We start from the raw sequence: 111980 nt of genomic DNA, 5'->3' as shown, positions 1-111980 counted from the left end.
CAGCGAATTCGCGCGCGGTGATCGGCGCACCCCGACGAGCGGTCAGCTGTGCGCCGACTGTGGAGAGGTGACACGGCGGAAGAAGGTTCCCTCGCGTGAATGTGACGCGGCTCGCATCGAGAGCCCTCGGTATAGGGACGGCGCCGCCGCCCCTCCTGCCGATCGGGCGTGCCGGGGAACCCCGCCGCACCGTGGACCGTTGTGCCCGTATGAGCGAGTTGGTCCCCGGCGCCAATCTGCCCCTCCCGGGAGGCGCCCTGGCCGTCCGGGTGCCCGGCCCGTTCGACGTGTGCGCGCTCGTCACGGACGACAGCGGCAGGGTCGCCGGTGACGCCGACTTCGTGTTCTACAACCAGCCGACGGCACCCGGCGCCCGGCTGCGGGGCGACACGCTCACCCTGGAGCCGGGCCGGCTGCGGGCCGGCGCCACCCGGGTCACGGTGGTGGTCAGCGCCGCCCGGCCGGGCACCCCGCTGAGCCGCCTGCCCGCCCCCACCCTCCAGGTCACCGACCCGCGGGGCCGCACCCTGGCCCGGTTCGCCCCGCCGGCCCCACGCCAGGAGACCGTGCTGCTGCTCGCGGAGGTCTACCGGCGGGGCGCGGACTGGAAACTGCGGGCGATCGGCCAGGGGTACGCGGACGGACTGGCGGGCCTGGCCCGCGACTTCGGAGTGGACGTCGTCGACGACGGTACGGCGGCGGGGGCGGACAGGCCGACCACGCCGCCGTCCCACCCGGCCCCCGCCCCCGACGGTCTCCTCACCCTGGTCAACCCCGCCCGGGCCGCCGCCGGTTCCCCGCCCGTCTCCCTCGACGCCCGGCTGGCCGCGGCGGCCGGGGCGCACGCGGCCGTCATGGCGGCCGCCGGGCGGCTCGGCGCCGAGGGGCGGGACGGCGTCTCGCTGTACCAGCGCGTCACGGCAGCCGGATACGCCTACCTCACCGTGGGCGAGCTCCTGGTGTCCGGACCGCGCACGCCCGCCGAGTTCGCCGACCACTGTCTGCGCACCGACCGGGCCCGCCGCACCGTGGAGGACCGGGCGTTCACCCATGTCGCCGTGGGCCACGCCACGGACACCCGGGACGGCACCGTGTACTGGACGGCGCTGTGGGCGAGCCCGTTCACCACGGACGGCCTGGCCCGCACGACCGCCGAGGTCGTCGACCTCACCAACCGCGAGCGCGCGGGGGCGGGTCTGCGTCCCCTCGGCGTCGACCGGGCACTCACCACGGCCGCGCAGGCGCACTGTGCGGACATGGTGGCGCGCGCCTTCTACTCCCACACCTCGCCCGAGGGCACCCAGCCCTGGGACCGGGCGGCCGCCGCGGGTTCCACCAGGCGGACCATCGGCGAGAACATCGCCTGCGGCCAGCGCTCCGCCGCCGAGGTGGTGGAGGGCTGGATGAACAGCCCGGGCCACCGTGCCAACATCCTCAAGCCCGCCTTCACCCACATCGGCGTCGGCTACGCGGGCGGCGGCCCGTCGGGCACGTACTGGACGCAGCTGTTCGGCGCGTGACACCTGTCGGCCGCGCCGGGGCCCCTCCTCCCGCTCAGCGTCCCACCTCCACGTCCCACCTCCAAGTCCCACCTCCACGTCCCACCTCCCACCCCCCTCTTCCCGTCCCAGAAAGGTGACTGCCTTGATCGGCGTCTCGGACATCGAAGCCGCGGCCGAGCGGATCGCCGGACATGTCGTCCGCACCCCGACCGTGCCGAGCCCGGGCCTGTCCGCCCTGCTCGGTGTCCCCGTGACCGCGAAGCTGGAACTCCTCCAGCGCACCGGCTCGTTCAAGGTGCGCGGGGCGACGGCGAAACTGCTGTCGCTGGGCGGGGCCGAGCGGGCCGCCGGCGTGGCCGCGGTCAGCGGCGGCAACCACGGGATCGCCCTCGCGGTGATGGCCGCCGCGCTCGATGTGAAGGCCACGGTCGTGATGCCGCGTTCGGCTCCCGCCCGTGCCGTGGAGCTCGCACAGGCCGCCGGTGCCTCGGTGCGGCTGACCGACACCATGGCCGGCGCGTTCAGCCTGGTCCAGCGGTTGCGGGAGGAGGGGCTCACGCTGGTGCACCCGTTCGACGATCCGATGGTCGTCGCGGGGCAGGGCACGGTCGGCCTGGAGTTCGCCGACGACGCCGACGAGCTGACGGACGTGCTGGTCAGCGTCGGGGGCGGCGGTCTGATCGCGGGCGTCGCGGCGGCGCTGCGCGCCCGCCGTCCGGACGTACGGATCTGGGGTGTGGAGACCGAGGGCGCGCAGGCGATGTCCGAGGCGCTGGCGGCGGGCGGCCCCGTACCGGTGGAGCTGTCGTCGATCGTCTCCACGCTCAGCGCGCCCGCCGTCTCGCAGCTGACGTACGACCATGTGTCCGCCCTGGTCGGCGAGGTGCTGGTGGTACCCGACCGGGAGGCGGTGCGGGGCAGCCTGGAGCTGGCCGAACACGCCAAGCTGTGGACGGAACCGGCCGCCGGATGTCTGCTGCCGGCGGCCCGCCGGGTGGTGGAGCGGGTGGGCGGCGGCGCCCGCCTGGGGCTGGTGGTCTGCGGGGGCAACGCGACGACCGGGGACATGACGGCGTGGGCGCGGCGGTTCGGGCTGATCTGAGAAAGCGGAAATCCCGCGGGCGGCGCCGGGCCGAAAAGGGACGCGACCTGCGGGAGCGGTGCGGACTCGACCTTCGAGAGCACTTTCGACGGCGGCACCGGATGCCCGTCCGGGACCCTGTTTACCGCTGGTTACACGCCCGGACGGCCCCCCGTAATTCTTTTTGTCGCACATATGCTCGGCACCATTGAATGAAAGACAGGAATCCTGCCCGGGTCGCGGTCCATTTGAACAAACCCCCACTCGCCGGCCGTACTTCAGGGAAAGGAGAACTCCGGGGAACCGACGAAGGATGACCATGGTCAAGGCGCACGTCTCCACGCACGAGCTGGTCGCCGGAAGGTACCGGCTCCTCGACGTCGTCCACCGCGAGACCAACCGGGTCAGCTGGTACGGCGAAGACGTGCAGGGATCGCGGCCGTGCCTGGTCACCCGGATCGGACTGCCGCCCGGCCTGGGCGAGGAGGAGGCCCGCCAGGCCGCCGACCGTGTGGTGCGGATGTCGGAGACGATGGCCCTGCTGCTCCCCGGCCGGATCGCCGCCGTCGTCGGCGCGGTGGCCGAGGGCGGCTCACTGTGGACCGTCACCGAGTGGATCGACGGGCTGCCGCTCGGCCAGCTCATGGACCAGAAGGGTCCCTTCAGCCCGGCCAGGGCCGCCACCCTCGGACTGCAACTGCTCGACGTCCTCGAAGCCGCGCACAGCCAGGGCATCACCCACGGCGAGCTCAGCCCCGGCCAGTTGTTCGTACGGGCGCGCGGTCCGCTGGTCGTCACCGGCTTCGGGCTCGCGGGCGCGACCCTCGCCCCGAGGGTCGCGGCGCCCGCGTACGCCTCCCCCGAACAGGCCCGGGACGACCGGATCGGCCCGGCGGCCGACCTGTGGGCACTCGGGGCGATCCTCTACACGATGGTCGAGGGGCGGCCGCCGTACCGGGACCGGGACCGGCCGGAGAGCACCCTGCGCGGTGTCGACCGGCTGCCGCTGCGCACCCCGCTGCGGGCGGGGCCACTCACCACGACCGTGCAGGGGCTGCTGCGCAAGGACTCCCGCGAGCGGCTGACCCGGTCGGTGGTACGCCAGAGCCTCACCCGGGTGCTGGACGAGGACCCGCACGCCGTCATGCCGGCCCCCCGGCTGAAGCGGGCCTGCGCGGCGGCCCGGCACCTCGGGCCGCAGTGGAGCGGCCGGGCGATGGCCGCCGGGACGGCGCTGGCCGTGGTGACCGTGGCGGTCGCCACGCTCGCCGTGACCCACCAGTTGCCCGGCACCGACGACATCGCGGCCGGCGGTGCGCCGGCCCAGCCGTCGGCGCCCGCGACGTCCGCCGGGGAGGACTCCGGGGAGACCGCCGACAGAGCCACGCCGACGCCCAGCGAGCCCGTCACCACCGTCTCCGCCGAGCCCGCGCAGTCCACCACACCGTCGGCCGCCCCCTCCTCCCCCGCGGCCTCCGCCGACGCGCTCCCGACCGGTTACCGTGTCTACCGCGCGCCCGAGGGCTTCTCGGTGGCCCTGCCGAAGGGGTGGAAGCGGCTGGAGACGCGCAAGCAGGGCGACGTGGCGTACCGGGTCACCTTCGGCGCCGACGGCGATCCGCGCACCCTCGCGGTGACCTACAGCACGCAGGCCGGTCCGGACCCGGTGGCGGTCTGGCGCGACGACGTGGAGCCGAATCTGCGCGAGGAGGCCGGCTTCCGGCGGATCGGCGACATCGAGGCGACGACGTACCAGGGGTACAAGGCCGCCGACATGGAGTGGGTCATGGACTATGACGGAGGGCAGGTCCGCACCTTCGGCCGGGGCTTCCTGCTCGGCGGACAGCGCAGTTTCTCGCTGCGCTGGACGACGCCGTCCGCCGACTGGGACAAGGCGGCCAACAAGCAGGCCCTGACGACGATCCTGAAGACGTTCCGCCCGGACCCGGCCGCCTGAGCACGGCCTGCCTCCCGCCCCTGTTTCCGCCGCCGACCGACGGGGACCCGGCCCGTATGGTACGAATCGGATACACGATGATGACCGAGCAGGCAGGCCCGCGCGAGCTCGTCGGGCATGTGGTGCGCGCCGAGGAGGCGGGTTTTGACTTCTCGGTGACGTCGGACCACTACTTCCCGTGGCTGCGGTCCCAGGGCCACGCGCCGTACGCCTGGAGCGTGCTCGGCGCCGCAGCGCAGGCCACCTCGCGCCTTCCGCTGATGACGTACGTGACGTGTCCGACCTTCCGGTACCACCCCGCGGTGGTGGCGCAGAAGGCGGCGACGATGCAGCTGCTGTCAGAGGGGCGCTTCCGGCTGGGCCTGGGCTCAGGCGAGAACCTCAACGAGCATGTGGTGGGCGGCGGCTGGCCCTCGGTGGACGTACGGCACGAGATGCTCGAGGAGGCCGTGGAGATCATCCGCGCGCTGTTCGAGGGCGGGCACGTGACCCACCACGGCACGCACTACGACGTGGACTCGGCGCGGCTGTGGGACCTGCCCGACGAGCCGGCACCGATCGGGATCGCCGTGTCCGGCGAACGCAGTTGCGCCCTCGCGGGCCGGCTCGCCGACCTGGTGATCGCGACCGAGCCGAAGCCGGGTCTGCTGGAGGCGTTCGACCGGCACGGCGGGACGGGCAAACCTCGGGTGGGCCAGCTGCCCGTGTGCCACGACCCCGACCGGGACACGGCCGTGAAACGGGCGCACGCACAGTTCCGCTGGTTCGGCAGCGGCTGGAAGGTGAACTCCGAACTGCCGCACCCCGACTCCTTCGAGTCCGCGACCCAGTTCGTGACCCCCGACGACGTCGCCGCCTCGATCCCCTGCGGCGACGACCCGGACGACTTCGTGGAGGCCGTGCGGCCCTACGCGGAGGCCGGCTTCACCGAGATCGCCCTGGTGCAGATCGGCGGGGACACACAGCCGGCGTATCTGGACTGGTCGGAGAAGACACTGCTGCCCGCGCTGCGGGAGGCCTTCGGCTGAACCGGCGCCGTCCGGCAAACCCTTGCCAACGGGCCCATATAGGCTGCGGGTCTGTACGTCCGTACGCCCCGCAGCCTCCAGAGGAGACCTTCCGTGACCCTGGCGATCGACCCGATCGACCTGCCCGAGACGTCCGCCGAGGAGGGCCCCGCGCCCCTGTCCGACCTCGTGGCGCGCGACGCCCGGGAGTTCGGAGTCTACGCGCGCACCGGCGGGTGGGCGTTCGCGCTGATGGTGGCGCGCAGCGTCCGGCCGGGCGGGCAGGGCGCGGACGAGACGCCCAAGGTGTCGGCGAAGGAGTTCGCGGGACTGGCCGGCTGCTCGCCGGAGCGCGTGATGCGCTACTACAAGGCCTGGGACCGGGCCGCGGACGACGGCCTCGTCCCGCAATTCGAGGAGCTGGCACCCGGCCAGGAGGTCGAACTGCCGGACGGGGAGGTGTGGTTGACGTACTACGTCGCCCGCAACAGCGCCACCTCCGAGCGCGGCACGGCGATCGCCGAGGCGGCCGAGGCGGAGGGCATCCGGCCGACGAAGGCGCTGGAGGTGGCGGAGAACCCGACGGCCCTGCGCGCCGCGATCCTCGCCGACCCGTCCACCGCCCGCGCGGCCCGCGCCGCCCTCCTGGACCGCATCAAGGAGGACCCGGGGCTCCAGGCCGAGCTGGCCCGGGACGTCGTACGCACCGACGACCTGAAGAAGGCCGTGGCGAGCGAGAGCCGCTCGGCCGACCGCATCGGCTACGTCCGCCAGATCGCCGAGTCCGGCCAGGTGAAGACACCCGCCGGGCAGACCATCGACGCACCCGTCGAGCTGCGCCAGGAGGCGGAGCGGCATCTGTCGCTGATCGACGAGCTGGACGAGGGCGAGGACGCCGGCGAGTGGGCCAGCGAGGCCTACGACACGATGAAGAACCTCGTCGTGGAGACCGTGCAGGCCGACCCCGAGCTGCGCGTCCAGGAGCGGCGCACCAAGTTCTACAGCAGCCTGCAGCGGGCGACGAAGGTGTTCGAGGAGCTGACCTTCGACGACGCGCAGGAGTTCTACGAGGACGACATGGTGCAGCAGCTGGAGGAGCTCCAGCAGGCGATCGGTTCCTGCATCACGGCCCTGCGCGGGGCGCGCTCGAACCCGGCCGGGGCCTCGAACCCAGCCGGAGCTGAGTAGCCGTACTCATGCCGCCGCCCGGCGCCCGGCCCGACTATGGGTGCTCCCGAGAGGTTCATCGTTCAAGGAGCCAAGGAGCACCCGATGTCCGCTGTTCGTCCCGCACCGCGCAGGACTCTGCCCGCCGTGTGCGCCGGGGTGGTGGTCGCGGGTCTCGCCCTGTCGGCCTGGCACGCCTACGACCCCACCACCTGGCTGCTGGAGACGGTGTGGGCGCTGATCGGGCTGCCGGTGATCGTGGTGATGTGGCGGCGGTTCCCGCTGACCGGTCTGCTGTGCTGTCTGCTCGCCTTCCACGCTCTGGTCCTCGCGCTGGGCGGCCACTACACCTACGCCCGGGTGCCGCTCGGCGACTGGGCGCGGGACGTCCTCGGTCTCGACCGCAATCCGTACGACCGTTTCGGGCATCTCATGCAGGGTTTCGTGCCGGCGATCCTGGTACGTGAGCTGCTCAGCCGCACCTCCCCGCTGCGCGGCAGCCGCTGGCTGGCACCGCTGACGGTGTGCGCCTGCCTGGCGTTCAGCGCCCTGTTCGAGATGTTCGAGTGGGCGGCGGCGGTGATCGGCGGGCAGGCCGCGGACGCCTTCCTCGCGACGCAGGGCGACGTGTGGGACACCCAGTGGGACATGTTCTGCGCGCTCATCGGTGCCACGGTGTCGGTGCTGCTGCTCAGCAGGGCGCACGACCGTCAGCTCAACGCCGTCCTTCCGGCCGCGGCTTCCGCGGCGGCCGCCCCTCCGGCCGCGGCTTCTGCGACGGCGACTCGTACCGGCGACGGGTCCACGCCGGGATTCCGTACCAGCACAGCACGTACCACGTGAAGACACCCGCGACGAGCCAGGGCACATAGTCGTCATGGGTGGCCGCGCGCAGCACCAGCAGCAGTGCGGACGTCATGGTGGCGAGCAGCAGGACGAGGCCGACGAAGGTCAGCCGGGACGCCCACCGCACGGCCTGCGGCTTGACCCGCCGGCCGGAGACCAGGCGGTGCAGGGAGACGGGTCCGATGAGGGCGCCGGTGGCGCAGGCTCCCAGCACCACCGTCACGATGTAGATGTTCTTGTCGGTCTGCTGCAGGTCCAGGTAGCGCGGGGTGAAGACCACGGTGAGCAGGAAGCCGAAGAGGATCTGCACACCGGTCTGGGCGACGCGGACCTCCTGGATCAGCTCGCCCCACATGCGGTCAGCTCTCTCGTCCTCGGTCTCGTCACGCCCCCTGCGCCCCTCGGCCCCCGTCTCCGTGTCCGACACCTGTCCTCCCGGTTCGAGTGACTTCCGTACCTCTCACCGCGAGTACCCCATGGGCGGCGATCGTCCCCGGCCGCCGCCCCGGGTGGCCTACCAGCGGCTCTCGACCTGCTCCCTGATCCGCCGGTCGTAGAGGTCGCGGATCGCCGCGAGGGTCTCGGCGGACAGTTCCGGGAGCCGGGCGGCGGCCGCGTTGGCGCGGGCCTGCTCGGGCGAGCGGGCGCCGGGGATGACCGTGGTCACGCCGGGCTGCTGGATGATCCAGCGCAGGGCGAGCTGGGCCGGGGTGTACCCCTCGGGGGCGAGGGCGGCGAACTCGGCGGCGGCCTCGACGCCGGTGGCGTAGTCGACGCCGGAGAAGGTCTCGCCCTGGTCGAAGGCCTCGCCGTGCCGGTTGTAGGTGCGGTGGTCGTTCTCCGGGAAGACGGTGTCCTTGGTGTACTTCCCGGAGAGCAGTCCGGAGGCGAGCGGGACACGGGCGATGATGGCGACGCCGGCCTCGCGGGCCGCGGGGAGCACCTCGGCGAGGGGCTTCATGCGGAACGGGTTGAGGATGATCTGCACACTGGTCACGCCCGGGCGGGCGATCGCGGTGAGCGCCTCGGCGGCGGTCTCCACGCTGACGCCGTAGTGGGCGACGCGCTCCTCCTCGACGAGGGTGTCGAGCGCGTCGAACACCTCGTCGGAGGAGTAGACGGGGGTGGGCGGGCAGTGCAGCTGCACCAGGTCGACGCGGTCGACGCCGAGGTTGCGGCGGGAACGGTCGTTCCAGGCGCGGAAGTTGTCCAGCACGTAGTTCTCGGGGATCTGGTCGACCCGGCGGCCCATCTTGGTGGCGACCAGCACATGCAGGTCGGGGCGGCCGCCGAGGAAGGAGGCGATGGTCTGCTCGCTGCGACCGTCGCCGTAGACGTCCGCGGTGTCGAAGAAGGTCACCCCCGACTCGGCCGCCGCCTCCAGAACCGCCAGGGCCTCCTTGTCGTCGACGTCCCCCCAGTCGGCTCCCAACTGCCAGGTGCCGAGGCCGACGACGGACGCGTGCTGACCGGACCCACCGAATTCGCGCTCTTCCATGGCGTCAGTCTGTCACCCGCCGCGACCTGGCGCGGAACCGACGGCTCCGGCCGGCCGGAGTCGAGGACCCGCCATGGCTTCCCGCGCTCCGCGACCGCCCCGCGGCCGCCGTCCCCGGGGCTGTCCGGCTCTTCCGTCAGGGCGTCAGATGGGCCTGGACCGTGGGGCCGTACCGGTCCACGACGTCCTCGACGGGCGCCGCGCGTACGTCCGGGCTGCGGGCGATACCGAACATCACGCCGAGGCCGAGGACGGTGGCGAGGGCGAGTTCGGCGCGCAGACCGGCGTCGGAGCCGGTGAGGCGGGCGGTGAGACGTTCGATGACCTGGGCGCGGAAGTTGCCGCGCAGGACGTCGCCGCGGTCGCCGTGCAGGGGCGCGAAGACGATGCGCAGCACGGGGTCGGCGCCGCGTTCGCGCTGGCTGACCAGGACGTGGCGGACCATGTGACGGCCCAGGTCCGCCAGCGGGGCGGCCAGCAGCGCCTCGGCGTCCTCCTCGAAGGACATCACACGGGCGAAGAGGGCGTCCTTGTTGCCGAAGTACTTCAGGACCAGGGGCGCGCTCACTCCGGCACGCTCCGCGACGGCCTTGAGGGTGATGTCGGCCTGGGCGTGGCGGGCGAGGAGGTGGCGGGCGGCGCGCAGGATGGCGGCCTTGGTCGCCTCCGCGTCCCGTCGCGCGGGCGCCGCAGGGGTGGGGCCGGTGGATGCCGGGGAGGTGCCGTGTGGGGGGCTCACGGTACTCATGCTCCCTCCATGGCCTCGTCGTTGAGGGCCGGAGTGCGCTTGCGGGGGCTCGGGGTGGCCGCGGGCTCCTGGTCGCCGGGGATGGTCAGGGCCACCGCGCAGGCCGCGAGGGCGATCGCGCCCGCCATGGCGAAGGCCAGCAGGTAGCCGTGCAGGGTCGGCACCGGGAGGCCCCCGACGAGGCTGGTGTGGTGGACGAGGACCGCGGCGACGGCGGCGCTGGAGACGGCCTGTCCGATGGTGCGCATCAGGACGTTCACGCCGTTCGCGGAGGCCGTCTGACCGGCGGGGACGGCGCGCAGGATCAGCGCCGGCAGCGCGGAGTAGGCGAGCGTGGTGCCGGTGGCCACGACCGTCGCCCCCAGTATGATCATCCACAGGTCGCGGCTGTCGGCGATGCGTACGGCGTACCCGGAGGCGATGACGGCGGCGCCGAGGGCGAGGGTGACGCGTGGGCCGCGGGCGGCGGAGATCCGGGCGGACAGCGGTGAGAGCAGCAGCATGGTGACACCGCCGGGCAGCAGGCACAGGCCCGTCTGGACGATGGAGAGCCCGAGCCCGTAGCCGGTGGCCTCGGGCGCCTGCACCAGTTGGGCGGTGACGAGCGAGTTGGCGTAGAACGCGAAGCCGGTGAGCAGCGCGGCCACGTGGGAGAGGCCGACGCGCGGCCTGGACACCAGGCGCAGGTCCACCAGGGGCCGCGCGGCCCGGAGTTGCTGCCACCACCACAGGCCGAGGACGACCGCGGCGGCCAGGAACAGGCCCACGACCCGGGGACTGCCCCAGCCCCACTGGCCGCCCTGCGACACGGCGAGCAGCAGGGAGACCAGCCCGGCGGCGAGTCCCAGCGCGCCGGCCACGTCGAACCGGCCGGGCTCGCGCACCGGGGACTCCGGCACCGCCCAGCGGATCAGCGCGACACCTGTCGCGCCCAGCGCGGCGGTCACCCAGAACATCGTGTGCCAGTCGGCGTACTGGACGACCATGGCCGCCGCGGGCAGGCCCAGGGCGGCGCCGATGCCGACGGTGGAGCTCATCAGCGCTACCGCGGAGCCGCGCCGCTCCGGGGGCAGTTCGTCGCGCAGGATGCTGATGGACAGCGGCACGACGGAGTAGGCGGCGCCCTGGAGGGCGCGGGCCGCGATCAGCACGCCGATGTCGGAGGTCAGCGCGCAGATCACCGAGCCGACGGCCATCAGGGTGAACGAGAGGAGCAGGACCCGCCGCTTGCCGTACATGTCACCGGCGCGGCCGAGGACCGGGGTGAGGACGGCACCGGAGAGCAGTGAGGCGGTCACCATCCAGGAGACCGCGGCGGGCGAGGCGCCGGTCAGACGGGGCAGGTCGGGCAGCAGCGGGACGACGACGGTCTGCATGACCGCCATGAGGATGCCGCAGTACGCCAGGACCGGGATGGTCAGCCGGGCCCTGAGGCCGGCGGGTTCCCTGGCCGGGGCGGGTATCGGAGCGGGCGACACCATGGGGACTCCAGCGGACCGGCGCGAAAGCGAAGAAAGGTGAATGGCGATTCACCGTAACAGTGAATTGCCATTCACCCAAGTGTTCGACGAGTCCCCGCCCTGGTCGCGGGGCGGTGCGGACCCCGAGAGCGGTCCTAGTCTCGCGACGTCAGGGCCCGGGTCTGGGCGTTTCGGGCGAGCCTCGGGCCGAGCCAGCGCTTGAAGCGGCGCAGGGCCTCCAGCTGCCCGGCCGCCCGGTCGAGCCGGTAGTACAGCTGGGGCGGGACGTACGGCAGCAGGGGCGAGTGGCGCTGGCCGAGGAGGGCGAACATCCGGTCCGGGGGGAGGTGGATGTAGCGGTTGAGGTTCTCGTACCACTGGGCGCTGTAGCGGGCGGCGCTCTGCGGGGAGAGCAGGGCGGTGCGGCGCCGGCGTTCGTAGCGGGCCAGGGCCCGCGGGAGGTCCTCGCTCTCCCGCAGCGCGTCGGCGAGGGCGAAGGCGTCCTCGAGGGCGAGGGTGGTGCCGGCGCCGATCGAGTAGTGGGTGGTGTGGGCGGCGTCGCCGAGGAGGACGAGGTTGCCGCGGTGCCAGGTGCGGTTGGTCAGGGTGCGGAAGGTCAGCCACGGGGAACTGTCGTCGTCGGCGGACCGGCCGATCAGGGGGTGGCCGTCGAGGATCCGCGCGAAGAGCTTCTCCAGCCGGGCCAGTCCGTCGGCCTCGCCGCCCGCGTCGAGGCCGAGCCCGGTGCGGGTCTCGGGGGCGCACTCGATGACGCAGGTGCTCCGTTCGGCGCTGAAGGGGTAGCCGTAGCACCAGATCCAGCCGTGCTCGGTCTCCACGAAGGCGAAGGTGAAGGAGTCGAAGACCTTGGTGGTGCCGAGCCAGACGTAGGTGTTGCGGCCGGGCGTGAGGCGCGCGCCGAAGTGGTCGGCGTGCCGGGTGCGCAGGGCGCTGTGGACACCGTCGGCCGCCACGACCAGGTCGGCGTCCGGCGGGTTCTCGGCGGTGATCTCGTGGTCGAACTCCAGGCGTACGCCGAGGGCCCGGGCGCGTTCGGCGAGGAGTTCCAGGAGCTTGTGCCGGCCGATGCCGTGGCCCTCGTCGCCCGGCTGACAGGTCGACAGGTCCCCTACGTGGGCGATGCCTTGACTCCAGCGGACGGAGTGTTCGTCGATCGCGTGGGCCGACTCGGGGTCGCGGGCGCGGAGTTCGTCGAGGAGCCCCTGCCAGTAGGTGACGCCCCAGCCGTAGGTCGAGCCCTCCGGGTTGCGCTCGTGGACGGTGACGTCGTGGGACGGGTCCTGCCGCTTGAGCAGGATGGAGAGATACAGGCCGGCGGGCCCGCCGCCGACACAGGCGACCTTCACGCACACCCCTAAGGAATGACCAGTCGTGTTTGATTGACGACGCAGGGTAACAGTCGGGGTGATCGCCGCCCGGCCCGGGAATCTTCCGGTTCCCGCCGCTTTTCCCAGGTGAACGACACCACCGGCGACTCGCCGCCACGCGAAAGATCACCCGAAACGGCGGCTCCAGGGAAAGGAATTGCCGCTTCCGGGTCGACCGCCGCGCCCGTCGGCAAGATCATCCGGACCTGCTCGACCACACGCGCACCACACCTTCGGCGCCTGAGGGGACGTCGGGCCCGAAGCGTTCAGGGCGCCCGGGACGTCTGATCAGGCTTCGGCCGTACGGCACTCCGGGTGGCCCCAGCCCTGGGCGTTCTTGGCGATCTGCTCGCCGGCCGCGTAACCGCGCCCGCACACACAGCGGCCGGGGAACTTGGCCTTGAGCGTGCGCGAGGACGAACCGCCGCTCTTGCGGGGCGACTTGGACCCGGAGGACCGTCCCGGCTTCGGCTTCGGGGTGTCCGGGGAGGGCGGCGGTTCCGGGGAGCCCTGCTCGCTGCCCGCCGCCTGCTGGACGATCGCGGCCTGGCTGGCGGCTCGGTCGGCGAAGTCGTTGAGCGGGTCGCCGTCGACCTGGTGGGCGGGGACGTAGCGGAAGTCGACCGACCGGCCGTCGAGCAGTTGGTCGATGCGGACGACCAGTTCCTGGTTGGCGACCGGCTTGCCGGCCGCGGTCTTCCAGCCGTTGCGCTTCCAGCCGGGCAGCCAGGTGGTGACGGCCTTCATGGCGTACTGCGAATCCATCCGGACCTCGAGCGGCACGGCCGGGTCGGTCGAGGCCAGCAGGCGTTCCAGCGCGGTGAGTTCGGCGACGTTGTTGGTGGTCCTGCCGAGCGGTCCCGCCTCCCAGCGCTCCGGCGCCTGAGCGGCGTCCGCGACCACCCATGCCCAGCCCGCCGGACCCGGGTTTCCCTTCGAAGCCCCGTCGCACGCGGCCACAACACGTTCACGCATGGGCACGATCATGCCATGGCCGCGCGAGGGCGTCGGTCACACGGCCACGGTCACACGGGCCTCGTCTTCGGCAGCTCGCCCTGGGTGGCCGAGATGTCGATCACCGAGAAGCTCGCGCCCTGCGGATCGCTGAGGGCCGCGAACCGGCCGTAGGGGCTGTCCATCGGCCCGAAGCGCAGGACCCCGCCGAGCTTGGTCGCCTTGGCGACGGCGTCGTCGCAGTCGTCCACGACGAAGTACAGGTTGACGTAACTGGGCACCTCGGGCGGGAAGTCCTCCGTCATCCGCATCCGGCCGAGGACGGTGGTGTCGCCGACGTCGAACATGCGGAAGTCGACGTTCTCGTCCTCGATCTGCTGGGCGGTGTACGGGAAGACGGCGCTGAAGAACCGGTCCGCCTTCTCGGGCTCGCGGGTGAAGACCTCGGCCCAGCCGTAGGCCCCCGGGACGGCCTGCACGTCGAAGCCCTCGTGGGTGCCGGCCTGCCAGACGCCGAAGACCGCGCCGCTGGGCTCGCGGGCCAGGCACATCGTGCCGAACTCGCCGACCTGCATCGGCTCCATCAGCACCTCGCCGCCGGCCGCCCGGATCTTGGCGGCCGTCGCCTCGGCGTTCGGCGAGGCGAGGTACAGGCACCACTGCGACTGGCCCTCCTGCCCCGGCATGGGCGGGACGACCGCGGCGACCGCCTTGCCGTCCACGTACGCCTGGGTGTAGTTGCCGTACTCCGACGACGCCTCGCCGAAGGTCCAGCCGAGGACATCACCGTAGAAGTTCTTGGCTCCCTCGACGTCGCTGAACATCGCGTCGGCCCAGCAAGGGGTTCCCTCTGGTTGTACGGCCATGGCGACGGCCCTTCCGGTGAGAAGACTCTGTCCGTTTCCTCACGCTAGCCACCCACCCGTCGCCGCGCGCGCCGAGCGCGTGTCTCCCGTCACGGACGGTCCCCAATCCCGTGATCACCGGCGCGCGGGAGCACACCGGTGAAGCAGTGGTGCACAGGGCTCATCCGCAGCCCCACCGGGCAGGTTCGCACCTCCCGGGTGCACGAACCCGCCCCTTTCACGCCGTACCCCTCCGTCACGCAGAGTGTTTGGCTGGTCCCCGCGGATCACCGAGCCGATCTTCACGACCCTTCCGCCCGGTTCCGCGTCAGTGCCGCGCACCTTCCTGGAGGGAATGTGTCCACACCGGACGGCTCCACCGGTTCCACCCTCGACGAACCCGCCCCCGACCCCACCGCCGACGGGCAGCTCACCAGCCTCAGCACCCGGGCGGCCCGCCAGCTCGCCACCACCCACAAGTCCGAGCCCCAGATGCAGGCGATCAGCTCGCGCTGGCTGCTGCGCATGCTGCCATGGGTGGACGTCAAGGGCGGAACGTACCGCGTCAACCGGCGACTGCAGCTGAAGGTCGGCCGGGGCCGGGTGCAGTTCGAGCACAACGGCGGGGACGACGTCCGGGTCATCCCGGAGACCCTCACCGAGCTGCCCGCGCTGCGCGGCTACTCCGACAACGGGACGCTGACGGAGCTGTCCTCGCGCTTCCGGCCCCGGGAGGTCCGGGCCGGCCAGGTGATCTTCGAGGCCGGTCAGCCGGTGACCGAGGCCTATCTCGTCGTGCACGGCCGGTTCACCCGCTTCACCACCGGCAAGTACGGCGACGAGGAGATCGTCGGGGTCGTCACCGGCGGCGACCAGCTCGGCGACGAGGCCGTCGGCCAGGACGACCCGCTGTGGCTCACCTCGGTGCGCGCGGAGACCTCGGGCGTCCTGCTGGCCCTCCCCTGGACCGTGCTGCGGGAGTTCGTGGGCCGGGTGCCGTCGCTCGCGGCGCACCTGGAGGCGTACGCCGAGCGGCAGCGGCGGCCGATGAACCGCAAGGGCGAGGCCGAACTGCCGATCCAGGCCGGCCATGTGGGCGAGCCGACCCTGGGCGCCGGCTTCGTCGACTACGAGCTCTCGCCGCGGGAGTACGAGTTGTCGCTCACCCAGGCCGTGCTGAAGGTGCACACCAGGGTCGCCGACCTCTACAACCACCCGATGAACCAGACCCAGCAGCAACTCCGGCTCACCGTCGAGGAGATCCGGGAGCGCCAGGAGTGGGAGCTGGTCAACAACCGGCAGTTCGGGCTGCTGCACAACATCGACCACGGACAGCGGGTGAGCACCTTCACCGGGCCGCCGACCCCCGACGACATGGACGAACTGCTGTCGATGCGGCGCAAGACCAAGCTGTTCCTCGCCCATCCGAAGGCGATCGCGGCCTTCTTCCGGCAGTGCAACCGGCGCGGACTGGTGCCGGGCACGGCGACCGTGGAGGGACACGAGATCCCGGCCTGGCGCGGGGTGCCCATCTTCCCCTGCAACAAGATCCCGGTCTCCGAGCAGCACACCAGCAGCATCATCGCGCTGCGCACCGGCGAGGCCGACCAGGGGGTCGTGGGCCTGTACCAGACGGGCATCCCGGAGGAGTTCCAGCCCGGCCTGAACGTACGGTTCATGGGGATCGACAGCAACTCGATCATCCGGTACCTGGTCACCGCCTACTACTCGATGGCACTGCTCGTCCCGGACGCGGCCGGAGTCCTGGAGAACGTCCAGCTCGGCCGGACCGCCGAGTGAGCACGGGGTACTCGCTGCCCGGCCCGCCCGGTCCCGCCGTGGCCCGGCGGACCCGGCGCACCGGGGCGATCCCCGGACTGCGCCACCGGGAGGTCGCCCCCGCCGACCCGGAGAAGGCCGCCGAGGTCGACCGCCGCCTCGAGGAGTGGGCCCGCGGTCTGGATCTGTTCCCGACGGCCTGGAACGGCGACTTCGCGGGGTTCCAGTTCGGCCGTGCCGTGGTGCTCCAGCATCCGGGCGCGGCCGACCTGGAGCGCCTCACGGTGGCCGGCAAGCTGCTGCTGGCGGAGAACATCGTCGACAACTGCTACTGCGAGGAGGACGAGGACAAGGGGGGTTCGCGCAGCGGACTGGGCGGCCGGCTGATCATCGCCCAGTCGGCGCTGGACCCCTACCACGGCCCGCCCGACCTCCAGGAGGAGTGGGCGCGCGGGGTGCAGGCCGACGGTCCGCTGCGCTCGTACCACTGGGCGCTGAAGGACTACGCGGCGCTCGCCACGCCCAGCCAGACCGACCGGTTCGTGCACGACATCGCCCGGCTGCACCTGGGCTACCTCGGCGAGGCGGCCTGGGGGGAGACGCGGTACGTGCCGCGGATCTGGGAGTACCTGACGATGCGGCAGTTCAACAACTTCCGTCCGTGTCTGTCGATCGTCGACGCGATCGACGGCTACGAACTGCCCGGGCAGCTCTACGCCCGCCCGGAGATCCAGCGGGTCACCGCGCTCGCCTGCAACGCCACCACGATCGTCAACGACCTGTACTCCTTCACCAAGGAACTGGCGGCCGACCCCACCCATCTCAACCTGCCGCAGGTCGTCGCGGCCAACGACGGGCAGGGGCTGAAGGCCGCCTACCTGAAGTCGGTCGAGATCCACAACCGGATCATGGCGGTGTTCGAGGAGGAGTCGTCCGTGCTCGCCGCGACCTCGCCGCTCGTCGAGCGCTACCTCCAAGGGCTGTCGGACTGGGTGGCCGGCAACCACGAGTGGCACGCCACCAACACCCACCGCTACCACCTACCGAACTACTGGTGACCAGCGCTTTCCTGACAGCACGTCACGTCTCGCACGTCTCGCACGTACCGCACCACGAGGAGCCACCGTTGACCCTGACCCCCGACGCCTTCACCGCGACCGTGTCGCTGCCGACCCAGTCGACCTACCAGAACCGTGTCGCGGACTACTGGAACGCCGAGGCGAACCCGGTCAACCTCGAACTCGGCCGGATCGACGACCTCTACCACCATCACTACGGTGTCGGTGACGCCGACTGGTCCGTCCTGGACGAACCCGATCGCGGCCTGCGCAAGGAGCGGATCACCGCCGAACTGCACCGGCTGGAGCACGCACAGGCCGAACTGCTCGCCGCCCGCCTCGGCCCGCTCACCCCGTCCGACCGGGTCTTCGACGCCGGCTGCGGGCGCGGCGGCGGCAGCGTCACGGCCCATCTGCGCTACGGCTGCCATGCGGACGGTGTGACCATCTCCGCCAAGCAGGCCGAGTTCGCGGGCGAGCAGGCGCGCAGGCGGGGCATCGACGACAAGGTGCGCTACCACCACCGCAACATGCTCGACACCGGTCTGGAGACGGGCGCGTACACGGCGTCGTGGAACAACGAGTCGACGATGTACGTCGAGTTGGACCTGTTGTTCGCCGAGCACGCCCGGCTGCTGCGCCGCGGCGGCCGGTACGTCGTCATCACCGGCTGCTACAACGACACCTACGGGCAGGCCTCTCGGGAGGTGTCGCTCATCAACGCCCACTACATCTGCGACATCCACCCGCGCTCGGCCTACTTCCGGGCGATGGCCCGCAACCGGCTCGTGCCGTTCCACGTCGAGGACCTCACCGCGACGGCCATCCCCTACTGGGAGCTGCGCAGGGAGGCCGACCACCTGGTCACGGGCATCGAGGACACCTTCCTGACCGCCTACAGGAACGGCAGTTTCCAGTATCTGCTGATCGCGGCCGACCGGGTCTGAATTCGTTGGACGGCGGGGCGGTCGATCGTCTGCAATGGGTCGCATGTGTGCCCGGAAGATGCGCCCGGACGAACTGGACGTCGACGCCCCGCTGGTGAGCCGGCTCGTCGCCGCGCAGTTCCCGCGCTGGGCGGGGCTGCCGGTGGAGCGGCTGGTGTCCTCCGGGACCGAGAACGCCATGTTCCGGCTGGGCACCGACAAGGTGGTGCGGCTGCCCCGTCATCCCGGGGCGGTGGAGAGCGTGGCGCACGAACAGCGGTGGCTGGCCCGGCTCGGCCCGAGTCTGCGCGTGCCGGCGCCGGTGCCGCTGGAACTCGGCGCGCCGGGCGCGGGCTTTCCGTGGGCGTGGTCCGTCTACCGCTGGCTCGACGGCCGTAATCCGGTCGCCGGAGCCGTCGAGCGGCCGGAGCGACTGGCCGCGGACCTGGGGGCGTTCGTGGCGGGGCTGCGCGCGGTCGACGTGCCGGGCGGGCCGCCGTGCCCCCGGGGGGTGCCGCTGGTCGAGCGGGACACGTTCACCCGCGACGCCATCGCTCGGCTGGCGGGACGGATCGACACCGACGCGGTCACCGCCCTGTGGGAGGAGGCGCTGCGGGTGCCGGGACGGACGGCGCCGCCGGTGTGGGCGCACGGCGACCTCTCTCCCGGGAACGTGCTGGTCGCGGACGGCGGGCTGGCCGCAGTGATCGACTTCGGCAGTGTGGGCGTGGGCGATCCGGCCGTCGACCTGATCGTGGCGTGGAACCTGCTGCCGGCGTCGGCCCGCGGCACGTTCCGGGAGGCGGTCGGCGCGGACGACGACGAGTGGGCACGCGGGCGGGGCTGGGCGCTGTCGATCTCGCTGATCCAGCTGCCGTACTACTGGGACACCAACCCGGCGCTGGCGGAGAACTCCCGGCATGTGATCAAGGAGATCCTGGCCGAAACCCGTTAGGGCCTGCCGTCTACTCGCCGTCGTAGGCCTTCTGCAGGGCGGCGATGTCGAGCTTGCCCATCTCGAGCATGGCCTTCATGGCGCGGGCGGCCTTCTCCTGCTCGGAGGAGGTGACCAGCTTCATGAGCGTGGTGGGGACGACCTGCCAGGACACGCCGTACTTGTCCTTGAGCCAGCCGCAGGGGCCGGGCTCGCCGCCGCCGTCGAGGAGCTTGCTCCAGTAGTAGTCGACCTCTTCCTGGTCGGCGCAGTGGATCTGGAAGGAGATCGCCTCGTTGAACCTGAACTCCGGGCCGCCGTTGAGTGCGACGAACTTCTGGCCGTTCGCCGTGAACTCCACGGTGAGCACGGTCCCCTCGGGGCCCGGGCCGGCCTCGGTGTACCGGCTGACGTCGCCGACGCTGGAGTTCTTGAAGATCGACACGTAGTGGTGCGCGGCTTCCTCGGCCTGGCCGTCGAACCAGAGACACGTGGTGAATCCGTCGGTGGTCATGTGTACCTCCTGGGCGTGGAACGCGGTCACCAGTGTCGACCGTCGTTCGCCCCGGAACTCATCGGTCGGGCCGCGCATTGCTCCGTCCGGGCGCTCTGCCCGTGGCGAATCTGCCCCGGGCAGAGAAACCGCCTGCGGGCGTCGTCCGAGGTCAAGAGTGGAGTCGACGGCATTTCCGCGATCCGCGAGGAGAACCGATGACTCCACTCACCCCGCTCGCTCCCCGGGCCGAGGAGGGCGACACCCCGCCCACCCGGTTCGACGACCATCTCGCGGCACAGCTGCTGGCCCAGCGCATCGTGCTCCTCGGCACCCAGGTGGACGAGGTCTCGGCGAACCGGGTCTGCGCGCAGCTGCTGGTCCTCTCGGCGGAGGACCCGCGTACCGACATCGCCCTGTACATCAACAGTCCGGGCGGTTCGGTGCACGCGGGGCTGGCCATCTACGACACGATGCGGCTGATCCCGAACGACGTCTCGACGCTCGCCATGGGATTCGCGGCCAGCATGGGTCAGTTCCTGCTCAGTGTGGGCGCGCCCGGCAAGCGGTTCGCGCTGCCGAACGCCCGGGTGATGATGCACCAGCCGTCGGCCGGGATCGGCGGCACCACGGCGGACATCGAGATCCAGGCGGAGAACCACGAGTTCACCAAGCGGACCATCGAGCGGATCACCGCCGAGCACACCGGCCAGACGCCGGAGACCATCTCCCGGGACGGCGACCGCGACCGCTGGTTCACGGCCGAGGAGGCCCTGGAGTACGGCATGGTGGACCGGGTCGTGGAGTCCCTCGCGGACGTCCGCCCGGCCGCCTCCAGGCGACGGATGGGGCTGTGACATGGGGAGCTACACGATTCCGAACGTCGTCGAGCGCACCCCGCAGGGCGAGCGGTCCTACGACGTGTTCAGCCGGCTGCTGTCGGAGCGGATCATCTTCCTCGGCACCGAGATCGACGACGGGGTGGCCAACGTCGTGATCGCGCAGCTCCTGCATCTGGAGTCGGCGGCCCCGGAGAGCGAGATCTCGATCTATCTCAACTCCCCCGGCGGCTCGTTCACCTCGCTCATGGCGATCTACGACACGATGACGTTCGTGCAGGCGCCGATCTCGACGTTCTGCGTCGGACAGGCGGCCTCCACGGCGGCCGTGCTGCTGGCGGGCGGGGATCCGGGCCGCCGGTTCGTGCTGGAGCACGCGCGTGTGCTGCTCGGCCAGCCGGCCAGCGGCGGCCGCCAGGGCACGGTCTCGGACCTGACGCTGCAGGCGAAGGAAATGGTCCGTATCCGCGCGCAGGTCGAGGAGGTGCTCGCCCGGCACACCCACCACGACCCCGTGACCCTGCGCGCGGACATGGACCGCGACAAGGTGTTCACCGCGCGGGAGGCGGTGGCGTACGGGCTGGCGGACGAGGTGCTGGGCCGGCGCCTGGTCTGAGTCCGGCGGTCGTCAGGCGGCCAGGCAGAGACCGTCGTGCGACGAGGTGGACGTCGTACGGCTGGGACGGCTCCGCACCGCGGTGACCCGTACGAGCTCGCCGTGGGCCCGGGTGAGCAGGTCGCCGAGGCTGAGGCCGAGGGCGTGGGCGGCGGCCGCGAGGACCTCCGAGGAGGCCTCCTTACGGCCTCGCTCCACCTCCGACAGATACGGCATGGAGATGCGTGCTTCGTCGGCCACGTCCTTCAGGGTGCGCTCCTGCGCCTGGCGCTCACGGCGCAGGACGTCTCCGACCAGGTCGCGCCAGAGGGGTTCCCTGGGTGCCGCTTCCCGCTCGGGGGCCGGGCGGGCGGCGGGCGGGCGCAGTGGGATCACTCGGGCTGTGTTGGGCGCTCGGTTGCTCACCGCTCCAGCCTAGGAGGCGGGGGCGCCACGGGAAGGGGCCGGCGTTCCGCCCTGGGCGGACGCCTGCCACTCCGACGGGTTTGCGCCACTCTCCGTATCCGGAACGCATGGCTCGCCGAAGTCCGGGTACCCGCCCCCGTGAGCGGGTCGGCCCATGGGCTCCCCGCTCACGGAACGAGAACAGAACATGTCGAACCGTGACTTTCGTGGGGAGAGGTAATGCACACCGCCGTGAGTGGGTCGGAGGCACAGGCCGTCGAGGACACCGCCGGGACCAGCACGGGTGGAGCATCGTTGCCGGGAGTCGCAGACCCGCGGAGCATTGCTCCGCGCGACGCACGGGAGCTGTCCCGCCAGTTCTTCCAACGGCTGACCGAACTCGAAGAGGGCACGCACGACTATCAGTACGCCCGCAACACGCTCATCGAGATGAACATGTCCCTCGTACGGTTCGCGGCCGGCCGCTTCCGGGGCCGCGGGGACGACATGGAGGACATCGTCCAGACCGGCATGATCGGCCTGATCAAGGCCATCGACCGGTTCGAGATCTCGCGCGAGGTGGAGTTCACGTCGTTCGCGCTGCCGTACATCGTCGGCGAGATCAAGCGTTTCTTCCGGGACACCACCTGGGCGGTGCACGTGCCGCGGCGGCTGCAGGAGCTGCGGGTGGAGCTGGCGAAGGCGCGCGACGAGCTCGCCAGCCGGCTGGACCGGGAGCCGACCGTGGCCGAGCTGGCCACGCTGATGAACCTCCCGGAGAAGGAGGTCGTCGAGGCGCAGATCGCGGCCAACGGCTACAACTCGAGCTCGCTCGACGCCGCGCTCACCGGCGACGGCCCGGAGCACGGCGAGGCGGTCCTCGCGGACTTCATCGGCGTCGAGGAGGACGGGCTGCGGCTCGTGGAGGACTTCCAGTCGCTCGCCCCGCTCATGGCCGAACTCAGCGAACGCGACCGGGAGATCCTGCATCTGCGGTTCGTGGAGGAGGCCACCCAGGCGGAGATCGGTGAGCGGCTCGGCTGCTCGCAGATGCATGTGTCCCGTCTGATCAAGCGGATCATCAGCCGACTGCGCGAGGGGATGCTGGGCGAGCTGGGCTGCGCCTGAGCGGAGCGGAACGAAGCGGCGGGGGTCACTCGCCGAGCGCCAGCCGGGCGCGCACCCGCTTGCCGACCGGCACCCGCTCGGCGGTGACCTCCGCCGCCACCGCGTGCACGATCTCCAGCCCGTGGTGGCCGATGCGCTCGGGGTCCTTCGGGAACCGCAGGGGCAGCGCGTCGCTGCTGTCGTAGACGCACACCGTGACGGCGGAGTCCGTGCCCTCCAGCTCGAGTATGTACGGGCCGTTGCTGTGCCGGTCCGCGTTGGTGACCAGTTCGCTGACGACGAGCATGACCTCGCCGCCCGTGCGCTCGTCGATGCGCGCGCACCACTCGGTCCTGAGCTGGTCGACGAAGTGCGCGGCGAAGCTGCGGGCCTCGGCGATGCATCCGGGTTCACCGGTGTAGTGCGCCGCCCGCCTCAGCGGTTCCACGGGTACGTCGAAACCAGTCGGTATCACTGCCCCGTCCAGGTGCTCGATCATGCGGTTCTCTCTGGGAAGCCGGACTGGCCGGACGCTTCTGCACCTGTGCTCGTACCCCGTGCCGCGCCGCGCAGTCCCCGTCCGGTGCATCCCGCGCGCGCGGAGGGCATGGGGTGCCTCACAGGATACGTGAGCCGACCGGGGCCCCGGGGGCGGAAGAAGGATTTCCGGCGGAGCTGAGCAGAGCCGATCCCGGCGTTCCGGGCTGCGGTGGGGCCACGGAGCCGGAGGACTCCTCGACGGAGGATTCCCCGGCGGAGCTCTCCGGCGTGCCGGAGGAGGACGGGGTGGCGGTCTCGGGCTGCGAGGTCTGCCCGGAGTCGGACGGCGTCGACGTGCTGGGCGAGTCCGGGGTGGAGGGACTCGACGGGCTGGACGGGCTGGACGGGCCGGTGGAGCTGGACGAGCCGGTCGGCGGGGACGGAGACGTCACGGTCACGTCGGGCCTGGGCTTCTTCGGCGGCTTGGCGGGCCGGTCCTTGTGGCCCCCGGTGTCGCCGGGCTGCCGGGCGAACCAGTGGTGGCGGTGGCTCGGGTCGTAGAGGACGAATTCCTTGACCACCTTCGCCGCGGGGGCGACCACGACGACGTTCGCGGGGTTGTACGACGGCCAGGTGTCGCCCGTGCGCTCCGGCGCGGTGCGCTGCGGTACGGGCTTGGTCAGCGGGTTGCCGCAGGCGCAGCGCACCCGGGGCATGCCGTGCCGGTCGACGAGGACGGCCGTACCGGCCTGCAGGACGGCCTGGTACGTGGTGACGGCGCCGTCCCGGTAGCCGTGGTTGGTGACCCAGGTGTCCATGCGGAGCTGGACCGGGGTGAGGGAGCGCAGGTAGGCGGGAACCCGGGCGGGCTCCACCCCGGCGACCGAGGCGAAGGCCCGGTTCTTGGCGGGGGCCGCCTGGAGTGCCCCGATCTGTTTCTCCACGTCGCAGCTGGCGACGTTGCGGGTGCCTCCGTACACCCCCGCGGCCCCGCCGTCGACGCGGCGCAGGGTGGTGCCCGCGGACTCGGTCGTGCCCCCGGTCGGCGTCGGGGCGGCCGGGGCGAGGGAGCTGTCGGTGGCGGTGGACTCGGTGAAGGGGTCCGGGCCGGTCTTCGCCGCGGCCTGGGTGAAGATCTTGCCTTCGGCGGCGGCCGTGCCGCCCGAGCCGCCGCCGCCGGGCAGGGTGAGCAGGAGCGCGAGGGCCACTGCGACCACCACGGCGGTGATGAGAAGGGCCAAGCGGGGTGCGGACCTCCACCACGGCCGGCCGGGCTCCGGCTCGCGGCCGGGGGTGCCGCCCGGGACGGTGCCACCGCCGGAGGAACCGCCCGAGGAGTCGCCGGGCGGTGGTTCTGAGGGCGGGCCCGAGGGTGGTTGCGAGGGTCCCGACAGGGGGCCGGAGGGGGGTCCGGTGGGGCGGCCGGAGGACGGGGGGTCGACGCTCACAAGCTCTCCCGACGTGGGGTTCCCGCGGCGCCACATCCGAGGTCCAGTAACTTTTGACCAGAAATATTCATATCTACGCCGCTTTCTTCCACAACGGACTCATTGTGTGCTCCGGTCGGGGGGCGCTCGCAAGCCGGACGCGGACGGCCCCTCTCGACAGGCGGCCGGTGCGGGTGCTGCTTAGCGTGGCAGGGTGAGCCAGCGCACCCCCTCCGACCAGGCTGTCCGCCGTCACGGCTGGGGCGCGGCGATCGCCGTGGCGCCGGCCGGGCCGGCCGTCATGGTGGTCGTGGCCGCGCTCGGGCTGTGGGCGGCGGGAGCCACGGATCTGCCCCGGGACGCCTTCCCCCGGGTGGTCGCGGCGACCGTCGTCACGGCCGTCGGGGGCACCGTCGAGCTCTCCGGTGACGCGGGCGGGCTCGCGGACACGGAGGCCGGTCTGACGGTGATCCCGCTGTCCGTCACCCTCGTCGGGGCGCTCGTCACCGCCGCGGGCTTCCTGCGGCCGCTGCGGCACCGGGCGGTGGCCGGTGCCCGGGAGTTGGCCGGCTGGGCGGCCCGGGTGGCCGTGGTGTGGCTGCTGTGTCTGCTGGGCCTGGCGTTGGCCGCCCGCCAGAACTTCGCCGTCGACCTCGGCAATGACACGCTGAGCGACCTGGGCGATCTGTTCGGCGTCCGGCCGGAGGTCGGCTTCACCACCGATGTGCCGCTCACCCTGGTGGTCGGGTTGCTGTGGCTGGCCGGTGTGCTGGTCCTGGCGCTGCTGGTGTCCCGCGGGGCCCCGCTGCCTCCCCGGCTGCTGCGCTTCCAGGAGTCGGTCCGTCCCGCCGCTTACGCGATGGTCGGGCTGCTGCTCACCTGGGTCGCCCTGGGGCTGGTGGTCGCGCTGGTCGTGGCGGCGACGAGGGGGCACGCCCGCGAGACGCTGGCGGTGATCCTGCTGGGCCTGCCGAATCTGATGTGGCTGGTGTTCACCGTCGGTCTCGGCGCCACCTGGAACGGCCGGGTGGAGGGTCCGTTCGGGCTGCCCATGCCGCATGTGCTGGACGAGGTGCTGCGCGGCAAGGACACCGCCGCGCTGAACCTGGGCAGCCTGGCCGGGTACGACGGCCGGGTGTGGTGGCTGGTCGTCGTGGACGCGGTGCTGGTGCTGGCCGCGGCGTTCGTGCTGGCGGCCCGTTCCCCGGCCCGGATGCGGGCCTGGCAGCATGCCGTGCACATGGCGGTCGCGCTGGTCGTCACCGTGCTGGCGGTCTGCCTGGTCGGCCGTGTCTCCGCCCACTACGGCCTGTCGGTTCTCGGCATCAACGACCTCGCCGGACTGTCCGGTGATCTGTTCCTGCGTCCCGCTGTGTGGTCCGCGCTGGGTCTCGCCGCGCTGTGGGGGCTGGTCACCGGCTTTATGGGAGCGCTGCTGGCGCGTCCGGTGCACCGGCGGGGCGAGGCGCGTGCGGTCACGGCCCCGTCCGCGGGTCAGCGCTGAGGGCCGCCGAAGACCGGCCGGGCCCAGGCCGGGGGCTGTCGGGGGGTGGTCGTGCCGCCCACCACCTCCGTCGGCGGACGGGCGGGGCGCCCGGTGCCGCGGCCCGCCGCGCGCAGGGCCGCGACGAAGGCGAGGCAGGTGTCGTGGCGGTCGTCGGGGTTCTTGGCAAGGGCGCGGGCGAACACGGCGTCCACCTGCGGGGACAGGTCGGGGCGCGCCTCGGTGAGGGGCGGCGGGGCGTCCTGCTGGTGGGCCCACAGCAGGGCCATGTCCTCGTCCCGGCGGAACGGCGGGTGCCCGGCGAGGGTCTCGTAGACGACGCACGCGAAGCCGTAGACGTCGCAACGGCCGTCGACGGGGCGGCCGGAGATCTGCTCGGGGGCGACGTAGTCGAGGGTGCCGACGAACTGGCCGACCGTGGTGAACCCGGTCAGCGAGAGCGACTTCTTGGTGAGTCCGAAGTCGGTGAGGTAGACGTGCTCCGGGTGGTCGCTGTCGGTGCCCCGGGCGATCAGGATGTTTCCGGGCTTCACGTCCCGGTGGACGAGACCGTGCTCGTGGGCGGCGTCCAGCGCGGAGGCGACCTGCGCGGCGATGCGGACGGCCGTGGGGAGCGGCAGCGGGCCCTGCCGGTCGAGGAGGTGGCGCAGATCGCTGCCCTCGACGTACCGCATGGCGATGTAGAGCACCCCGTCGGTCTCCCCGGCCTCGAAGACCGGCACGATGTGCGGGTGGTCGATGGCGGCGGCCACCCGGGACTCGTGGGCGAAGCGGCCCCGGAAGGTGTCGTTGCGGGAGAGTTCCGGAGCGAGCAGCTTGAGCGCGACCGTGCGGTCCAGGCGCAGGTCGCGGGCGCGGAAGACGACGGCCATGCCGCCGCGGCCGATCTCCCTTTCGATGCGGTAGCCCGCGATCTGCTCGCCGACCAGTTCGGAGACCCGGCCGGCGAAGCCACCGGATCCCATCAGGGCCCTCCGTCGGAGCTCACGACCTGCGTGGGGGCGTGCCCGAGGTCCCCGCCGGCGTCGGGCCCGGCGTCCGTCGCGTAGGTGCTCCCGCGGGTGCCGTCGCCGTAGACCCAGCGGCCCTGCGCGGGGTCGTACAGCCACACGGACTCGCCGTCGACGACCACCCCGATCCGCAGTCCCCGGGTGCGGCGGCGGAAGGACTCGCCGTCGAGGCCGCCGCCGGCCAGGTCCTCCACCGCCGCCCGGTAGCGCGCGAGGGCCTCCTCTGCCCGGGCGAGCAGGGGCCGCGGGTCCTCGGCGGTCGTGGGCGGGCCGTCCGCGGCCGGCGGCTCCTGCGGTACGGCGACGAGGTGGCGGCCGTCCACCCACGCCTCCCAGCCGTTGGCGCACTGCACGTGCCCCCAGTCGCCGCGCCGCTCCAGGAGCCGGACCGGCAGCAGCGGGTCGAGGGGCACGGTGGGGCGGGCCGGGTCGGGGGCCTCCCAGGCGGGCATGCCCGCCTGGGGGACGACATGCGTGGGCCGGAAACCGGGGGCCGTCGGAATCGTCGGTGTCGGCATGGGGTCGCCCCTACTTCCGCATCACGGCGGGCTCGTGCCGGCGCAGCAGCCGCAGGACGGCGTACCCGAGGACCGCCGAGAGCACGACCAGCATCCCGACGTCGAGCAACCACACGGCCGCCGAGTGCTCGAAGAGCGGATCGCCGGTGAGGTCGCCGGGCACGATCCGGGACAGTCCGATGGTGCCGGCCATGGCGCCGAGCGCCCACCGCGAGGGCACCAGCCAGGACAGCTGCTGCAGGCCGGGGACCCCGTCCAGCGTCAACAAGGCTCCGCAGAACACCACTTGGACGATGGCCAGGAGCACGAGGAGTGGCATCGTGACCTCCTCCTTGCGCACCAGAGCGGAGATCAGCAGGCCGAGCATCATCGCCGTGAACGCCAGCAGGGCCACGGCGACGGTGATTTCGACCAGGGGCGGCATCAACACGCCCTCGCCACCGGGTGCGTTCAGGTCGACGCCGAGCAGGGCGACGAGGGTGAGGACGACCGCCTGGACGACGGTCACGGTGCCGAGGACGGCGACCTTGGACATCAGATACGCCGATCTGGACAGGCCCACGGCCCGCTCCCGCTGGTAGATCACGCGTTCCTTGACGAGTTCGCGTACGGCGTTGGCCGCGCCGGTGAGGACGCCGCCGACGCACAGGATCAGCAGCGCGTTCATCGCGGTGTCCCGGGTGAGTTCGCCGCCGGCCAGGGCGCGGGCCATGGCGCCCATCACGAACGGCAGTGCGATCATGATGATCAGGAAGGTGCGGTCGGCGCTCAGCGCGGCCGCGTAGCGGCGGACCAGGGTGGAGAGCTGGGCGCTCCAGCTGCGGGGCCGGGGCGGCGGAAGCATGATCACCGGGCCCTCGCGGGGCAGACGCGGCTGGGCGCTGGAGTTCACCACGTACTGCCGGTGGAACGGCGAGTCGGCGAAGTCCCCGGCCCAGTCGCGGTCCTGGTCCCGGTCGAAGGCCTCGAAGGCCTCGGGCCAGTGGTCGAAACCGAAGAAGGCGAGGGCGTCCTCGGGCGGCCCGTAGTAGGCGATCCGGCCGCCGGGGGCCAGGACGAGCAGCCGGTCGCAGACATCGAGGCTGAGGACGCTGTGGGTGACGACGACGACCGTGCGGCCGTCGTCGGCGAGGCCGCGCAGCATGTGCATCACCGAGCGGTCCATGCCGGGGTCGAGGCCGGAGGTCGGCTCGTCCAGGAAGAGCAGCGACGGCTTGGTCAGCAGCTCCAGGGCCACGCTGACCCGCTTGCGCTGACCGCCGGAGAGGCTGTGCACGTGCTGGTCGGCGCGCTGCTCGAGGCCGAGTTCGCGGATGACCTCCCCGACCCGTTCCCGGCGCTCGGCGCGGGCGGTGTCCTGCGGGAAGCGCAGCTCGGCGGCGTAGGCGAGGGCGGCGCGCACGGTGAGCTGGGCGTGCAGGATGTCGTCCTGCGGGACCAGTCCGATGCGCTGGCGCAGTTCGGCGTAGTCGCGGTAGAGGTCGCGGCCGTCGTAGACGACCGTGCCGTGGTCGGCGGGGCGCTGCCCGGTCAGGGCGCCCAGGAGTGTGGACTTCCCGGCGCCGCTCGGGCCGACGACCGCGAGCAGGCACTTCTCCCCCACCGGGAACGACACGTGGTCGAGGAGGACCTTGCGGCCGTGGTCCACGGCGACCGTGAGGTCCTGGACGTCGAGGGAGACCTCGCCGGTGTCGACGTACTCCTGGAGCTCGTCGCCGACCAGGCAGAACGCCGAGTGGCCGATGCCGACGATGTCCCCTGGGCCGATCGGGGCGGCGGTGACGGGAAAGCCGTTGAGATAGGTGCCGTTGTGGCTGCCGAGGTCGGCGATCTCGTACGTCCCGTCGGGCAGGGCGCGCAGTTCGGCGTGCCGGCGCGAGACGATCAGGTCGTCGATGACCAGGTCGTTGTCCCCGGAGCGGCCGATGCGCACGGTACGCGCGGGCAGCGGGCGCACGCTGGTGGGTTCCCGGAAGGTGCCGGTCAGCGCGGGCATCGAGACCGCCGAGGGGCGTTCCGGGTCGGGCGGGGGCGGGCTCGCCAGGACGGCGTACGGCCCGTCGGAGAGGCTGCCGAAGCGGATCACGCTGCCGGGGCCGACGCCCAGCTCCGCTACGCGGCGGCCGTCGGCCCAGGTGCCGTTGGTGCTCTGTTCGTCGGTGAGGGTCCAGTGGTCGCCGTCGGGCCGCAGCACGGCGTGGTGCCAGGAGACCCGGGCGTCGTCGATCACGATGTCGCTGAGCGGGTCCCGGCCGACGTGGTAGGCGTGGCCCGGGAGGATCGCCGTGGAACCCGACTCCGTCTCCAGGACGAGTTCGGGCGCAGTCGAGGCGACGGGGCGCTCCACCATGCCGGAATTCTATCGATTCGTACTGACGTGTGCCCGCTCAGCCGACCGGCATGACCAGCGCCGGCCCGGTCCGCTGCATGCGCAGCGCGTCCACGGACTCGGCGAGCAGCTCGTACTCGGTGGTGTCGTCACTGACCGCGATCCGCACGAGCCGTCCGCCCGCCAACTCGTCGGCCACCAGCTCCTGCTGGTCGACGTCGGCGCACCAGGCCCGCAGCAGGAGGGGCACGTCGGGCACGGTGTCGGCCACCGGTACGACGGCGCCGGGCGGGAAACTCCCGCTGTCGGGCCGCGGGTCGAGCCGCTCCGCCATCCACAGGGCACGGTCCCGTAACCACCACAGCGCGAGCGCCAGCGTCGGCGCGCGGTACGTGCCGAGCGGCACGCCGATGCGACGGCCGCCGCAGACTCCGTACGCCGTGACATGGCACAGGAATTCGTCGTGCATGTCTCCACTCCCCCGGATGCTCGTATGCCGGCCCTGCCTCGCTTTCCGTGCGGCTCCTGTGAGGCGAACTGCCCCTGACGTTCGAGTATGTTCACTTCTAAAACACTGTCACCATGACTTTCCGGCCAGTCTCTTGGCATATTCACCCCTGCTCCCGGACCGTTCCTGGCCGGAATGCACCTGCGGATCCCGCCCCTCCGCTCGCCTGCGAGCCGTTTCTCCTGGTAATCGGACGGTGACGCCGCGGATTCGGCGCGAGTGGCCAAAACGATGCCGTGGCCGACGAGGGGCTCCTCCCCTTGCGGGGACCCGAAGGAACAAGGCCACCGCAAGGGGAGTCAGCGGCTCAGCCGTTGATCACCGCGTCGATGCGGGCCAGCTCCCCGTCCTCGAATTCCAGGTTGGCGAGGGCGCCGACGCTGTCCTCGATCTGCCGGGCGCTGCTCGCGCCGACCAGCGCGGAGGTGACCCGGCCGCCGCGCAGCACCCAGGCCAGCGCGAGCTGGGCCAGGGTCTGACCGCGGGAGGCGGCGATCTCCGCCAGGGCGCGCAGCTTGCCCACCAGCTCCTCGGTCAGCGCGTCGGAGTTCAGGAACGGGCTGTCGCCGGCCGCCCGGGAGTCCTCCGGGATGCCGTCGAGGTAGCGGGAGGTGAGCAGGCCCTGCTCCAGCGGGGAGAAGACGATCGAGCCGACCTGGAGCTCGTCCAGCGCGTCCAGCAGCCCACCGCTCTCCGGGCGGCGGTCGAGCATCGAGTAGCGCGGCTGGTGGATGAGGAGCGGGGTGCCGAGCTCACCGAGGATGCGGGCGGCCTCCCGGGTCTGCTCGGCCGAGTAGTTGGAGACGCCGACGTACAGCGCCTTGCCCTGCTGGACCGCGGAGTGCAGCGCTCCCATCGTCTCCTCGAGCGGAGTCTCCGGATCGGGGCGGTGCGAGTAGAAGATGTCGACGTGGTCCAGGCCCATCCGGGTGAGGCTCTGGTCGAGCGAGGAGAGCACGTACTTGCGCGAGCCCCATTCGCCGTACGGGCCGGGCCACATCAGGTAGCCGGCCTTGGTGGAGATGACCAGCTCGTCGCGGTAGCGCGCGAAGTCCGACTTCAGGAACCCGCCGAGCGCGGACTCGGCGGCGCCGGGCGGCGGGCCGTAGTTGTTGGCCAGGTCGAAGTGGGTGATGCCGAGGTCGAAGGCACGGCGCAGGATCGCTCGCTGGGTGTCGACCGGGCGGTCCGGACCGAAGTTGTGCCACAGGCCCAGCGACAGCGCGGGGAGCTTCAGCCCGCTGCGTCCGGAGCGCCGGTAGGGCATGTCCGCGTAACGGTCGGGGTGTGCGGTGTACAACGCGACTCCATCAGGGTTGGCACAGGATCTTCCAGGACCACTGTTCCCCGATCGCGGTACAGCGGTCCAACAGAAGAATCCGATGAAATTGAGCGACTAGGCTTCTCAATCATGGAACTGCGCCACCTCCAGCACTTCGTCGCGGTCGCCGAGGACCAGCACTTCACCCGGGCCGCCGAGCGCCTGATGGTGTCCCAGTCGGGTCTGTCGGCCTCGATCCGGTCGCTGGAGCGGGAGCTGCGCGCCCCGCTGTTCGTGCGGACGACCCGGCGGGTGACGCTGACCGAGGCGGGGCGGGCGCTGCTGGCCGAGGCGGAACGGATCCTGGCACAGGTGCGGGCGGCGCACGAGGCGGTGGCCGCCGTGCAGGGCGTGGTGCGCGGGACGCTCTCGGTGGGCACCGAGCAGTGCATCGCCGGGGTGGACGTGGCGAGGCTGCTCGCCGCGTTCCGGCGCCGCCATCCGGACGTGGAGATCCGCCTCAGGCAGACCGGCTCGGGCGCCCTCGGCGAGGAGGTCGCGGCCGGCCGTCTCGACCTGGCCTTCGCCTACCGCACCCAGGCCGACACGGAGCAGCTGCGCTGTGTGCCGCTGGCCATCGAGCCGATGTACGTGCTGTGCCATCCCGGACACCGGCTGGCAGCGGCGGGCGCCCCGGTGACGCCGCGGGACGTCGCCGGCGAGGTGTTCGTCGACTTCCATCCCGACTGGGGCCCGCGCCGCGCCACCGACGCCGCCTTCGCCGCGGCGGACGCCCGGCGCACGGTCGCACTGGAGGTCAACGACGTGCACAGCCTGCTGGACCTGGTGGGCGAGAACCTCGGTGTCGCGGTCGTGCCCCGCCACTTCCGGCACAAGCGCGAGGCGCTCACCGCGCTGCCGCTGAAGGACACCGGCGCGGTCGTCTACGAGACGGTCGCCCTGCTGCCGCCCGCCGAGGCCATCAGCCCCGCCGCCCGGGCGCTCATGGACCTGCTGGAAACAGGGAGCGCCTGAGCGCGGGCTGCGCGATGGTGGACGTATGCATGCGAAGGACATCCTCATCGACGGGTACAACCGCATCCAGGAAGAGGTCCACTCCGCGGTCGAGGGTCTGCCCCCCGACCTGCTGAACGCCCGCCCCACCGCCGAGACCAACTCGGTCGCCTGGCTCGTCTGGCATCTCACGAGGGTGCAGGACGACCATCTGTCGGACGCCTTCGATCTCGACCAGGTGTGGCTGTCCCAGGACTGGGAGAAACGGTTCGGCCTGGATCTGCCGCCCCATGACACCGGCTACGGGCACCGCCCGGCACAGGTGGCGAAGGTGCGCGTCGACGACGCCGGCCTGCTGACCGGCTACCACGACGCCGTCCACGAGCGCAGTCTGAAGGCGCTGCGCTCGCTGACCGCGGCGGACCTGGAGCGCGTCGTGGACGTGCGCTGGGATCCGCCGGTCACCCTGGGCGTAAGGCTGGTCAGCGTCCTGTCCGACGATCTGCAGCACGTCGGACAGGCCGCCTACGCCCGCGGGCTGCTTCAGAGCGCGGCCGGGTAGCCCGGCAGCACGACGTCCTCGATGAGGGCCCTGCGCTCGTCGAACGGGATGAACGCGCTCTTCAGCGCGTTGACCGTGACCGTGCGCAGGTCCTCGACGCCCCAGCCCGCCTCCGTCACGAGGAGTTCCATCTCGCGGGTCATGGTCGTACCCGACACCAGGCGGTTGTCGGTGTTGAGGGTGACCCGGAAGCCGAGGTCCTTCAGCGCGGTGATCGGATGCTCGGCGATGGAGGTCGCCGCACCGGTCTGCAGGTTGGAGGTCGGGCACATCTCCAGCGCGACCCGGCGGTCCCGCATCCACCCGGCGAGCCGGCCGAGCTTGCCGTCGACGATGTCGTCGGTGATCCGCACCCCGTGCCCGACGCGCTGGGCGCCGCACACCTGGAGGGCCTGGTGGATGCTGGGCAGGCCGTGCGCCTCACCGGCGTGGATGGTGAAGGGGACGTTCTCGCGGCGCAGGTGCTCGAAGGCGTCCAGGTGGTCGGCGGGCGGGAAGCCGTCCTCGGCGCCGGCGATGTCGAAGCCGACCACGCCCGCGTCCCGGAAGGCGACCGCGAGGTCCGCGGTGGCCCGGGTGCGGTCGAACATGCGCATCCCGCACAGCAGGGTGCCCACCCGGACGGGCGTACCCGCCGCCGCGGCCTTCGCCATGCCGGCGGCGAGGCCCTCCTGCACGGTCTCGACGACCTCGGCCAGGGTCAGCTCTCCCTGAAGCATGAGCTCGGGGGCGTACCGCACCTCGCCGTAGACGACGCCGTCGGCGGCCAGGTCGAGGACGTACTCCTCGGCGGTGCGCAGCAGGCCCTCGCGGGTCTGCAGCACGGCGAGGGTGTGCTCGAAGGTGGCTATGTAGCGCACCAGGTCACCCGAGTTCGCGGCCTCGACGTACCAGGCGGCCAGTTCGCCGGGGTCGGTGGTGGGCAGGGTGTGGCCGACCGCCTCGGCGAGTTCGACGACGGTGGCGGGGCGCAGGCCGCCGTCGAGGTGGTCGTGCAGCACGGCCTTGGGGAGCCGGCGGAGGGTGTCGGTGTCGATGCTGGGCGCGGTCATGTGCGTCGTGCTCTTTCTCAAGGTCGGTCGGTGGTGGCGGGCTGGAGCAGGTCCCAGCGGTTTCCGTACAGGTCCTGGAAGACGGCGACCGAGCCGTACGGCTCATGGCGGGGCTCCTCCAGGAAGGTCACACCGGCGGCGCGCATCCGCGCGTGGTCGCGGGCGAAGTCGTCGGTGTGCAGGAAGAAGCCGACCCGGCCGCCGGTCTGGTCGCCGACCCGGGCGCGCTGGGCGTCGTCCTTGGCGCGGGCGAGGAGCAGTCCGGTGCCGTCTTGGCCCTCACCGGGCGTCACCACGACCCAGCGGGAACCGTCGGGACGGGGCTCGTCCTCGGCGAGCCGGAAGCCGAGCGCGTCGGTGTAGAAGCGGATCGCCTCGTCGTGGTCGTCGACGACGAGGGTGACCAGGGCGATGCGGCGCATGGTGCGACCTTCCGATGGATGGTTGACGGGAGAGGTTATACGTAAAACGTCACAGGTGCCAGTCGCCCGGGGGCCCGACCGGCGGGCAGACCTCGTACGCGGTTACTATTCGGCGACGCGCACCATTCGAGTGCGCGAATGCTTCACGAACATGCAAAAAGCGAAAAGTAGGGGGATGGGAGCCGGATGCCGGTCAAAGTCAGCGTGGTTGTCCCTGTGTACAACCCGGGTCCTTACATCGAGGACTGCATCAACTCGCTGCTCCGGCAGTCGCTGCCCTCCGACGAGTACGAGGCGGTGTTCGTCGACGACGGTTCGACCGACGAGACGCCGGCCCGGCTGGACGCGCTGGCCGCCGAGCACCCGAACATGCGGGTCATCCACCAGGAGGGCTCCGGCTGGTCCGGCAAGCCGCGCAACGTGGGCATCGAGGCCTCCCGCGGCGAGTTCGTGATGTTCGTCGACAACGACGACTTCCTGGGCGAAGAGGCCCTCGAGCGGATGTACGAGTACGGCGTCGCCAACGAGGCCGACCTCATCATCGGCAAGATGGCCGGCAAGGGCCGCCCCGTGCCGGTGGAGCTGTTCCGCCGCAACCACCCCCGGGCCACCGTCGAGAACGCCCCGCTGATGGACAGCCTCACCCCGCACAAGATGCTGCGCCGGTCCTTCCTGGACCGCATCGGGCTGCGCTTCCCCGAAGGCCGGCGGCGGCTGGAGGACCACGTCTTCGTCGCCGAGGCGTATCTGCGCGCGTCCAACATCTCCGTGCTCAGCGACTACGTCTGCTACTACCACCTCAAGCGGGACGACGCCTCGAACGCCGGCTTCCAGCGCTTCGACCCGGTCGGCTACTTCGCCAACCTCCGCGAGGCCCTGGACGTCGTCGAGCGCTACACCGAGCCCGGCCCCAAGCGCGACCGGATGTTCCGCCGCTGGCTGACCAACGAGATGGCGGAGCGGCTGCGCAGCCGACGCTTCCTCAACCTGCCGGACGACTACCGCAAGGAACTCTTCGACGAGATCCACAAGGTGATCGCCGAGCGGATGGGGCCCTCGGTGTTCGCCCTGCTCGCCCCCGCCCAGCGCGTCGTCGCCGAACTCGCGGCGGCCGGCCGCTACGAGGACCTGCTGACCCTCGCCGAGTGGGAGGCCGCGATCGCCCCCTCCACCGCTCTGGAGAGCGTGGCCTGGGACGGCGATGCCCTGAAGGTCGCGTTCAGCGCCGAGTACACGGCGAACGGCACCCCGAAGACCTTCCCGGCCGACGCCGAGGGCACCGCGCTCCAGGGCGCGCCCGAGTCGGCGGCGGACGCGATCGACTGGCTGGAGCAGGTCACCGCGTCCCGCTTCCCCTCCTCCTCGGTGGACCTCGTGGTGCGCGAGCGCGAGACGCACGCCCAGTTCTTCCAGCCGGTCGAGTTCACCCGTGTGTCCCTGCCCGCCGAGGACGAAGAGGACCGGGTGCGGCTGGTCCTGAAGGCCACCGCGACCATCGACCCGGCGACCGCGGCGAGCGGCTCCGCGCTGCCGGCGGGGCTGTGGGACGCGTTCATCCGGCTGACGCTGGGCGGCTGGACCCGCGAGTACCGGCTGTTCCCGGTGTCGCAGGACCCGTTCCCGGCCATGCCGTACCCGGGCGTGGCCGGCGGCCGCCGGGTGCTGCCGTACTGGACGGTCAAGAACAACTTCGCGATGGACGTCGACCTCGCGAGCAAGCGGCTCGGCTTCGACAAGCTCAAGCCGGAGGACGTCGCCGTCTCCGGCGACCGTCTCGGCGCGACCCTGCCGCTGCACGTCCCCGCCGAGACGAAGGCGCTCGTGCGGCTGACCGGGCCGAAGCCCGCCGCCGAGGTGCTCCAGGTGCAGGCCACCCTGTCGCCCGCCGCCGGCGGCGGCGCGGTGCTGGACGCCGCGCTGCCCGTCCGTTCGGTGACGGACGGGGCGTGGCGCCTCGCCGTGTGCCTGGTCGCGGACGCCGACGAGCCTAAGTTCTTCACGCTGCCGCTCGTGGTGCGCAGCACCCCGGAGGGCCTGAAGGTGGCCAAGCCCGCCCCGAAGGTCGCCGCCAAGCCGAAGGCGGCCCCGAAGGCCCCGCCGAGCGCCGCCCGCCGGCTCGCCCGCAGGATCCCGTTGCCCGTGCGGCGGGTACTGGTGAGGATGGTCAAGGGCAAGGCCGCGACCGCGGCACGACAGAAGGGCAAGTAAGACCGTGCGACCGCTGAGCATCGAAGGCGCCTGGGTCCAGGAGCCGAAGGTCTTCCCCGACGACCGGGGCAGCTTCCACGAGTGGTTCAAGGGCGAGGCGTTCCGCGAGGCCCTGGGCTACGACCTCGACCTGGCGCAGGCCAACTGTTCGGTCTCGCGCCGGGGCGTGCTGCGCGGCGTGCACTTCGCCGATGTGCCGCCCGGGCAGGCCAAGTACGTCAAGTGCGTGCGCGGCGCCGTGCTGGACGTCGTGGTGGACATCCGCGTCGGCTCGCCGACCTTCGGCCGCTGGGAGGCCGTGCGGCTGGACGACACCAGCCACCACGCGATCTTCCTCGCGGAGGGCCTCGGGCACGCCTTCATGGCGCTGACCGACGACGCGACCGTGGTGTACCTGTGCTCGACCGGGTACGCGCCGGGCCGGGAGCACGGCATCAACCCGCTCGACCCCGAGCTGGGCATCGAGTGGCCCGAGGGCCTCGAGCCGGTGCTCTCGGAGAAGGACGCCGAGGCGCCGACCCTCGCCGAGGCGCGCGAGTCGGGGCTGCTGCCCACGTACGAGGAGTGCCAGGCCTACTACGCGCGGCTGCGGGGCGCGGCGGCCGGCGACTGACGGATCGGGCCGGGAACGGGTCGAGCCCGAGCAACCGCTCGGGCTCGACCGTCCGTTGGCCGGGAATGCGCCGGGAACGGGTCAGGACTTGGCGTAACGCTGCTTCAGCGCGCTCCGCTTGTTCGTGCCCTCCGCATTCCTGCCCTTTTCGATAAACACCAGGTTGTGGTAGAAGTGCACCGCCACGACATTCAGATCCGTGTAGCTCGGCTGGTAGTTCTCATCCACGAACTCCTCGTAATTCAGCCCGTCCGTCAGCCGCTTGAGCATCGCCATACTCGTGTGCGGGGCGTCGCGGTCCTCGCTGCCGAGCCATTCGGGCCAGTACGACGACTGCGTGTCCTCGACGACGTAGATGCCGCCGTCCTTGAGCCGGGGGAAGAGCGTGGCGAACGTCGTGAGCACATGCGGACTGCGGTGGCTGCCGTCGTCGATGATGATGTCGAGTTCGCCGATCTTGTCGGCGACGGCGTTCAGGGACGACGGGTCGGACTGGTCCCCGATGAACGTCGTGATCCGCTCCTCGTCGACAAACGACTTGTCCTGGATGTCCATTCCGAAGATCTGCGCCTTCGGGAAGAACTGCTTCCACATGCGCAGCGAGGCTCCGCCCTGCCCGGCCCGGTTGTAACCGCCGATGCCGATCTCCAGCAGGTTGAACGACTGGTTCTTCAGGTGCGCGAAGTGGCGCTGGTAGTGCTGGGTGTAGCGATGCGCGCCCCACTTGTCCGTCTTGAAGTGCAGGGCGAGCTTGTTGAGATCGTCGGAGATCGCCTCGAGCCCGGTCGGCTTGACCGGCTCGGGCCGTTTGCTGAGCAGACGCTTCTTCAGTCGACGCAGAAGCCGCACGTTCTTCTCACCCAATGCGGACTTCACGGTCGCTCGAATCGACATCGCGGGACCTCACCTCTCCTAAGGCCTAATGGCCACATCCAACTCACATGAGATACAAAACATCATCGTAGTGATGAAGTCGGATCCTGAGGTGAGGAATACGGAAGCGAGCGGCAACAATTCGAACAGGCCGGAGGCTTCCGCTCCCTGAGCGGTGCGTGGTTCTGCGCCCGCACCGCGCGGTGCGGGCGCAGAACTCCCGGACGGCCGGTCCTACGACTCCTTGCGGAGGTGGGGCAGTGCTTCGTGCAGGGCAGGTCGCCAGTCCCGCAGCGGCTGCAGACCGACCTCCGGCCACCGGTCGTGCGCGAGGGCGCTGTACGCGGGGCGGGGCGCGGGGCGGACGAACGCCTCGCTCGTGGTGGGCCGCACCCGCTCAGGGTCGGCACCCAGCAGGCGGAACACCTCCCTGGCCAGGTCGCACCAGGTGGCCTCACCGGAGTTGGTGCCGTGGAAGACACCGTGCGCCCGGTCGTCCCGGCCGAGGAGCGGGCCGAGATCGGCGATCCGGGCCGCCAGGTCGGCGCTCCAGGTGGGCTGTCCGCGCTGGTCGTCCACGACGTCGAGGGTGTCCCGGCGGGACTCCAGCTCGATCATCGTGCGGACGAAGTTCTTGCCGTGCGTGCCGTACAGCCAGGCCGTGCGCACCACGGCGCTCGCGCCCGGGAGTTCCTCGAGGACGGCCCGTTCGCCCGCGAGCTTGGTCCGCCCGTAGGCGGTGCGCGGGGCGGTGGGGTGGTCCTCGGGATACGGGGTCGAGCGGGCCTCGCCGTCGAAGACGTAGTCCGTGGAGACGTGGACCAGCCGGGCGCCGTGCCGGGCGGCGGCGCGGGCCAGCAGGCGCGGACCCTCGCCGTTGATCAGCAGGGCCCGCTCCTCGTCGGTCTCCGCGTCGTCGACGGCCGTGTAGGCGGCGCAGTTCACCACGAGGTCGGGCCGGTGGTGGGCGAGCGCCTGCTCCACCGAGTCGGCGCTGGTGATGTCGAGGGCGGTGCGGTCGAGCGGCACCGCCTCCTCACCCCGGCGGGCGAGTTCGTCGACCACGTCGTGGCCGAGCATCCCGCCCGCTCCGGCGACGAGCCACTTCATCAGTGTTTCCCCTGCTCCTTGCTCGACTCCAGGGCGGCGCGCTCCTTCAGCGGCTCCCACCAGGCGCGGTTGTCGCGGTACCAGGCGACGGTCGCGGCGAGGCCGGAGGCGAAGTCGTGCTTCGGGCTGTAGCCCAGCTCCCGGTGGATCTTGCCCCAGTCGACCGAGTAACGCTGGTCGTGGCCCTTGCGGTCGGTGACGTGGTCCACGCGGTCCCAGTCGGCGCCGCAGGCCTCGAGGAGCAGGCCGGTGAGCTCCTTGTTGGAGAGTTCGGTGCCGCCGCCGATGTTGTAGACCTCGCCGGCCCGGCCGCCGGTGCGGACCAGTTCGATGCCCTGGCAGTGGTCCTCGACGTGCAGCCAGTCGCGGACGTTGCTGCCGTCGCCGTACAGCGGGACGTTCCTGCCGTCGAGGAGGTTGCTCACGAAGAGCGGGATGACCTTCTCGGGGAACTGGTGGGGCCCGTAGTTGTTGGAGCAGCGGGTGACGCGCACGTCGAGGCCGTGGGTGCGGTGGTAGGCCAGGGCGAGCAGGTCGGAGGAGGCCTTCGAGGCCGAGTACGGCGAGTTCGGCTGGAGGGGGTGGTCCTCGGGCCAGGAGCCGGTCTCGATGGAGCCGTAGACCTCGTCGGTGGAGACGTGCACGAACGGGCCCACGCCGTGGCGCAGGGCGGCGTCCAGCAGGGTCTGGGTGCCGAGCACGTTGGTGACGACGAAGTCGGCGGCGCCGGCGATCGAGCGGTCCACGTGGGACTCGGCCGCGAAGTGGACCACCTGGTCGGCCTCGGCCACCAGCTTGTCGACGAGGTCGGCGTCGCAGATGTCGCCCTGGACGAACTCCAGCCGGGGGTGCCCGATCGGCAGGTTCTCCAGGGTGCCCGCGTACGTCAGCTTGTCCAGCACCGTGATGCGCGGCGCGTCGGGCGCGTCCGAGGCGAGCAGGCCGCGGACGTACGTGGAGCCGATGAAGCCGGCGGCGCCGGTGACGAGGATATTCATGAACGGATCTGCACCTTGCTGTGGTCTCCGAGAACGAATCGGTGGGCGCTGGGTACGACCGGGGCCGGGGTGACCTCGACATGCCGGCCGATCAGAGAGGCCTCGATCCTGCCCACACCGCGGATCGAGGAGTCCCGCAGCACGATCGAGAACTCCAGTTCGCTGTCGGCGATCCGGCAGTTCTCGGCCACGGACGTGAAGGGGCCGACATAGGAGTCGCTGACCTCGCTGCCGGCGGCGATGACCACGGGTCCGACGATGCGCGAGTTGGTGATCCGCACACCCTTCTCGATCACCACCCGCCCGATGGTCTCGGACGCCTCGTCGACCTCGCCGTCGATCCGCCGCTCCATCGTCTCCAGGACGGTGCGGTTGACCTCGAGCATGTCGGTGACGTTGCCCGTGTCCTTCCAGTAGCCCTTGATGACCGTGGAGCGCACCTCGGCGCTCGCGTCGATCAGGTGCTGGATGGCGTGGGTGATCTCCAGCTCGCCGCGCCAGGACGGCTCGATGGAGCGTACGGCGTCGTGGATGGCGGGGGTGAAGAGGTACACGCCGACCAGGGCGAGGTCGCTCTTGGGCTGCTGGGGCTTCTCCTCCAGACCGACGACCTGCCCGGACGGGTCGAGCTCGGCGACGCCGAACGCGCGGGGGTCGGGGACCTGGGTCAGGAGGATCTGGGCGTCCGGCCGGTTGGTGCGGAACTCCTCGACCAGGTCGGCGATGCCGCCGACGATGAAGTTGTCGCCCAGGTACATCACGAAGTCGTCGTCGCCCAGGTACTCACGGGCGATCAGGACCGCGTGGGCGAGGCCCAGCGGCTTCTCCTGCGGGATGTAGGTGACCTTCAGGCCGAACTGCGACCCGTCACCGACCGCCTCCTGGATCTCCTCGGCGGTCTCGCCGACGATCATCCCCACCTCGGTGATGCCGGCAGCGGCGATGGACTCCAGGCCGTAGAACAGCACGGGCTTGTTGGCCACGGGGACGAGCTGCTTCGCTGAGGTGTGGGTGATGGGACGCAGTCGCGTACCGGCACCACCGGAGAGGACAAGTGCTTTCATTCGGCTTACCTTATCCGGGAATATGATTTCTGGTCTCCTGGGAGTCACCCAGCGGCGGCTACTTCCCCGGAACGGGCCACACCGCGCAGGAGTTCCAGGTCCGCGTCGGTCAGCCGGAGGGCTCCGGCGGCGACGTTCTGCTCCAGGTGGCGGGGGTCGCCGGTACCGGGGATGGCCAGGACGTGGCGGCCGCGGCTCAGTGTCCAGGCCAGGCGGACCTGGGCGGGTGTGGCTCCGTGGGCGCGGGCCACGCTCAGCACCGCGTCGTCGTGGGCGGCCGTCGCGCCCTGGGGGCCGGCCTCGCCCGCGATGGCGTAGAACGGCACGAACGCGATGTCCCGTTCACCGCACACCCGCAGCAGTTCCTCGGTCCGGGGGTCGTGGCCGCCGAGCGCGTACCGGTTCTGCACGGAGACGACCGGGGCGATGTCCCGGGCCTCGTCGAGGTGGCGGGGTTCGATGCCGGAGAGGCCCAGGTGCCGGATCAGCCCGGCCTCCCGCAGCTCGGCCAGCGCGCCGAAGTGCTCGGCGATCGACTCCTGGTGCATTCGGCGCAGGTAGACCAGGTCGAGGTGGTCGCGGCCGAGCTGGCGGAGGTTCTCCTCGACGTGCCCGCGCAGATCCTCGGGCCTGGCCGGGGTGCCCCACGTCCCGTCGTAGTCGCGGAAGGGTCCGACCTTGACGGCGACGACCAGGTGGTCGGGGTAGGGGCGCAGGGCGCTGTTGATGAGCTCGTTGGCGGAACGCAGCGAGGAGAAGTAGAAGGCGGCGGTGTCGATGTGGTCGACGCCGAGTTCCAGGGCCCGGCGCAGGACGGCGGTGGCCCGGTCGCGGTCGCTCGGGGTGCCGTGGTGGAAGGCGGCGCTGCCGGTCAGCCGCATCGCGCCGAGGCCCATGCGGTGGACGGTGAGGTCGCCGAGGGTCCAGGTGCCCGAGGCGTCCGCGGTTGCTGTTCCGGTGGTCATCGCGGGAGTCTGGCACACGACGGGTTTCCATGATCAAGAACCGGCCACACCGCGCAGCCGCCGGTCGAGGAAGGCTCGTTCCGCCGGGCTCTCGCTCAGCGCGAGCGCCGCCTCGTAGGCCCGCACGGCGTCGGCGGGGCGGTCCAGGCGGCGCAGCAGGTCGGCGCGGACGGCGTGCCAGACGTGGTAGCCGTCGAGGGCGAGCGCGTCGACGAGGTCCAGGGCGCGCCGCGGGCCTTCCGTCTCGGCCACGGCGACCGCCCGGTTCAGGGCCACGACCGGGCTCGGGGCGAGGGCCGTCAGCTGGTCGTACAGGCGCAGGATCTGCCCCCAGTCGGTGGCGTCGGCGCTCGGCGCGTCGCTGTGGACGGCCTGGATCGCGGCCTGGATCTGGTAGGGCCCCGGCCGGCCGCGGCGCAGACAGCGCCGGACGAGTTCCTGCCCCTCGGCGACCAGGTCCCGGTCCCAGCGGGCGCGGTCCTGCTCGGGCAGCGGGACGAGTGTGCCGTCCGCGTCCTCCCGGGCGGCCCGGCGGGACTCGGCCAGCAGCATCAGCGCCAGCAGTCCGGTGGCCTCCGGCTCGTCCGGCATCAGCCCGGTGAGCAGCCGGCCCAGCCGTACGGCCTCTGCGCACAGGCCGGGATCGCCCTCGTATCCCTGGTTGAAGATCAGGTAGACGACGGCGAGGACGCCGCTCAGCCGGTCGGGCAGGTCGGCGTCGCGGGGGACGCGGTACGGGATGCGCGCGTCGCGGATCTTCGCCTTGGCGCGGACCAGCCGCTGGGCCATGGTCGGCTCGGGGACGAGGAAGGCGCGGGCGATCTGGGCGGTGGTGAGGCCGCCGAGCAGCCGCAGGGTGAGGGCGACCTGCGCCTGCGGGGCGAGCGCGGGATGACAGCAGGTGAAGATCAGCCGGAGCCGGTCGTCGCGCACGGGGCCCTCCTCCGCGGGCGGGTCGGGGGCGTACAGCCGCACGGCCTCGGCCTGCCGGGCGTCCCGGGTGGACTCGCGGCGCAGCCGGTCCACGGCCCGGTTGCGGGCGGTGGTGATGATCCACCCGGCCGGGCTCGGCGGGACGCCCGTCTCGGGCCAGCGCACTACGGCCGTCGTGAACGCGTCCTGGACCGCTTCCTCGGCGAGGTCGATGTCGCCGAGGAAGCGGACGAGGACGGCGACGGCCCGGCCGTACTCCGCGCGGAAGACCGCCTCGACGTCCGTGCTGTCGGGGGGGTACGGCATCGGTCAGTGGGTGTCCACAAAGGGGCGCACCTCGATGGGGAGGGTGGTGGCCAGGGCGGCCCGCCGCCCCCATTCCAACGCCTCGTCGAGATCGGCGGCCCGGATCAGGCACAGCCCGCCGAGGTACTCCTTGCCCTCGGCGTACGGTCCGTCGGTGACGAGCACGTCGCCGTCCTTCGGGCGCAGCATGGTGGCGGTCTCCGGTCCGTGCAGCCCGCCGGCGAAGACCCAGGCCCCGGCGGCGCGCAGTTCGTCGTTGTACGCCTCGACGCGGCGCATGATCTCGGCCAGCTCGTCGGGCGGGGGCGGCTCACCGCCGGCCGGCTGGACCACGCTGAGCAGGTAGTGCTTCATGACGTCCTCCTTGGCGTCGTGCCGTTCTCTCACCTCCTACACGAACGGCGGCCCACGGGATCGACACCCCACACCCCGAAACGGGAAACAATCCCGTCCATGACCCGACCGCACCCCCTCGTCACCCGCGCCCGCAGCCTCGCCGACGGCCTCCTCGCCCCGCACGCGGAACAGGTCGATCAAGGAGAGGTACCGGTGGGCCATCTGAGGGAGATCAGGCGCTCGGGCCTGCTCGGGCTGAACGCGCCGAAGGAGTACGGCGGCGCCGCGGCACCCGGCGCGGTGGTGCGCGAGACGGCGGAGATCCTCGCGGGGGCGTGCTGCTCGACCTGGTTCGTGCAGACGCAGCACCACACGCCGGTGCTGACCCTGGCCAAGAGCGAGGGCCCGGTGCGCGAGCGCCTGCTGGGCAGGCTGGCGAGCGGCGAACTGCTGTCGGGTGTGGCCTACGCGCACCTGCGGGCCTTCCCGCGCACTCCGGTGCGGGCCACCCGGGAGCGGGGCGGCTGGCGCTTCGACGGAACGGTCCCCTGGTACACGGGCTGGGGTCTGAACGACGTGATGCTGCTGGCCGGTGTCACCGACGCGGACGAGGCGCTGTTCGCCTTCACCGAGGCCCGGGAGCAGCCGGGCCTGCGCCCGTCGACCCCGATGCGCCTGGCCGCCCTGACGGCGGCCCGCACGGTCTCCCTGGATCTGGAGGGCCTGTGGCTGCCGGAGGAGGCGGTGGCGCTGCGCACCCCGCGGGAGACCTGGTCGGCGACGGACCGCCTGAAGACGGTGAACGCCAATCCGGCGGTCTTCGGCATCGCCCGGGCGGCCCTGGCCCTCCTGGACGAGGAGGCCGCGCTCCCGCTGCACACGCGCCTGACGGAGATCCGTGACCGGGCGTACGCCCTCGTCGACTCCGCGAAGCCCCACGAGCACCTGGCGGAACGGCTGGCCCTCAGGACCCGGGCGTACGAGGTGATGCAGGCGGCGACCACCGCGGCGGTGGTGTCGGGCGGCGGCCGCTCGATGCTGCTGACGAGCAGGGCCCAGCGGCTGGCGAGGGAGGCCCTGTTCCTCCTGGTGCAGGGGCAGACCCGGGAGTCGCGGGCGTCGCACCTGCGGTCACTGGCGAGCTGACGCGCGCCCCGCTCAGCGGGCGAACGGCACCTGAACCGACGCCGCCTGCCTCCCTCCCGGGTGCTGCCACAGACCCTCCTCGGCCAGTCGCGGCAGCACGCCCTCCCCGAACCAGTACGCCTCCTCCAGATGCGGATACCCGGACAGCACGAACTCCGAGATCCCCAGCGCCGCGTACTCCTTGATGCGTTCGGCCACCTCCGCGTGGCTTCCCACCAGCGCGGTCCCCGCACCGCCGCGCACCAGCCCGATCCCGGCCCAGAGGTTGGGGTGGATCTCCAGCCCGTCCCGGCTCCCGCCGTGCAGCGCGAGCATCCGCCGCTGTCCCTCGGACTCGCTGCGCGCCAGCCCGGCCTGCACGGACTTCACGGTCTCCGGGTCGAACCCGGCGAGCAGCCGGTCCGCCTCCGCCCAGGCCTCCTCGGCGGTGTCCCGGGTGATGACGTGCAGCCGGATGCCGAACCGCAGCGTGCGCCCGTGCTTCGCCGCGAGGCCGCCGATCCAGGCGATCTTCTCGGCGACCTGGGCGGGCGGTTCGCCCCAGGTGAGGTAGACGTCGACGTGCTGGGCGGCGACCTCACCGGCGATCGGCGAGGAACCCCCGAAGTACACCTCGGGGACCGGATCCGGCAGCCGCGCCAGCCTCGCGTCCTCGACCCGGAGGTGCTCGCCCCGCAGGTCGAGGGTCTTGCCCTCCCACAACCCCCGTACGATCTCCAGGAATTCACCGGTACGGCGGTACCGGTCGTCCTTGTCGAGGAAGTCGCCGTAGGCCCGCTGCTCCTGGCTCTCGCCGCCGGTGACCACGTTCAGCAGCAGCCGTCCGCCGGACTGCCGCTGGAAGGTGGACGCCATCTGCGCGGCGAGCGTCGGCGAGACGAAGCCGGGCCGGAACGCGACGAGGAACTTCAGCCGCTCGGTGTTCTGGCTGACCATCGCCGTCGTCAGCCAGGCGTCCTCGCACCAGGCACCGGTCGGGGTGAGCGCGCCGACGAAGCCCAGGTCCTCGGCGGCGCGGGCGATCTGGCTCAGATAGGCGACCGTGGGCGGCCGGTCCCGTCCGGAGGCGGTGGCCGGGGTGCCGTGGCCACCGCCGACGACATGGCGGCTGTCGCCGTTGGTGGGGAGGAACCAGTGGAAGGTGAGGGACATACGGGGGCTCCGAATCAGGATGTCGCCGAGGGAGTCGTCAGAGGAGACCGTGGCGGGGCGGCCGGGGGCCGTTCAGCGTGTACCGGCCGATGTGCTGGATCTTCCCGCGGATGGGGTCGGCGGCCTTCGCTGACGCGCGGAGGCTCCCGCGCGCAGTCCCTCGGCCGGGGCTGCCGCGGGGGCGAGGGCCTCGGCGTCGCCCCCGATGACATGGGCACCGGTCACGGTCAGCTCGCCGCGGCCAGGTACGGGGTGCGTCCGAGGGCCGCGGAGAACTGGTCGACGACCTGTCCGAGGGCCTCGGCGGTGGCCGGGGCGACGGTGACCGTGCCGTCCTCGTGGGCGGTGATGTCCTTGTCGAGGGTGAACCAGCCCTGCACGATGTGGGCGGCTCCCATGGAGTTCAGAACGGGCCGCAGGGCGTAGTCGATGGCCAGGACATGGGCGGTGGAGCCGCCGGTGGCCAGCGGCAGGACCGTCTTGCCGGTGAGGGCGTACTGCGGGAGCAGGTCGAGGAGCGACTTGAGAACTCCGGAGTAGGACGCCTTGTAGACGGGGGTGCCGACGACGACGCCGTCGGCGCGCGCGAACAGTCCGGCGGCCTCGACGATCGCGGGATGCCGGAAGTCCGCGCCGAGCAGCGCCTCGGCGGGGATCGTGCGGACGTCGAGCGGGATCACCTCGTGGCCCTGGGCGGCCAGCCGCTGGTCGAGGTGGCGCAGGAGCCGGCCGGTGCGGGAGGAGGCGGAGGGGCTGCCGGAGACGGACAGGACGGTGGCCATGGATCCTCTTTCGGGCGTGAGCGGGCGCGGACGCGGGAGCTGTTTCCGGCAGGACCCAGTAGGCGAATGTCACGGCCGCGGGCATGCGGAACTCCTGTTGCACCATGTGCGGAGGTTTTCGGGCACGCCGAATTCACAGGACTGCGCGGGGCGCGTCGAATTCAGGCGGGAAACGAAGAGAGGCGCGGCGGATCTACGGGAGGGTGATCAGGCCGCGGGGCGACAGGAGGCGCTGGAGACGCGTGCGAGGTCGACATGGCGTCGCCGCGTGAGGTCCAGTCGCATCTTCATGCCGTCGATCGTGACAGTCGCCGGCGACGGCAGTCAAGGAGAACCCGACCGGTCTCGTATCGCGGACCATTGAATTTCACGAAGGTGTGACAGGGAAACCCTTGAACGGGTGTGAAATGCCCGCGCATTGTTCACGGGGTGCGCACCGAACAGCTGGAATACATCGCGGCCGTCACCCGGCTCGGCTCGCTGCGCCGGGCCGCCGAGGAACTACGGCTCTCCCAGCCCGCGTTGAGCGAGACGGTGCGGAACCTGGAGCGCGAGCTCGGCGTGGACCTGCTGGAGCGCAAACGCTCCGGGGCGACGATGAGCGCCTCGGGCCGGGAGTTGCTGCCCCACATCGTCGGGGTGCTGGACGCGGTGGACCGGCTGCGCGCGGCGGCGGGCGAACAGCACCGGATCCGGCGGATGGTGCGGGTCGGCACGGTGAACGCGGCGACCGTGCCGCTGCTGCTGCCGGTGCTGCACGAGTTCCGCGGCGCGCATCCGCTCACCCAGGTCGAGGTCGTGGGCGCGCAGCAGACCGACATCCACCGGGCGCTGCTGGAGGGCGGGTTCGACCTGGGCCTGGTCAACCAGCTGGAGGGCGACGACGTGCCCGCCGGGTTCGAGTCCACCGAACTGCTGCGCGGGCGGCCGGTGGTGTGCGTCCGCCCCGACAGCCCACTGGCCGCGGCGCCCTCGGTGGCGGTGGACGATCTGCTCTCCGTACCACTGATCGGCATGCGGTCCGGATACGTCATGCACCGCTATGTGCACCGGCTCCTGGACGGGCGGGATCCCGCGTTCGCGTACTCCACGGACGGCGCGGAGATGGGCAAACTGATGGTCGCGGAGGGCCTCGGGGCGACGGTCCTGCCGGACTTCAGCGTGGTCGGCGATCCACTGGAACGGCGCGGCGCGCTGACGTACCGGCCGATCGCCGGGGACACCACCGGGGTGCTGCTGATGCTGCAGCGGCGCAGAGCGGAATCCGTGCCGCAGGCCGCACGCGAGCTGCACGAGGTGTTCGTGCGCCGCGCTCGGGCCCTGGCCGCCGGCACCGGCTGACGACCCCGCCGGGTCACTCCTCGTCGGCCGTGGGCACCACGACGAGGAAGGCGTCGGACTTCAGGTCCATGACCACGGTCGCGGGCCGTCCCTCCGCCCGCAGACGCGCCGCGCACTCCTCCGCCGGCCACGAGCCGCGCGGGGCTCCCGCCGGGAAGCGTTCCAGCACCTTCGCACGCATAGCGGCAGACACTCCCGTCTTCCGATCCGTATCGGACTGCTCCGTACGGTCCGTCTGCCCCGGATCACCCCGATCATGTGCACGCCCACTCGGGTGGCGGGCGCATCCGTGACCGGCCCTAGCGGGGAAGTGATCGACAGGGGGCCGTCGACACGAAGGGCCGACCACTCATGACGGAAGACGACCGCGGCACCGGACCGCTGTGCCTGGTGACCGGCGCCACGGGCTACATCGGCGGCCGGCTGGTCCCGGAACTGCTGGACGCAGGGCTGCGGGTGCGCTGCCTGGCCCGCACCCCGCAACGGCTGCGCGACCATCCGTGGTCCGGGCGGGCCGAGGTGGTCCGCGGGGACGTGACGGACGCGGATTCCGTCGCGGCCGCCATGCGGGGCGTGGACGTGGCGTACTACCTGGTGCACGCGCTGGGCTCCGGCACGGACTTCGAGGAGACAGACGCACGGGCCGCCCGGATCTTCGGCCGGGCGGCGCGGGCCGCGGGCGTACGGCGCCTCGTCTACCTGGGCGGACTCACCCCGTACGGCGTGCCGGAGCGGGAGCTGTCGCCGCATCTGCGCTCACGTGCCGAGGTCGGGCGGATCCTGCTGGCCTCGGGTGTGCCCACCGCGGTGCTGCGGGCGGCGGTGGTCATCGGCTCGGGTTCGGCCTCGTTCGAGATGCTGCGCTACCTCACCGAGCGGCTGCCCGTGATGGTCACACCGAGCTGGGTGCACACCCGGATCCAGCCGGTCGCGGTACGGGACGTGCTGCGCGCCCTGGTGGGCGCGGCCCGGATGCCGGACGAGGTCAACCGGACCTTCGACATCGGCGGCCCGGACATCCTGACGTACCGGGAGATGATGGTCCGCTACGCCGCCGTCGCGGGCCTGCCGCGCCGGCTCATCCTGCCCGTGCCGGTGCTCACCCCTGGCCTGTCCAGTCACTGGGTCGGGCTGGTGACACCGGTCCCGGCCTCGATCGCGCGGCCGCTCACCGAGTCGCTGCGCCACGAGGTGGTCTGCCGCGAGCACGACATCGCGCGGTACGTGCCGGATCCGCCCGGTCATCCGGTGGGCTTCGACGAGGCGGTCCGGCTCGCCCTGCGCCGGGTGCGCGACGCGGACGTCACCACCCGCTGGTCGTCGGCCTCGCTGCCCGGGGCCCCCAGCGATCCGCTGCCCACCGACCCGGACTGGGCCGGCGGGAGCCTCTACACCGACCACCGGGAGCTGCGGGTGGACGCCCCGCGCGCCTCGCTGTGGCGGGTGATCGAGGGAATCGGCGGGGAAAACGGCTGGTACTCCTTCCCGCCGGCCTGGGCGGTACGGGGGTGGCTGGACCGGTTGGCGGGCGGGGTGGGCCTGCGCCGGGGGCGCCGGGATCCGGCGCGGCTGCGGGTCGGCGACTCGCTGGACTTCTGGCGGGTCGAGGAGATCGAACCGGGGCGGCTGCTCAGGCTGCGGGCGGAGATGCGGCTGCCGGGCACGGCGTGGCTGGAGATGTACGCGGAGACGGACGACGCCGGGCGCACCCTGTTCCGCCAGCGCGCCCTGTTCCATCCGCACGGGCTGCTCGGCCACGCGTACTGGTGGAGCGTCTCGCCCTTCCACGCGGTCGTGTTCGGCGGAATGGCCCGCAACATCGCCCAGGCCGCGCTGGCGGACGCGGCGGCCCGGGCGCAGGAGCCCGATGACGCCGTGGAGCAGGCGCATCCGTCGGGTGCCGCCGCCCGGAAACAGCAGCGACCCCCGTCCTCCCCTCCTCCGGAGCCCCGCCCATGAACGTCTCGGTCGTCCTGTTCACCTCCGATCTTCGGCTGCACGACCACCCGCCGCTGCGCGCGGCCCTCGACGGGTCGCGCCAGGTGGTGCCGCTGTTCGTGCGCGACCGCGCGGTGGCGGCCGCGGGATTCGCCGCGCCCAACCGGCTGGCCTTCCTCGCGGACTGTCTGCGCGACCTCGACGCGGGGCTGCGCGAGCGGGGCGGCCGGCTGGTGGTGCGGTCCGGGGACCCGGTGGAGGAGGTGTGCCGGGTGGCCGCCGAGGCGGACGCCGACGAGGTCCATGTCGCGGCGGACGTGAGCGCGTACGCACAGCGCCGGGAGGAGCGGCTGCGGCGCGCCCTCGACGCCGAGGGGGTCCGGCTGCATGTGCACGGGACGGTGACGACCGTGGTCGATCCCGGTGTGCTGGCCCCGGGCTCCTCGGACCACTTCGCCGTCTTCACGCCCTACTTCCGGCACTGGTCGCAGCACCGCCTGCGGGACGCGCTCGGCGCGCCCCGGAAGGTGACTGTGCCCGAGGGAGTGGGCTCGGAGGAGCTGCCCGAGCGCAAGGCCCTGTCCGGTCTGTCGCCGGCCCTGGCCGCGGGCGGCGAGACCGAGGGCCGCGGCCGGCTCGCCGCCTGGCTGCGCTCCGGCATCGCGGCGTACGAGGACCGGCACGACGACCTGGCCGGGGACGCGACCTCCCGGCTCTCCCCGCACCTCCACTTCGGCACCCTCTCCCCCGTCGAGCTCGTGCACCGGGCGCGCGCGGCGGGCGGCCCGGGCGCGGAGGCGTTCGTACGGCAGGTCGCCTGGCGCGACTTCCACCGCCAGGTGCTGGCGGCCCGGCCGGACGCGGCGTCCGCCGACTACCGCACCAAGCACGACCGCTGGCGTTCGGAGCGGACGGCCGGCGAGGACGTGGCGGCCTGGCGGGAGGGCCGTACCGGCTATCCGGTGGTGGACGCGGCGATGCGGCAGCTGCGGCACGAGGGCTGGATGCACAACCGGGGCCGGCTGCTGACGGCGAGTTTCCTCACCAAGACGCTGTACGTCGACTGGCGCGTGGGCGCCAGGCACTTCCTGGATCTGCTGGTGGACGGGGACGTGGCGAACAACCAGCTCAACTGGCAGTGGATGGCCGGCACGGGCACCGACTCCCGGCCCAACCGGGTCCTCAACCCCGTCACCCAGGCGAAGCGGTACGACCCGGAGGGCGGGTACGTGCGGCGCTGGGTGCCGGAGCTGGCCGGGGTGGCGGGCGCGGCGGTGCACGAGCCGTGGAAGCTGCGCGGTCCGGACCGGGCGGCGCTCGACTACCCGGAACCGGTGGTCGGCCTCGCCGAGGGGCTGGCCCGCTTCAAACGGGCGCGCGGACGGGACTGAGGGACCCGGCCGCTACTACCCTCGGCTACTCAGCCCAACAGGCTGTCACATGCGAGGAGTTGAGTGTGGTCGTACAGGACGCGCAGGACACGGCCAAGCGGCTGCGGGCGATCGGCGACGAACTGGCGGACCGGTTCTACGAGCGGGACGACGTGGTGCGGACGCTGGTGGTGACGCTGCTGGCCGGACAGCACTCGTTGGTGCTCGGCCCGCCCGGCACGGCGAAGTCCGAGATGGCGCGGGAGCTCACGGGCCGGGTCGAGGGGGCGTCGTACTGGGAGATCCTCCTGTCGAAGTTCACCGCGCCGACGCGGATGTTCGGTCCCATCGACGTCGCCGCGCTGGCCCGGGGCGAGTACCGCCAGGTCTACGACGGGCGGGCCACGACCGCGCACGTCGCGTTCATCGACGAGATCTTCAAGTGCTCCACGGCGGCACTGAACGAGACACTGGGCTTCCTCAACGAGCGGATCTACCACCCCGAGAACGGCGGCGAGCCGATCCGCTGCCCCCTGATCGGGGCCATCACGGCGAGCAACGAACTGCCCGCCGGAGAGGATTCGGCCGCGATCTACGACCGGCTGCTGGTGCGGATCGAGGTCGGGTACCTGGCCGACCCGTCGAACTTCGCCGCGCTGGTCCGCTCCGCCGTCAGCCGCCCGGCGGCGCCGAGCCGGACCACCGTCGAGCTGGCCGCGCTGCAGCACGCCGTGGGCGACGCCGTCCCGGCCGTGGAGGTCCCCGACCTGATCGTCGACGCGGTGTGCACGCTCCGGGCCGCGCTGCGCCGCAGGGAACTCGTCGCCTCCGACCGCCGCTGGCGGCAGGCGGTGCGCCTGCTCCAGGCGTCCGCGTACCTCGACGGCCGGCCGGCGGTCGCCGAGACCGACCTGTCGGTGCTGACCCACGTGCTGTGGGACTCCCCCGCCGAGCGACCGACCGTCGAGCGCGAGGTGCTGCACCTGGTCAACCCCGACGCCAAGGAGGCGCTCGACCTCGCCGACGCCATCGACGAGCTGGAGGCCCAGCTCGACGCCATGGCCGGTCAGTCCCGCGAGGCGCTGAGCGAATGGGTCATCAAGAAGGCCCACAACAAGCTCGCCATGGCGGGGAAGCGGCTGGAGCAGCTGCGCGCCGAGGCGGCGGGCGCCGGCCGCTCCACCACCGCGATCGACCGGGTCACCGGCCGCCAGCGCGCGGTCCGCGCCCGCGTTCTCACCGAGGCCCTCGGCGTGGACGCGAGCACGGTGCAGGCCCAGCTCTGACCGCGGGGGATCGAGGAATCGGGACCATGGACAGAAGGACAGTGGAGGGGACGGCCGTGGACGGGACACCGGGCAGCCGGCTCGACGAGCTGGCGAGCCGGGCCGGGAAGTGGCTGGGCATGTCCGCCGCCGCTCCCGAGCGGCACACCGCGGCCGTGGTCGCGGACCGGTTCGAACGGATCACCTGGCATGACACCTACGAGCAGTCGGCCGGGCTGCGCGAGCTGGCCGAGGAGCTGAACGAGCGCCACGACCACACCACCGACCTTCTGACCGACGCGTTCCTCGCCGCCTACAAGGTCGCCCCGCGGTTGCGCGAGCGCGCGCAGATGGCCCCCTCCCGGCTGGTCAACCACCAGGTCGTCACCGCGCTGGTCGAGTCGCCGGAGTTCGCCGAGCTGCGCCGGGAGACGGCCGGGGACCCCTACGCCGCCGCCATGGCCGTACTGGCCCAGGCCGCCGCGCTGCGCCGGCTGCTGGAGCACTGCCGGGCTGCCCAGGAACACGCCGAACAGGCGAACCGGGCACGGCGGAACGCCGAAGACGCGGCCGCCTTCGTGGGCGAGGCGCTCCAGCGGGCCGCCGACACGGAGGACGGGGACGGCACGGTGCCGTCCCCGGCAGCCGACGCCGTCCTTCAGGCGATCGAGGCCGCCGAAGCCGCCGAGGCCGCCGCGGGGCAGGCCGCCCGGGACGCCGCGCGGGCCCTCGCGGCGGCGGCCCCCGGTATCGGTGCCGCCGCGCGGAGCGCGGTGGCGGGCGCCGCCCGGGCCACCCGGAACGAGGCCGCGCTGATGCGGGCGTGGGGCGTCGGTGCGGGCGAACTGGAGCGGATGCCGTTCGACCGGCGCGCACGGCTCGCCGAGCGGCTGCGAACCGGCCGGCTCGCCCGGTGGGCCGAACTGATCGGCCGCTTCCGGCAGATGGCCGACGGTGAGCGCGCCCGCAGGATGGAGAACGCCGCCGGGGAGCTGGTCGGCGTCACGCTCGGCAACGACCTCTCCCGCGTCATCCCCTCCGAGCTGGCGGGCCTCGGTCTGCCCGAGCTGCGCGCGGTGTTCGCCGCGCGCTACGCCGCCGGGGAGCTGATGCTCTACGACAGCCAGGGCGAGCAGACCACGGGGCAGGGCGCCGTCATCGCGTGCGTGGACACCTCGCACTCCATGTACGAGGCGGGGCCCGGCGGAGTCACCCGGGAGGCGTGGGCCAAGGCGTGCGCCCTGGCCCTGCTGGACCAGGCCCGCCGCGCGGGGCGCGACTTCGTCGGCATCCTGTTCTCCGCCGCCGACAAGGTCCAGGTCTTCCGCTTCCCGGCCGACCGGCCCGCGGGCACCGCCCGGGTCCTCGACTTCGCGGAGACCTTCCTCGGCGGCGGCACCAGCTACCAGCGGCCGCTGACCGTGGCCCGGGAACTTCTGGAGGAGGAGTTCGACGACGCGGCCCGCGCGCGCGGCGACATCGTGCTGATCACCGACGACGAATGCGACGTCACCGGGGAATGGATGCGCGACTGGAACCAGGCCAAGCACCTGCTGGGCTTCCGGGTGTTCGGAGTGGCCGTCGGCGCCCCGGGTGCCGCCGAGGCGGGCTCGGTCCTGGAGTCCCTGTGCGACAACCTCCGCTCCATCGAGGACCTCACCGACGTGCACGCCGCCGCCGACCTCTTCCGCCTGATCTGACCCGGTCTCCGCTGCGGCCCGCGGTGTTCACGTCGTGCCGTACGCCCCGGCCAGCGTCTCCAGGGCGTCCCCGAGTCCCGTGGGCCGGGGCAGGCCGGGGGCGGGGCGGCCGGCCCAGCCGGGGCCGCCGAGCACCACGGCCGGGGTGCGGCGGGCGCCCCTGACGCCCCAGCCGGTGGCCGCGACATGCCGGGCGAGGGGCAGGCTCGCGGTGGAACGGGCCTGGGCCCACAGCACGACGGCGGCCGGGCCGAGCCGCTGGACGGCCGCGGTGAGCGCCTCCGCGGGCACGGCGGCACCGAACATCCGCGTGGGCACGCCGAGTTCGCCGAGTCCCGCGTTCAGCGCCTCCAGCGGCAGGGTGTGCTGCTCGCCCGGCACGCAGGCCAGCAGGACCGGCCCCGGCCCGCCCGCGACGGCCTGCGGCACGACGGTCGGGGTGGAGGCGCGCAGGGCGGTGGAGACATGCCAGGACAGCAGGTGTTCGACCTCGACGTACCGGTCGCCGGACGAGGCCCACTTGCGTCCCACCGCGTGCAGCGTCGGCACCATCACCTCGTGCCACGCGGCGGTCAGACCGTGCCGTGCGACGGCCGCGGTCAGCTGCTCGGCGACGGCCGGCGCGTCGAGCCGTACGGCGGCGCGGGCCAGGCCCCGGCACTCCTGGCGGACGTCTCCGCCCAGCGGAAGCGAGCCGGCGGCCCGGGAGCGTGCCCCCGGCCCGGTGGCCGGTGGTTCGCCGGTCCCCTCCCGCGCGGCGCGGGCGGCCTCGGCGGGCGGCACCCCGGCCGAGGTCAGCCGGCACATCGCCTCCAGCACTGCCACGTCGCCCGGCCGCCAGCGGCGGTGCCGGCCGTGTCCGCGCACGGCGGGCCCGATGCCGTAGCGCCGGTCCCAGGACCGGAGGGTGGTCGGTGCCACACCCAGCCGACGGGCCAGGGCGCCGGTGGTCAGGCCGGTGTCGTCGAACGCCGCGGACTCGCTCATGGGTCGACGATACGACGCAGAAACGACGCATGTTGAGTCGTTCCGTGCGCCGCTCGCAGGATGACGGGACGGGGCAGCCCCCGCCCCCAGGGCCGTCGCGCACGTGAGGAGTCGTCGCCATGAGCCGCCAGCCGACCGCCGGCACCGTCACCGCCCTGCCGCCCGCCCCCTCCCGCGGCCGCTCCCCCGCCCCCGGCGAGGCGCTCCCCGACGAGGAGATCGCCCGGGGGCTGGTCGCGGGCGACGAGGCGTGTCTGGCCGCCGCCTACCGTCGCTGGTCCGCCCTGGTGCACACGCTCGCCCGGCGGTCTCTCGGGGACGCGAGCGAGGCGGAGGACGTCAGCCAGCAGGTGTTCCTCGGCGTGTGGCGCGGGCGGGCGGGGTACCGGCCCGAGCGCGGCGGCCTGGCGGGGTGGATCGTGGGCATCACCCGGCGCAGGATCGCCGACACGCTGGCCGCGCGTTCCCGCCGCCTCCGTCTCGCCACCGCCGCCGGGTCGGCCCTGGCCCTGGCCGACCCGGACCGCGACCGCCCCGAGGCCGCCCTCGACCGCGTCCTGGTCCGCGGCGGACTCGCCCGGCTCCCGGCTCCGCAGCAGCGGGTGCTGCGGCTCGCCTTCTACGAGGACCTCACCCAGACCCAGATCGCGGAACGCACCGGCTGGCCCCTGGGCACGGTCAAGAGCCACGCCCGGCGCGGCCTGCGGCGGCTGCGGGGCTTCCTGGAAACGGCCGCGGGCGACGGCGACGACGCGGACGCCACCCTCTCGAGTCCCTCCCGAGTCTCTTTCGACGCACAAACGGTGCGGACTGCTCACGGACATCACGCTCAACCCCTACACATAAAGAGCAAATAAGCGCAGAATGACCCTGCGCGGCGCTTACCGCACACCGCACAGAGCACACCAAGCGGTCAGGCCTGCAAGTCAAAGGAGACGAGTGATGGCCGACGTCTCGCACGGCAGAAGTGACATATCGACCCACCCCGACGTATCCGAGATGCGGGCGCGCTACGACCGCATGCTCGGCGGTCGCGACGTGGCGCTCGTGGACGGACCGGTGTTCCTGCTCGGTCTGTACTGCGCCGTGTCCCCGTGGATACTCCACTACACCACCAGCCAGCCCGCCCTCATGACCCACAATCTGATCGTCGGCATCGCGATCGGCCTGCTGGCTCTCGGGTTCACGGCCGCTCCGGCCCGCATGTACGGCCTGAGCTGGGCCATGTGCGCCCTCGGCATCTGGATGATCGTCGCGCCCTGGATCGTCGGGGACAGCCCGGACGCCGGCGTCGCGGTCAACAACATCATCATCGGCGCCCTGGCCATCCTGCTGGGCGCGCTGTGCGCCTTCACCGCGGCGAAGAGCGCCTCGAAGCCCTGACCCACCGCACCCGGAAAGAGCCGAGGCCGGCCCGTGCCCACGGGCCGGCCTCGGCGCGTCCGGAGCCGGCGACCGCGGTCCGGCCCGCCGGACACACCCGGCGGGAACCGCGTTCGGCCTGATGCAGGCGATGAGAATCAGCCATGGAGCCATCGGGGCGGGCAGCTCGTTCTTCCCGGACGAGGGCGGGTCCCTCCGGGCAGCGTCGCCGGGCCGCACGGTCCGGCGGCCTCGATCCCCCGCCGGCCTCGCCGGGCGCCGCGCCCGCGGGCCGTGTGCCGCCGCCGCTCGGCGGTGAGATGCCCTTCAGTGCCGTTGCGGCGCCTCCGCTTCCGTATGCCCGCGGAGTCCCGCCCCGACCGGTCACGGCCGCGGCTCCCTGCCGTTCGGGGCAGCCGCCTGCCCCTTCGGGCAACCATCGCCGGGAGCGCGCCCAACACGCCCTGACCAGCGGGTACTTCATGTGATGGGGGCCTCGGACCGGCATGTCTCCGATCACCGACCATGACTTGTTCGCGCTGCTTGACCGGCGGCCGCACCAGCTGTGACCGTTCTGGATGTGCCACATCCGGACCTGCGTTCCGCATTCCGGATTCCACTCCTGTCGGGAGGTTCGATGGAAATACAGCACACCACCGAGTCCAACAGCGATCTGGGCGAGCTGACCATGATCGAGATGGATGAACTGCAGGTCGGTGGATCCCCGACCGCCTACAGCTACCACGCGAAGAACGTCGACCGCTCGTCCGGGACGCCGGCGAGCTGACGCTCTCGAACTGCCCGATCGGGAAGGGGCTCACCGAGTGCGGATCGGGAATCGGATCCCTACCACGTGAGCCCCTGCGCTCTCCCCGTCATCGCAGATCGCTCCCCTGCCGCAGCAGGTCACGCTCGAACGGTCACCTCACCCATCCGGAGCAGGGACGGAACGTATGGATCTGCTGCTGGTCTTTCCGCCGCTCTCGGAAGCGACACTGTTCCCCTACCTGAGTCTGCCCTATCTCGCCGGGCACGTCCGGCGGGCCGGCTACAGCGCCGGCCAGGCCGATCTGAATCTTGAACTCGTCCATCGTCTGCTCGACCGCCCGACGCTGGAGGACCAGGCCCGCGCGCTGCACACGGCATCCGATCTGCCCTCCTGGTACCGGGCGGCCGCGGCCGACGTCTGCGCACGGCACCTGGACGAGATCAAGGGCTTCGTACGAGAGAAGGCACCCTCCCCCGTGCTCGGAGGAGTGCGCGCGGTGCGGCTGGCCAGGCAGGCCGCGCGGCTTCCCCTCGAGAAGTCCGCCCTGTCGCGCGTCTGGGACGACCTGCGGTCCCTGGACCGCGCCATGCTCCATCTGGCCGGTCTGCCGAAGGAGTCCCTCGACTTCGCGACCCGGGCTCTGTACGACCTCCTGGAGGAAACACTCGACCGCGGTGCGCCGCAAGCGGTCGGCCTGTCCTTGGCCTTCTTCAGCCAGTTGCCGCCGGCGCTGCTCATCGCCCAGTGGATACGACGTCTTCGGCCGGGTACCCCCATATGCCTGGGCGGCCAGCAGGTCATGCTGCGTCACGACGAACTGGCCGCCATGGAATCGGTCCGCTCGAGCGTGGACGCGCTGTGCACCACCGCGGGGGAAGAACCCCTGGAACGGTGGCTGGCTCACCTCGCGGGTGCCGCGCCACGCTCCGACGTACCGGGCATGCGCTGGCTCACGCCGTCGGGCGCCACGATGCCCGCCCGGCCGCCCGCCCTGCACTTCAGGGACCTCGGCGCTCCGGACTACGACGGCTTGAAAGTGCGCTCCTACCTCAATGACATCGTTGTTGTGTCGGTGGTGTCCTGTGTGGGTTGCTACTGGGGCCGCTGCGTGTTCTGTTCCTACGGCAACCGTTCCCTCGAACGGGGCTCGTACCAGCAGGCCTCGCCCGAGCAGTTGGCGAGCACGATCCAGAGCATCGTGCAGACCACGGGCATCGATTTCGTCACCGTCGTGGACGAGAACACGAACCTGCGGCTGCTCGTCCAAGCCATGCGCCTGGTGCGGGACAGCGGCCTGCGGGTCCGCTTCAACACGCGCAACCGGCTCGAACCGGTCCTCCTGGACCCCGGCTTCTGCCGGGAGTTGGCGGATCTGGGCTGCGAGGGCATGGCCGTCGGTTACGAGGGAACCTCGCAACGCATCCTGGACAAGCTGGACAAGGGCGTGCGTGCGCTCGACTTCCAGCGCATCCTCGACAACCTCGCGGCGGTCGACATACAGGTCAACTTCTCGGTGATGGGGGGCCTGCTGGACGAGACGGCCGAGGAGGCCGCCGAGTCCCTGGGCTTCCTCGAACGCAACCGGGGCAGGTTCGCCATCGACGTCCTGGAGCTCATGGTCGTCGAACCCGGTACCCGCCTCGCCGCCGACCCCGGCCTCCACGGACTGGTCCTCGGGGCATCCGGGTCACTGGCGGACAACCGGGAACTCAACTACCTCGGCGGCAGAGTCGGCCGGCCGCACGCGGTCCCCGGCGGGGCCGGGCGGCCGGAGGCGCTGCAACGACTGAGAAAAGTAAGGCACATGGGATCCGCGCCGCAGCCCCCGGCAGCGCCACGGCTCCCCGCGGAACGAAGCGCGCCGACCGAGCCGGCCGTCCTGTTCCCACAGTCCTGGGTGCGTGTCGTTCCCAAGCGTCTCAGCCCGGACACCGGTTCGCTGCTCCTGGCCGACCTCGTCCGGGAGCAGGTCTACTCCCTGCCGGACGAACACGTGGTGTGCGACCCCGAACCGGGGGGTCCGCTGATCGCCCTGAGCCCGCACGGCCGGCGTCTGCTCGACAAACTCCGCATCGCAGAAGCCGGCCGGATCTGAAGGAGCCCCGAGTGCACATCACGCTCGTCAACATGCCCTGGGCGTCGATCGACTTCCCCTCACTCGCCCTCGGCATACTCAAGCGCCGTGTCGCGGACGAGTTCGAGGACAGCCGGGTCGACGTCGTCCACGCCAACCTCGACTTTCTGGACTGGATCACCGAGCGCGCGGGACTGACGCGGGCGGAGTACGAGTTCTGCTGGAGTTCGTACTTCACGGGGTACAGCGAGTGGATCTTCTCCTCCGCTCTCTACGACGACCCTTACTGGCGCAACTCCGAGTTCGCCGATCTGGTCCTCGGGACCGTTCCCGAGCCGATGCTCGCCAAGGGCAGGGTGCTGCACGCCCTGGCACCCGAGTACGTGGCCTACCTCGTCGGAAGGATCATCGCCGACGGTCCGGACGTCGTCGCCTTCTCGACGACCTTCGCCCAGAACAGCGCGGTGCTGGCCGCGGCCCGGCTGGTGAAGAGACTCGCGCCGCACATCACGGTGGTGCTCGGCGGAGGGAACTGCGACGGTCCCCAGGGCGCCGCGCTGCACAGGGGATTCCCCTTCGTCGACTTCGTCTGCCGCGGTGAGGGCGAGGTCGCCTTCACCCGGCTCCTGGCCTGTGTCCGGGACGGGGCCGATCCCTCCGGCATCCCCGGCCTGTGCTGGCGGGACGCGCAGGGGACGTCGCACGCCAACCCGATGAGTGCGGCCCCGCTGCCACCGTCGGCGTTGGTCACGCCGGACTACACGGACTACTTCGAGCAGCACGCGGCGTCACGGGCCGGATCCCTGGCCGAACCCCACCTGGTGGTGGAGAGTTCGCGCGGCTGCTGGTGGGGCCAGAAGCACCACTGCACGTTCTGCGGTCTCAACGGCTCCTTCATGGAGTTCCGCAGCAAGAGCCCCGACCGGTTCGTGGACGAACTCCTCGAGATGTCCGAACGCCATCGCGTACTGAATGTGGCCGTGGCGGACAACATCCTCGACATGGCGTACCTGAGATCGGCCGTCCCCAGGCTCGTCGAGGCGGGGTACGACCTGCGGATCAGCTACGAGATCAAGTCCAACATGCGCCGTGAACAGCTCGCGTCGCTGATCGAGGCAGGCATCCACTATGTGCAGCCCGGCATCGAAAGCCTCAGCGGCCGGGTGCTGGGGCTGATGGACAAGGGGGTGACCGGGTGCCAGAACGTCCGCATGCTGCGCGACGCCCAGTCGGTCGGCCTGGGAGTCGTGTGGAACTACCTGTTCGGATTCCCCGGGGAGACGGAGGAGGACTACGACTCCGTGATCCGCCAACTCCCCGCCCTCCAGCACCTCACGCCGCCGGACGGTGCCACACGCATCGCCATCGAACGCTTCAGCCCCTACTTCAACCGGCCGGAACTCGGTTTCGGCGACCTCCGGCCGGCGGCCCACTATGCGGTGATCTACGACCTTCCGGAACGGGACCTCCATGACATGGCGTACGTCTTCGACGCCGCGCACCAAGGGATCTCGGCGGTCTTCGCGGAACGCCTTCAGAAGGCGGTCGACACCTGGCGCGGCTCGTACGCCCACGGGCGGCTGACCCAGTGCGACCTGGGCGACAGCGTCGTACTCGCCAACACCCGGCCGGGATTCGACTGGCGGAGCATGTGTATCGAGGGCTGGGAGCTCTCCGCGTTCCGTCTGCTGGAGAACCCGCACACACCGCAGGTGCTCACCCGGAAGCTGCACGCGGAGGGCCACGCCGTCACCGACGAGGACGTCTGCCGGCTCATCGACCGCTGGCGGGCACACGGGGTGCTGTTCGAGGACGGAGGCCAGATCGTCCATGTGGTTCCCGTGGCCGCGAACCAGGATCTGCTGCGCTGGGTCACCGCCGAGAACGCTCCGGCCCTCGTGCCCGCGTTGTTGGCCGACGACGTGCCCCGGGGCACGTCCGGGGACACGTCCGGCTTGCGGTGCTGGCGCGAACGGGACTCGGAGGTCTGCGGGACGAGCCGTATGCGGCTCGCCGACGTGCCCTACGACCCGGTGCCCGCACGCACCCTGTCACGGCTGGCCGAGCTGGACGTCCAGCATGTCGCCCTCCCCGGACCCGTGCTTCTCCCGCACGGCCCTGACGACGACGCGGAGAACGCGGTCAGGGCTCTCGCCCACGTCCGGGAGATGACGGGACACGGCATATCGGTCGACTGGGACGTCGACCTCGGCCCGGACACCGAGCGGTGGCGCCTGTTCAGTCACCTCCATCCTCCGCGCACCGTGGCCGGTCCCGGTGGAGACGCCATCGCGGAGCAGTGGCGGGCCGCGTTCCACACGAACAAGTGCGGCTACCGCAGGGGCAAGGGCTTCATCGAGATCAATGACCACCGGCACGGAGCGCAACGGCGGATCGTCATGGGCAATCCGAACGAGGGGAAACTCTCCGCACTCCTGGCCGGCGCGCCGGTCGCCGACTTCCGGCCGGAGGAGATCGCGGGGTTCCTGAGGGCGGGCCTCGTACACCGCGCGGGTTCCCTGCTGTGGTGGCTGCCCTCGCGCATCCGTCGCTGGCCAGGAGTGGTCTGACATCGGAAGGCGACTGCTCATGGACGACAGGGAAGCCACACCACCGCTGCGGTCCCTCACCTCGCACGAGTGGGACCACACCTACGCCTCGTCACCAGCCCACTGGGACGAGGAACCCCATCCCGTGCTGGGCGGACTCCTGGCGGAGCACGCCCCTGCGCCGCGGAGGGTACTGGATGTCGGCTGCGGCCTGGGTGCCACCGCACGGTGGCTCGCCGAACGGGGCTACACAGTGACGGCCTGCGACTTCTCCGCACACGCGGTCGCCGAGGCGGACCGCCGCACCGCCCCGGAGGCAGGTGTCCGGTACGAGGTCGCGGACATCACCCGGCCTGGGACTGTGGACGTCTTCCCGGTGGTCCTGGACCGCGGCGTTCTGCACACCTGCCCGACCGATCGCGAGCGCCGCGCGTTCGCGGCGGGGATGGCCCGCGCCTGCGGTCCCGGCGGTCTGTGGCTGCACGTCGGGGCCGCGGCCCCGGATCCGGAGACGGCTCTCGACCAGACGTACGGTCCCTCCTGGACGACCGAGGAGACGTTCCTGAAGGCGGTGTCCCCCTGGTTCACCGTCGTCCGTCTGACGATGGCCGACTTCGGCCGCCGGGCGGGCATCACGGACTGGCCGGCCCGGTATGCCGTACTGCGCCGCGTCGACCACTCCCATCCCTGAGGGAAGGCCGACGGCCGGGGCTGAGCGGGCAGCCCCGGCCGTCGGCGTTCCTGTTCGTCAGCTGACGTTGAGCGCGGTGTCGTCGATCACGAACGACGTCTGGAGGGTGGACCCCTCCGTGCCGGTGAACTTGAGGGTCACCGTCTGCCCCGCGTAGCTCGCCAGGCTGAAGCTGCGCTGGGTGTAGCCGCTGGCGGCGTTGAGGTTGGAGTAGGTCGCCAGCGTGCTCAGGACGGTGCCGGAGCTGTTGAGGACCTGAACCTTGAGGGTGTCGTAGGCCGTGCTGGTGGTCGTCTCCGCCGTGTCGATGTGCAGATAGAAGCTGAGGGCGGCGGTGGTGCAGCCGGACGGGATGGTCACCGACTGCGAGAGCGTGTCGGTGGTCGCGGTGCCGTAGCCGTCCAGCCAGGCGTAGTAGGAGCCCGAACGGGCCGACTGGCTGCTGGAGTTGGTGATGACGCCGCTGGTGGCGCTCCAGGTGGTGGCGCCGGACTCGAAGCCGTTGTTGCCGAGGAGCTGGGTGGCGGTGCAGGTGCCGCCGTCGTCACCGCCCCCGTCGTCACCGCCGCCGCTGCCGCTCGCGCCGGCGAGCCACTCGGTGCCGTTCAGGGCGAGGGCGGCGTTGGTGGCCCCGGTGTCGTTCCAGCCGTCGTAGAGCGTGTTGCCGGACTGGCCGGTGCCGTCGTCGATGGGCGAACTGTCACCCCAGAAGGCGACCCGGCCGCTGCCGAAGGTGCTGGTGGCGAAGAAGGCGCCGGTGTTGCCGGAGTAACCGCTGCGGTAGAGCAGGCCCTTGACGCTGGAGTTGTCGGCGGGCTTGAGGGTGGCGGTGGTGCCGCTGGCGATGAGGCTCTTGGTGACGGTGCCGAAGGAGCCGTGCAGCACGGGGTCGGTGCTGTCGCTGATGGCGGCCGGGTAGCCGGAGCTGATGCTGAGGGTGTCGACCGAGAAGCCGAACGGGTCGGTGGAGTCGACGCTGTTGTTCGTCATCAGGTCGTTGAAGATCTCGACGGCGTCATAGCCGTCGTTGTTGCGGTCGGCGCCGGTGTGGTCGGAGATCATGAACAGACCGCCGCCGTTCTTCACGAAGTTCATGATCGCCGTCTTCTCGGCGGTGGTGAACAGCGTGTTGGGCTCCGGCAGGACCAGCGTGTCGAAGTTCGACAGGTCGGTCGTCGACGAGCCGCCGTAGGTGAGGGCGCTCGTCGCGGTCTTGATGCTGTAGTCGCCCGTCTTCTGCAGGGCGACGCCCCAGGACGACAGCGCGCCGGTCCAGTCCGTCTCCGAGGACGGGGAGGAGTCCTCGGACAGCGGGTCGGGCTTGCTGGTAGAGACGATCCAGTCGGCGTTGCCGGCCTCCTCGGCGTGGCCGTCGTCGAACAGGATGCGGTGGGGGGTGGCCGCCGCGGCGGGCGTGGCGGTGGCACTGACCTGGAGCGCGGCAGCGGTGACGAGCAGTCCGAAGCCGGCCAGGACGGTGGTGACCTTACGGCGGGATCTCTGTGATCCGGGCATCCGGCGTACCTCCGTGAGGGGGTGGGGAAACGAGGGTGCGGGCGCCAATCTGCGCGCGTAGACCCGGAATTGAAGGGTTCTACACGCGTGGAACGATTGAAAGGTACATGGCATGGCGGTGCAATGAACATCAAGCACGGGCAATAACGCGAACGATTCCGTCGGCAATCTCCCGCCCGGGAAGCGGAACGGAGTGCGCCACCCCGCAGCGGGCACAAGCAGAGCAACGAGGTCTCGCTAGAGGAGGGGCGGAGATGGAGATCGGCGGCATCATCAGTGCCATATTCATCGGCATCGTCATCGGCGTCCTGGGCCGGCTCGTGGTCCCGGGCCGTCAGCGCATCGGCGTGCTGTGGACGATCCTGGTCGGCATCGTGGCCGCGCTGATCGGCTCGGCGATCGCCGCCGGCCTGGGCGTGGCCGACACCAAGGGCGTCGACTGGGTCGAGTGGCTCATCCAGATCGCGCTGGCCGCGGTCGGTGTGACGGCTCTGGACCGGGCCAAGGCCCGGCGCTGAGCGTTTCCGGGCCGGCACGTCCTGCGACGTGTCCGGCCCGGTCCGAGGCGTGGTGCGGGGCGGGGTGCGACGAGGGTGGTCACGGCCTGTAAACGTAAGGCGTGGTCGTGCCCAGTGGCGCGAAACCGAGCCGCTCCAGGATGGGGCGGCTCTGGTCGGAGGCGTCGACCTGAAGGTAGCGGTAGCCGCGCTCGGCGGCGATACGGGCCCGGTGGGCGACCAGGGCGCGGTAGATTCCGCGGCCGCGCCAGGCCGGGGCGGTGCCGCCGCCCCAGAGTCCGGCGAAGCTCGTGCCCGGAATCAGCTCCATGCGGGCCGAACTCACCGGCTCGTCCCCGGCGAGAACGACCACGGCCACGATCGTCTCCGGGGCGGCCGCGAGCCGGGCGAGCACGAGATCCCGCAGCCACGATCCGTCGCGGCCGAACGCCTTCGCGTTGGCCTCGACCATCAGCTCGACCCCCGCCCGGTCGGTCACCGGCACGATGCGCAGCCCCTCCGGCGGCGCGGCGTCGACCAACTGGTCGCTCGTCTCGCCGATCATCAGGGTCTCCTCCGGCTCGGCCTCGAACCCGGCGTCCGTCAGCCGTTGTCCGAGGTCGCCGGGCCGGTCGTGGCTGTACTTCTTCCACTCGAACTCCCGGCCGAGCCCGCCGAAGAAGGCGACCTGCTCGGCTATCGCCGCGTCGGCGCTGCCGGCGTCGAGGTCCGACCACAGCACGCCGTTCCACCCGCCCTCACCGCCGACATGGCGCACCACGCCACCGGTCCGCTCGACACGGGAGTCGGAGCTCTCGGGGCGGGCGCCTTCGCGCATGTCCCGGTCGTACAGGGCGAGTACCGCGGCATGATCCATGCGTCCACTCCACCACCGCGCCGCCGCCCCCACAACGGAATTACCGCGCGCGACCGCAGGTCCCCCGTCCGGCGGGGGCCTGCGGATCCTCGCGGCCGCCGGTTCAGCGCTCCGCGCGCGGGCGGAACCTGCGGTAGAGCACCACTCCGCCCAGCACCATGGCCGTGCTGCCGGCGAAGGCCGACAGGGTCGTGCCCGCGCCTGTGTGGGCCAGCGACGACATGGGGTGGGCCATGGGCCGGGACGCGACCGGGGTCCGGAGCGTCGTGGCGGGCGGGGTGGTCTGCGGGACGGTCCGCGGGCCGGGGTGCTGGGGCTCGGGCTCGGGGGCCGACGGATGGTTCCTCGGCGGCTCGGGTGCGGGCTCGGCGGGACCGGAGGGCTTTCCGCCCGGCGCGTTCACGGACTCGTTGCCGATGGCCGGGTTCGCGATCCCGACGACGTTCACGCTGTTGCCGCTGAGGTTCACCGGGAGCTGGACCGGCAGCTGGAGGCCGTCGCCGGAGACGACACCGGGCGAGCCGGCCGTCTCGCCGTACGCATCGGACCCGCCGTACGCACTGCCCCCGCCGTACGCACCGTCCTCGCTGTGGGTGCCCGACCCGCCGTGGGTGCCCGACCCGCCGTGGGTGCTCGACCCGGCGTGCGTGCTCGACCCACCCCGCGAGGCCGATCCGGCCTGCGTGCTCGACCCGGCACGAGTCGTCGAGCCGGCGTTCGTCGCCGCCGGTCCGCCCCGCGTGGACGAACCACCCCGCGTGCTCGACCCGCCCTTCGCGGTCGACCCGGCGGCCGGTGCGGTCCTCGCGCCTGTGCCCCGGTTCGCGCAGGCGTTGCCCGCGGCCGGGTTCAGCGCGCCCGCCACGTTGACGGTGTTGCCGCACAGGTTGACCGGCAGGTGCACCGGCAACTGGACGCCGTTGCCGGAGACGACACCGGGCGAGCCGGCCTCGATGCCGGCCGCGGAGGAGTCGGCGAACGCCGGCAGCGTCACGGCGGCCATCGCGCCGGAGGCGGCCGCTACAGCGATCACACCGTTTCGGGTAGCCCGTCTCATGGGTTCCCTGCCTTCCAGACATGGTCGCGGGCACTCACCCGCACCGGATAAAACGCGGGCGAACCGGCCGAGTTATGCCCAATCCGTCATTCACCCCATCGGGTGCCCCGCGTCGAACCGTCCCTGCCGCCCGGACCGGCCGCCCGGACCGGGCTCCCCGGGCCGCCCTCCACGGGCACGCGCCCGTCCGGAGGCGAGCCGTCCGACCGCCGCTTATCGTGATCCGAGGCCCGTTTTCCGGTCCGCTGCGGGGGCGTCCCTGGAGGCACTGATGCTGGCCATGCTGTCGACGCGGCCCGGGCGGCGCCGCCGCGCGTTCGCCACGGGCGCCGCCCTGACCGTGCTGGGCGCGGGACTGCCGACCGCCACGGCGGCCGCCGCGGACGGGGAACCCCTCTCCGCCCTGTCCCGGTTCTACGAACAGAAGGTCGTCTGGTCCACCTGCGAGTTCGACGACGTCCCCAAGGACCTCCAGTGCGGCAAGGTGACCGTGCCCCTCGACTACGCGCGCCCCGGGGCCGGCACCCTCGACCTGGCTCTCGCGCGCTATCGGGCCACCGGCGACAAACGGGGCTCGGTGCTGCTGAACTTCGGCGGTCCCGGCGGTGCGGGGGTTCCCCAACTCGCCTACGGCGGCAAGGACTTCATGGAGCTGACCGACGGCTACGACGTGGTCTCCTTCGACCCCCGGGGCATCGGCCGCTCCTCGCCCGTCAGCTGCGGGGACGGGGCGGACGAAGAAGGCCTGGGCGCCCTGGAGGGCGGCTCGGCGTCCGGCGATCCGCGGGCCCTCCTGGCGAAGCTGAAGAAGACGGCCGCCGCCTGCGCCAGGCACTCCGGGCCCGTCCTGCCGTACATCGGCACGGTGAACGCGGCCCGCGACATGGACGTGATACGCCGGGCACTGGGCGACAAGAAACTCAACTTCCTGGGCTTCTCCTACGGCACCCGGCTCGGCGCGGTCTACGCGGCGCAGTTCCCGCACAAGGTGGGCCGGATGGCCCTGGACGGGGTCGACACCCTCACCGAGCCGCTCACGGAACAGGGGCTGGCGGGCGCGCGGGGGCAGCAGGTGGCGCTGGACGACTTCGTCGGCTGGTGCGTGGAGGACATCGCCTGCCCCCTCGGCCAGGATCCGCGCACGGCCCGGGAGGAGGTGGTCCGGCTGGTCCGCTCGCTCGACGAGGATCCGGTGCCGTCCGATCTCGGCCCCGACTTCACCGGCCAGGACCTGGTGAGCGCCCTCGCGCAGGGGCTCTACAGCAAGGAGCTGTGGCCGTCGCTGGAGCGGGCCATCGCCCGGCTCGTCGAGGACGGCGACGTCGGCGGGGTCTCGGACCTCGCGACCGGCGGCATGGTCTTCCCGACACGCGCCCGCGGCTCCGCCGAGCCCTCCCCCAGTCCGTTGACCGACGCGGAGGACGTCCCGCTGGACAACCTGCCGGCGGCGCTGATGGCGGTCAACTGCGCCGACGACCCCGACCGCCCCAGCGCCGAGCGGATCACCGCGAACCTCGAGAACCTGCGGGCCGCCTACGACGCGGCGTCACCGGTCTTCGGGCAGTACCGGCTGACCGAGGTGCTGCTGTGCTACGGCCGCCCCCGCGGCACGGACTACATCCGGGACGAGGTGAAGGACCTGGACACGCCGGACATGCTCCTGGTCGGCACCCGCGGCGACCCGGCGACGCCGTACCGCTGGACCGAGGAGACGGCCGAGCGGCTGGGCGACTCCGCCGTGGTGCTGGACAACAGGAGCGAGGGCCACACCGGCTACGGGACCTCCACCTGCGTACACCGCAAGATCGACGACTTCCTGCTCTACGGCTCGCTGCCGCCGGACGGCAGTTCCTGCGGACCGGACGAGGACGGCCACTGAGTGCGCGGGTACCTGCCCTGGGCGCTCGTCGTCCTGTGCGCGGGCGTGGCGTCGGCCACGGCGTCGGCGGGATCCGCCCTGTGGTGGTGTGCGGCCGGTCCGCTGCTGGTCCTCACCGTCCTGGGCGGACGGGACCTGCTGCAGCGCCGGCGCCCGGTGGTGCGCACCCATCCCCTGGTCGGACGGCTGCGGTACCCGGCGGCCGTCCCGCGCGGCACCCGGCGCGCGGCGGAGGAGGACGGGCACGGGGACGAGTTCTTCGTGCCGTCGATGAACCCCCTCCGGCCGCCCGCGGAGCCGCCGACGGTGCGGGTGGGCGGGCCCGACTGCAGGCTGCCGTACGACATGGCCCTGCTGAACGTGTCCGCGATGAGTTTCGGGGCGCTGTCCGCGCGGGCGGTGCTCGCGCTCGGCCGGGGCGCTGCGCTGGGGCGTTTCGCGCAGGACACCGGGGAGGGCGGCCTGTCGGACCACCATCTGCGCGGCGGCGGGGATCTCGTCTGGGAGATCGGCACGGGCTACTTCGGCTGCCGCACCTGCGACGGGGACTTCGACGCGCGGCAGTTCGCCGACAAGGCGGCGCTGCCCGAGGTGAAGTGCGTGTCGCTGAAGCTCTCGCAGGGTGCCGGTGCGCGCGCCTCGGTGCTGCCGGGGGCGAAGGTGAGCGCCGAGGTCGCCCGGGAGCGGGGCGTCCCGGTGGGTGGGACGGTGGTCTCGCCGCCGTCCCACCGGGTGTTCTCGACCCCGCGTGAGCTGGTGCTGTTCCTCGCCCGGATCCGGGAGCTGGCGGGCGGCAAGCCGACCGGCCTCAAGCTGTGCGTGGGGTCGCGGCGGCAGTTCCTCGCGGTGTGCCGGGCGATGCTCGCGGAAGGCGTGACGCCCGACTTCATCGTGGTGGACGGTTCGGAGGGCGGGACCGGGGCGGGGCCGTCCGGGGCGGCGGACCGCCTCGGGCTGCCGCTCACCGAAGGGCTGATCACCGTGCACAACGCGCTCGTCGGCACCGGCCTCAGGGACCGGATCCGGATCGGGGCGAGCGGCGGGGTGGCGACCGGACCCGACGTCGTCAGGCGGCTCGTCCAGGGCGCCGACTACACCAACGCGGCCCGCGCGATGATGTCCGTGGCCGGCTGCGTCCGGACCCGCCGCTGCCACACCGGCAGCTGCCCGGCCGGCATCGCCACCCACGACCCGTGGCGGACGCGGGGGGTGGACGTCGGCGACACGTCACGGCGCGTCCACCACTACCAGCGGGCGACGGTCCTGGCCGCCGTCCGGATCATGGCGGCGATGGGCGTACCGGAGCCGGCCGGGCTGACCCCGGCCCACCTGCTGCGCCGCACGGACCCCACGACGGTCCGCTCCTACGCCGAGCTCTACGAGTGGCTCGAGCCGGCGGCCCTGCTGAACGGCCCCCCGGCCTCCTGGACCACGGACTGGGCGACGGCGGACCCGGACACCTTCGGCTGAGGGCTGTCGCGCCCGCCGGGGATCACGGGACAGCGCTTAGGGCCCTAAGGCCGGTCCGCGGTCGGGCTCACGAAGGCGGCGATGGCGGCGGTCAGTTCGGCCGGCTTCTCCACGGGCAGCTCGTGGCCGGCGTCCAGGATGCGGACGACGGCGTCCGGGTACGCCTTCGCCATCCGCAGCATCTGCCGCACCGGCAGCTGGATGTCGTGGTAGCCGTGGATCATCAGGGTGGGGGTCTGGATCTCGCCGACCCGGTCCAGGACGTCGAAGGCCCGCATGGCGCCGTACAGCGTCATGACGACCTCGCGCGGGGTGTCGGCGGAGGACCTGACGTACGCGCGGATCTCGTCCTTCGGGTATCCGGGGGCGAAGGCGCGCTGGATGTTGGCGGCGACGAACAGCTTGAAGGGGACGAGGGTGGAGACGGCCATCAGCAGGCCGCGGCCCCGGCTGAAGGCCATCCGCGCGATGGAGTTCACCAGGACCAGGCGTTCGACCCGCTCGGGGTGGGACAGGGCGACGGTCTGCGCGATCATCCCGCCCATCGAGTGGCCGACCAGCACGCACCGCTCGATCTTCAGGTGGTCCAGCAGGGCGAGGAGGTCCTTCGCGAGTTCTTCGACGGTCTTCACGCCCGCCCCGTCGCTCTCGCCGTGCCCCCGCAGGTCGAACCGGACCACCCGGCGCTCCGCGGCGAAGTGGGCGAGCTGGTGGTCCCAGCGGCGCCGGTTCGCGGTCCAGCCGTGCACGAACACCAGGGGCACCCCGCCGCCGCCGCGCGGGCCCTCGTCGTCGTACGTCAGTCTCGCGCCGTCGACTTCGAGCTGCGGCATGGTGCCTCCTGCGGTGCGGTCCCGGTTACTGACGCGTACGGTAACCGGCGACCGGGGCCGCCGTCACCGTCTCACGCCGAGACGGCCACCAGCGGGACCGGCAGGGGGACCGGCGGCACACCCGGAGCCGTTTGCGCGCATTACCCCGAATGCCCCATACGCGAATCGGTCCTATGGTGCTCGTATGGAGCACGCACTCAGCCCCGCGACCCTCTCCGAACTGCGCCGCACGCGCCCCTATCCCGCGGTGTCCGTACTGACCCCGACGCATCGCCGGGAACCGGAGAACGCCCAGGACCGGGTCCGGCTGCGCAATGTCGTGGCCGAGGCGAAGAGGCAGCTGGAGTCCGATCCGGCGGTCACCCGCGAGCGCCGCGCCGATGTCGCCGGGCAGCTCGACCGGGCCCTGGCCGAGATCGATCTGGCGCACACCGAGGACGGGCTGGTGATCTTCGCCGCGCCGGGCGAGCACCAGGTGTGGTCGCTGGCCCGCCCGGTGCCGGAGCGGGTGGTGCTCTCGGACACCTTCCTCACCCGCAACCTGGTCTCCGCGCAGGCCGCCGAACGGCCGTTCTGGGTCCTGTCCCTCTCCGCGGACCAGGTCGCGCTGTGGAGCGGCGGGGCGGACCGGGTCACCGAGGCGCGCACCGCCGGTTTCCCGCTGACCAGGCGGCAGGAGAACTTCGACGCCGAGCGCCAGGAGCAGATCGGCGACCTCCCGAGCACCTTCCTTGACGAGGACACCCGCCACTTCCTGCGCGAGGCGGTCAACGCGCTCGGCCGGCTGCTGCGCACGGATCCGCGGCCGCTGTACGTCACCGGCGAGCAGGCGGCGCTCTCGGCGCTCGACGAGCTCGGCGGGGTTTCCCGGGAGGCGGTGCGCATCCCGCACGGCGGGCTGTCGCACGGCACCCCGGACGCGGTGTGGCAGGCTGTGCGGCCGACGGTCGCCGCCGAGGCGCGCAGCAGGGTGGACACGGTCGGCCGGGAGCTCGAATCGGCCCTCGGGCGCAAGGCGTTCGCGGCCGGGGTCGACGAGGTGTGGCTGAGCGCCCGGGAGGGCCGCGTCCGGCTGCTGGCCGTGGAGGAGAACTACCGGGTGACGGTGCGGGACGACGGCGACCACCTCGTCCCGGCCGCGAGCGGCGACCTCGACGCCCGTGAGGACATCGTGGACGAGATCGTCGAACAATGCCTGGAGACGGGCGCCGAGGTGCGCTTCGTCCCGGACGGCACCCTCGGCGACGCGGACGGCATCGCGGGCGTACTGCGCTACTGAGGCCCCCTCTGCAGATCACACACGAGAACCACGTCCGTGGCGCCTTACCGACCGGCTCCCCGAGCGTCATGGCACACCTTCCGCCATGAAATCCCGGGCGGCCGGGGCCTCGATCGAGGCGTCCACGGGCCCCACGTACGCTACGGCGTGATCGTCGGCTGCGAGGGAGAGCGCACGTGGGTGACCTGCTGGGAGTGGCGGTGCTGGGGGCCGGACACATGGGGGCCGACCACGTCCGGCGCCTCGACCGGGTGGTGAGCGGGGCCCGGGTCGCCGCCGTGGCCGACCCGGACACGGCCCGCGCGAAGGACGCCGTCGCCGGGATCGAGGGCGTCTCGGTCCACGCGGAGACGAAGGCCGCGCTGGACGCCCCTGGCGTGGAGGCGGTACTGATCGCCTCACCCGGCCCCGCGCACGAGGAGGCCCTGCTCGCCGCCCTGGCCCGGGGGCTGCCGGTGCTCTGCGAGAAGCCGATGGTGCCGGACTCCGCCGGCGCCCTGCGGGTGGTGGAGGCGGAGGCGCGCCTCGGGCGGCGGCTCGCGCAGGTCGGGTTCATGCGCCGCTACGACGCCGAGTACCGCCGGCTCAAGGAGCTGCTGGACGAAGGGCGGCTGGGGCGGCCGCTGATGCTGCACTGCGTGCACCGCAACGTCTCCTCGCCGCCGGACTTCACCAGCGCGATGCTGATCGACAGTTCGGTGTCGCACGAGATCGACGCGGCCCGCTGGCTGCTCGGCCAGGAGCTGACCGCGGTCACCGTGCTGCGTCCGCGCCCCTCGTCCGGCGCCCCTGAGGGGCTGCTCGACCCGCAGTTCGTGGTGTTCGAGACGGAGGGCGGCGCCCTGGTCGACGTGGAGGTCTTCGTCAACTGCGGCTTCGGCTACCAGGTGCGCTGCGAGGCCGTGTGCGAGGCGGGCAGCGCGCGCGTCGGCGACGACCACGGAATGCTCGTGACGGCGCGGGGCTCCGCCGCGGCGGAGGTGCCGCAGGACTATCTGGTCCGTTTCGCGGACGCCTACGACCGTGAGGTGCAGAGCTGGGTCGACGCGACCCGGCGAGGGCGGGTCACCGGTCCGACCGCCTGGGACGGCTATGCGGCGTCCGCCGTCGCCGAGGCCGGGGTCCGGGCGCTGGAGAGCGGCTCACGCGTCGCCGTCGACCTGGCCCCGCGCCCCGGCCTGTACGGCGCGCGCCTGCGCTGACCACCGCCGGCCCCGGGGCGCCTCACACATTGCCGAGCAGGGCCTGCAGCCCCTCGTCGACCGCGGCGCCCACGTCCTCGCGTCCGGCGGCGACCACGGCGTAGCTGCGCAGCAGGAAGCGGTGCAGCGGCGGGGTGTCGAACTGGAGCAGGGCCATGCCGAACGGCGAGTGCAGCTCCACCACCGTACGCTCCGGGCCGCAGGGCCAGATGTGCACGTCGCCGGTGCCCGCAGGGCCGTCGAGTCCCTCCTCCAGCAGGGCACGGGCGAACGTCCAGGTGGCCCCGTCGCCCGCGAGGGAGACCTCCGGCGGGAAGTCCACGTGCACGGCGAACGGGTCGTCCGAGGCGTAGCGGAGCGTCGCGGAGACGGGCAGTTCCTGGTCCTCCGCGGTGATCAGCCGGGCGAGGACGGACTGTTCGAGGGTGATGTCCATGCATTTAGGACCTCGCAGGGGCCCCTCGCATTACGGGAAATCGCCTGCGAGTTATGTGATCTGCGTCACCAAGCCGAACCAGGGGAACATATGCCCGTCGAACACCCGACTGACGGTCACCTCTCACCCCCCAGGAGTCCCCCAAGTCACGTACGTCACCTACGACTTCACCCCTTCACCGGCGCGCGACCAGCATCTCCGCACCACTCCCGTGAAGACTGTGGCATATGCCAAAGGCACCACCGAATCGTGTGTTGCCAAATCCCTTACACGGCGTCGCGGGCTGTGCAACAGTCGTAACGGCCCTTCTGTCCCCCTTCGTCGTAGCGTCCCTCATCGGAGTGCGTCATGCCGTCCCACCTCTCTGCGGACCACCCCGCCGACCAGCCGCCGGGGCGCGGCTCGGTCGACGAGCTGATCACGCAGACCCGACGGCTCAAGGGCGAGGTGGACGCCGTACGACGGGACGCACACGGAGACACCGCGGGCCCGCGGGAACGCTGGCAGCGCGCGCTGTGCGATCTGGCGCTGCACCAGCTCGACGATCTCGACGCCCACCTGGCCCAGTTGCGGGACGGCCCGCCACCCGCGCCGCCCGTCCCGCGCACCCGGGGCCGGCTGCTCAGCCGGGTCGGCAGCGCGGAGTGGAACCTCCTGACGGACGACGCCGTCTGGTCCGAGGAGCTCTACGGCATCCTCGGCCGCGACCCCGCGACCGCCGCGCTCACCCTGGACGAGCTGCCGTCCCTGGTGCTCGACGAGGACCGGCCGAAGCTCACCGCGATGGTCACCGACTGCCTCGTGGACGCCCGGCCCATCGACGGCGAGTTCCGGGTCGCCCGGCCCGACGGCGAGGTGCGGACGGTGCACATGATGGGCGAGCCCGTGCTCGACGCCGACGGCGGCACCGCCTCGATGTGGGCCGTGTTGCGGGACGTCAGCGAACTGCGCAGCCGCCGGCGGGAGGTGCGCGAGACCCGTGACTCGCTGCAGCGCCACCGCGGCGGAGCGCGGAGCGGGCACCGGCTCGCGGTCGAGCCGCAGGAGGCCGTGTCTCCACCCTGGCACGGCGCCCTGCGGCTCCCGCACCGAGGACCCCGCACCCTGGACCTGGCCGCCCGGCACCTGCCCGCCACGACAGCCTCCCCGCTCGGCGGCGACTGGTACGACGTCCTCGAACTCACCGACGGACAGACGCTGCTGAGCATCGGCGACCTCACCGGACACGGTCCGGCCGTCACCTCCACCACGGCGATGATGCTGGGCGCCCTGCGCGGCATGGCGGTGGCCGGCACCCAGCCAGGCCAACTCCTGTCCTGGCTCGACCGGTTACTAGAATCCGGTGTCCACCCCGCCCTGGTCAGTGCGGTCTGCTGCCGCTACCGGCCCGACACCCGCACCCTAACCTGGGCGCAGGCCGGACACCCCGCCCCCCTGCTGTTCCGTGGTGGGACGGGGCGCCGGCTCCACCCACCCGAGGGTGCGCTCCTTGGCGCCGCCTCGGGCGCTTCCTACGGACAGGCCGAGGAGACCCTGGAGCAGGGCGACCTGCTCCTGCTGCACACCGACGGGCTGGTGCCCGACGACGGTGCGCACCGGCTCCTCGACCTCGCCCCCCGCCTTCACGAGGCGGAATCCGCACAGGACTGCCTACAGGCGGTCGTCGCGGAGTTCGGCGAGGCCGAGCGCGCGGACGACGCCTGTGTACTGGTCGCCCGGGTCACCTCCTGACCGACCCTGTTCACTGCGTTCACCGCTTCAGTCATCTGACACCCGCTGCCGACTCGCTCACGCCTGGGCGGTGTTGCCGCCCCGTCCCCCCTTCGCCCGCGGCAGCGCCAGCATGATCTGCTCGCGCAACTCGCTGATGCTCGGGTAGCCGGCGTACTCCGCGGTGAGCCGGTACATCTCGCGCAGCCGGTCCCAGGTGCGGCGGGAGGAGTTCGACCCCATCGACACCAGGGCCAGCCGGGCGTACCGGTCCGCCTGCTCGGGGTCGTCCGCGATGAAGCAGGCGGAGGCCATGGACAGATGGTCGAAGATCTTCGACCGCTCCCGGCCGTCGACCCGCAGCGCAAGCGCCTTCTCCGCGTAGTACTGGGCGTGCACGGCCGCCTGCGGCTCGAACTCGGCCAGGGTGCGGTAGGCCAGGGCCTGCATGCCGTACAGATCCTCGTCCTTGAAGGTCTGCATCCACGGCGGGCGTTCCATGTCGTTCTTCTCGGAGACGAACAGGTCCTCCGCCTGGCCGAGGGTGCGGCGCATGGCCTGCCCCTTGCCCATCGACGCCTGCGCCCAGGCCTCGATGGTGTGGAACATCGCCCGGGTGCGGGGCAGAACGTTGTCACCGGCTCCGGACTGGGCGAGTTTCATCAGGTCCATGGCCTCGTCGGGCCGGCCGAGGTGGACCATCTGACGGGCCGCCCGGGACAGGGCCTCACCGGCCCGCGGCCGGTCACCGCCCTCCCGGGCCGCGTGGGCGGCGATCACGAAGTACTTCTGGGCGGTGGGTTCGAGGCCGACGTCGTGCGACATCCAGCCGGCGAGGACCGCGAGGTTGGCGGCGACGCCCCACAGGCGCCGCTGGAGATGGGTGGGGTGGTGGTAGGCGAGCATCCCGCCCACCTCGTTGAGCTGTCCCACGACGGCCTTGCGTTGCAACCCGCCTCCGCGGGCCGCGTCCCAGGCTCGGAACACCTCGACCGAGCGCTCCAGTTCCTCGATCTCCTCCGTCCCGATGGGGGCGGCCTCGTAGCGGTCGAGCCCAGCGGGGTCGGCATGATGGAGGAGGGGGTTGTCGAGGGTCGGAGCGTCGGCGGAGAGGGTGGGGTCGGTGTGCAGCCATTCGTACATGGCACTGCTGAGTGCTGATCCCGCGGCGAGCGCGGCACCCGCGCCCACCAAGCCGCGTCGGTTGAGCATGAGGTCCATTCCCGTGAATTCGGTGAGGACCTCGGCAGTCCGATCGGGCGCCCACGGCAGGCCGTCGGGATGTTCAGCGCTCCCGCCGCCAGACCGATTCCCCGTACGCCCGTGCCGGACCAGACCGAGGTCCTCGATGGTCACGACACGGCCGAGACGCTCGGTGAACAGAACCGCCAGCACCCGCGGCACCGGATCGCGCGGGATCTCTCCCGTGTCGATCCACCGCCGCACCCGGGAGGTGTCGGTCGACAGCTGGGGGTGGCCCATGGCCGCCGCCTGCCGGTTGACCAGCCTCGCGAGTTCACCCTTGGACCAGCCGGCCAGGCCGAACAGGTCCGCAAGGCGGGTGTTGGGTTGTCCGCTCACGTCAAGCCCCCAGGTTCTCGGCTGAGTTGACAGTAGCCCGGGGGAAGTTGCCGGGCGACTATTCGCCAGGGTTCGCCAGGGTCCGCCAGATGGTGTGCCACTGGGCGATGGGTGTCAGGTAGGAACGCGCCACCCCGACCCGGTCGCCAGAGGGACATTCCCCAGGGTGCACCCGGGTGGACCGGTCGGGGCAGCGTTCTGACGTCAGGCACACGAAGGGATCTGTTCCGCCCATGTACGCAGCATCGTCCTCCGTGTCCGCCCCGCCCCGGTCGCTGCACTCCCGCCCGGGCGGTGGCGGCCCCTATCTCGCCCCCGCGCGACCGGCGGCACCCGCGCTCGGCGCCGGCGGCGCCCGCCGTCCCGCGGGGCCCGGCACGCAGCCGCTCAGCGGGAGACTCGACCTGTCCGGCCCCCAGGGCGCCCAACTGCGCGCGGCCATCGCGTCGGTGCACCGGATCTGCCCGGAGTTCGCCCCGGTGCAGGTGCTGCGCCGCAGCGGGCGCTCGGTGCTCCTGGTCGGCACGACGGGACGCAGTACCGCCGTCGCGAAGTGCTTACTGGACCACTCGCCCGTGTGGGCCGAGCGGATCCGGCACGAAATAGCCGCGTACCGCACGTTCGTCCGGCAGCGCCCCCCGGTGCGCGTGCCGAGACTGATCGCGGCGGACCCGGACAACTGCACACTGGTCATCGAACGGATGCCGGGGCGGGTGGCGGCCCTGCAGCGGCACCCCGTCGACACCCCGCCTCGGGCGGACATCAGGGCGGCGCTGGGCGCGGTCTGCCGGCTCAACGCCTGGCGGCCCCCGACGGGCACCTTCGACACACCGCTGGACTACGCGGCCCGGATCTCCCGCTACCACGAGTTGGGGCTGCTCACCGACCGGGACCTGGGCGACCTCCAGAAGCTGCTGCACGGCATCGCGGCCACCGCGGGCCGGCAGGGCATGGGCCAGTTCTGCCACGGCGACGCCCTCCTGTCGAACATCCTGCTGTCACCGGCAGGTCCGGTGCTGGTGGACTGGGAGCACGCGGGGTGGTATCTGCCGGGCTACGACCTGGCGACGCTGTGGTCGGTCCTCGGTGACGCGCCGGTGGCGCGCCGCCAGATCAGCCAGATCGCCCAGTCCGCGGGACCGGCGTCCCGGGACGCGTTCCTGGTGAACCTGATGCTGGTCCTGACCCGCGAGATCAGGACCTACGAGACGGCCGTGCAGCGTTCGATGCACGACATGGCCCCGACGGCCCCGGGCGCGGCCCACCCGGGTGCCGCACCGTCCGGCGAGGAACAGCGGCTGTTGCTGCGGCGGCTGCACGACGACTGCCAGATGGCCCGCAAGGCCGTCCGCGCGGCGGTCGGCACTCGCTGAGGGGACAAGGCCCGTGGTGCGCCGGAACGGCGGCGCACCACGGGCCTTCGTACGTCCGGGGACTCGCCGAACCATTCCCTACTCGGGCAAATGCCGCTTACATGGTCATTATTGACGGGTTATCGGCACACTGAGGAGGCTCGCGTTGCGAGGACCCGTCACTCACCCCCGACCACCCGGACCCACCAGCAGAGCCGCCGGCGCCGTCGCCTCGGCGGCTCTGCTGCTGCCGCTGCTCGGCGCGGCGCCCTCGGCCGCCGCCCCGCCCGCGCCCGGCCTCCAGAAGGCCTTCGCCACCGCGGCCGCCGAGTACCACGTGCCGCAGAGCCTGCTGCTGGGCGTGTCCTACCTCCAGTCCCGCTGGGACACCCACGCCGGGGCGCCGAGCGTCACCGGCGGCTACGGCCCCATGCACCTCACGGACACCCGCGCCGCCCTGGCCAAGGCCGCACGGCACGACGGGAACGCGGAGGACCCCCGCGGTGACACCGCCCGACCCGCCAGGCACCCCCGGGTGCGGGTCCCGTCGCAGGACGAGCTGCCTGCCCGGCTGAAGACCCTCCCCAGGGCGGCCGAGCTGACCGGTCTGAGCGCCGAGCGGCTGCGCACCGACCCGGCCGCCAACGTGGCGGGCGGCGCCGCGCTGCTCGCCGACGCCCAGCGGCAGCTGGGCGAGCCGCTCAGCGCGGACCCGGCCACCTGGTACGGCGCGGTGGCGCGCTTCTCGGGCGCCGACGACTTCGCGACCGCCGCGGCGTACGCCAACGACGTGTACGAGGTGCTGCGCACCGGCGAGCGGCGGGTCACGGACGCCGGGGAGCCGGTCGTGCTGGCGCCGCAGCCGCGGCTGTCCCCGCGCACGGCCCAGCTGGCGAGGACCGGTCTGCGCCCGGCCTCCGCGGCGGGCACCGAGTGTCCGACGACGGTGTCCTGCGAGTGGGTCCCGGCGCCCTACCAGGAGTTCGGCGACGGCGACTACGGCAACCACGACCTGGCCGACCGGCCGGCGTCCTCGCCCATCCGGTACATCGTCGTGCACGACACCGAGGGCGGCTGGGAGGGCGTCCTGCAGACGGTCCAGGACCCCACCTACGTCTCCTGGAACTACTCGCTGCGCTCCACCGACGGCCACATCGCCCAGCACGTGCTGGCGAAGGACGTGGCCTGGCACTCGGGCAACTGGTACGTCAACGCCAAGTCGGTCGGCCTCGAGCACGAGGGCTTCCTCGCCCAGCCGGACTCCTGGTACACCGAGGCGATGTACAGGTCGTCGGCGCGCCTGGTGGCGTACCTGGCGGCGAAGTACGGCGTACCGCTGGACCGGCAGCACATCCTGGGCCACGACACGGTGCCCGGCCCGACCACGGCGGCCGTGCCCGGCATGCACACCGATCCCGGCCCGTACTGGGACTGGCGGCACTACTTCGAGCTGCTGGGCCACCCGTTCACGGCCTCGGCACGGGCGGACACCGGCGTGGTGACGATCCGGCCGGACTACGCCGGCAACCGGCCCGCCTTCCAGGACTGCGGCGGCAAGGGCAAGGCGTGCACGGCGCACGGCTCCAGCGCGGTGCGGCTGTACTCCGACCACGACGAGAAGTCGGCTCTGATCAGGGACCCCGGCCTGGGCTCGGCCCCGACCACCGGCGTCAACGACCTGTCCTCACGGGTCTCCACCGGCCAGCAGTACGCGGTCGCCGGCACCTGGGGCGACTGGACGGCCATCTGGTACCTGGGGCAGCGGGCCTGGTTCCGGAACCCGCAGGCCGGTCCCGCCGCGGTGCCCTCGACCGGTGTGCTGATCACCCCCAGGGCGGGCCTCAGCGGCGTCCCGGTGTACGGCCGGGCCTACCCGGAGGCGGCGGCCTACCCGGGCGGGATCCCGGTCCAGCCGGTCTCCGCGCTGCCGTACACCCTGCCGAAGGACCAGAAGTACGTGGCCGGCGACAGGGTGCCGGGCGAGTACTACTACTCGGTCGGCTTCGACACCGCCTCGCATCGGGTCGTCCTCGGCAAGGACCTCTACTACGAGATCCAGTTCGGCCACCGGGTGGCGTTCGTCCGCGCCGCCGACGTCACACCCGTACCGGCCGGCTGAGGCCTCAGCCCTGCTGGAACAGCTCCGCGGGGAGCGGCTTCAGCAGGGCGTACAGATCGTCGGTGATGGGGCGGTCCCAGGCGGCGATGGTCACCAGGACGTTGTCGCTCCGGTCGAACTGCACGCAGGAGATCCGGCTCTCGGAGAGCTTGAGCCGCCGAACGATCAGCAGGTTGTCGCCCTGCATCACCGGCATGTCCTCGGTGCCTACGACGGTCACCTCCTCGTCGTTCTCCAGCGCCAGCAGCAGCTGGGCGACCTCGAAGGGGACCTCGTCCTCGGCGGTCTCACGGGCCGGGGAGCCCTCGGGAAGGTTGCCGATGATCATCGCGGGGCCGCGGCCGCCGAAGAGGTCGTAGCGCAGGAATACGCCCTGGCAGCTGCCGTCCGGGGCGGGCAGCAGACCCGCGCCCAGATTGCCGGGCCAGTCGCCCGGATCCATGGCCAGAACGTCGAAGTCGGGGCCGGCGGGGGTGGCGCTGCGGCGGCGGAGGAACGACATGGGCCAATGGTACGGGGTGCCGTCCGCCGGTCGGGCCGAGGGAGCGCGGGGATCGGACCGGTTCGTCGTCCGGGTGCGGGTCGTGTGCGGCCGGGTGTCACTCCTCGGCCGGCGCCGGGGGGACCACCGCGACCGGGCTCGCGGCATGCATCAGCACGGCGTGGGTGACGGAGCCCAGCATGCGGGCGGGGGCCAGCAGCCGGCGGCGGTGGCGGCCCACCACTAGCAGCTCGGCGCCCTTCGAGGCGGCGACGAGGAGACCGGCCGCGTCGCCGGGAGCCGCGAGGGCCTCGGCACGGACCTCGGGGTGGCGGGCGCGGTGCGGGGCGAGGAAGCCGTCGGCGAGGACCCGCGTCTCGTGCTCGACGGCCTCCTGGTCGTGCGCCGGCAGGACCAGCTCCTCGGGAGCGGCCCAGGTCTGCACGGGCCACGGGTAGGCGGCGACCGCCTGGAGGCGAGCGCCGCGCAGGGCCGCCTCGGTGAAGGCGAGGCCGAGGGCCGCGTCGTCGGGCCCGTCCACCTTGAGGCCCACCACCACGCGGGGTCCGGGGCCCGCCGGGAACCCGGCGTCGACCTCGCGGCCCGGCCGGGGCACGACGACCACGGGGCACTCGGCGTCCCGGGCCGCGGTCAGGCCGTTGGAGCCGAGCAGCAGGCTGGTGAAGCCGCCGCGGCCGCGTGAGCCGAGCACCAGCAGCTGGGCCTGCGCGCCCAGTTCGGGCAGCAGGACGCCGGGCGCGCCGTCCAGGGCGAGGTACTCGGTCTCCGGCCGGTCTCCGGCCTCGGCCAGACGTGCGCGGACGTCGGCGAGCACCGGATCGTCCTCGGGGGGCGGGGGCACGGCGACGGGCGCGCCGGGCGGCGACCACGCGGAGTGGTGGCGTACGTGCGCCACGCGCAGCGGTGCCCCGCGCCGGCGGGCGGCGGCCAGGGCCCAGTCCAGGGCGCGTCGGCTGTCCTCGGAACCGTCGACCGCCGCGACGACCGGCAGGGTGTCCATGGTCCTCACCTCCGGGATACGACCCTCGTCCTGCTGGGGCCAGCCTTGCCCAGGCGGGCCCACAGGAGGATCCACGGGATCGCGTGTCCGGAAAAACGGAGGAAACACCCCCGGATCGGCCCGCCACGGCGGACCGTGCGGGGGTCTAGGTGAGGTCGAACTCCCCTTCCCGCGCGCCCGACACGAACGCGCCCCACTCCGCGGGGGTGAAGATCAGGGAGGGACTCTCGGGTCGGCCGCTGTTGCGCATCGCGATGAATCCCTCGACGAAGGCGATCTGGACATCCCCCCGCCCCCGGCTGCTGGACTGCCACTCGGCGCTGCTGAGGTCCAGCTCCGGCTTGTCCCAGCCCGTGAGCGGCTGCTGCTGGATGGTGCTCTCGGCCACGTCCGTGCTCCTCCCGGTTCGTCGTCCGCGGGCCAGCCTAGCGATCGGTCCCGGAGGCCGACAGAGCACGTGAGCGGGACCTTTCAGGACTCCGGCGGTGCCGCTCCCACGAGCCACATGGAGAAGAACTGCGAGCCGCCGCCGTAGGCGTGTCCGAGGACCTTCCTGGCCCGCTCCACCTGGTGTTCCCCGGCCTGTCCGCGCACCTGCAGGGCGGCCTCCGCGAAGCGGATCATGCCGGAGGCGCCGATGGGATTGGTGGACAGGACACCGCCCGACATGTTGACGGGCAGGTCGCCGTCGAGCTCGGTGACGCCGGACTCGGTGAGCTTCCAGCCCTCGCCCTCGGCCGCGAAGCCGAGGTTCTCCAGCCACATGGGCTCGTACCAGGAGAACGGCACGTACATCTCGACCGCGTCGATGTCCCGGCGCGGGTCGCCGATGCCGGCCTGCCGGTAGACGTCCGCCGCGCAGTCCTTGCCGGCCTGCGGGGACACCGCGTCCTTGCCGGCGAACAGCGTCGGTTCGCTGCGCATCGCGCCGCCCAGCATCCAGGCGGGCGGCCGGGGCGACCGGGCGGCCCCCGCACGGTCGGTGAGGATCATCGCGCAGGCGCCGTCGGAGGACGGGCAGGTCTCCGAGTAGCGGATCGGGTCCCACAGCATCGGCGAGGCCTGGACCTTCTCCAGGGTGATGTCGTGCTCGTGGAGGTGGGCGTAGGGGTTCTTCAGGGCGTTGCGGCGGTCCTTGTAGGCGACCAGCGAGCCGACGGTGTCGGGGGCGCCGCTGCGCCGCATGTACGCGCGCACGTGCGGGGCGAAGAAGCCGCCGGCCCCGGCCAGCAGCGGCTGTTGGAAGGGGATCGGCAGGGACAGGCCCCACATGGCGTTGGACTCGGACTGCTTCTCGAAGGCCAGCGTCAGCACCGTGCCGTGCACGCGGGCCGCCACCAGGTTCGCGGCGACCAGGGCGGTGGAGCCGCCGACCGACCCGGCCGTGTGCACCCTCAGCATGGGCTTGCCGACCGCGCCGAGCGCGTCGGCGAGGTACAGCTCGGGCATCATCACGCCCTCGAAGAAGTCGGGCGCCTTGCCGATGACCACGGCGTCGATGTCCGCCCAGGTCAGCTCGGCGTCCTCGAGGGCGCGTCCGGCGGCCTCGCGGACCAGTCCGGCGATCGAGACGTCCCGGCGCGCCGCGACGTGCTTGGTCTGGCCGATGCCTACGACGGCCACGGGCTCCTTGCTCATCGCGGATCCCCTTCGAGTACGGCGACCAGGTTCTGTTGCAGGCAGGGGCCCGACGTGGCGTGGGCGAGGGCCCGGTCGGACTCGCCCCGGTGGATGCGGGCGGCGGCCTCGCCGATCCGGACGAGCCCGGCGGCCATCATCGGGTTGGCGGCGAGGGCGCCCCCGGACGGGTTCACGGTGACGTCGTCGCCGAGCTTCAGGGCCTTGCGCAGCACCACCTCCTGCGAGGTGAAGGGCGCGTGCAGCTCGGCGGTGTCGACGGGCCGTTCGAAGGCCCCGGCCCGCTCGGCGGCCAGCCTGGTGGAGGGCGAGTCGGTCAGGTCGCGCACGCCGAGGGAGTGGGCCTCGATGCGGTGGTCGACGCCGCGGATCCAGGCGGGGCGCTCGCACAGTTCGCGGGCCCGCTCCCCCGCCGCGAGGATCACCGCGGCGGCGCCGTCGCCGACCGGCGGGCAGTCGCCGGTGCGCAGGGGCCGTACGACGTACTCGCCCTGCGGTATCTCGCCGCGCAGCTGCGCGTGCGGGTTGTCGGTGGCGCGGCTGCGGCCGGCGATGGCCGCCAGGGCGGGCTCGTCGGTGTCGCCGGCGTCGATCAGCGCCTGCGCCTGGAGCGCGGCGAGGGCGACGGAGTCGGGCCACAGGGGGGCGACGTAGTAGGGGTCGAGTTGCCGGGTGAGGACGTCGCGCAGGGAGCCGGGCGAGGATTTGCCGTAGGAGTAGACGAGCGCGGTGTCGGCGTCGCCGGTGAGCAGCTTGGTCCAGGCCTCGTACAGGGCCCAGGCGCCGTCCATCTCGACATGGGACTCGGAGATCGGCGGCCAGGCGCCGACGCCGTCGAGGGCGAGGGTGAAGGAGAAGGCGCGGCCCGCGAGGTAGTCGCTGGAGCCGGAGCAGGTGAAGCCGATGTCGGCGGTCTTCAGGCCGGTCTGCTCCAGCACGTCGTGCAGGACCGGCATGAGCATCTCGACCTCGGAGTGTTCCTCGGTGGTGCGCAGGGTGTCGGTCTGCGCGAAGGCGACGACCGCGATCTCCCTGTTCGTCGCGCTGGTCACAACAGCTCCTTGTAGGTGTCGTAGTCCGCGTCGGGCTCGCCGGTCGGCCGGTAGTGGTCCGGGTAGCGGCCGCCTTCCGTCCACACCGGTTCGACCCTGAGGCCCATCCGGACCTGGTCGTACGGGATTCCGCCGATGCGGCCGTGCAGCGCGAGGTCGGCTCCGTCGAGGGCGATGTGGGCGTAGACGTAGGGGACTTCGATGTCGAGGTTCTTCGCCTTGATGTTGACGATGCAGAAGGTGGTGACCGTGCCGGCCGGGCCGACCTCGACCTGCTCGGCGGTGGCCACGCCGCAGGTGGGGCAGGCGCCGCGGGGCGGGACGTAGACCTTGCGGCAGGACGGGCAGCGTTCGCCGACGGTCCGGCGGCCGGAGAGGGCGTCGATGTACGCGGTCTGGGCGCGGCCCGGTGAGTAGGTGTAGTCGAGCCGGGCGGCGGCCACGATCCCGGTCACCGCGTCCTCGAACTCGCCGCTGTGGCCCGCCGGTCGGGCCGCCTCACCGTCGTGCGGTTCGAAGCAGGCGATGTCGGTGATGGCGCCGGCGCGTTCCCCGGCCCAGCGGATCCGTACCCGCATGCCGGTGCGGACGGCGTCCGGGCCGGGGGCGTCGAGGGCGTGCAGCAGGGCGGTGTCGGCGCCGTCGAGCCGGACCAGGACCCAGGCGAAGGGCTTGGTCAGGGGCTGGCCGCGGCGGGGTTCGGGGTTCCAGGCCCAGGTGGTGACCGTGCCGGTGGGGGCGACCTCGGCCAGGTCGCGGAGTTCCTCGGCGGTGACGGGGTCGTACTCGACGGGCGGCACGAGGGTGCGGCCGTCGCGGGTCTTCACGCCGAGGACGACGCGCTCGCGCAGACCGGTCAGGAAGGCGCTCTGGACCGGGCCGAGGGAGCGGGTGAAGGGGAACTCGACGACGAGGGGGGCTTTGAGGACTTCGGGCATGCCCGGGGCTCCTTCGGGTGGGTCAGACTCGCTTGTAGACGGGCGGCCGCTTCTCGGCGAAGGCGCGGGCGCCTTCCTTGGCGTCGGCGGTGTCGAAGACCGGCCAGCCGCGGACGAGTTCGGCGGCGAGGCCGTCGGTCTCGGTCATCTCGGCGGTCTCGTACACCGAGGCCTTGACCGCCTCGACGGCGAGCGGTCCGCAGGAGTTGATCCGTTCGGCGATCTCCAGGGCCTTCTGAAGCGCCGTGCCGTCCGGGACGACATGGCCGATCAGTCCGACGTCCGCGGCCTCCCGGGCACTGTAGGGCCGTCCGGTGAGCAGCATCTCCAGGGCGTGGGTGCGCGGGATCTGGCGCTGGAGGCGGACCGTGGAGCCGCCGATCGGGAACAGACCGCGTCTGACCTCGAAGAGGCCGAAGGTGGCGGACTCGCCCGCGACGCGGATGTCGGTGCCCTGGAGCATCTCGGTGCCGCCCGCCACGCAGTACCCCTCGACGGCGGCGATCACCGGCTTGCGGGGCCGGTGGTGGCGCAGCATGGCCTTCCAGTGCAGGTCGGGGTCGGCCTTCAGCCGGTCGCGGTACTGCTCGCCCTCCATCCCCTTGCCGGCCAGGGCCTTGAGGTCCATGCCGGCGCAGAAGGTGCCGCCGGCTCCGGTGAACACGATCGAGCGCACCGAGTCGTCCTCGTCGGCCTCGACCCAGCCGTCGTAGAGCCCGACGAGCATGGCGAGCGAGAGCGCGTTCTTGGCCTCCGGCCTGTTGAGCGTGAGCACGAGTGTGGCGCCCTCGCGCTGCACGGTGAGGTGTTCGGTACCGCCCATGGCACATCTCCCCTCGGAAAGAACGAGAACAGGTTGCAGGAGGCGGGGAGGCACTTCAAGGGTTTTCTGACACTCAGTCAGATTTGATTCCTGACAACCAGTCAGATTTTCTCGCGCGGCCCCTTCCCACTTGCGCCGCCCTTTGCTCTGATGACCGGCGAACCGTTGTCGGGAGCCAGGCCGCCCGAAGGTCAGGAGGAGCGGTGGAGTACAACATTGCCGATCTGTTCGAGTCGGTCGTGGATGTCGCGGCGGAGCGCGAGGCGCTCGTGTACGTCGACCATCCGGGCACGGGCGCGGAGCGCCGGCTGACGTACGCGGAGCTGGACAGGGCGGCCAACCGGATCGGCCACCACCTCCTGGACAGCGGCATCCGTCCGGGTGAGCACGTCGGCCTCCACCTCTACAACGGCGTCGAGTACCTGCAGACGGTGCTCGGGTGCCTGAAGGCGCGACTCGTGCCGGTCAACGTCAACTACCGATACGTCGAAGAGGAGTTGGTCTACCTCTACCGGGACGCGGATCTGGTCGGACTGGTCTTCGACGCGGAGTTCGCCGATCGGGTGACCGCGGCACTTCCACAGACGCCCGCGCTGCGCCATCTCATCAGCGTCGGACCGGCGGTCGACGGATCCATCGCCTTCAGTGACGCCGAGACGGCCGGCTCGCCGGAGCGCGGATTCCCGGCCCGTTCGGGCGACGACCAGTTCATCATCTACACCGGCGGCACGACCGGCATGCCCAAGGGCGTGATGTGGCGTCAGGAGGACCTGTTCTTCTCGGGGCTGGGCGGCGGCTCGCCCACGGGTGAGCCGGTGAAGAAGCCCGAGGAGATCGCCGAGCGGGTGGCGGCCGGCGGCACGGGGATCACCTTCTTCCCCACTCCCCCGCTGATGCACGGCACCTCCACCCTCACCTCCTTCATCGGCTTCAACTTCGGGCAACGGGTCGTGATCCACCGCAAGTTCGTGCCGGAGGAGGTGCTGCGGACCATCGAGAAGGAGAAGGTCACCAGTGTCTCGCTGGTGGGCGACGCGATGCTGCGGCCGCTGATCGACGCGCTCGAGGGGCCGATGAAGGGCACGGACTGCTCGTCGGTGTTCAACGTGTCCTCCTCCGGGGCGATCATGTCGGACACGGTCCGCCGCCAGTTCCGGGCACTGATGCCGAACGCGGCGCTGCTGAACAACTTCGGCTCCTCCGAGTCCGGCTTCAACGGCACGGCGACCGACGACTCGGGCCCCGAGCGCGGCTTCCGCGTCCGCGTCAACTCCCGTACCCAGGTGGTCGATCCGGTGACCTACGAGCCGATCGCGCCGGGCGAGGTCGGCCGCGTCGCCCAGCACGGCCATGTGCCCCTCGGCTACTACAACGACCCGGTGAAAACGGCCGAGACGTTCTTCGAGAAGGGCGGCGAACGCTGGGTGCTGCTCGGCGACATGGCCACCGTCGACGAGGACGGGGTCGTCATCGTCCTCGGGCGCGGCTCGCAGTGCATCAACACCGGGGGCGAGAAGGTGTACCCGGAGGAGGTCGAGCAGGCCCTGAAGTCGCACCCGGACGTGTACGACGCCCTGGTCGCCGGAGTGCCGGACGCGACCTGGGGGAACCACGTCGCGGCGGTCGTACAGGTCCGCGCGGGGGCGCCGCACCCCTCCCTGGAGGAGATCCAGACCCACTGCAGGTCCCGGCTGGCCGGCTACAAGATCCCGCGCCAGCTGGTGATCGCCGACACCATCCAGCGCTCGCCGAGCGGCAAGGCGGACTACCGGTGGGCGCGGGAGGTCGCGGTGGCGGAGAGCCCCTGAGCCCGGCCTACCCCGCGAGGAACGGCTCCACCGCGGCGAGGAACTCCGCGGGCCGCGTCCCGTGCACGAGGTGTCCGGCGTCCACGCGCACCAGGCGGGCGCCGGGGATCCGGGCGGCGACCGCCTCGACCCGGTCCTGCGGGACATGGCTCGCCGGGCCGCCGCTCACCACCAGGGTGGGGGCCGGGATCGCGCCCATCCGCTCCCACCACGCCGGATCGGGCGTGTTCATCTGCGCGTCGGTGGCCGGCACCAGCGCCCAGTCGAAGGACAGTTCTCCCTCCGGCCGCCCGGTGGCGGGCCGGGGCGGGTCGAACGGGAACGGCGCGGGCACGTCCTCCAGGACGAGCCGCCGGACGACGTCCGGATACTCCTGCGCCAGCAGGTACGCCACGATGCCGCCCAAGGAGTGCCCGACGACGTCGACGGGTGCGGCCGCGAGCGCGGCGATCAGTGCCCGCACGTCGTCGCGCATCGCCTGGACCGCGTACGCCCCCGGCGCGTCGCCGAGCCGCTCGCTGCGCCCGTGCCCGCGCAGGTCGGGCGCGTAGACACGCCGGGCGCCCGGCCCCTCGGCCAGCCGTTCGGCGACGGCCGTCCAGTCGGCGCCGTCGGCTCCCCGGCTGTGCAGCAGCAGGACGGGCGGCGCGTTCTCGGGCCCCCAGGCCCGGTAGGCGAGGGAGATGTCGTTGACCTTGACGGTGTACATGACGGGCACGCTATCCACCGCTCCCGCGCACCGGCGCCCCGGTCTGCCGAGGGCAGAGACCCCGGGCCCCGAGGAAGGCGGCCACCCGACGCACGAACCACTCCGGGTCGTCCAGCCACGGGTAGTGGCCGGCGCCGGGCTGCACGGCGAAATCGGCGTTCGGGAAGGCGTCGGCCACGACCCGGGCGAGTGCGGGTCGCGGACCGCCGTCCAGCTCACCGGCGAGGACCAGCACCGGGGCGGTCACCCGGGCGAGGGCGGTGCGCAGGGACGGCGGATCGAAGGCGGCCGGGTCGAGGAAGCGCTCCTCCGCCTCGGCGTTGGTCTGCTCGTCCGTGGCGGCCTCGTGGGCCCGGGCGGCGTCGTCCCAACGGCCGTGGAAGAAGGGCGCGAAGGCCTCCCAGTCCGGCTCGGCCGCACCGGCCAGCCACGCCTCGAACGCCGGGAAGGCGGTCGCGAACCACGGCTCGTGCGCGCGCAGCCGTGCCGCCGCCAGCCGCTCCCCGGCCGTGGCCGGCCTGCCCAGCGCCCACGGGTTGACGGTGATCAGCGCGAGCCGCGACACCCGGTGCGGGTGGCGGGCCGCGTACAGCAGGGCGAGGCTGCCGCCCGCCGAGTGGGCGAGCAGGTCGATCCGGTCCAGGCCCAGCCGGATCCGCAGCGCCTCGACGTCGTCGACCTGCCGGTCGCAGCGGTACGTCCCCGGGTCGGCGGGCGGCGCGGAGTCGCCGGTGCCGCGCAGGTCGAGGAGGACCAGGCGTCGGTGGGCGGTGAGTCCGCCCAGGTCACCGAGGTAGGCGGAGGCCCGCATGGGACCGCCGGGCAGGACGACGAGCGGGGCGCCCTCGCCGCGGACATGGTGGGCGAGCCGCGTTCCGTCGGGCGCGGTGAACTTCGGCATGCCCCGATCCTCGGCGTCCGGCCCGCCCCGCCGCAACGGAAATCCGTGACCGCCCCCTTGCCTGCGGACCGTCGGCCTGGATTACTGATCACGAGCAGCTCGACCGAATGATCGGTCGCCTGGATTGACAGGATTTCGGTGAGGGAGTGATCCCATGACGGATGTGCACGGTCCGCTGGACGAGGGCGAGCGCCTCGACGCGACGGCGCTGCGCGCGCTGCAACTGGAGCGGCTGCGCACGACGCTCCGGCACGCGTACACGAACGTGCCCTTCTACCGGGAGTCCTTCGACGAGGCGGGCGTCCACCCCGACGACTGCCGCAGCCTCGCCGATCTGGCCCGTTTCCCCTTCACCGCCAAGGCGGACCTGCGCGCCCACTACCCGTACGGCATGTTCGCCGTCCCCCGCGACCGCGTCCGCCGCATCCACGCCTCCAGCGGCACCACGGGCCGCCCCACGGTCGTCGGCTACACGGACGCCGACCTGTCCGTCTGGTCGGACGTGGTGGCCCGCTCGATCCGCGCGGCGGGCGGCCGGCCGGGCGACACGGTCCATGTGGCTTACGGATACGGTCTGTTCACCGGCGGGCTGGGTGCGCACTACGGCGCCGAACGCCTCGGCTGCACGGTGATCCCCGCGTCCGGCGGGATGACGTCCCGTCAGGTCACGCTGATCCAGGACCTGAAGCCCCGGATCATCATGGTGACCCCGTCCTACATGCTCACCCTGCTGGACGAGTTCGAGCGGCAGGGCGTCGACCCGCGCTCCACCTCCCTGCAAGTGGGGATCTTCGGCGCCGAGCCGTGGACGGAGCGGATGCGGGCCGAGATCGAGGAGCGGTTCGCGATCGACGCGGTCGACATATACGGGCTGTCGGAGGTCATGGGGCCCGGGGTCGCGCAGGAGTGCGTGGAGACGAAGGACGGACTGCACGTCTGGGAGGACCACTTCTACCCGGAGGTGGTGGACCCGATCACGGGCGAGGTGCTCCCGGAGGGCGAGCGGGGTGAGCTGGTCTTCACCTCGCTCACCAAGGAGGCGATGCCGGTCGTCCGCTACCGGACCCGGGACCTGACCCGGCTGCTGCCCGGCACGGCACGTGTCTTCCGCCGGATGGAGAAGGTGACCGGCCGCACCGACGACATGGTCATCCTGCGCGGGGTGAACCTCTTCCCGACGCAGATCGAGGAGATCGTGCTGCGCACCCCGGGTCTCGCCCCGCACTTCCAGCTCCGACTGACCCGCGAGGGCCGGCTCGACGCCCTCACGGTGCGCGCGGAGGCCCGCCCGGACGCCGCCCCCGGGGCCCGCGACGCGGCCGCACGGGCCGTCGCGGCGGCCGTGAAGGACGGCATCGGGGTGTCGGTCGCGGTGGAGGTCGTCGAACCGGAGTCGCTGGAGCGGTCGGTGGGGAAGATCAGGCGGATCGTGGATCTGCGACCGCACGAGTGATCAACCGCCGAACCGGTCCCTGAGCTCCCGTTTCAGGATCTTCCCGCTGGCGTTGCGCGGCAGCTCGTCCACGAAGAGGACCCGCTTCGGGGCCTTGAAGGGGGCGAGCTTCTCGCGTGCGTGGGCGATGAGTTCGTCCTCCGTGACCTCGCCGCGCGGCACGACGACGGCCGTGACCGCCTCGATCCACTTCTCGTCGGGCAGCCCGATCACGGCGGCCTCGGCGACGGCCTCGTGGGTGTAGAGGGCGTCCTCGACCTGGCGTGAGGCGATGACCACGCCGCCGGAGTTGATGACGTCCTTCACCCGGTCGACGATCGTGTAGTAGCCGTGCGCGTCGCGCACCGCCAGGTCGCCGGAGTGGAACCAGCCGTCCCGGAAGGCCTCGGCGGTCTCCTCGGGCTTGTCCCAGTAGCCCTCGCACAACTGCGGGGAGCGGTACACGATCTCACCGGCGGTGCCGTCGGGGACGTCCTGGCCGTTCTCGTCGACGACTCGGGCGTCCACGAACAGGACCGTGCGGCCGCAGGAGTCCATGCGGCCCTTGTGCTCGTCGGGCGCGAGGACGGTGGCGAGCGGCCCGATCTCGCTCTGCCCGAAGCAGTTGTAGAAGCCGAGCTTCGGGAGCCGTTCGCGCAGCCGCTCCAGGACGGGCACCGGCATGATCGACGCCCCGTAGTACGCCTTGCGCAGCCCTCCCAGGTCGCGGGTGGCAAAGTCGGGGCGGCCCGCGAGGCCGATCCACACCGTCGGCGGGGCGAAGAGGCTGTCGACGCGGTCCGCCTCGATCAGGTCGAAGAGCAGGTCCCCGTCGGGCGCGTCGAGGATGAGGTTCGTGGCGCCGACCGCGAGGTACGGCAGCAGGAACACGTGCATCTGCGCCGAGTGGTACAGCGGAAGGGAGTGCGCGGGGCGGTCGCCGGCGCTCAGGTCGAGGGCCGTGATCGCGCTGAGGTACTCGTGCACCAGCGACCGGTGGGTCATCATCGCGCCCTTGGGCAGAGCGGTCGTCCCCGAGGTGTACAGCAGTTGCACCAGTTCGTCGCCGCGCGGCTCGGGGCCGTCGTACGGCGGGCTGTCCGCCAGCCTGGTGAGGAGCGAGTCGTCGGCGTCACGCAGCGGCAACGACCGTACTCCGTAGGGGAGTTGTCCGGTCAGGGCCGGGTCGGCAAGGACGAGCGCACTCCCCGACTGGCCGAGGATGTACGCGAGGTCGTCGCCGGTGAGGTGCTGGTTCACCGGGACGTGGACCAGGCCCGCGCGGGCGCAGGCGAGGAAGGCGATGAGGTAGGCGTCGGAGTTGTGGCCGTAGGCGCCGACCCGGTCGCCGGGGGCGAGCCCCTCGCCGAGCAGGACGGTCGCCGCGCGGGAGACGGCCTCGTCGAGTTCCTCGTAGGTCCAGGTGCGGTCGCGGTACTCGACGGCGACGCGCGCCGGGGTGCGGTGGGCGCTGCGCCGCAGCACCCCGTCGACCGTACTGCCGTGTCCGGGCGTCATGGCACATGATCCTCTTGCGCCCGCCGGACCGGGTCAAGTCACGCCACCGCGCCGGCGACTCCGGTGCGCCCGTCGGGGACCCCGACGACGCTGACGATCGTCTCCGCCCGGACGCCCTCACCCAGCACGGAGGCCACCGCGTCGGCCGTCGCACCGATCAGACGGGCGGGGGCGTCCGGGACCTCGGGAAGGTGGTACGCGGCCTCGCGCATGCTCAGGGTGACCGAGGGCGCCACCCGGTCGGCCGGCAGACCTCCGACGCCCCGCCGGTGCCGGGGGATGCCGATCAGATCGACGCCGACGAGACCGCGCAGCCGTTCGCCGTAGACGGAACCGACGGCGTCGGCCAGCGCGCCGAACAGTCTCGGTTCGACCGTGCCGTCCAGGACGTCCTCGCTGATGTGGACGGTGTAGTGCGGCATGACGGAGCTCCGTTCGCGTGAATGCGTAGCATGGCGGGTCGGCTAGCCGGACAAAATAGCTTTGAATACAAAGGTAATGCGAGGAGTGCCGGATGTCCATGCCCGCCGGTGGTGACGACGGCGTCGACGCGACCGTCCGCGAGTTGCTGCTGCTCATGCCGCGCCTGGTGGGCAGGGCGAAGCGGATCCCGCTGCCGGAGGCGCTGCGGTCCTTCTCCCTGGCCCCGAGGCATCTGTCGCTGCTGGCGTATCTGCTGCTCGACGGGCCGATGACGGTCAACGAACTCGCCGCCCGCCTCGAGGTCGCGCCGACCACGGTGAGCCTGCTGATCGGCGACCTCAGCCGGAAGGGGATCCTTCAGCGGCGGGAGGACGAGCGGGACCGGCGCCGGCGGATCATCGGCATCGCGGCCGAGCACGAGCCGGCCATCTCGGCCTGGCTCGCCCCCGGCGCCGCGGCCTGGCGCACGGCGCTGGCCCCGCTGACTCCCGGTCAGCGGCGGCTGTTCGTGGACACGCTGCTCGCGTACGAGGCGGGCGTGGACGCGGAGCGGGACTGAGCTCGGGCTCCGCCCACGCCCGGACGGGCTCGACGCGTGTGGCCCGGCGCCGTGATCAGGAGCCCGGGCCCAGCGGCATCCGTCAGGACCGGGGTCGGGTAGGGAGGGGCCCGCCGATCACGGATGCGGGTACGTCGGAGACCGGGATTCCCGTACGTACTTCGTGCCTGATCCCGCGTGCTTCACACCTGGCGGGTGCGGCCCTCCCAGTACGGCTCCCGCAGCCGCCGCTTGTACAGCTTGCCGTTGGGGTCGCGGGGCATCTCGACGATGAAGTCTATGGACTTGGGGCGCTTGTAGCCCGCCAGGTGTCCGGCGCAGTGGGCGAGCAGGACGGCGGCGAGGTCGGGGCCCGGGTCCTGGCCGGGGGCCGGTTCGACGACCGCCTTGACCTCCTCGCCCCAGTCGTCGTGCGGGATGCCGAAGGCGGCGGCGTCGGCGACGGCCGGGTGGGCGAGGAGGGCGGACTCGATCTCGGCCGGGTAGATGTTGACCCCGCCGGAGATGATGAGGTCGATCTTGCGGTCGCGCAGGAAGAGGTAGCCGTCCTCGTCCAGGACGCCCAGGTCGCCGACGGTGAAGAAGTCGCCGATGCGGTTCTTCCTCGTCTTGGCCTCGTCCTTGTGGTAGGCGAAGCCGCCGGTCGTCATCTTCATGTAGACCGTGCCGAGTTCACCGGGCGCCAGCCGGTTGCCGTCGTCGTCGAAGATGGCCAACTCGCTGATGGGCCAGGCCTTTCCGACCGTGCCGGGCTTCTTCAGCCAGTCCTCGGCCGTCGCGAAGGCCCCGCCGCCCTCGCTCGCCGCGTAGTACTCCTCCACGCAGTCGCCCCACCAGTCGATCATCGCCCGCTTCACATGGTCGGGGCAGGGCGCGGCGCCGTGGATGGCGTGCCGCATGGACGAGACGTCGTACGCCTGCCTGACGTCCTCGGGGAGGGCGAGCAGGCGGTGGAACTGGGTCGGGACCATGTGGGTGTGCGTACAGCGCCGGGTGTCGATGAGTCGGAGCATCTCCTCGGGCGTCCATTTGTCCATCAGGACCAGACGGTGGCCGATGTGCAGCGAGGAGCCGGCGAACTGGAGGACCGCCGTGTGGTACAGCGGTGAGCAGACCAGGTGCACGTTGTCGTCGAACGGCCGGATGCCGAAGAAGCCGAGGAAACCGCCCAGGTAGGCCTCTTCGGGGAGCTTGCCGGGCAGCGGGCGCCGAATGCCGCGCGGGCGGCCCGTCGTCCCGGAGGTGTAGTTCATGACCCAGCCGAGAGTGCGGCCGTCGGGCGCCGACTCCGGCTGCCCGTCGAGGAGTTCGGCGTACGGGCGGAAGCCCTCGACCTCGCCGACGCCGTACCGGTGGCTCGCGGGCAGGCCGGCCTCGTCGGCGGCCCGGCGGGCCTCGTCGGCGAAGCGCTCGTGGGCGACGAGCACCTTGGCGCCGGAGTCGGAGACGATCCAGGCGATCTCGGGGCCGACCAGGTGGTGGTTGACGGGGACCAGGTAGAAACCCGCCTGGGTGGCGGCCAGGTAGGCGGTGAAGAACTCGGCCGAGTTCGGCAGGACGACGGCGAAGGCGTCACCCCGCTCCATCCCGGCCGCACGCAGACCGTGCACCAGCCGGTTCGCGGCGGCGTGCAGGCGTCCGGCGGTCCACTCCTCGCCGTCGGGGGCGACCAGGACCGTCCGGTCGGGGTCGGCGGTTGCCTGGGCCCAGAAGCCCGCGGGGGGTGTGCTCGTGCTCGTCACTGGCCGCTCCTTCCGGCGATGCGGTTGACGCGGTCCACGGCCTGTTCGAAGCCGCGGGTGAGGTCGTCGAAGACCGCCTGGACGCTGCGGACCTCGTTCATCCGGCCGACGATCTGGCCGACGGGCGTGCCGAGCAGCGGGTCGACCTCGTACTTCTGGATGCGGGACACGGCCTCGGCGACCAGCAGTCCCTGGAGAGGCATGGGGAGGGTGCCTGGTCCGTTCGGGTCGTCCCAGGCGTCGGTCCAGTCCGTACGGAGCTGGCGTGCGGGTTTCCCGGTGAGGGCGCGGGAGCGGACCGTGTCGCCGGAGCCGGCCGCGAGCAGTTTGCGGGTGAGGGCGGGCGAGTGCAGGTCGGCCTCGGCGGTCGTCAGCCAGAGGGAGCCGAGCCACACGCCCTGGGCGCCGAGCGCGAGGGCGGCGGCGATCTGCCGGCCGCTGCCGATGCCGCCGGCGGCGAGGACGGGCAGGGGGGCGACGGCGTCCACGGCTTCCGGGGTGAGCACCATGGACGCGATCTCCCCGGTGTGGCCGCCGGCCTCGTACCCTTGCGCCACCACGATGTCGATGCCCGCCTCCTTGTGCTTGAGCGCGTGCCGGGCGCTCCCGGCGAGCGCGGCGACCAGCACGTTCCGTTCGTGGGCGCGGGCCACGACGTCGGCGGGCGGGGACCCGAGGGCGTTGGCGAGCAACCGGATCGGGTACTCGAAGGCGACGTCGAGCTGGCTGCGGGCCACCTGCTCCATCCAGCCGGTGATCCGCCAGCCGGACGCCTCGCCCTCGGCCAGCTCGGGCACCCCGTACTTGGCGAGGGTGTCCCGCACGAACTGCCGGTGACTGTCGGGGATCATCGCCTCGACATCGGCCTCGGTGACCCCTTCCACCTTCTTCGCGGGCATCACGACGTCGAGCCCGTACGGCCGTCCGTCGACGTGCGCCTCGATCCAGTCCAGGTCGCGTTTGAGGTCGTCGGGGGCGGTGTAGCGGACCGCGCCGAGCACACCGAAGCCGCCCGCGCGGCTGATGGCCGCGGCGACGGCGGGGAACGGCGTGAAGCCGAAGACGGCGTGCTCGACTCCCAGTTGCTTGCTCAGCTCCGTCTGCATGGGCGCAGGATGCCGCAGTCCACCGGACGACGGAAGACTTTTCCTGATACCCCGTCAGATTCTTGTGGACGACCCCTCACCCGTCCACAACCTCCCGGGACAGCACACCTAGTCCGCCGGAGCCTCCAGTACGGCCATCGCCGCGTTGTGCCCCGGTACGCCGCTCACCCCTCCCCCGCGCACCGCGCCCGCGCCGCACAGCAGGACGTTGGCGTGCCGGGTCTCCACGCCCCAGCGGCCGGTGCCCTCCTGGGCGTGGGGCCAGGACAGGTCGCGGTGGAAGATGTTGCCGCCGGGCAGCCCGAGGTCGCGCTCCAGGTCGAGCGGGGTCTTCGCCTCGATGCAGGGGCGGCCGTCGGCGTCCGTGGCCAGACAGTCCGCGAGCGGCTCGGCGAGGTGGGCGTCCAACTGGGCGAGGGTGGCCTCGAGGAGCTCGTCGCGTACGGCGTCGTTGTCCCGGTCGAAGAGCCGGGCGGGGGTGTGCAGGCCGAACAGGGTGAGCGTCTGGTAGCCCTGCGAGACAAGATCGGGGCCGAGGATCGTCGGGTCGGTCAGGGAGTGGCAGTAGATCTCCGACGGCGGGGCGGTGGGCAGGCGGCCGGCCGCGGCCTGGGCGTGGGCGGTGGCGAGTTGCCCGTAGCCCTCGGCGATGTGGAAGGTGCCGGCGAACGCCTCACGCGGGTCGACGGAGGCGTCCCGCAGCCTCGGCAGCCGCTTGAGCAGCATGTTGACCTTGAGCTGGGCGCCCTCGGCGGGGGCGGGCGGCTCGTCGCCGGTGAGGGCGGCGAGTGCCTGCGGGGAGGCGTTCACCAGGACGTGCCCGGCAGCTGCGACGCCCTCACCGTCGGCGGTCCGGTAGGTGACCTCGGCGCTGCGGCCGTCGGTGGCGATCCGTACGGCCTCGTGGCCGGTGGCGATCACGGCTCCGGCGTCCCGCGCGGCGGCTGCCAGCGCGTCCGTGAGGGCGCCCATGCCGCCGACGGGCACGTCCCAGGCGCCGGTCCCGTTGCCGATGACGTGGTAGAGGAAGCAGCGGTTCTGCCTGAGGGAGGGGTCGTGGGCGTCGGCGAAGGTGCCGATGAGCGCGTCGGTGAGGACCACGCCCCGGACCAGGTCGTCGGTGAAGTTCTCCTCCACGGCGACCCCGATCGGCTCCTCGAAGAGGGTCCGCCAGGCGTCCTCGTCGTCGACGCGGCGGCGGAGCTCGTCCCGGGTGGGCAGCGGCTCGGTGAGAGTGGGGAAGACCCGCCGGGCGACGCGCCCCGTCATGTCGTAGAAGCGCTGCCAGGCCGTGTACTCGCGCTCGCCGCCGGTCAGCCGCGCGAAGGCCTCCCGGGTGCGCTCCTCTCCCCCGCCGACCAGGAGTCCCGTCGCCCGCCCGGCGCGCTCCACGGGGGTGTACGAGGAGATCGTGCGCCCCTGGACGCGGAAGTCGAGGCCCAGGTCCCGGACGATCTTCCGCGGGAGCAGGCTGACGAGGTACGAGTAGCGCGACAGCCGGGCGTCGACACCGGCGAAGGGGCGGGTGGAGACGGCGGCGCCGCCGGTGTGGCCGAGCCGTTCCAGCACCAGCACGGACCGTCCGGCCCGGGCCAGGTAGGCGGCGGCGACCAGGCCGTTGTGGCCGCCGCCGACGACGACGGCGTCATAGATGTGATGTCCCTCGTGTGCAGGCATGGTTCTTCGTAACACGATCTACGGCAGGTTGGACACGAGGGGATTCCCTGGACGCCGAGCCGAGCCGGACGGCCGCACTCCTGGTCGACGGGCGCGGGCGATGCCTCCCGCATCCGCGGGACGCTCACCAGGCGAACCGCGACGCGGGCACGTGGTCGCTTCCCGGCACCGTCGGAGCGCCGCAACCGTGGAGGGGTCGTGGCCGCGTCACCTGGTCAGAACATGGTGTTCTCGTTGACCGAGGTCTCCGGAACGGGCTGGACCACGTCCCAGTGCTCGACGACCTTGCCGTTGCGGACCCGGAGGAGGTCGAACCTGGCCGTCCCCCGGTCGTCGGGGGTGGCCTTGTAGTGGGAGTGGATCGCGACGTAGTCGCCCTCGACGACGACCCGCTTGACACCGGCACTCAGGTCCGGTGAGTCGGCGAAGAGATCGGCGAGATACTTCTTGACGGCCGTCCTGCCGTTCGCGATCCCCGGGGTGTGCTCGTAGGACGTGGCGGCGACATACCAGTCGTAGGCCCTGGGGTCGTGGTCGACGGTGAGGCCCTTGAACAGGGCGAGCCCGACCCGCTCGGTGGTGGCGGCGGAGGCGCGCGGGTCCGGGCCGGGCAGGCGTGGGCCGCTGACCGTGGAGAACATGTCGTGGCCGTCGGCCGTACCGTCAGGGACCTGCTGGAGCACGTCCCAGTGCTCGGCGATCCTGCCTTTCTCGAGCCGGAAGACGTCTGCGGCCGCCGTTCCCCTGGTGCCCGGCTCCAGGACGAAGTTGCTGTCCATGAGGGATCGGTCTGGCCGTCAGGGGCCCGGAGGGGAGATTCCAGGGCTGGTTCTCCCGGTCTCAGCCGTCGTCTCCCGACCGGTTCGGCTCAGCGGGTCGCCTGGGCGGCGTCCGCGTGGGCGGTGCGCAGGGCGGAGAGGAAGGTGTCGGCCGGCTGGGCGCCGGAGACGGCGTACGCGCGGTTGAGGACGAAGAACGGCACGCCGGTGGCGCCGTATGCGCGTGCCTCGCGGAAGTCGGCCTGTACCGACTCCGCATACTCGTCGCCGGTCAGCATCCGCCGGGTTTCGTCCTCGGGTACGCCGACTTCGGCGCCGAGCCGCACGAGCGTGTCGGCGTCGTCGACGATCTCGGCCTCGCACAGATGGGCGCGCAGGAGCCGCTCGTGCATCTGGTCGCCCAGCCCATGGGCTGCGGCCAGGTGGCTGAGTCGGTGGGCGTCGATCGTGTTGACCGAGACGGCCCGCTGCAGGTCGTACGTGAGGCCCTCGGCCGTGGCGAGTTCGCTGACCTGCCGGGTCATCGCCCCTATCTGGGCGAGCGGGGCTCCGGTCTTCTGCGCCAGCGTCTCGAACACGGACCGGCGGTGGCCCTTGGGGTGGGCGGGGTCGAGCTGGAAGCTGTGCCAGTGCAGCTCCACCTCGTCGGCGTGCTCGAACCGGCCGAGCGCCGTCTCCAGGCGCCGCTTGCCGATGTAGCACCACGGGCAGACGACGTCGGACCAGACGTCGATACGCAGCGTGCTCACAGGACACACACCCCGTCCGCGCAGACGGCCGCGTCGTCGGAGCCCAGTCGCTTGAGGGGACTCGGGAGAGGAACGGCAGCCGCTTCCGTGTCCGGACGGTCCTCGTTCGCGGTGTCCGGGCCGTCGGGAGCGGTTTCGGCGGGCGCGCCCGCCGTGCCGTTGCGGAGAAGGGAGTCGGAGTCGGGCATCAGGGGTCCAATCGTCATCGCGTCCGTCACCACGACGGCGTGGGCCGTCGTCGCCGGACAGGGCGTACGGGGGTGAGCGGGCAGGCGGACCTCGCTCGGTGCGCGCGTCCGGCGCGGCCGGTCGCGGGCGACCGCCGTGCCGCCGGGGCACTGCTCCTGGCGCCCGGCGGAAGGGGACCGTGACCGCGCTGGAGGCGGCAGCGGGCCCGGGCCACAGGGGACGAGGCCGGTTGCGGCGGCGCTGCCGCGGCGGAGCTCCGCAGGGTCGAGCGCCGGAAAAGGAGCCGGGCGAGAGGTGCGCGGCGCCCGGCGGTCACGCGCCGGTGTCGGCCTGCGGGGCCACGGGCTCCGGGTGGATCTGCTCGACGCGGTCGCGCTTGGTGTACATGTCCCAGTAGTGCTCGGCGAGGTCGTCCGGATCGGCGACGGGAAGCTGGAAACCGTTGGGCATCGTGATGGGCTCGGTCCCGACCGGGGTGCCGGACTGGGCCTCGACGGCCGCGGCGGCCGCACTGCGGGCGATCAGGGCGGCGACGGAGAGCGTGCCGGCGTAGACGCCGGTCTCGGCCAGTTCGGCGTTGAGGGAGTAGAGGTAGTTGCGGGCGGCGGCCATCACCGGGCCGGGGCCGCTGGCGTGGGGCATCGGCTGGACCGCCGAGTAGCCGGTGCCCATCAGGACGGCACCGTCACCGCGCTCGATCATCTCCGGCAGCACCGCGTGGAACACCTCCACCGGGGTGAACAGGAACAGCCCGGACAGAGCCTTCAGGGTGGCCGCGTCCAGTTCGGTGGCCGGAGTGAAAGTCAGGTCGGCGCTGATCGGGGCGTACTCGACGACGTCGATACGACCGAAGTGGTCGCGGATGGCGTCGACGAGGGCCGGGACCGCGGTGGGGTCGGCCAGGTCGGCGGTGAAGGGGGCGGCCTCGATGCCCTCGTCGGCGAGCTGCGCGACGAGCGTGTCCAAGCGATCCTTGCGGCGGGCGACCAGGGCGACGCGGAAGCCCTCGCGGCCGAAGCGGCGTGCGACGGACACGCCGAGGCCGGTACCGGCGCCGAAGACTGCGATCACTTTGGACATGGGGCTGCTCCTTGCACGGAGGTTATCTTGACCGTGGGGCCAACTTCTTCTCACGGAAGATAGCATGGAATTTGACACCACGGTCAAGTTGACTGATCGGGGGGATGCGACCATGGAGTCCGGACACACGACCAGGAGGGAACGCCGAATGCGGGCCGACGCCCAACGCAACGCGGAGAAGCTGCGCACGGCAGCCGCCGAGCTCTTCCGCGAACGCGGCCTCCAGGCGCCCCTGAAGGAGATCGCCCGCCGGGCCGGCGTGAGCCACGGAACCCTCTACAACCTCTTCGGCACCCGCGAGGCGCTCATCGACGAGGTGGTGACCGACCTGGCGGCGAGCCGCCTCGACGAGGCCGCCGAGCAGGCCCTGGCCCGTGAAGACGCCTGGGACGGATTCGCGCACTACATCGAGACGCTCTGCGAACTACAGGCCACCGACCCCGCGATCGGTGACGTGGTCGCCGGCCGCTACCCGGGCGCCGAACGCCTGATGACCGTCTGCGAACGCTCCTACGCCGCCACCGCGCGCATCATCGAGCGCGCCCAGCAGGCCGGCACCCTGCGCCCCGACTTCACCCGCGAGGACCTGCTGTTCATCTTCGGCACCAACGCTCTGCTGGCCCGCGCCGCCAAGGGCACCGCCCCCGACGCCTGGCGCCGTAGTGTCGCCTTCATGCTCGACGGCCTGCGCACCGAAGCCGCCGGCCCGCTCCCCACCGGCCCGCTGACCTCGGAGCAGATGTACCAGGTGATGAGCAACCTCACCTGCGCCAACCCTCCCGTGCCACCGCCCCCAACCCTCACGTGACTCATCTCCGGCAACGTCGAGGGATGTGCAGGCGCGGAGGCCTGCCCGTCACCTCGCCGTCGCATGTTCGCCCCCGGCGAGGAATTCCCTGCCTAGCGGCTCATCAGGCCTCGCTACCATCGCCATCATGACGAAAAGCGCCCGCGCGACCAAGGCCTCCCCCGCATCCGACGGACCTTCCGTACCCGGCCGCGGGACGAAGGGGAACTCGGCAGGCCGGCCCTCGTCCCGGCGCGAACTCGTCGAGAACGAGATGTTCGAGCATGCGTCCCGGCTGTTCGCCGAGCGAGGCTTCGCAGGCACCACCCTGGGGGACATCGCCGAGGCGATGGGCATCACCCGGCCCGCGCTCTACTACTACGTGAAGAGCAAGGACGAACTGCTCGCCAAGCTCGTCGAGGAGATCACGGAGGGCCCGGCGGCGGAGATCGAAGCCCTCGCGGCGGACACCGACGCCGATCCCGCCGACCGGCTGCACCGCATCGCGCACCTGATGGCCCTGCAGCCGGCCCGCCTTCCGAAACGGTTCCAGCTGCTGCTGCGTTCGGAGGCGGACCTCCCGCCGGCGGTGGCCCAGAGCCAACGGGCAGCCCAGCGCAGCACCCTGCGCCACCTGATCGGGGTGATCGACGAAGGTGTCCTCAAGGGGCAGTTCCGTCCGGTCGAGGCGCGAACGGCCGCGCTCGCGGTGGCCGGGATGTGCAACTGGGTGGCCTGGTGGTACCACCCGGGAGGCAAACATGGCCTGAGCGCGGACGAGACTGCGGACCAGATCGCGGGACTGGCCGTGGCCATGGTCCGGCAGACGGCCCTGCGAACCCCTGAGGCGGCGGGGCCCACGGCTGCCCTGGCCCTGCTCCGCCAGGACCTCGACTACCTGGAACGGACACTTGACGAGCAGGCACGCGACGACAGGGGCTAGCGGCAGAGGGGCGACACCCCTCACCTCGCGCTGAGGCCGAACCGGCTGTGGTGCGGGGGATGCGCACGGCACATCGACACCGACAGCGTCGTACAGGCCGCCCTCGACCTCATCGAAAGAGGGCGGCTGTACCGACGACATCAGAACGACGTCAGAACGACCGCCGACCGAGCCCTGTCAGTCGGTCGGGGCGATGTTCTTGTTGAAGCGGAGGAGGTTGTCGGGGTCCCAGGCGGCCTTGACCGCCTGCAGCCGCCGGTACTTGGCCTCGCTGCCGTGGACTCCGCGCCGCCACTCCTCGCCCCGGTCGTCGGTGAGGTTGGTGTAGCCGGAGGCCAGTGCGTGGGGCCGAATCGCCTCGGCGATGTGCTTCGCCGACTCCTCGTACTGCGAGTCGTGCTCGTCGGCGTCCCACATGCTGACGGCTTCCCACAGCCAGGCGGCTCCCTCACGGGAGAACGCCATGGCGTCCTCGGCGACGTCCTCGGAGATCGCGCCGCCCAGGCACCACAGGTTGATGACGGTCGTGGCGCCGGGGTTGGACGGCGCGGTGGCGGCGTGGTGCAGCACGGTGTCGACGACGTCGGCGGACAGGGCCGGCAGGTAACCGCCGCGCAGGTTCATGCGCATGCCGTAGGGGGCCACGACGTCGAGCATGCTGTTGGCCTGCAGCCACGGCGTCTTCGTGACCAGGTTGGCGACCGGCCGGCCGAGTGCGGCGAGCGACTCCATGACCTCGTCGGCGGCTGTGAGATCCCCGGTGAAGACGGGGACAAGGACGAGTACCGGCTTGCCGTGCGCCTCCGGCGGCAGCATCGGCAGGGCGGGGGCGGGAGCGATCGACGCCAGCAGGCCCAGTTCGCGGGGCGCGGTGGCCATGTGCGCGGGGAGCTTTGCGAGGACGTCGGCGGCCTGGTCGAACGGGAAGATCAGCTGTCCGGCGATGACGTCGGGGCCGAGCGGGTGCGCGCGGTACTCGAAGGCGGTGACGACGCCGAAGTTGCCGCCGCCTCCGCGCAGCGCCCAGAACAGCTCGGGGTTCTCGGCCTCGTCCGCGCGGACCTTGCGCCCGTCCACGGTGACCAGCTCGCAGGCGAGCAGGTTGTCGACGGTGGCGCCGAAGCGGCGCATCAGGTGGCCGATGCCGCCGCCCAGCGTCAGCCCGGCAACCCCGGTGCTGCTGACCGTCCCGGCGGGTACGGCAAGCCCGTACTTCTGCGCGGTCGCGTCCAGTTCACCGAGCAGGACACCCGGTTGGGCCCGCACGACCCGCGTCTCCGGGTCGACGGTGACCGCCTTCATCGTCGACAGGTCGACGACCAGCGCGCCGCCGGGCATGGCATACCCGTCCGAACCGTGCCCACCGCCGCGCACGGCCACCGGGATGCCATGGGCGGAGGCGTACCGCAGGACGGCCGCGACGTCGTCCTCGTCGACGCACTGCGCGATCAGCGCCGGGCCCTCGTCGGCGGCGCGGCCCTGGTACAGGGCTCGTGCGGAGTCGTATAGGTCGTCGTCGGGCCGCAGCACGGCGCCACGGAAGTCGGCGGGGAAGTCGGCGTGGAGATCCGCGGTAACGGTCATGGTGGGGGGCCTCCTCAAGGGTGCTCGTTCCAACCGGAAATTCAATTTCCGGTTAGGTCGGAGGCTAACATCGAAACCAAATGAGCCCGTCAACACCCCCTGCCGAGCGTCCGCAGCGCGCCGATGCCCGCCAGAACGTCGAGCAGATCCTCCAGGTCGCCCAGGACGTCTTCGCCGACCTCGGCTACCAGGCGTCCATCGCGGAGGTCGCCCGGCGCTCCGGCCTGGGCATGGGCACCATCTACCGGCACTTCCCGAACAAGACCGCCCTGGTGGAGCACATCGCGGTCAAGGTGATGCAGGAGAGCGTGGCCGAGGTGCGGCAGGCCCTCGCCGAGGAACCGGCCACGTGGACCGCCTTCACCCGGGTGATGCGCCACATGGTGCGCCTGCGCAGCAGCCAGCTCTTCCCGGTGTCCCGGGGACGTGCCAAGGAACCGGGCCCCGAACTGGCCGGTATCCGCACACAGCTCCTGGCCGCCCTGGAGGACCTGGTGGTCCGGACCCAGCATGCGGGAGCCATGCGCGACGACGTGAACGCCTACGACATCGTCATGATGCTCAACTCGATCCCGCCCCGCCTGCCCGACGCGGAGGACGGCCGCCCCACGGCGGATCTGGCCGACCGGTACATCGGCGTACTCCTCGACGGGCTGCGCGCCCCCGGTTCCGAGCCACTGTCCGTACCGGCCCCCGGCCGCCGGGAGATCGACCGGTTCTTCCGGACCGAGTACGGCCTGTGACGAACCCTCACCACACGCCCGCCCCGGGGTGTGGCCATTGGTCATCGCGGTGCGGGACGCGCTGGCCGGTCTGGGTTCGGTCGCGCGGACGGAGATGTACGCCGTCCTGAGCGGCCTGCTGCGCTCCACCGTCAGCATCATCGAGGTGACCGGCGAGCGCTGGACGCCCGGCCAACTGGTGGGACATGCCGACGAGGTCGCCGCTGCCGCCCCGCCCCACTACGAGTTCGCCATCGCGGAGGCAGCACGGGCGTGGAGCCGCGGAGACCGGTCGGCGCCGAGCGCACTGCCGGGCCGGGATCTCCTGGGGGCTGTACACATGACAGCCGCATTCGTCGCCGCCCTGGGGCTGGCGCTGTGGGGAAGGACCGGATTCCTCGGTGTTCTCACGGCGTACGACGACACCGTCACCGCGATCGTGGACGGGCACTCGTCCGGCCTCTGACCCCCGAACCGCTGTGCCCGGCATACAGACTCTCGCCGGCTTCGTCGTCGATGCCACCGGCCTGCGAAGCCGGCGAGACTCCCCCTGCCCCCTGCCTGCCGTCCGGCCGAACTTTTGACGGCAGCGGAGGGTTTCAGGGTGTCCGGCGCCGAACGGGGACCCTTCCGATCTTCGTCCGCGTGCGACCGGGACCCCTGGACGGGAGCCCCGGTCCGCAAGACGTTCAGGAGAGTCGTCTTGGACGACGCAGGAGTCAGGAAGCCTTGAGGGCCGCTTCCTTGCCCTTGCTGATCGCATCCTCCAGGGCCTTGGCCTTGGACGCCTCGGCGAGCGGGATCAGCTCGGCCATGGCCGGGTTGGAGTGGGCGAGCGTGAGCTCGGGGACGATGAAGTCGACCTCCACGCCCATCATCGTGGTGAGGACCCCCTCCAGGTAGTTCTGCACGTACTCGAGGGGCTCACGGGGGGTGCCGGGGGCGTAGGAGCCGCCGCGGCTCGCCACGATGTACACCGGGGTGCCCTTGACCGCGGACTCCTCGACGAGCGCGGTACGGCCCACGAGTATCACCTGGTCGAGCCACGCCTTCAGCGTGGAGGGAATCGAGAAGTTGTACATCGGGGCACCGATGAGCACCGCGTCCGCGCTCTCCAGCTCCTCGATCAGCTTGAGCTGCTTCGCGAACGCGGCCGCCTGCTCCGGGGTGTGGTCGGCGGGGGGCGTGAAGTCCGCGGAGGCGGTGAGCGTGTCCAGGTGCGGGATCGGGTCGGCGTTGAGGTCCCGGTAGATCACCGTGCCGTCGGGGTGCTGTCCCTCCCACGCCTGACGGAAGGCGGCCGTGACCGCGCGGGAGGCGGAGTTGTGCTCCGGCCACAGGGCCGAGTCCAGGTGCAGCAGCGTTGCCATGAGGGGTTCTCCAATGAAGCGGTGTGCGACAGGGACGCCACGAAAAGACGGGATGCATTTTCGTGCGCTCCTATTGATAGCACAGGGGCTTACTTTTCCTCACCTACGCCTGGTCTCACAGTAGACTTCAGACATGACGGAACCGGTCGCAGAGCCCTGTAAGACGGTCGACGGCGCGATCACGCGCGTCTTCGCGCTGCTCGGAAAGCGCTGGACCGGCCCGATCGTGGCCGCTCTGATGGAGCACCCGGTGCACTTCGCCGACCTGCACCGCGCCATCCCGGGCATCAGCGAGCGCATGCTCTCGGACCGGTTGACCGAGCTGGGCGCGGCACGGCTGGTCGTGCGCGAGGTGGACGAGGGTCCGCCGCTGCGCGTCTCGTACCGCTTGACGGAAGCGGGCGGGGCACTCGAGCCGGCCCTCAAGGAGCTGGCCGCCTGGGCGGAGAAGCACCTCCCGGAGGCGGATCGGCACACGGCCTCGTCCGCCCTCTGAAGGAGCGGCGCACGTTCGGGACCGCCCTGCGGACCGTTGGAGCGCCGGGCGCAGTCCCGACGGTTCGGATCTCCGGGGTTCATGCTTCGTCGATGCGGGTCACCCGCCGCACCAGGTCCACCCAGGCGGCCTGGAGACGGGCGACGGGCACCCCGCTTCCCGCGTGCAGGTAGTCCGTCGTCTCGAAGTTCGCGAACGCGAGCAGGGCATGGGCGAGCATGTCATGGTCCCCGTCGACTCCCGCCTCCCGCAGGAGAGTCGAGACGTGACGGTGGAAGGCCCGGCCGGTGTCGGAGGCGTGGCGGCGTTCGTGGAGCACCTGGCGTCCCAACGCGGCGCCCAGGTCCGCGTCGGCGGCGATGCGCCCGATCAGGGCACAGCCGAACGCCTCCAGCCGGTCCCTCGCGGGCGCGCCCGGCCCCAGCGGTGGGGGACCCGCGGTGTACGCCTCCTGGAACTCGGCCTCGGCCTCGGCGAGGAGGGCGAGCAGGAGCCCGTCGCGGTCGCCGAACCGGCGAAAGAGCGTGCCCTTTCCCACCCCGGCGACCTCCGCGACCTCCTGCATCGTCACGTGTCCGGCCCCGCGCTCGGCCACCAGCCGGGCGGCCGCCTCCAGCAGCCGGGCGCGGTTGCGAACGGCGTCGGCCCGCTCGGTGGCGGTGCCGTCCGGTGCGTCCATCACGGTGTTCCTGTCACTTGTGCGTACCCGATTCCGCCCTTGACCCGCACCGGGCACACCGGACCGGGACGGGTCGCAGGAGGATCGAGGGGTTTCCGGTGCGCAGATGGAGGCGGGAGCCGTCGCCGAACTCGCAGACGTACGTGTATCCGTTGCCGGGCTACGGCGTCCGGCCCGGAGCGGCACAGGTGAGTGGGGCTGATCGCCGGGGCTGCGACGCAGGTCAGGGCCGCGGTCCGCCCCGGCCCGAGCGGCCATGGCAGATGGGCCCAAGTCGCGTCACATGATGGTCGGCACGGCCAGGACGCCGTCGTATGCGGCGTCCTCCTCCGCGGGCTCAGGTGGTGAGCTGCTGGTGTCCTATGACGGAGAGCAGTTCCAGCTTGCTGTGGCTTTCCGTGCCGGGGCGAGTGGTCAGCACCACCAGGGTCTGGGCGCGGTTCTCGGTGAACAGGACCTGGCCGTCGACGTCGATGCGACCGAGTTCGGGATGGACGATGGTCTTGCTCTCGTCGTAGCGCTGGGCGACTTCCTGGAGTTCCCACAGGCGGACGAACTCGGGGCTGTGTTCCTGGAGTTCGGCGAGTATGCGGGTGGCTCGGGGGATGTCGCTGCCGGCCGTGAGCGCCACCCGCAGACGGGCGGCCTGGGCACGGCCATGGCGTTCGTGGTCTTCTTCGGGATACACCAGACGCTCGGCGGGGTCCATGAACCAGCGGTAATAGGCGCTGCGGGCCAGGCCGGTGTGGCGCGTCTGGTCGCCGAGCAACGCGATGGCCAACGAGTTCATCGCGAGAGTGTCGGACATGTCGGTCAGCACCAGGGCCGGCGAGTCGTCCAGGCAGTCCAGAACCCGCATCAGCGTCGGGCTGACGTGCTCGGAGCGCTGGAAACGGGCCGGGGCATTGTGACCGATGAGGACGAAGAGATGGTCGCGCTCGTCCAGCGTCAGCCGCAACGCCCGGGCGAGGGAGACGGTGATCTGGACGGAGGGCTGCGGGGCACGCTGCTGTTCCAGCCGGGCATAGTAGTCGGTGGACATCCCGGCGAGCTGAGCCACCTCCTCGCGGCGCAGACCCTGCGTACGCCTGCGCGGACCCTCGACCAGCCCGACGTCACGGGGGCGCAGGGCCTCACGCCGCCGACGCAGGAATTCCGCCAGTTCCTTCTTGTCCATGCCCACCATCGTCACCCCTTCCCGCCCGGCTATCCAGAGACCACCAATCCATGGCTGAGCCTCCACCCAGCGTGACCCCTGCACTACCCCAGGTCGCAGGCAGGGATCGCCGATCCGTGGATGAACGGTCCTCTCCCGCCTTCGCGACGACGCCCATACGGTCGACACTGCGGGCGCCCACAGCAAGACGAGCAACGTCAGGCCGCTGAGGGCCGGCCCCCAAGCGAACGGAAAAACAGATGACCGTTTTCAGCGATCACAGTATCGAGCTTTCGCGACTCACTTTTCACTATCGCGAGGCGGGTGATCCGGATGCGCCGCCGCTCATTCTCCTGCATGGGCTCATGTACGACGCGCGGGACTGGGACGATATCGCGAGCTTCCTCGCCGAGCACTATCACGTCTTCGCCCTCACCCAGCGCGGCCATGGCGAAAGCGCCTGGCCCGGCACGTATTCCTTCGAGTTGGGGTGCGGCGATCTCGAAGCGTTCGCCGATGCGCTTGCGCTGGACCGCTTCACGCTGATCGGCCACTCGATGGGCGCACGGGTCGGCTGCGTCTTCGCGGAGAAATGGCCCGACCGGATCGAGCGGATGGTCTGGGAGGACACCGCTCCCATCGACGTGCAGTTCCCGGAAGGTTCCGACGAAGTGCCAGGAGCGGCACCTTTCGATTTCGCCGCGGCCACCTCCCTGGTGCACCAGATCCACAACCCCGATCCGTCCTGGTGGAACGACCTTCCCAAGATCACCGCCCCGACGCTCATCATCGGCGGAGGGTCCACCAGCTACACCCCCCAGGAGGAGCTGGCCGAGGCTGCTCGCCTGCTCGCCGATGGCCGGCTGGAGACGATCGAGGGTGCCGGGCACATGGTTCACCGCACTTACCCCGAGGAATACAAGGAGCTGCTGCGGAAGTTCCTCGCGGAGAACGGCACATAACACGTGGCGCATACTCCGCCTGACCTGACGATCGGTCCGCCTGCTGCCCCGGCAGCAAGCGGCTGCGCTGTCCGCAAGCCCGACGAACAAGGCCGCACCACCGAAGGCCCTACCACCGAAGGCCGTACCACCGAAGGCCGTACCACCGAAGGCCGTACCACCGAAGGCCGTACCACCGAAGGCCGTACCACCGAAGGAAACTGTTTTTCATGACTGCGAACCGCATCACACTCGACCTGGGGGATATTCGGATCACCGGCATAGAGGCCCCAGGCCGTCCCGGGATGCCGTTGGTGGTCTGCATTCCCGGAGGTGGTTACAACGCGTCGTATTTCGACGTGGCCGGGTATTCGCTGGTGGATGCCGCGCGACGCGAGGGCTTTCCAGTGGTGTCCCTCGACCGTCCGGGCTATGGCGGCAGCACCGCGCTGGAGGGGGAGATCTCGTTCCGCCGGAATGCTCAGGTACTCCAGGTGGCCATCGCCGAACTCTGGAACCGGCACCTCTCGAACGCCCCCGGGATCGTCCTCGTCGGACACTCGATAGGCGGCGCGATCGCACTGCATGTGGCCGCCGGCGATCGCTCCTGGCCTCTCCTCGGCGTCTCCGTCACCGGAATCCACGACGAGTCGCAACGGACGAACGACGCCTTGAAGTCCCAGCCGCCGGCCAGCACGCTCGAGTTCAGCCGTGAGCACCTCTTGCAGTTCATGTACGGACCCGAGGACACGTACGACCCGAGTGTGCTCGACATCGCGAAGCACGCCGAATCGCCCGTTCCGATATCGGAGTTGGTGGAGGTGGCGGGCCAGTGGGGCACGGATTTCGCAGGGATCGCGGCGAGGATCGAGGTACCCGTCCACTACGGGCTGGCCGAGCATGAAGGGTTCTGGAACAGCAGCGACGAATCGGTCGCCGCCTTCGGGAACGCCTTCACCGCCGCACCCTCGGTGACCGCTCGGCGCATCCTGGGCGGCGGCCACAACATCGATCACCACTACGTCGGCGCGGCCTTCCACAAGGAACAGCTCGAATTCGCGAAGGGGCTGGTCTCCTCCGCTCGGTAGCGACTGCCGGGAACCGACATCGCGCGCTGTCGATGGCGTCTGACCTGCCGTGCGGACCAACCACGACGCGGTGGCCGACCCTCGGGTGGAGCTTCAGGAGGGCCCGGTGCGCCGGCCCGGCAAGGCGGCGACAACGGCTTCCGGGCGTCAGCGGCACTCGCAGGAATCTGCACCGATCCCAGCCTGAGAGCGGCAGCGGGACCGGTGTCGGGCGTCGTCCGTGGGGACGGGAGCGGCGCCCGCGCAAGGTCCGGGACCACGCACTCTCTCCGTGTCGTCCCGGACCTTGTCGCCTTGTACCGGACCGGGTGCTTGGGGGCTCCGCCCGCGGTGGGTTCGTCCGCCCCGGCATGCTCGGACGACGTTTCAGAGCGCGGCCCGGCCTACTTGAGCTGGATGACCCGCTGGGAAATGTGTCGGCCCCCGCAGTGCGCCGCAGGTGGGGTGGCGTCGCTCAGACGCCGCTGAGCATCGCCAGGACCTGGTCGTAGGAGCCGTTGGCCTCCGCGTCGCGCACGAACCGGGCGCGCTCGACGACGAGTTCCTTCGCGTCGGGCTGCTCGCGCAGCAGGTC

Annotated in this window: 106 protein-coding genes and 1 pseudogene; 48 read left to right on the top strand and 59 right to left on the bottom strand. The window is 71.9% G+C overall.

What is annotated here, in order from left to right; translation table 11 throughout:
- Positions 1 to 209: 209 nt before the first annotated feature.
- The 6 genes and pseudogenes from ABT057_RS26095 to ABT057_RS26070 all read left to right on the top strand — a co-directional run.
- Positions 210 to 1520 (top strand): CAP domain-containing protein, encoded by a 1311-nt coding sequence (locus tag ABT057_RS26095; RefSeq protein WP_352346003.1) that lies wholly within the window; start codon positions 210 to 212, stop codon positions 1518 to 1520.
- Between the two features lie 124 nt (positions 1521 to 1644).
- Positions 1645 to 2604 carry a threonine/serine dehydratase family protein gene (locus tag ABT057_RS26090; RefSeq protein WP_352346002.1) on the top strand — a complete coding sequence of 320 codons (960 nt, stop codon included), beginning with the start codon at positions 1645 to 1647 and terminating at the stop codon, positions 2602 to 2604.
- A gap of 292 nt (positions 2605 to 2896) precedes the next feature.
- Positions 2897 to 4540, top strand: a complete 1644-nt coding sequence (locus tag ABT057_RS26085) for a serine/threonine protein kinase (protein WP_352346001.1) — start codon at positions 2897 to 2899, stop codon at positions 4538 to 4540.
- A gap of 56 nt (positions 4541 to 4596) precedes the next feature.
- Complete coding sequence (locus ABT057_RS26080; RefSeq protein ID WP_352346000.1) at positions 4597 to 5568, top strand: LLM class F420-dependent oxidoreductase; 972 nt, start codon at positions 4597 to 4599, stop codon at positions 5566 to 5568.
- A gap of 93 nt (positions 5569 to 5661) precedes the next feature.
- On the top strand, positions 5662 to 6735 hold the full coding sequence (locus tag ABT057_RS26075) for a hypothetical protein (RefSeq protein ID WP_352345999.1): 1074 nt from the start codon (positions 5662 to 5664) through the stop codon (positions 6733 to 6735).
- Between the two features lie 36 nt (positions 6736 to 6771).
- Positions 6772 to 7365 (top strand): annotated as a pseudogene (locus ABT057_RS26070) (DUF2238 domain-containing protein); the annotation flags it as partial.
- A gap of 64 nt (positions 7366 to 7429) precedes the next feature.
- Here ABT057_RS26070 and ABT057_RS26065 read toward each other — a convergent pair.
- From ABT057_RS26065 to ABT057_RS26030, 8 genes are all read right to left on the bottom strand, one after another.
- Entirely contained in the window at positions 7430 to 7915 is a 486-nt protein-coding gene (locus ABT057_RS26065; RefSeq protein ID WP_352346051.1) for a DUF6328 family protein, read from the bottom strand.
- 159 nt (positions 7916 to 8074) lie between these two features.
- Complete coding sequence (locus ABT057_RS26060; RefSeq protein ID WP_352345998.1) at positions 8075 to 9058, bottom strand: aldo/keto reductase; 984 nt, start codon at positions 9056 to 9058, stop codon at positions 8075 to 8077.
- 136 nt (positions 9059 to 9194) lie between these two features.
- The gene (locus ABT057_RS26055) at positions 9195 to 9806 is read right to left on the bottom strand and encodes a TetR/AcrR family transcriptional regulator (protein ID WP_352345997.1); all 612 of its coding nucleotides are present in this window, start codon (positions 9804 to 9806) and stop codon (positions 9195 to 9197) included.
- Positions 9803 to 11287, bottom strand: coding sequence for an MFS transporter (locus ABT057_RS26050; protein ID WP_352345996.1), 1485 nt, complete (start codon positions 11285 to 11287; stop codon positions 9803 to 9805). The genes ABT057_RS26055 and ABT057_RS26050 overlap by 4 nt, the downstream gene beginning before the upstream one ends.
- A 134-nt stretch (positions 11288 to 11421) precedes the next feature.
- Entirely contained in the window at positions 11422 to 12639 is a 1218-nt protein-coding gene (locus tag ABT057_RS26045) for an FAD-dependent monooxygenase (protein ID WP_352345995.1), read from the bottom strand.
- Positions 12640 to 12641: 2 nt separating this feature from the next.
- Positions 12642 to 12872 carry a hypothetical protein gene (locus ABT057_RS26040; protein ID WP_352345994.1) on the bottom strand — a complete coding sequence of 77 codons (231 nt, stop codon included), beginning with the start codon at positions 12870 to 12872 and terminating at the stop codon, positions 12642 to 12644.
- 70 nt (positions 12873 to 12942) lie between these two features.
- Positions 12943 to 13641: a ribonuclease H family protein gene (locus tag ABT057_RS26035; protein WP_352345993.1), complete on the bottom strand. Its 699-nt coding sequence runs from the start codon at positions 13639 to 13641 to the stop codon at positions 12943 to 12945.
- 38 nt (positions 13642 to 13679) lie between these two features.
- On the bottom strand, positions 13680 to 14474 hold the full coding sequence (locus tag ABT057_RS26030) for a VOC family protein (protein ID WP_352345992.1): 795 nt from the start codon (positions 14472 to 14474) through the stop codon (positions 13680 to 13682).
- A gap of 336 nt (positions 14475 to 14810) precedes the next feature.
- On the opposite strand from ABT057_RS26030, the gene ABT057_RS26025 reads away from it, so the two are divergent.
- From ABT057_RS26025 to ABT057_RS26010, 4 genes are all read left to right on the top strand, one after another.
- Entirely contained in the window at positions 14811 to 16253 is a 1443-nt protein-coding gene (locus ABT057_RS26025) for a family 2B encapsulin nanocompartment shell protein (RefSeq protein ID WP_352345991.1), read from the top strand.
- The gene (locus ABT057_RS26020; RefSeq protein ID WP_352345990.1) at positions 16250 to 17290 is read left to right on the top strand and encodes a family 2 encapsulin nanocompartment cargo protein terpene cyclase; all 1041 of its coding nucleotides are present in this window, start codon (positions 16250 to 16252) and stop codon (positions 17288 to 17290) included. The genes ABT057_RS26025 and ABT057_RS26020 overlap by 4 nt, the downstream gene beginning before the upstream one ends.
- A 68-nt stretch (positions 17291 to 17358) precedes the next feature.
- On the top strand, positions 17359 to 18237 hold the full coding sequence (locus ABT057_RS26015) for a geranyl diphosphate 2-C-methyltransferase (protein WP_352345989.1): 879 nt from the start codon (positions 17359 to 17361) through the stop codon (positions 18235 to 18237).
- Positions 18238 to 18280: 43 nt separating this feature from the next.
- Complete coding sequence (locus ABT057_RS26010; RefSeq protein ID WP_352345988.1) at positions 18281 to 19171, top strand: aminoglycoside phosphotransferase family protein; 891 nt, start codon at positions 18281 to 18283, stop codon at positions 19169 to 19171.
- Between the two features lie 10 nt (positions 19172 to 19181).
- Here the strand turns inward: ABT057_RS26010 and ABT057_RS26005 are convergent, their stop codons facing one another.
- Complete coding sequence (locus ABT057_RS26005; RefSeq protein ID WP_352345987.1) at positions 19182 to 19664, bottom strand: VOC family protein; 483 nt, start codon at positions 19662 to 19664, stop codon at positions 19182 to 19184.
- A gap of 197 nt (positions 19665 to 19861) precedes the next feature.
- Here ABT057_RS26005 and ABT057_RS26000 point away from each other — a divergent pair, with 197 nt between their 5' ends.
- Together ABT057_RS26000 and ABT057_RS25995 are read left to right on the top strand one after the other, a co-directional pair.
- Positions 19862 to 20500, top strand: a complete 639-nt coding sequence (locus tag ABT057_RS26000; protein ID WP_352345986.1) for an ATP-dependent Clp protease proteolytic subunit — start codon at positions 19862 to 19864, stop codon at positions 20498 to 20500.
- Position 20501: 1 nt separating this feature from the next.
- Positions 20502 to 21098 carry a ClpP family protease gene (locus tag ABT057_RS25995; protein ID WP_352345985.1) on the top strand — a complete coding sequence of 199 codons (597 nt, stop codon included), beginning with the start codon at positions 20502 to 20504 and terminating at the stop codon, positions 21096 to 21098.
- 12 nt (positions 21099 to 21110) lie between these two features.
- Here ABT057_RS25995 and ABT057_RS25990 read toward each other — a convergent pair whose 3' ends face one another.
- Entirely contained in the window at positions 21111 to 21503 is a 393-nt protein-coding gene (locus tag ABT057_RS25990; protein WP_352345984.1) for a helix-turn-helix domain-containing protein, read from the bottom strand.
- Positions 21504 to 21722: 219 nt separating this feature from the next.
- Between ABT057_RS25990 and ABT057_RS25985 the strand changes: the two genes are divergently transcribed.
- A complete protein-coding gene (locus ABT057_RS25985) occupies positions 21723 to 22610 on the top strand; it encodes an RNA polymerase sigma factor SigF (RefSeq protein WP_352345983.1) in 888 nt (295 codons plus the stop codon).
- Positions 22611 to 22635: 25 nt separating this feature from the next.
- On the opposite strand, the gene ABT057_RS25980 is transcribed toward ABT057_RS25985, so the two are convergent.
- The gene (locus ABT057_RS25980) at positions 22636 to 23088 is read right to left on the bottom strand and encodes an ATP-binding protein (RefSeq protein ID WP_352345982.1); all 453 of its coding nucleotides are present in this window, start codon (positions 23086 to 23088) and stop codon (positions 22636 to 22638) included.
- Between the two features lie 118 nt (positions 23089 to 23206).
- Positions 23207 to 24517 (bottom strand): DUF6777 domain-containing protein, encoded by a 1311-nt coding sequence (locus ABT057_RS25975; protein ID WP_352345981.1) that lies wholly within the window; start codon positions 24515 to 24517, stop codon positions 23207 to 23209.
- Between the two features lie 193 nt (positions 24518 to 24710).
- On the opposite strand from ABT057_RS25975, the gene ABT057_RS25970 reads away from it, so the two are divergent.
- The gene (locus ABT057_RS25970) at positions 24711 to 26000 is read left to right on the top strand and encodes a streptophobe family protein (protein WP_352345980.1); all 1290 of its coding nucleotides are present in this window, start codon (positions 24711 to 24713) and stop codon (positions 25998 to 26000) included.
- Here ABT057_RS25970 and ABT057_RS25965 read toward each other — a convergent pair.
- The 5 genes from ABT057_RS25965 to mgrA form a co-directional block, all read right to left on the bottom strand.
- Positions 25991 to 26965, bottom strand: a complete 975-nt coding sequence (locus ABT057_RS25965) for a serine/threonine-protein kinase (RefSeq protein WP_352345979.1) — start codon at positions 26963 to 26965, stop codon at positions 25991 to 25993. The genes ABT057_RS25970 and ABT057_RS25965 overlap by 10 nt on opposite strands.
- A complete protein-coding gene (locus tag ABT057_RS25960; RefSeq protein WP_502973966.1) occupies positions 26965 to 27528 on the bottom strand; it encodes a hypothetical protein in 564 nt (187 codons plus the stop codon). The genes ABT057_RS25965 and ABT057_RS25960 overlap by 1 nt, the downstream gene beginning before the upstream one ends.
- Before the next feature lie 10 nt (positions 27529 to 27538).
- Complete coding sequence (locus ABT057_RS25955; protein ID WP_352345978.1) at positions 27539 to 29878, bottom strand: ABC transporter ATP-binding protein/permease; 2340 nt, start codon at positions 29876 to 29878, stop codon at positions 27539 to 27541.
- Positions 29879 to 29915: 37 nt separating this feature from the next.
- Positions 29916 to 30326 carry a hypothetical protein gene (locus ABT057_RS25950; RefSeq protein WP_352345977.1) on the bottom strand — a complete coding sequence of 137 codons (411 nt, stop codon included), beginning with the start codon at positions 30324 to 30326 and terminating at the stop codon, positions 29916 to 29918.
- A 346-nt stretch (positions 30327 to 30672) separates the two neighbouring features.
- Positions 30673 to 31665 (bottom strand): L-glyceraldehyde 3-phosphate reductase, encoded by a 993-nt coding sequence (mgrA, locus tag ABT057_RS25945; protein WP_352345976.1) that lies wholly within the window; start codon positions 31663 to 31665, stop codon positions 30673 to 30675.
- 111 nt (positions 31666 to 31776) lie between these two features.
- On the opposite strand from mgrA, the gene ABT057_RS25940 reads away from it, so the two are divergent.
- Positions 31777 to 32661 (top strand): LysR family transcriptional regulator, encoded by an 885-nt coding sequence (locus tag ABT057_RS25940; protein WP_352345975.1) that lies wholly within the window; start codon positions 31777 to 31779, stop codon positions 32659 to 32661.
- Between the two features lie 25 nt (positions 32662 to 32686).
- Positions 32687 to 33202: a mycothiol transferase gene (locus tag ABT057_RS25935; protein ID WP_352345974.1), complete on the top strand. Its 516-nt coding sequence runs from the start codon at positions 32687 to 32689 to the stop codon at positions 33200 to 33202.
- Here the strand turns inward: ABT057_RS25935 and ABT057_RS25930 are convergent.
- Positions 33184 to 34254 carry an adenosine deaminase gene (locus ABT057_RS25930; protein ID WP_352345973.1) on the bottom strand — a complete coding sequence of 357 codons (1071 nt, stop codon included), beginning with the start codon at positions 34252 to 34254 and terminating at the stop codon, positions 33184 to 33186. The genes ABT057_RS25935 and ABT057_RS25930 overlap by 19 nt on opposite strands.
- Before the next feature lie 17 nt (positions 34255 to 34271).
- Positions 34272 to 34676, bottom strand: coding sequence for a VOC family protein (locus tag ABT057_RS25925; protein WP_352345972.1), 405 nt, complete (start codon positions 34674 to 34676; stop codon positions 34272 to 34274).
- A 186-nt stretch (positions 34677 to 34862) separates the two neighbouring features.
- Between ABT057_RS25925 and ABT057_RS25920 the strand changes: the two genes are divergently transcribed.
- Both ABT057_RS25920 and rfbC read left to right on the top strand, forming a co-directional pair.
- On the top strand, positions 34863 to 36884 hold the full coding sequence (locus ABT057_RS25920; protein ID WP_352345971.1) for a glycosyltransferase family 2 protein: 2022 nt from the start codon (positions 34863 to 34865) through the stop codon (positions 36882 to 36884).
- Between the two features lie 4 nt (positions 36885 to 36888).
- Positions 36889 to 37497, top strand: a complete 609-nt coding sequence (rfbC, locus tag ABT057_RS25915; RefSeq protein WP_352345970.1) for a dTDP-4-dehydrorhamnose 3,5-epimerase — start codon at positions 36889 to 36891, stop codon at positions 37495 to 37497.
- An 81-nt stretch (positions 37498 to 37578) separates the two neighbouring features.
- Here the strand turns inward: rfbC and ABT057_RS25910 are convergent, their stop codons facing one another.
- From ABT057_RS25910 to ABT057_RS25880, 7 genes are all read right to left on the bottom strand, one after another.
- Positions 37579 to 38391 carry a class I SAM-dependent methyltransferase gene (locus ABT057_RS25910; protein ID WP_352345969.1) on the bottom strand — a complete coding sequence of 271 codons (813 nt, stop codon included), beginning with the start codon at positions 38389 to 38391 and terminating at the stop codon, positions 37579 to 37581.
- A 213-nt stretch (positions 38392 to 38604) separates the two neighbouring features.
- Entirely contained in the window at positions 38605 to 39480 is an 876-nt protein-coding gene (gene rfbD, locus ABT057_RS25905; RefSeq protein ID WP_352345968.1) for a dTDP-4-dehydrorhamnose reductase, read from the bottom strand.
- Positions 39480 to 40478, bottom strand: a complete 999-nt coding sequence (gene rfbB / locus ABT057_RS25900; RefSeq protein WP_352345967.1) for a dTDP-glucose 4,6-dehydratase — start codon at positions 40476 to 40478, stop codon at positions 39480 to 39482. The genes rfbD and rfbB overlap by 1 nt, the downstream gene beginning before the upstream one ends.
- Positions 40475 to 41542, bottom strand: coding sequence for a glucose-1-phosphate thymidylyltransferase (locus ABT057_RS25895; RefSeq protein ID WP_352345966.1), 1068 nt, complete (start codon positions 41540 to 41542; stop codon positions 40475 to 40477). Before ABT057_RS25895 ends, rfbB begins: the two co-directional genes overlap by 4 nt.
- Before the next feature lie 44 nt (positions 41543 to 41586).
- A complete protein-coding gene (locus tag ABT057_RS25890; protein ID WP_352345965.1) occupies positions 41587 to 42507 on the bottom strand; it encodes an aldo/keto reductase in 921 nt (306 codons plus the stop codon).
- Between the two features lie 33 nt (positions 42508 to 42540).
- A complete protein-coding gene (locus tag ABT057_RS25885; protein ID WP_352345964.1) occupies positions 42541 to 43746 on the bottom strand; it encodes an RNA polymerase sigma factor in 1206 nt (401 codons plus the stop codon).
- 3 nt (positions 43747 to 43749) lie between these two features.
- On the bottom strand, positions 43750 to 44100 hold the full coding sequence (locus tag ABT057_RS25880) for a YciI family protein (protein WP_352345963.1): 351 nt from the start codon (positions 44098 to 44100) through the stop codon (positions 43750 to 43752).
- Between the two features lie 99 nt (positions 44101 to 44199).
- Between ABT057_RS25880 and ABT057_RS25875 the strand changes: the two genes are divergently transcribed.
- Positions 44200 to 45228, top strand: coding sequence for an acyl-CoA dehydrogenase family protein (locus ABT057_RS25875; protein ID WP_352345962.1), 1029 nt, complete (start codon positions 44200 to 44202; stop codon positions 45226 to 45228).
- A gap of 12 nt (positions 45229 to 45240) precedes the next feature.
- On the opposite strand, the gene ABT057_RS25870 is transcribed toward ABT057_RS25875, so the two are convergent.
- The 3 genes from ABT057_RS25870 to ABT057_RS25860 form a co-directional block, all read right to left on the bottom strand.
- Entirely contained in the window at positions 45241 to 46380 is a 1140-nt protein-coding gene (locus ABT057_RS25870) for an LLM class flavin-dependent oxidoreductase (protein WP_352345961.1), read from the bottom strand.
- A gap of 227 nt (positions 46381 to 46607) precedes the next feature.
- Positions 46608 to 47162: an NADPH-dependent FMN reductase gene (gene ssuE, locus ABT057_RS25865; RefSeq protein ID WP_352345960.1), complete on the bottom strand. Its 555-nt coding sequence runs from the start codon at positions 47160 to 47162 to the stop codon at positions 46608 to 46610.
- A gap of 207 nt (positions 47163 to 47369) precedes the next feature.
- Positions 47370 to 47447, bottom strand: a complete 78-nt coding sequence (locus ABT057_RS25860; RefSeq protein WP_352346049.1) for a putative leader peptide — start codon at positions 47445 to 47447, stop codon at positions 47370 to 47372.
- Between the two features lie 144 nt (positions 47448 to 47591).
- On the opposite strand from ABT057_RS25860, the gene ABT057_RS25855 reads away from it, so the two are divergent.
- Positions 47592 to 48503, top strand: coding sequence for a LysR family transcriptional regulator (locus ABT057_RS25855; RefSeq protein ID WP_352345959.1), 912 nt, complete (start codon positions 47592 to 47594; stop codon positions 48501 to 48503).
- A gap of 13 nt (positions 48504 to 48516) precedes the next feature.
- On the opposite strand, the gene ABT057_RS25850 is transcribed toward ABT057_RS25855, so the two are convergent.
- Positions 48517 to 48684, bottom strand: coding sequence for a DUF8839 family protein (locus ABT057_RS25850; protein WP_352345958.1), 168 nt, complete (start codon positions 48682 to 48684; stop codon positions 48517 to 48519).
- 170 nt (positions 48685 to 48854) lie between these two features.
- Here ABT057_RS25850 and ABT057_RS25845 point away from each other — a divergent pair, with 170 nt between their 5' ends.
- The 4 genes from ABT057_RS25845 (at position 48855) to ABT057_RS25830 (ending at position 54776) form a co-directional block, all read left to right on the top strand.
- Complete coding sequence (locus tag ABT057_RS25845) at positions 48855 to 50462, top strand: SDR family oxidoreductase (RefSeq protein ID WP_352345957.1); 1608 nt, start codon at positions 48855 to 48857, stop codon at positions 50460 to 50462.
- Positions 50459 to 51832, top strand: a complete 1374-nt coding sequence (locus ABT057_RS25840; protein WP_352345956.1) for a cryptochrome/photolyase family protein — start codon at positions 50459 to 50461, stop codon at positions 51830 to 51832. The genes ABT057_RS25845 and ABT057_RS25840 overlap by 4 nt, the downstream gene beginning before the upstream one ends.
- A gap of 65 nt (positions 51833 to 51897) precedes the next feature.
- Positions 51898 to 53097, top strand: coding sequence for an AAA family ATPase (locus ABT057_RS25835; protein ID WP_352345955.1), 1200 nt, complete (start codon positions 51898 to 51900; stop codon positions 53095 to 53097).
- A 26-nt stretch (positions 53098 to 53123) separates the two neighbouring features.
- A complete protein-coding gene (locus ABT057_RS25830; RefSeq protein WP_352345954.1) occupies positions 53124 to 54776 on the top strand; it encodes a VWA domain-containing protein in 1653 nt (550 codons plus the stop codon).
- 27 nt (positions 54777 to 54803) lie between these two features.
- On the opposite strand, the gene ABT057_RS25825 is transcribed toward ABT057_RS25830, so the two are convergent.
- Positions 54804 to 55763, bottom strand: coding sequence for a MerR family transcriptional regulator (locus ABT057_RS25825; RefSeq protein WP_352345953.1), 960 nt, complete (start codon positions 55761 to 55763; stop codon positions 54804 to 54806).
- A 119-nt stretch (positions 55764 to 55882) separates the two neighbouring features.
- On the opposite strand from ABT057_RS25825, the gene ABT057_RS25820 reads away from it, so the two are divergent.
- The 6 genes from ABT057_RS25820 to ABT057_RS25795 all read left to right on the top strand — a co-directional run bounded on the left by ABT057_RS25820 (position 55883) and on the right by ABT057_RS25795 (position 63208).
- Positions 55883 to 56620, top strand: coding sequence for a sigma-70 family RNA polymerase sigma factor (locus ABT057_RS25820; RefSeq protein WP_352345952.1), 738 nt, complete (start codon positions 55883 to 55885; stop codon positions 56618 to 56620).
- Positions 56621 to 56705: 85 nt separating this feature from the next.
- The gene (locus tag ABT057_RS25815) at positions 56706 to 57146 is read left to right on the top strand and encodes an SPW repeat protein (RefSeq protein ID WP_352345951.1); all 441 of its coding nucleotides are present in this window, start codon (positions 56706 to 56708) and stop codon (positions 57144 to 57146) included.
- A 616-nt stretch (positions 57147 to 57762) separates the two neighbouring features.
- Positions 57763 to 57912: a hypothetical protein gene (locus ABT057_RS25810; RefSeq protein ID WP_352345950.1), complete on the top strand. Its 150-nt coding sequence runs from the start codon at positions 57763 to 57765 to the stop codon at positions 57910 to 57912.
- A gap of 166 nt (positions 57913 to 58078) precedes the next feature.
- Positions 58079 to 59989, top strand: coding sequence for a B12-binding domain-containing radical SAM protein (locus tag ABT057_RS25805; RefSeq protein ID WP_352345949.1), 1911 nt, complete (start codon positions 58079 to 58081; stop codon positions 59987 to 59989).
- Positions 59990 to 60000: 11 nt separating this feature from the next.
- Positions 60001 to 62538 carry a RiPP maturation radical SAM C-methyltransferase gene (locus ABT057_RS25800; protein WP_352345948.1) on the top strand — a complete coding sequence of 846 codons (2538 nt, stop codon included), beginning with the start codon at positions 60001 to 60003 and terminating at the stop codon, positions 62536 to 62538.
- Between the two features lie 19 nt (positions 62539 to 62557).
- On the top strand, positions 62558 to 63208 hold the full coding sequence (locus tag ABT057_RS25795; RefSeq protein WP_352345947.1) for a class I SAM-dependent methyltransferase: 651 nt from the start codon (positions 62558 to 62560) through the stop codon (positions 63206 to 63208).
- 57 nt (positions 63209 to 63265) lie between these two features.
- On the opposite strand, the gene ABT057_RS25790 is transcribed toward ABT057_RS25795, so the two are convergent.
- A complete protein-coding gene (locus ABT057_RS25790; RefSeq protein ID WP_352345946.1) occupies positions 63266 to 64723 on the bottom strand; it encodes a hydrolase in 1458 nt (485 codons plus the stop codon).
- Positions 64724 to 64977: 254 nt separating this feature from the next.
- Between ABT057_RS25790 and ABT057_RS25785 the strand changes: the two genes are divergently transcribed.
- Entirely contained in the window at positions 64978 to 65241 is a 264-nt protein-coding gene (locus tag ABT057_RS25785; RefSeq protein ID WP_352345945.1) for a GlsB/YeaQ/YmgE family stress response membrane protein, read from the top strand.
- 79 nt (positions 65242 to 65320) lie between these two features.
- Here the strand turns inward: ABT057_RS25785 and ABT057_RS25780 are convergent, their stop codons facing one another.
- On the bottom strand, positions 65321 to 66097 hold the full coding sequence (locus tag ABT057_RS25780) for a GNAT family N-acetyltransferase (protein WP_352345944.1): 777 nt from the start codon (positions 66095 to 66097) through the stop codon (positions 65321 to 65323).
- 103 nt (positions 66098 to 66200) lie between these two features.
- On the bottom strand, positions 66201 to 67130 hold the full coding sequence (locus ABT057_RS25775; RefSeq protein WP_352345943.1) for a chaplin: 930 nt from the start codon (positions 67128 to 67130) through the stop codon (positions 66201 to 66203).
- Between the two features lie 295 nt (positions 67131 to 67425).
- Between ABT057_RS25775 and ABT057_RS25770 the strand changes: the two genes are divergently transcribed.
- Together ABT057_RS25770 and ABT057_RS25765 are read left to right on the top strand one after the other, a co-directional pair.
- Entirely contained in the window at positions 67426 to 69033 is a 1608-nt protein-coding gene (locus ABT057_RS25770; RefSeq protein WP_352345942.1) for an alpha/beta hydrolase, read from the top strand.
- Positions 69034 to 70503, top strand: coding sequence for a glutamate synthase-related protein (locus tag ABT057_RS25765; RefSeq protein WP_352345941.1), 1470 nt, complete (start codon positions 69034 to 69036; stop codon positions 70501 to 70503).
- A gap of 44 nt (positions 70504 to 70547) precedes the next feature.
- Here ABT057_RS25765 and ABT057_RS25760 read toward each other — a convergent pair whose 3' ends face one another.
- Positions 70548 to 71336 (bottom strand): alpha/beta fold hydrolase, encoded by a 789-nt coding sequence (locus ABT057_RS25760; protein ID WP_352345940.1) that lies wholly within the window; start codon positions 71334 to 71336, stop codon positions 70548 to 70550.
- 184 nt (positions 71337 to 71520) lie between these two features.
- Here ABT057_RS25760 and ABT057_RS25755 point away from each other — a divergent pair, with 184 nt between their 5' ends.
- Complete coding sequence (locus ABT057_RS25755) at positions 71521 to 72615, top strand: baeRF3 domain-containing protein (protein WP_352345939.1); 1095 nt, start codon at positions 71521 to 71523, stop codon at positions 72613 to 72615.
- A 176-nt stretch (positions 72616 to 72791) separates the two neighbouring features.
- Complete coding sequence (locus ABT057_RS25750) at positions 72792 to 73817, top strand: Gfo/Idh/MocA family protein (protein WP_352345938.1); 1026 nt, start codon at positions 72792 to 72794, stop codon at positions 73815 to 73817.
- Between the two features lie 22 nt (positions 73818 to 73839).
- On the opposite strand, the gene ABT057_RS25745 is transcribed toward ABT057_RS25750, so the two are convergent.
- Positions 73840 to 74253, bottom strand: coding sequence for an SsgA family sporulation/cell division regulator (locus ABT057_RS25745; protein WP_352345937.1), 414 nt, complete (start codon positions 74251 to 74253; stop codon positions 73840 to 73842).
- A gap of 348 nt (positions 74254 to 74601) precedes the next feature.
- Here ABT057_RS25745 and ABT057_RS25740 point away from each other — a divergent pair, with 348 nt between their 5' ends.
- The gene (locus tag ABT057_RS25740; RefSeq protein WP_352345936.1) at positions 74602 to 75984 is read left to right on the top strand and encodes a PP2C family protein-serine/threonine phosphatase; all 1383 of its coding nucleotides are present in this window, start codon (positions 74602 to 74604) and stop codon (positions 75982 to 75984) included.
- 57 nt (positions 75985 to 76041) lie between these two features.
- Here the strand turns inward: ABT057_RS25740 and ABT057_RS25735 are convergent, their stop codons facing one another.
- The gene (locus ABT057_RS25735) at positions 76042 to 77544 is read right to left on the bottom strand and encodes a DNA-binding protein NsdB (protein WP_352345935.1); all 1503 of its coding nucleotides are present in this window, start codon (positions 77542 to 77544) and stop codon (positions 76042 to 76044) included.
- A 233-nt stretch (positions 77545 to 77777) separates the two neighbouring features.
- On the opposite strand from ABT057_RS25735, the gene ABT057_RS25730 reads away from it, so the two are divergent.
- Complete coding sequence (locus tag ABT057_RS25730) at positions 77778 to 78917, top strand: aminoglycoside phosphotransferase family protein (RefSeq protein ID WP_352345934.1); 1140 nt, start codon at positions 77778 to 77780, stop codon at positions 78915 to 78917.
- Positions 78918 to 79062: 145 nt separating this feature from the next.
- Entirely contained in the window at positions 79063 to 81015 is a 1953-nt protein-coding gene (locus ABT057_RS25725) for an N-acetylmuramoyl-L-alanine amidase (RefSeq protein ID WP_352345933.1), read from the top strand.
- Between the two features lie 4 nt (positions 81016 to 81019).
- On the opposite strand, the gene ABT057_RS25720 is transcribed toward ABT057_RS25725, so the two are convergent.
- The 7 genes from ABT057_RS25720 to ABT057_RS25690 all read right to left on the bottom strand — a co-directional run bounded on the left by ABT057_RS25720 (position 81020) and on the right by ABT057_RS25690 (position 86968).
- Positions 81020 to 81517: a hypothetical protein gene (locus ABT057_RS25720; RefSeq protein ID WP_352345932.1), complete on the bottom strand. Its 498-nt coding sequence runs from the start codon at positions 81515 to 81517 to the stop codon at positions 81020 to 81022.
- A gap of 97 nt (positions 81518 to 81614) precedes the next feature.
- On the bottom strand, positions 81615 to 82517 hold the full coding sequence (locus ABT057_RS25715; RefSeq protein ID WP_352345931.1) for a universal stress protein: 903 nt from the start codon (positions 82515 to 82517) through the stop codon (positions 81615 to 81617).
- A 145-nt stretch (positions 82518 to 82662) separates the two neighbouring features.
- Complete coding sequence (locus ABT057_RS25710; protein WP_352345930.1) at positions 82663 to 82905, bottom strand: DUF397 domain-containing protein; 243 nt, start codon at positions 82903 to 82905, stop codon at positions 82663 to 82665.
- An 83-nt stretch (positions 82906 to 82988) separates the two neighbouring features.
- On the bottom strand, positions 82989 to 84155 hold the full coding sequence (locus ABT057_RS25705; RefSeq protein WP_352345929.1) for a thiolase family protein: 1167 nt from the start codon (positions 84153 to 84155) through the stop codon (positions 82989 to 82991).
- On the bottom strand, positions 84152 to 85207 hold the full coding sequence (locus tag ABT057_RS25700) for a thiolase family protein (protein WP_352345928.1): 1056 nt from the start codon (positions 85205 to 85207) through the stop codon (positions 84152 to 84154). Before ABT057_RS25700 ends, ABT057_RS25705 begins: the two co-directional genes overlap by 4 nt.
- The gene (locus ABT057_RS25695) at positions 85204 to 86145 is read right to left on the bottom strand and encodes a Zn-ribbon domain-containing OB-fold protein (protein ID WP_352345927.1); all 942 of its coding nucleotides are present in this window, start codon (positions 86143 to 86145) and stop codon (positions 85204 to 85206) included. The genes ABT057_RS25700 and ABT057_RS25695 overlap by 4 nt, the downstream gene beginning before the upstream one ends.
- Before the next feature lie 22 nt (positions 86146 to 86167).
- Positions 86168 to 86968: a crotonase/enoyl-CoA hydratase family protein gene (locus tag ABT057_RS25690; protein WP_352345926.1), complete on the bottom strand. Its 801-nt coding sequence runs from the start codon at positions 86966 to 86968 to the stop codon at positions 86168 to 86170.
- 203 nt (positions 86969 to 87171) lie between these two features.
- Between ABT057_RS25690 and ABT057_RS25685 the strand changes: the two genes are divergently transcribed.
- Positions 87172 to 88776 carry an acyl-CoA synthetase gene (locus tag ABT057_RS25685; RefSeq protein WP_352345925.1) on the top strand — a complete coding sequence of 535 codons (1605 nt, stop codon included), beginning with the start codon at positions 87172 to 87174 and terminating at the stop codon, positions 88774 to 88776.
- A 7-nt stretch (positions 88777 to 88783) separates the two neighbouring features.
- Here the strand turns inward: ABT057_RS25685 and ABT057_RS25680 are convergent, their stop codons facing one another.
- The gene (locus ABT057_RS25680; RefSeq protein WP_352345924.1) at positions 88784 to 89485 is read right to left on the bottom strand and encodes an alpha/beta fold hydrolase; all 702 of its coding nucleotides are present in this window, start codon (positions 89483 to 89485) and stop codon (positions 88784 to 88786) included.
- Between the two features lie 10 nt (positions 89486 to 89495).
- On the bottom strand, positions 89496 to 90386 hold the full coding sequence (locus ABT057_RS25675) for an alpha/beta fold hydrolase (protein WP_352345923.1): 891 nt from the start codon (positions 90384 to 90386) through the stop codon (positions 89496 to 89498).
- A gap of 154 nt (positions 90387 to 90540) precedes the next feature.
- On the opposite strand from ABT057_RS25675, the gene paaK reads away from it, so the two are divergent.
- Positions 90541 to 91839: a phenylacetate--CoA ligase PaaK gene (gene paaK, locus ABT057_RS25670; protein ID WP_352345922.1), complete on the top strand. Its 1299-nt coding sequence runs from the start codon at positions 90541 to 90543 to the stop codon at positions 91837 to 91839.
- Here paaK and ABT057_RS25665 read toward each other — a convergent pair whose 3' ends face one another.
- Positions 91840 to 93336, bottom strand: coding sequence for an acyl-CoA synthetase (locus tag ABT057_RS25665; protein ID WP_352345921.1), 1497 nt, complete (start codon positions 93334 to 93336; stop codon positions 91840 to 91842). It abuts the gene before it with no gap.
- Between the two features lie 38 nt (positions 93337 to 93374).
- A complete protein-coding gene (locus ABT057_RS25660; protein ID WP_352345920.1) occupies positions 93375 to 93758 on the bottom strand; it encodes a hypothetical protein in 384 nt (127 codons plus the stop codon).
- Between the two features lie 92 nt (positions 93759 to 93850).
- On the opposite strand from ABT057_RS25660, the gene ABT057_RS25655 reads away from it, so the two are divergent.
- Positions 93851 to 94318: a MarR family transcriptional regulator gene (locus ABT057_RS25655; RefSeq protein ID WP_502973965.1), complete on the top strand. Its 468-nt coding sequence runs from the start codon at positions 93851 to 93853 to the stop codon at positions 94316 to 94318.
- A 182-nt stretch (positions 94319 to 94500) separates the two neighbouring features.
- Here ABT057_RS25655 and ABT057_RS25650 read toward each other — a convergent pair whose 3' ends face one another.
- The 7 genes from ABT057_RS25650 to ABT057_RS25620 all read right to left on the bottom strand — a co-directional run bounded on the left by ABT057_RS25650 (position 94501) and on the right by ABT057_RS25620 (position 101640).
- Entirely contained in the window at positions 94501 to 96060 is a 1560-nt protein-coding gene (locus tag ABT057_RS25650; RefSeq protein WP_352345919.1) for an acyl-CoA synthetase, read from the bottom strand.
- A complete protein-coding gene (locus tag ABT057_RS25645; RefSeq protein ID WP_352345918.1) occupies positions 96057 to 97166 on the bottom strand; it encodes an NAD(P)H-dependent flavin oxidoreductase in 1110 nt (369 codons plus the stop codon). Before ABT057_RS25645 ends, ABT057_RS25650 begins: the two co-directional genes overlap by 4 nt.
- Before the next feature lie 108 nt (positions 97167 to 97274).
- On the bottom strand, positions 97275 to 98843 hold the full coding sequence (locus ABT057_RS25640; RefSeq protein WP_352345917.1) for a phytoene desaturase family protein: 1569 nt from the start codon (positions 98841 to 98843) through the stop codon (positions 97275 to 97277).
- Between the two features lie 215 nt (positions 98844 to 99058).
- A complete protein-coding gene (locus ABT057_RS25635) occupies positions 99059 to 99622 on the bottom strand; it encodes a nuclear transport factor 2 family protein (RefSeq protein ID WP_352345916.1) in 564 nt (187 codons plus the stop codon).
- Positions 99623 to 99711: 89 nt separating this feature from the next.
- Positions 99712 to 100371, bottom strand: a complete 660-nt coding sequence (locus ABT057_RS25630; RefSeq protein ID WP_352345915.1) for a DsbA family oxidoreductase — start codon at positions 100369 to 100371, stop codon at positions 99712 to 99714.
- Complete coding sequence (locus ABT057_RS25625) at positions 100368 to 100577, bottom strand: hypothetical protein (protein ID WP_352345914.1); 210 nt, start codon at positions 100575 to 100577, stop codon at positions 100368 to 100370. Before ABT057_RS25625 ends, ABT057_RS25630 begins: the two co-directional genes overlap by 4 nt.
- A gap of 295 nt (positions 100578 to 100872) precedes the next feature.
- Positions 100873 to 101640 (bottom strand): SDR family NAD(P)-dependent oxidoreductase, encoded by a 768-nt coding sequence (locus ABT057_RS25620; RefSeq protein ID WP_352345913.1) that lies wholly within the window; start codon positions 101638 to 101640, stop codon positions 100873 to 100875.
- Positions 101641 to 101788: 148 nt separating this feature from the next.
- On the opposite strand from ABT057_RS25620, the gene ABT057_RS25615 reads away from it, so the two are divergent.
- Both ABT057_RS25615 and ABT057_RS25610 read left to right on the top strand, forming a co-directional pair.
- Entirely contained in the window at positions 101789 to 102448 is a 660-nt protein-coding gene (locus tag ABT057_RS25615; protein ID WP_352345912.1) for a TetR/AcrR family transcriptional regulator, read from the top strand.
- 127 nt (positions 102449 to 102575) lie between these two features.
- Positions 102576 to 103370: a TetR/AcrR family transcriptional regulator gene (locus ABT057_RS25610; RefSeq protein WP_352345911.1), complete on the top strand. Its 795-nt coding sequence runs from the start codon at positions 102576 to 102578 to the stop codon at positions 103368 to 103370.
- Between the two features lie 177 nt (positions 103371 to 103547).
- On the opposite strand, the gene ABT057_RS25605 is transcribed toward ABT057_RS25610, so the two are convergent.
- Positions 103548 to 104954 (bottom strand): FAD-binding oxidoreductase, encoded by a 1407-nt coding sequence (locus ABT057_RS25605; RefSeq protein WP_352345910.1) that lies wholly within the window; start codon positions 104952 to 104954, stop codon positions 103548 to 103550.
- A gap of 80 nt (positions 104955 to 105034) precedes the next feature.
- Here ABT057_RS25605 and ABT057_RS25600 point away from each other — a divergent pair, with 80 nt between their 5' ends.
- Together ABT057_RS25600 and ABT057_RS25595 are read left to right on the top strand one after the other, a co-directional pair.
- Positions 105035 to 105697 (top strand): TetR/AcrR family transcriptional regulator, encoded by a 663-nt coding sequence (locus ABT057_RS25600; protein ID WP_352345909.1) that lies wholly within the window; start codon positions 105035 to 105037, stop codon positions 105695 to 105697.
- A 37-nt stretch (positions 105698 to 105734) separates the two neighbouring features.
- Positions 105735 to 106142, top strand: coding sequence for a hypothetical protein (locus tag ABT057_RS25595; protein WP_352345908.1), 408 nt, complete (start codon positions 105735 to 105737; stop codon positions 106140 to 106142).
- A 253-nt stretch (positions 106143 to 106395) separates the two neighbouring features.
- Here ABT057_RS25595 and ABT057_RS25590 read toward each other — a convergent pair whose 3' ends face one another.
- A complete protein-coding gene (locus ABT057_RS25590) occupies positions 106396 to 107046 on the bottom strand; it encodes an FMN-dependent NADH-azoreductase (RefSeq protein ID WP_352345907.1) in 651 nt (216 codons plus the stop codon).
- A gap of 133 nt (positions 107047 to 107179) precedes the next feature.
- On the opposite strand from ABT057_RS25590, the gene ABT057_RS25585 reads away from it, so the two are divergent.
- Entirely contained in the window at positions 107180 to 107542 is a 363-nt protein-coding gene (locus ABT057_RS25585) for a winged helix-turn-helix transcriptional regulator (protein WP_352345906.1), read from the top strand.
- Between the two features lie 79 nt (positions 107543 to 107621).
- On the opposite strand, the gene ABT057_RS25580 is transcribed toward ABT057_RS25585, so the two are convergent.
- Together ABT057_RS25580 and ABT057_RS25575 are read right to left on the bottom strand one after the other, a co-directional pair.
- The gene (locus ABT057_RS25580; RefSeq protein ID WP_352345905.1) at positions 107622 to 108221 is read right to left on the bottom strand and encodes a TetR/AcrR family transcriptional regulator; all 600 of its coding nucleotides are present in this window, start codon (positions 108219 to 108221) and stop codon (positions 107622 to 107624) included.
- A 337-nt stretch (positions 108222 to 108558) separates the two neighbouring features.
- Complete coding sequence (locus tag ABT057_RS25575; protein ID WP_352345904.1) at positions 108559 to 109398, bottom strand: helix-turn-helix transcriptional regulator; 840 nt, start codon at positions 109396 to 109398, stop codon at positions 108559 to 108561.
- Positions 109399 to 109637: 239 nt separating this feature from the next.
- Between ABT057_RS25575 and ABT057_RS25570 the strand changes: the two genes are divergently transcribed.
- The gene (locus tag ABT057_RS25570) at positions 109638 to 110339 is read left to right on the top strand and encodes an alpha/beta fold hydrolase (RefSeq protein WP_352345903.1); all 702 of its coding nucleotides are present in this window, start codon (positions 109638 to 109640) and stop codon (positions 110337 to 110339) included.
- Between the two features lie 209 nt (positions 110340 to 110548).
- Complete coding sequence (locus ABT057_RS25565) at positions 110549 to 111406, top strand: alpha/beta hydrolase (protein WP_352345902.1); 858 nt, start codon at positions 110549 to 110551, stop codon at positions 111404 to 111406.
- The last annotated feature ends 574 nt before the right edge of the window (positions 111407 to 111980 follow it).

This window comes from Streptomyces sp. NPDC002588, assembly GCF_040295925.1.
Lineage (GTDB): Bacteria > Actinomycetota > Actinomycetes > Streptomycetales > Streptomycetaceae > Streptomyces.
Note: the sequence above shows the minus strand (reverse complement) of the source record. Positions and strands in the feature narration are given on the sequence as shown.

What these genes read in the sequence shown, in the direction of transcription:
- ABT057_RS26095 (WP_352346003.1), top strand. Translation starts at nt 210, where the DNA reads ATGAGCGAGTTGGTCCCCGGCGCCAATCTGCCCCTCCCGGGAGGCGCC.
- ABT057_RS26085 (WP_352346001.1), top strand. Translation starts at nt 2,897, where the DNA reads ATGACCATGGTCAAGGCGCACGTCTCCACGCACGAGCTGGTCGCCGGA.
- ABT057_RS26080 (WP_352346000.1), top strand. Translation starts at nt 4,597, where the DNA reads ATGGTACGAATCGGATACACGATGATGACCGAGCAGGCAGGCCCGCGC.
- ABT057_RS26065 (WP_352346051.1), bottom strand. Translation starts at nt 7,915, where the DNA reads ATGTGGGGCGAGCTGATCCAGGAGGTCCGCGTCGCCCAGACCGGTGTG.
- ABT057_RS26060 (WP_352345998.1), bottom strand. Translation starts at nt 9,058, where the DNA reads ATGGAAGAGCGCGAATTCGGTGGGTCCGGTCAGCACGCGTCCGTCGTC.
- ABT057_RS26055 (WP_352345997.1), bottom strand. Translation starts at nt 9,806, where the DNA reads ATGAGTACCGTGAGCCCCCCACACGGCACCTCCCCGGCATCCACCGGC.
- ABT057_RS26050 (WP_352345996.1), bottom strand. Translation starts at nt 11,287, where the DNA reads ATGGTGTCGCCCGCTCCGATACCCGCCCCGGCCAGGGAACCCGCCGGC.
- ABT057_RS26035 (WP_352345993.1), bottom strand. Translation starts at nt 13,641, where the DNA reads ATGATCGTGCCCATGCGTGAACGTGTTGTGGCCGCGTGCGACGGGGCT.
- ABT057_RS26030 (WP_352345992.1), bottom strand. Translation starts at nt 14,474, where the DNA reads ATGGCCGTACAACCAGAGGGAACCCCTTGCTGGGCCGACGCGATGTTC.
- ABT057_RS26010 (WP_352345988.1), top strand. Translation starts at nt 18,281, where the DNA reads ATGTGTGCCCGGAAGATGCGCCCGGACGAACTGGACGTCGACGCCCCG.
- ABT057_RS26005 (WP_352345987.1), bottom strand. Translation starts at nt 19,664, where the DNA reads ATGACCACCGACGGATTCACCACGTGTCTCTGGTTCGACGGCCAGGCC.
- ABT057_RS26000 (WP_352345986.1), top strand. Translation starts at nt 19,862, where the DNA reads ATGACTCCACTCACCCCGCTCGCTCCCCGGGCCGAGGAGGGCGACACC.
- ABT057_RS25995 (WP_352345985.1), top strand. Translation starts at nt 20,502, where the DNA reads ATGGGGAGCTACACGATTCCGAACGTCGTCGAGCGCACCCCGCAGGGC.
- ABT057_RS25985 (WP_352345983.1), top strand. Translation starts at nt 21,723, where the DNA reads ATGCACACCGCCGTGAGTGGGTCGGAGGCACAGGCCGTCGAGGACACC.
- ABT057_RS25980 (WP_352345982.1), bottom strand. Translation starts at nt 23,088, where the DNA reads ATGATCGAGCACCTGGACGGGGCAGTGATACCGACTGGTTTCGACGTA.
- ABT057_RS25965 (WP_352345979.1), bottom strand. Translation starts at nt 26,965, where the DNA reads ATGGGATCCGGTGGCTTCGCCGGCCGGGTCTCCGAACTGGTCGGCGAG.
- ABT057_RS25960 (WP_502973966.1), bottom strand. Translation starts at nt 27,528, where the DNA reads ATGCCGACACCGACGATTCCGACGGCCCCCGGTTTCCGGCCCACGCAT.
- ABT057_RS25955 (WP_352345978.1), bottom strand. Translation starts at nt 29,878, where the DNA reads ATGGTGGAGCGCCCCGTCGCCTCGACTGCGCCCGAACTCGTCCTGGAG.
- ABT057_RS25950 (WP_352345977.1), bottom strand. Translation starts at nt 30,326, where the DNA reads ATGCACGACGAATTCCTGTGCCATGTCACGGCGTACGGAGTCTGCGGC.
- ABT057_RS25940 (WP_352345975.1), top strand. Translation starts at nt 31,777, where the DNA reads ATGGAACTGCGCCACCTCCAGCACTTCGTCGCGGTCGCCGAGGACCAG.
- ABT057_RS25935 (WP_352345974.1), top strand. Translation starts at nt 32,687, where the DNA reads ATGCATGCGAAGGACATCCTCATCGACGGGTACAACCGCATCCAGGAA.
- ABT057_RS25930 (WP_352345973.1), bottom strand. Translation starts at nt 34,254, where the DNA reads ATGACCGCGCCCAGCATCGACACCGACACCCTCCGCCGGCTCCCCAAG.
- ABT057_RS25925 (WP_352345972.1), bottom strand. Translation starts at nt 34,676, where the DNA reads ATGCGCCGCATCGCCCTGGTCACCCTCGTCGTCGACGACCACGACGAG.
- ABT057_RS25920 (WP_352345971.1), top strand. Translation starts at nt 34,863, where the DNA reads ATGCCGGTCAAAGTCAGCGTGGTTGTCCCTGTGTACAACCCGGGTCCT.
- ABT057_RS25910 (WP_352345969.1), bottom strand. Translation starts at nt 38,391, where the DNA reads ATGTCGATTCGAGCGACCGTGAAGTCCGCATTGGGTGAGAAGAACGTG.
- rfbD (WP_352345968.1), bottom strand. Translation starts at nt 39,480, where the DNA reads ATGAAGTGGCTCGTCGCCGGAGCGGGCGGGATGCTCGGCCACGACGTG.
- rfbB (WP_352345967.1), bottom strand. Translation starts at nt 40,478, where the DNA reads ATGAATATCCTCGTCACCGGCGCCGCCGGCTTCATCGGCTCCACGTAC.
- ABT057_RS25895 (WP_352345966.1), bottom strand. Translation starts at nt 41,542, where the DNA reads ATGAAAGCACTTGTCCTCTCCGGTGGTGCCGGTACGCGACTGCGTCCC.
- ABT057_RS25890 (WP_352345965.1), bottom strand. Translation starts at nt 42,507, where the DNA reads ATGACCACCGGAACAGCAACCGCGGACGCCTCGGGCACCTGGACCCTC.
- ABT057_RS25885 (WP_352345964.1), bottom strand. Translation starts at nt 43,746, where the DNA reads ATGCCGTACCCCCCCGACAGCACGGACGTCGAGGCGGTCTTCCGCGCG.
- ABT057_RS25880 (WP_352345963.1), bottom strand. Translation starts at nt 44,100, where the DNA reads ATGAAGCACTACCTGCTCAGCGTGGTCCAGCCGGCCGGCGGTGAGCCG.
- ABT057_RS25875 (WP_352345962.1), top strand. Translation starts at nt 44,200, where the DNA reads ATGACCCGACCGCACCCCCTCGTCACCCGCGCCCGCAGCCTCGCCGAC.
- ABT057_RS25870 (WP_352345961.1), bottom strand. Translation starts at nt 46,380, where the DNA reads ATGTCCCTCACCTTCCACTGGTTCCTCCCCACCAACGGCGACAGCCGC.
- ssuE (WP_352345960.1), bottom strand. Translation starts at nt 47,162, where the DNA reads ATGGCCACCGTCCTGTCCGTCTCCGGCAGCCCCTCCGCCTCCTCCCGC.
- ABT057_RS25860 (WP_352346049.1), bottom strand. Translation starts at nt 47,447, where the DNA reads ATGCGACTGGACCTCACGCGGCGACGCCATGTCGACCTCGCACGCGTC.
- ABT057_RS25850 (WP_352345958.1), bottom strand. Translation starts at nt 48,684, where the DNA reads ATGCGTGCGAAGGTGCTGGAACGCTTCCCGGCGGGAGCCCCGCGCGGC.
- ABT057_RS25845 (WP_352345957.1), top strand. Translation starts at nt 48,855, where the DNA reads ATGACGGAAGACGACCGCGGCACCGGACCGCTGTGCCTGGTGACCGGC.
- ABT057_RS25840 (WP_352345956.1), top strand. Translation starts at nt 50,459, where the DNA reads ATGAACGTCTCGGTCGTCCTGTTCACCTCCGATCTTCGGCTGCACGAC.
- ABT057_RS25830 (WP_352345954.1), top strand. Translation starts at nt 53,124, where the DNA reads ATGGACAGAAGGACAGTGGAGGGGACGGCCGTGGACGGGACACCGGGC.
- ABT057_RS25825 (WP_352345953.1), bottom strand. Translation starts at nt 55,763, where the DNA reads ATGAGCGAGTCCGCGGCGTTCGACGACACCGGCCTGACCACCGGCGCC.
- ABT057_RS25820 (WP_352345952.1), top strand. Translation starts at nt 55,883, where the DNA reads ATGAGCCGCCAGCCGACCGCCGGCACCGTCACCGCCCTGCCGCCCGCC.
- ABT057_RS25815 (WP_352345951.1), top strand. Translation starts at nt 56,706, where the DNA reads ATGGCCGACGTCTCGCACGGCAGAAGTGACATATCGACCCACCCCGAC.
- ABT057_RS25810 (WP_352345950.1), top strand. Translation starts at nt 57,763, where the DNA reads ATGGAAATACAGCACACCACCGAGTCCAACAGCGATCTGGGCGAGCTG.
- ABT057_RS25805 (WP_352345949.1), top strand. Translation starts at nt 58,079, where the DNA reads ATGGATCTGCTGCTGGTCTTTCCGCCGCTCTCGGAAGCGACACTGTTC.
- ABT057_RS25795 (WP_352345947.1), top strand. Translation starts at nt 62,558, where the DNA reads ATGGACGACAGGGAAGCCACACCACCGCTGCGGTCCCTCACCTCGCAC.
- ABT057_RS25790 (WP_352345946.1), bottom strand. Translation starts at nt 64,723, where the DNA reads ATGCCCGGATCACAGAGATCCCGCCGTAAGGTCACCACCGTCCTGGCC.
- ABT057_RS25785 (WP_352345945.1), top strand. Translation starts at nt 64,978, where the DNA reads ATGGAGATCGGCGGCATCATCAGTGCCATATTCATCGGCATCGTCATC.
- ABT057_RS25780 (WP_352345944.1), bottom strand. Translation starts at nt 66,097, where the DNA reads ATGGATCATGCCGCGGTACTCGCCCTGTACGACCGGGACATGCGCGAA.
- ABT057_RS25770 (WP_352345942.1), top strand. Translation starts at nt 67,426, where the DNA reads ATGCTGGCCATGCTGTCGACGCGGCCCGGGCGGCGCCGCCGCGCGTTC.
- ABT057_RS25760 (WP_352345940.1), bottom strand. Translation starts at nt 71,336, where the DNA reads ATGCCGCAGCTCGAAGTCGACGGCGCGAGACTGACGTACGACGACGAG.
- ABT057_RS25755 (WP_352345939.1), top strand. Translation starts at nt 71,521, where the DNA reads ATGGAGCACGCACTCAGCCCCGCGACCCTCTCCGAACTGCGCCGCACG.
- ABT057_RS25745 (WP_352345937.1), bottom strand. Translation starts at nt 74,253, where the DNA reads ATGGACATCACCCTCGAACAGTCCGTCCTCGCCCGGCTGATCACCGCG.
- ABT057_RS25740 (WP_352345936.1), top strand. Translation starts at nt 74,602, where the DNA reads ATGCCGTCCCACCTCTCTGCGGACCACCCCGCCGACCAGCCGCCGGGG.
- ABT057_RS25730 (WP_352345934.1), top strand. Translation starts at nt 77,778, where the DNA reads ATGTACGCAGCATCGTCCTCCGTGTCCGCCCCGCCCCGGTCGCTGCAC.
- ABT057_RS25720 (WP_352345932.1), bottom strand. Translation starts at nt 81,517, where the DNA reads ATGTCGTTCCTCCGCCGCCGCAGCGCCACCCCCGCCGGCCCCGACTTC.
- ABT057_RS25715 (WP_352345931.1), bottom strand. Translation starts at nt 82,517, where the DNA reads ATGGACACCCTGCCGGTCGTCGCGGCGGTCGACGGTTCCGAGGACAGC.
- ABT057_RS25705 (WP_352345929.1), bottom strand. Translation starts at nt 84,155, where the DNA reads ATGAGCAAGGAGCCCGTGGCCGTCGTAGGCATCGGCCAGACCAAGCAC.
- ABT057_RS25695 (WP_352345927.1), bottom strand. Translation starts at nt 86,145, where the DNA reads ATGCCCGAAGTCCTCAAAGCCCCCCTCGTCGTCGAGTTCCCCTTCACC.
- ABT057_RS25690 (WP_352345926.1), bottom strand. Translation starts at nt 86,968, where the DNA reads ATGGGCGGTACCGAACACCTCACCGTGCAGCGCGAGGGCGCCACACTC.
- ABT057_RS25680 (WP_352345924.1), bottom strand. Translation starts at nt 89,485, where the DNA reads ATGTACACCGTCAAGGTCAACGACATCTCCCTCGCCTACCGGGCCTGG.
- ABT057_RS25675 (WP_352345923.1), bottom strand. Translation starts at nt 90,386, where the DNA reads ATGCCGAAGTTCACCGCGCCCGACGGAACGCGGCTCGCCCACCATGTC.
- paaK (WP_352345922.1), top strand. Translation starts at nt 90,541, where the DNA reads ATGACGGATGTGCACGGTCCGCTGGACGAGGGCGAGCGCCTCGACGCG.
- ABT057_RS25665 (WP_352345921.1), bottom strand. Translation starts at nt 93,336, where the DNA reads ATGACGCCCGGACACGGCAGTACGGTCGACGGGGTGCTGCGGCGCAGC.
- ABT057_RS25660 (WP_352345920.1), bottom strand. Translation starts at nt 93,758, where the DNA reads ATGCCGCACTACACCGTCCACATCAGCGAGGACGTCCTGGACGGCACG.
- ABT057_RS25655 (WP_502973965.1), top strand. Translation starts at nt 93,851, where the DNA reads ATGTCCATGCCCGCCGGTGGTGACGACGGCGTCGACGCGACCGTCCGC.
- ABT057_RS25645 (WP_352345918.1), bottom strand. Translation starts at nt 97,166, where the DNA reads ATGCAGACGGAGCTGAGCAAGCAACTGGGAGTCGAGCACGCCGTCTTC.
- ABT057_RS25640 (WP_352345917.1), bottom strand. Translation starts at nt 98,843, where the DNA reads ATGCCTGCACACGAGGGACATCACATCTATGACGCCGTCGTCGTCGGC.
- ABT057_RS25635 (WP_352345916.1), bottom strand. Translation starts at nt 99,622, where the DNA reads ATGGACAGCAACTTCGTCCTGGAGCCGGGCACCAGGGGAACGGCGGCC.
- ABT057_RS25625 (WP_352345914.1), bottom strand. Translation starts at nt 100,577, where the DNA reads ATGACGATTGGACCCCTGATGCCCGACTCCGACTCCCTTCTCCGCAAC.
- ABT057_RS25620 (WP_352345913.1), bottom strand. Translation starts at nt 101,640, where the DNA reads ATGTCCAAAGTGATCGCAGTCTTCGGCGCCGGTACCGGCCTCGGCGTG.
- ABT057_RS25615 (WP_352345912.1), top strand. Translation starts at nt 101,789, where the DNA reads ATGCGGGCCGACGCCCAACGCAACGCGGAGAAGCTGCGCACGGCAGCC.
- ABT057_RS25610 (WP_352345911.1), top strand. Translation starts at nt 102,576, where the DNA reads ATGACGAAAAGCGCCCGCGCGACCAAGGCCTCCCCCGCATCCGACGGA.
- ABT057_RS25605 (WP_352345910.1), bottom strand. Translation starts at nt 104,954, where the DNA reads ATGACCGTTACCGCGGATCTCCACGCCGACTTCCCCGCCGACTTCCGT.
- ABT057_RS25600 (WP_352345909.1), top strand. Translation starts at nt 105,035, where the DNA reads ATGAGCCCGTCAACACCCCCTGCCGAGCGTCCGCAGCGCGCCGATGCC.
- ABT057_RS25590 (WP_352345907.1), bottom strand. Translation starts at nt 107,046, where the DNA reads ATGGCAACGCTGCTGCACCTGGACTCGGCCCTGTGGCCGGAGCACAAC.
- ABT057_RS25585 (WP_352345906.1), top strand. Translation starts at nt 107,180, where the DNA reads ATGACGGAACCGGTCGCAGAGCCCTGTAAGACGGTCGACGGCGCGATC.
- ABT057_RS25580 (WP_352345905.1), bottom strand. Translation starts at nt 108,221, where the DNA reads ATGGACGCACCGGACGGCACCGCCACCGAGCGGGCCGACGCCGTTCGC.
- ABT057_RS25575 (WP_352345904.1), bottom strand. Translation starts at nt 109,398, where the DNA reads ATGGACAAGAAGGAACTGGCGGAATTCCTGCGTCGGCGGCGTGAGGCC.
- ABT057_RS25570 (WP_352345903.1), top strand. Translation starts at nt 109,638, where the DNA reads ATGACCGTTTTCAGCGATCACAGTATCGAGCTTTCGCGACTCACTTTT.
- ABT057_RS25565 (WP_352345902.1), top strand. Translation starts at nt 110,549, where the DNA reads ATGACTGCGAACCGCATCACACTCGACCTGGGGGATATTCGGATCACC.